Source organism: Streptomyces sp. NPDC001380, assembly GCF_042895785.1.
GTDB lineage: Bacteria > Actinomycetota > Actinomycetes > Streptomycetales > Streptomycetaceae > Peterkaempfera.
On record NZ_JBIAWP010000015.1, the window covers coordinates 56,714 to 169,187 of the forward strand.

General features: G+C 78.0%; 94 protein-coding genes and 1 pseudogene (1 of these 95 only partly in view). 31 read left to right on the top strand and 64 right to left on the bottom strand.

The features are described 5' to 3' along the window. Positions 1–11, top strand: partial view of a glyoxalase gene (locus tag ACFY07_RS19250; RefSeq protein ID WP_390869951.1) — the 3' portion only. 616 nt of this gene lie to the left of the window's left edge; the window shows 11 of its 627 coding nt (coding positions 617–627); its start codon lies beyond the left edge, outside the window; it ends in the stop codon at positions 9–11. A 248-nt stretch (positions 12–259) separates the two neighbouring features. Here the strand turns inward: ACFY07_RS19250 and ACFY07_RS19255 are convergent, their stop codons facing one another. From ACFY07_RS19255 to ACFY07_RS19270, 4 genes are all read right to left on the bottom strand, one after another. Beyond that, positions 260–4,015 carry a S8 family serine peptidase gene (locus tag ACFY07_RS19255; protein WP_390869953.1) on the bottom strand — a complete coding sequence of 1,252 codons (3,756 nt, stop codon included), beginning with the start codon at positions 4,013–4,015 and terminating at the stop codon, positions 260–262. Positions 4,016–4,433: 418 nt separating this feature from the next. Next, positions 4,434–5,285, bottom strand: a complete 852-nt coding sequence (locus ACFY07_RS19260; protein ID WP_390869955.1) for an MFS transporter — start codon at positions 5,283–5,285, stop codon at positions 4,434–4,436. Positions 5,286–5,398: 113 nt separating this feature from the next. Then, complete coding sequence (locus tag ACFY07_RS19265; protein ID WP_390869957.1) at positions 5,399–5,824, bottom strand: secondary thiamine-phosphate synthase enzyme YjbQ; 426 nt, start codon at positions 5,822–5,824, stop codon at positions 5,399–5,401. 219 nt (positions 5,825–6,043) lie between these two features. Continuing rightward, on the bottom strand, positions 6,044–6,466 hold the full coding sequence (locus tag ACFY07_RS19270; RefSeq protein WP_390870109.1) for a hypothetical protein: 423 nt from the start codon (positions 6,464–6,466) through the stop codon (positions 6,044–6,046). 353 nt (positions 6,467–6,819) lie between these two features. Between ACFY07_RS19270 and ACFY07_RS19275 the strand changes: the two genes are divergently transcribed. Further along, entirely contained in the window at positions 6,820–8,040 is a 1,221-nt protein-coding gene (locus ACFY07_RS19275; RefSeq protein WP_390869958.1) for a spore photoproduct lyase family protein, read from the top strand. A gap of 57 nt (positions 8,041–8,097) precedes the next feature. Here the strand turns inward: ACFY07_RS19275 and ACFY07_RS19280 are convergent, their stop codons facing one another. From ACFY07_RS19280 to ACFY07_RS19310, 7 genes are all read right to left on the bottom strand, one after another. Beyond that, entirely contained in the window at positions 8,098–9,636 is a 1,539-nt protein-coding gene (locus ACFY07_RS19280) for an ATP-dependent DNA ligase (RefSeq protein ID WP_390869960.1), read from the bottom strand. A 270-nt stretch (positions 9,637–9,906) separates the two neighbouring features. Continuing rightward, a complete protein-coding gene (locus ACFY07_RS19285) occupies positions 9,907–11,355 on the bottom strand; it encodes a serine/threonine-protein kinase (protein ID WP_390869962.1) in 1,449 nt (482 codons plus the stop codon). Positions 11,356–11,573: 218 nt separating this feature from the next. Further along, on the bottom strand, positions 11,574–12,791 hold the full coding sequence (gene glgC, locus ACFY07_RS19290; RefSeq protein ID WP_390869964.1) for a glucose-1-phosphate adenylyltransferase: 1,218 nt from the start codon (positions 12,789–12,791) through the stop codon (positions 11,574–11,576). Between the two features lie 130 nt (positions 12,792–12,921). Further along, entirely contained in the window at positions 12,922–14,169 is a 1,248-nt protein-coding gene (gene glgA / locus ACFY07_RS19295; RefSeq protein WP_390869966.1) for a glycogen synthase, read from the bottom strand. Then, positions 14,166–15,812 carry a phosphoglucomutase (alpha-D-glucose-1,6-bisphosphate-dependent) gene (gene pgm / locus ACFY07_RS19300; RefSeq protein WP_390869968.1) on the bottom strand — a complete coding sequence of 549 codons (1,647 nt, stop codon included), beginning with the start codon at positions 15,810–15,812 and terminating at the stop codon, positions 14,166–14,168. Before pgm ends, glgA begins: the two co-directional genes overlap by 4 nt. 361 nt (positions 15,813–16,173) lie before the next feature. Further along, positions 16,174–16,443, bottom strand: coding sequence for a hypothetical protein (locus ACFY07_RS19305; RefSeq protein WP_230653864.1), 270 nt, complete (start codon positions 16,441–16,443; stop codon positions 16,174–16,176). 139 nt (positions 16,444–16,582) lie between these two features. After that, on the bottom strand, positions 16,583–18,880 hold the full coding sequence (locus ACFY07_RS19310; RefSeq protein ID WP_390869970.1) for a molybdopterin-dependent oxidoreductase: 2,298 nt from the start codon (positions 18,878–18,880) through the stop codon (positions 16,583–16,585). A gap of 691 nt (positions 18,881–19,571) precedes the next feature. On the opposite strand from ACFY07_RS19310, the gene ACFY07_RS19315 reads away from it, so the two are divergent. Continuing rightward, positions 19,572–20,705, top strand: coding sequence for a DUF5925 domain-containing protein (locus tag ACFY07_RS19315; protein ID WP_390869972.1), 1,134 nt, complete (start codon positions 19,572–19,574; stop codon positions 20,703–20,705). Between the two features lie 139 nt (positions 20,706–20,844). On the opposite strand, the gene ACFY07_RS19320 is transcribed toward ACFY07_RS19315, so the two are convergent. Next, positions 20,845–21,396 carry a signal peptide protein gene (locus ACFY07_RS19320; protein ID WP_390869974.1) on the bottom strand — a complete coding sequence of 184 codons (552 nt, stop codon included), beginning with the start codon at positions 21,394–21,396 and terminating at the stop codon, positions 20,845–20,847. A 356-nt stretch (positions 21,397–21,752) separates the two neighbouring features. Between ACFY07_RS19320 and fdhA the strand changes: the two genes are divergently transcribed. Next, positions 21,753–22,973, top strand: coding sequence for a formaldehyde dehydrogenase, glutathione-independent (gene fdhA / locus ACFY07_RS19325; protein WP_390869976.1), 1,221 nt, complete (start codon positions 21,753–21,755; stop codon positions 22,971–22,973). A gap of 42 nt (positions 22,974–23,015) precedes the next feature. Here fdhA and ACFY07_RS19330 read toward each other — a convergent pair whose 3' ends face one another. From ACFY07_RS19330 to ACFY07_RS19350, 5 genes are all read right to left on the bottom strand, one after another. After that, positions 23,016–24,371, bottom strand: a complete 1,356-nt coding sequence (locus ACFY07_RS19330; RefSeq protein ID WP_390869977.1) for an amidase — start codon at positions 24,369–24,371, stop codon at positions 23,016–23,018. 118 nt (positions 24,372–24,489) lie between these two features. Next, positions 24,490–26,211 carry an acyl-CoA dehydrogenase family protein gene (locus tag ACFY07_RS19335; protein ID WP_390869979.1) on the bottom strand — a complete coding sequence of 574 codons (1,722 nt, stop codon included), beginning with the start codon at positions 26,209–26,211 and terminating at the stop codon, positions 24,490–24,492. Between the two features lie 56 nt (positions 26,212–26,267). Further along, positions 26,268–26,813, bottom strand: a complete 546-nt coding sequence (locus ACFY07_RS19340) for a PadR family transcriptional regulator (RefSeq protein WP_230653885.1) — start codon at positions 26,811–26,813, stop codon at positions 26,268–26,270. A 267-nt stretch (positions 26,814–27,080) separates the two neighbouring features. Next, complete coding sequence (locus ACFY07_RS19345) at positions 27,081–27,986, bottom strand: TIGR02452 family protein (protein ID WP_390870111.1); 906 nt, start codon at positions 27,984–27,986, stop codon at positions 27,081–27,083. A 151-nt stretch (positions 27,987–28,137) separates the two neighbouring features. Next, positions 28,138–30,369 carry an AMP-binding protein gene (locus ACFY07_RS19350; protein WP_390869981.1) on the bottom strand — a complete coding sequence of 744 codons (2,232 nt, stop codon included), beginning with the start codon at positions 30,367–30,369 and terminating at the stop codon, positions 28,138–28,140. Between the two features lie 133 nt (positions 30,370–30,502). Between ACFY07_RS19350 and ACFY07_RS19355 the strand changes: the two genes are divergently transcribed. Continuing rightward, positions 30,503–30,856 carry an arsenate reductase family protein gene (locus ACFY07_RS19355; protein WP_390869983.1) on the top strand — a complete coding sequence of 118 codons (354 nt, stop codon included), beginning with the start codon at positions 30,503–30,505 and terminating at the stop codon, positions 30,854–30,856. A 19-nt stretch (positions 30,857–30,875) separates the two neighbouring features. On the opposite strand, the gene ACFY07_RS19360 is transcribed toward ACFY07_RS19355, so the two are convergent. Further along, positions 30,876–32,744 carry an ABC transporter ATP-binding protein gene (locus ACFY07_RS19360; protein ID WP_390869985.1) on the bottom strand — a complete coding sequence of 623 codons (1,869 nt, stop codon included), beginning with the start codon at positions 32,742–32,744 and terminating at the stop codon, positions 30,876–30,878. Positions 32,745–33,015: 271 nt separating this feature from the next. After that, a complete protein-coding gene (locus ACFY07_RS19365; protein ID WP_390869987.1) occupies positions 33,016–33,789 on the bottom strand; it encodes an SDR family NAD(P)-dependent oxidoreductase in 774 nt (257 codons plus the stop codon). 459 nt (positions 33,790–34,248) lie between these two features. Between ACFY07_RS19365 and ACFY07_RS19370 the strand changes: the two genes are divergently transcribed. Further along, on the top strand, positions 34,249–34,836 hold the full coding sequence (locus tag ACFY07_RS19370) for a YdeI family protein (RefSeq protein WP_390869989.1): 588 nt from the start codon (positions 34,249–34,251) through the stop codon (positions 34,834–34,836). Positions 34,837–34,860: 24 nt separating this feature from the next. On the opposite strand, the gene ACFY07_RS19375 is transcribed toward ACFY07_RS19370, so the two are convergent. The 5 genes from ACFY07_RS19375 to ACFY07_RS19395 all read right to left on the bottom strand — a co-directional run bounded on the left by ACFY07_RS19375 (position 34,861) and on the right by ACFY07_RS19395 (position 40,355). Next, a complete protein-coding gene (locus ACFY07_RS19375) occupies positions 34,861–35,661 on the bottom strand; it encodes an ATP-grasp domain-containing protein (protein WP_230653908.1) in 801 nt (266 codons plus the stop codon). Positions 35,662–35,740: 79 nt separating this feature from the next. Further along, complete coding sequence (gene pip / locus ACFY07_RS19380; protein WP_390869991.1) at positions 35,741–36,706, bottom strand: prolyl aminopeptidase; 966 nt, start codon at positions 36,704–36,706, stop codon at positions 35,741–35,743. A 123-nt stretch (positions 36,707–36,829) separates the two neighbouring features. Continuing rightward, the gene (locus ACFY07_RS19385; RefSeq protein ID WP_390869993.1) at positions 36,830–37,723 is read right to left on the bottom strand and encodes an SDR family oxidoreductase; all 894 of its coding nucleotides are present in this window, start codon (positions 37,721–37,723) and stop codon (positions 36,830–36,832) included. Next, positions 37,720–38,745, bottom strand: a complete 1,026-nt coding sequence (locus ACFY07_RS19390; protein WP_390869995.1) for an alpha/beta fold hydrolase — start codon at positions 38,743–38,745, stop codon at positions 37,720–37,722. The genes ACFY07_RS19385 and ACFY07_RS19390 overlap by 4 nt, the downstream gene beginning before the upstream one ends. Beyond that, positions 38,742–40,355 carry a flavin-containing monooxygenase gene (locus ACFY07_RS19395; RefSeq protein ID WP_390869997.1) on the bottom strand — a complete coding sequence of 538 codons (1,614 nt, stop codon included), beginning with the start codon at positions 40,353–40,355 and terminating at the stop codon, positions 38,742–38,744. The genes ACFY07_RS19390 and ACFY07_RS19395 overlap by 4 nt, the downstream gene beginning before the upstream one ends. A gap of 99 nt (positions 40,356–40,454) precedes the next feature. Here ACFY07_RS19395 and ACFY07_RS19400 point away from each other — a divergent pair, with 99 nt between their 5' ends. Continuing rightward, complete coding sequence (locus tag ACFY07_RS19400; protein ID WP_390869999.1) at positions 40,455–41,381, top strand: MerR family transcriptional regulator; 927 nt, start codon at positions 40,455–40,457, stop codon at positions 41,379–41,381. On the opposite strand, the gene ACFY07_RS19405 is transcribed toward ACFY07_RS19400, so the two are convergent. After that, a complete protein-coding gene (locus ACFY07_RS19405; protein WP_390870001.1) occupies positions 41,345–41,830 on the bottom strand; it encodes a carboxymuconolactone decarboxylase family protein in 486 nt (161 codons plus the stop codon). The genes ACFY07_RS19400 and ACFY07_RS19405 overlap by 37 nt on opposite strands. A 173-nt stretch (positions 41,831–42,003) precedes the next feature. Between ACFY07_RS19405 and ACFY07_RS19410 the strand changes: the two genes are divergently transcribed. Both ACFY07_RS19410 and ACFY07_RS19415 read left to right on the top strand, forming a co-directional pair. Next, on the top strand, positions 42,004–42,945 hold the full coding sequence (locus ACFY07_RS19410) for an RNA polymerase sigma-70 factor (RefSeq protein ID WP_390870003.1): 942 nt from the start codon (positions 42,004–42,006) through the stop codon (positions 42,943–42,945). Positions 42,946–43,162: 217 nt separating this feature from the next. Next, the gene (locus ACFY07_RS19415; RefSeq protein ID WP_390870005.1) at positions 43,163–45,388 is read left to right on the top strand and encodes a prolyl oligopeptidase family protein; all 2,226 of its coding nucleotides are present in this window, start codon (positions 43,163–43,165) and stop codon (positions 45,386–45,388) included. A 457-nt stretch (positions 45,389–45,845) separates the two neighbouring features. Here ACFY07_RS19415 and ACFY07_RS19420 read toward each other — a convergent pair whose 3' ends face one another. Further along, a complete protein-coding gene (locus tag ACFY07_RS19420) occupies positions 45,846–46,499 on the bottom strand; it encodes a hypothetical protein (RefSeq protein ID WP_390870113.1) in 654 nt (217 codons plus the stop codon). 339 nt (positions 46,500–46,838) lie between these two features. Here ACFY07_RS19420 and ACFY07_RS19425 point away from each other — a divergent pair, with 339 nt between their 5' ends. Next, positions 46,839–47,642, top strand: a complete 804-nt coding sequence (locus tag ACFY07_RS19425) for an inositol monophosphatase family protein (protein WP_390870007.1) — start codon at positions 46,839–46,841, stop codon at positions 47,640–47,642. 69 nt (positions 47,643–47,711) lie between these two features. Here the strand turns inward: ACFY07_RS19425 and ACFY07_RS19430 are convergent, their stop codons facing one another. The 3 genes from ACFY07_RS19430 to ACFY07_RS19440 form a co-directional block, all read right to left on the bottom strand. After that, positions 47,712–49,157: a lysine N(6)-hydroxylase/L-ornithine N(5)-oxygenase family protein gene (locus ACFY07_RS19430; protein WP_390870009.1), complete on the bottom strand. Its 1,446-nt coding sequence runs from the start codon at positions 49,155–49,157 to the stop codon at positions 47,712–47,714. Between the two features lie 76 nt (positions 49,158–49,233). Then, positions 49,234–50,781 (bottom strand): pyridoxal phosphate-dependent decarboxylase family protein, encoded by a 1,548-nt coding sequence (locus ACFY07_RS19435; protein ID WP_390870115.1) that lies wholly within the window; start codon positions 50,779–50,781, stop codon positions 49,234–49,236. A 110-nt stretch (positions 50,782–50,891) separates the two neighbouring features. Continuing rightward, positions 50,892–52,307, bottom strand: coding sequence for a diaminobutyrate--2-oxoglutarate transaminase family protein (locus tag ACFY07_RS19440; RefSeq protein ID WP_390870011.1), 1,416 nt, complete (start codon positions 52,305–52,307; stop codon positions 50,892–50,894). Positions 52,308–52,944: 637 nt separating this feature from the next. Here ACFY07_RS19440 and ACFY07_RS19445 point away from each other — a divergent pair. From ACFY07_RS19445 to ACFY07_RS19455, 3 genes are all read left to right on the top strand, one after another. Then, positions 52,945–54,081, top strand: coding sequence for a hypothetical protein (locus tag ACFY07_RS19445; RefSeq protein ID WP_390870013.1), 1,137 nt, complete (start codon positions 52,945–52,947; stop codon positions 54,079–54,081). A 176-nt stretch (positions 54,082–54,257) separates the two neighbouring features. After that, a complete protein-coding gene (locus ACFY07_RS19450) occupies positions 54,258–55,028 on the top strand; it encodes a hypothetical protein (RefSeq protein WP_390870015.1) in 771 nt (256 codons plus the stop codon). Positions 55,029–55,173: 145 nt separating this feature from the next. Further along, the gene (locus tag ACFY07_RS19455) at positions 55,174–55,773 is read left to right on the top strand and encodes a cation transporter (RefSeq protein ID WP_390870017.1); all 600 of its coding nucleotides are present in this window, start codon (positions 55,174–55,176) and stop codon (positions 55,771–55,773) included. A 173-nt stretch (positions 55,774–55,946) separates the two neighbouring features. Here the strand turns inward: ACFY07_RS19455 and ACFY07_RS19460 are convergent, their stop codons facing one another. After that, positions 55,947–56,369, bottom strand: coding sequence for an arsenate reductase ArsC (locus tag ACFY07_RS19460; protein WP_390870018.1), 423 nt, complete (start codon positions 56,367–56,369; stop codon positions 55,947–55,949). A gap of 97 nt (positions 56,370–56,466) precedes the next feature. Here ACFY07_RS19460 and ACFY07_RS19465 point away from each other — a divergent pair, with 97 nt between their 5' ends. Then, a complete protein-coding gene (locus ACFY07_RS19465) occupies positions 56,467–56,778 on the top strand; it encodes an ArsR/SmtB family transcription factor (protein WP_390870020.1) in 312 nt (103 codons plus the stop codon). A gap of 110 nt (positions 56,779–56,888) precedes the next feature. Next, a complete protein-coding gene (locus ACFY07_RS19470; protein ID WP_390870022.1) occupies positions 56,889–57,677 on the top strand; it encodes an aquaporin in 789 nt (262 codons plus the stop codon). Positions 57,678–57,750: 73 nt separating this feature from the next. On the opposite strand, the gene ACFY07_RS19475 is transcribed toward ACFY07_RS19470, so the two are convergent. Both ACFY07_RS19475 and ACFY07_RS19480 read right to left on the bottom strand, forming a co-directional pair. After that, positions 57,751–58,224, bottom strand: a complete 474-nt coding sequence (locus tag ACFY07_RS19475; RefSeq protein ID WP_390870117.1) for a GNAT family N-acetyltransferase — start codon at positions 58,222–58,224, stop codon at positions 57,751–57,753. A gap of 46 nt (positions 58,225–58,270) precedes the next feature. Then, positions 58,271–58,624: an ArsR/SmtB family transcription factor gene (locus ACFY07_RS19480; RefSeq protein WP_390870024.1), complete on the bottom strand. Its 354-nt coding sequence runs from the start codon at positions 58,622–58,624 to the stop codon at positions 58,271–58,273. A gap of 125 nt (positions 58,625–58,749) precedes the next feature. Here ACFY07_RS19480 and ACFY07_RS19485 point away from each other — a divergent pair, with 125 nt between their 5' ends. Both ACFY07_RS19485 and ACFY07_RS19490 read left to right on the top strand, forming a co-directional pair. Then, positions 58,750–60,132 (top strand): FAD-dependent oxidoreductase, encoded by a 1,383-nt coding sequence (locus ACFY07_RS19485; RefSeq protein ID WP_390870026.1) that lies wholly within the window; start codon positions 58,750–58,752, stop codon positions 60,130–60,132. 243 nt (positions 60,133–60,375) lie between these two features. Continuing rightward, entirely contained in the window at positions 60,376–61,671 is a 1,296-nt protein-coding gene (locus ACFY07_RS19490; protein WP_390870028.1) for a methyltransferase domain-containing protein, read from the top strand. 185 nt (positions 61,672–61,856) lie between these two features. Here ACFY07_RS19490 and ACFY07_RS19495 read toward each other — a convergent pair whose 3' ends face one another. From ACFY07_RS19495 to ACFY07_RS19505, 3 genes are all read right to left on the bottom strand, one after another. Beyond that, positions 61,857–62,375, bottom strand: a complete 519-nt coding sequence (locus ACFY07_RS19495; RefSeq protein ID WP_390870030.1) for a pyridoxamine 5'-phosphate oxidase family protein — start codon at positions 62,373–62,375, stop codon at positions 61,857–61,859. A gap of 176 nt (positions 62,376–62,551) precedes the next feature. Then, on the bottom strand, positions 62,552–63,301 hold the full coding sequence (locus ACFY07_RS19500; RefSeq protein WP_390870032.1) for a response regulator: 750 nt from the start codon (positions 63,299–63,301) through the stop codon (positions 62,552–62,554). Next, on the bottom strand, positions 63,298–65,133 hold the full coding sequence (locus ACFY07_RS19505) for an ATP-binding protein (protein ID WP_390870034.1): 1,836 nt from the start codon (positions 65,131–65,133) through the stop codon (positions 63,298–63,300). The genes ACFY07_RS19500 and ACFY07_RS19505 overlap by 4 nt, the downstream gene beginning before the upstream one ends. Before the next feature lie 347 nt (positions 65,134–65,480). Here ACFY07_RS19505 and ACFY07_RS19510 point away from each other — a divergent pair, with 347 nt between their 5' ends. Then, positions 65,481–66,863 carry a cation:dicarboxylate symporter family transporter gene (locus ACFY07_RS19510; protein ID WP_390870036.1) on the top strand — a complete coding sequence of 461 codons (1,383 nt, stop codon included), beginning with the start codon at positions 65,481–65,483 and terminating at the stop codon, positions 66,861–66,863. Positions 66,864–66,972: 109 nt separating this feature from the next. Here ACFY07_RS19510 and ACFY07_RS19515 read toward each other — a convergent pair whose 3' ends face one another. From ACFY07_RS19515 to ACFY07_RS19545, 7 genes are all read right to left on the bottom strand, one after another. Next, positions 66,973–67,629 (bottom strand): ATP/GTP-binding protein, encoded by a 657-nt coding sequence (locus ACFY07_RS19515; protein ID WP_374228192.1) that lies wholly within the window; start codon positions 67,627–67,629, stop codon positions 66,973–66,975. Next, the gene (locus tag ACFY07_RS19520; RefSeq protein WP_390870119.1) at positions 67,610–68,107 is read right to left on the bottom strand and encodes a DUF742 domain-containing protein; all 498 of its coding nucleotides are present in this window, start codon (positions 68,105–68,107) and stop codon (positions 67,610–67,612) included. The genes ACFY07_RS19515 and ACFY07_RS19520 overlap by 20 nt, the downstream gene beginning before the upstream one ends. Positions 68,108–68,116: 9 nt before the next feature. Beyond that, positions 68,117–68,539 carry a roadblock/LC7 domain-containing protein gene (locus ACFY07_RS19525; protein WP_230653958.1) on the bottom strand — a complete coding sequence of 141 codons (423 nt, stop codon included), beginning with the start codon at positions 68,537–68,539 and terminating at the stop codon, positions 68,117–68,119. Continuing rightward, a complete protein-coding gene (locus ACFY07_RS19530; RefSeq protein WP_390870039.1) occupies positions 68,536–71,721 on the bottom strand; it encodes a nitrate- and nitrite sensing domain-containing protein in 3,186 nt (1,061 codons plus the stop codon). The genes ACFY07_RS19525 and ACFY07_RS19530 overlap by 4 nt, the downstream gene beginning before the upstream one ends. Positions 71,722–71,804: 83 nt before the next feature. Then, positions 71,805–72,581 carry an MHYT domain-containing protein gene (locus tag ACFY07_RS19535; protein ID WP_390870041.1) on the bottom strand — a complete coding sequence of 259 codons (777 nt, stop codon included), beginning with the start codon at positions 72,579–72,581 and terminating at the stop codon, positions 71,805–71,807. 630 nt (positions 72,582–73,211) lie between these two features. Next, on the bottom strand, positions 73,212–74,201 hold the full coding sequence (locus ACFY07_RS19540; RefSeq protein ID WP_390870043.1) for a lytic polysaccharide monooxygenase: 990 nt from the start codon (positions 74,199–74,201) through the stop codon (positions 73,212–73,214). A 279-nt stretch (positions 74,202–74,480) separates the two neighbouring features. Then, positions 74,481–75,800 (bottom strand): PucR family transcriptional regulator, encoded by a 1,320-nt coding sequence (locus ACFY07_RS19545; protein WP_390870045.1) that lies wholly within the window; start codon positions 75,798–75,800, stop codon positions 74,481–74,483. A 155-nt stretch (positions 75,801–75,955) separates the two neighbouring features. Here ACFY07_RS19545 and ACFY07_RS19550 point away from each other — a divergent pair, with 155 nt between their 5' ends. The 3 genes from ACFY07_RS19550 (at position 75,956) to ACFY07_RS19560 (ending at position 77,915) form a co-directional block, all read left to right on the top strand. Further along, complete coding sequence (locus ACFY07_RS19550; RefSeq protein ID WP_390870047.1) at positions 75,956–76,312, top strand: DUF962 domain-containing protein; 357 nt, start codon at positions 75,956–75,958, stop codon at positions 76,310–76,312. 214 nt (positions 76,313–76,526) lie between these two features. Further along, positions 76,527–77,000: a VOC family protein gene (locus ACFY07_RS19555; protein ID WP_390870048.1), complete on the top strand. Its 474-nt coding sequence runs from the start codon at positions 76,527–76,529 to the stop codon at positions 76,998–77,000. Positions 77,001–77,216: 216 nt separating this feature from the next. Further along, positions 77,217–77,915, top strand: a complete 699-nt coding sequence (locus tag ACFY07_RS19560) for an aspartate/glutamate racemase family protein (protein ID WP_390870050.1) — start codon at positions 77,217–77,219, stop codon at positions 77,913–77,915. 192 nt (positions 77,916–78,107) lie between these two features. Here ACFY07_RS19560 and ACFY07_RS19565 read toward each other — a convergent pair whose 3' ends face one another. Next, a complete protein-coding gene (locus ACFY07_RS19565; protein WP_390870052.1) occupies positions 78,108–78,758 on the bottom strand; it encodes a maleylpyruvate isomerase N-terminal domain-containing protein in 651 nt (216 codons plus the stop codon). A gap of 204 nt (positions 78,759–78,962) precedes the next feature. Then, positions 78,963–81,008 carry an ABC transporter ATP-binding protein gene (locus ACFY07_RS19570; RefSeq protein ID WP_390870054.1) on the bottom strand — a complete coding sequence of 682 codons (2,046 nt, stop codon included), beginning with the start codon at positions 81,006–81,008 and terminating at the stop codon, positions 78,963–78,965. Positions 81,009–81,359: 351 nt separating this feature from the next. Between ACFY07_RS19570 and ACFY07_RS19575 the strand changes: the two genes are divergently transcribed. After that, positions 81,360–82,571, top strand: coding sequence for an MFS transporter (locus ACFY07_RS19575; RefSeq protein ID WP_390870056.1), 1,212 nt, complete (start codon positions 81,360–81,362; stop codon positions 82,569–82,571). 184 nt (positions 82,572–82,755) lie between these two features. After that, positions 82,756–83,280 carry an ArsR family transcriptional regulator gene (locus ACFY07_RS19580; protein WP_390870058.1) on the top strand — a complete coding sequence of 175 codons (525 nt, stop codon included), beginning with the start codon at positions 82,756–82,758 and terminating at the stop codon, positions 83,278–83,280. A gap of 146 nt (positions 83,281–83,426) precedes the next feature. On the opposite strand, the gene ACFY07_RS19585 is transcribed toward ACFY07_RS19580, so the two are convergent. Both ACFY07_RS19585 and ACFY07_RS19590 read right to left on the bottom strand, forming a co-directional pair. Then, positions 83,427–84,380, bottom strand: coding sequence for a GNAT family N-acetyltransferase (locus ACFY07_RS19585; protein ID WP_390870060.1), 954 nt, complete (start codon positions 84,378–84,380; stop codon positions 83,427–83,429). Between the two features lie 237 nt (positions 84,381–84,617). Beyond that, positions 84,618–85,430 carry a peptidyl-tRNA hydrolase gene (locus ACFY07_RS19590; RefSeq protein ID WP_390870062.1) on the bottom strand — a complete coding sequence of 271 codons (813 nt, stop codon included), beginning with the start codon at positions 85,428–85,430 and terminating at the stop codon, positions 84,618–84,620. A gap of 32 nt (positions 85,431–85,462) precedes the next feature. On the opposite strand from ACFY07_RS19590, the gene ACFY07_RS19595 reads away from it, so the two are divergent. Next, positions 85,463–85,894, top strand: coding sequence for a GNAT family N-acetyltransferase (locus tag ACFY07_RS19595; protein ID WP_390870064.1), 432 nt, complete (start codon positions 85,463–85,465; stop codon positions 85,892–85,894). A 127-nt stretch (positions 85,895–86,021) separates the two neighbouring features. Here ACFY07_RS19595 and ACFY07_RS19600 read toward each other — a convergent pair whose 3' ends face one another. The 7 genes from ACFY07_RS19600 to ACFY07_RS19630 form a co-directional block, all read right to left on the bottom strand. Beyond that, positions 86,022–86,984: a hypothetical protein gene (locus ACFY07_RS19600; protein WP_390870066.1), complete on the bottom strand. Its 963-nt coding sequence runs from the start codon at positions 86,982–86,984 to the stop codon at positions 86,022–86,024. A gap of 76 nt (positions 86,985–87,060) precedes the next feature. After that, positions 87,061–87,981, bottom strand: a complete 921-nt coding sequence (locus ACFY07_RS19605; protein WP_390870068.1) for an ABC transporter permease — start codon at positions 87,979–87,981, stop codon at positions 87,061–87,063. Then, positions 87,974–88,900, bottom strand: coding sequence for an ABC transporter permease (locus tag ACFY07_RS19610; RefSeq protein WP_390870070.1), 927 nt, complete (start codon positions 88,898–88,900; stop codon positions 87,974–87,976). Before ACFY07_RS19610 ends, ACFY07_RS19605 begins: the two co-directional genes overlap by 8 nt. Further along, a complete protein-coding gene (locus tag ACFY07_RS19615; protein WP_390870072.1) occupies positions 88,901–90,511 on the bottom strand; it encodes an ABC transporter substrate-binding protein in 1,611 nt (536 codons plus the stop codon). A gap of 308 nt (positions 90,512–90,819) precedes the next feature. Further along, complete coding sequence (locus tag ACFY07_RS19620; RefSeq protein WP_390870074.1) at positions 90,820–92,013, bottom strand: M20/M25/M40 family metallo-hydrolase; 1,194 nt, start codon at positions 92,011–92,013, stop codon at positions 90,820–90,822. Then, complete coding sequence (locus ACFY07_RS19625) at positions 92,006–92,833, bottom strand: M55 family metallopeptidase (protein WP_390870076.1); 828 nt, start codon at positions 92,831–92,833, stop codon at positions 92,006–92,008. Before ACFY07_RS19625 ends, ACFY07_RS19620 begins: the two co-directional genes overlap by 8 nt. A gap of 190 nt (positions 92,834–93,023) precedes the next feature. Beyond that, positions 93,024–93,899 (bottom strand): MurR/RpiR family transcriptional regulator, encoded by an 876-nt coding sequence (locus tag ACFY07_RS19630; protein ID WP_390870078.1) that lies wholly within the window; start codon positions 93,897–93,899, stop codon positions 93,024–93,026. A 338-nt stretch (positions 93,900–94,237) separates the two neighbouring features. Here ACFY07_RS19630 and ACFY07_RS19635 point away from each other — a divergent pair, with 338 nt between their 5' ends. Next, positions 94,238–95,056 carry a helix-turn-helix domain-containing protein gene (locus ACFY07_RS19635; protein ID WP_390870080.1) on the top strand — a complete coding sequence of 273 codons (819 nt, stop codon included), beginning with the start codon at positions 94,238–94,240 and terminating at the stop codon, positions 95,054–95,056. 26 nt (positions 95,057–95,082) lie between these two features. Here the strand turns inward: ACFY07_RS19635 and ACFY07_RS19640 are convergent, their stop codons facing one another. Continuing rightward, entirely contained in the window at positions 95,083–96,150 is a 1,068-nt protein-coding gene (locus ACFY07_RS19640; protein WP_390870082.1) for an ArsR family transcriptional regulator, read from the bottom strand. 135 nt (positions 96,151–96,285) lie between these two features. Between ACFY07_RS19640 and ACFY07_RS19645 the strand changes: the two genes are divergently transcribed. After that, the gene (locus ACFY07_RS19645) at positions 96,286–97,725 is read left to right on the top strand and encodes an alpha/beta hydrolase family protein (protein WP_390870084.1); all 1,440 of its coding nucleotides are present in this window, start codon (positions 96,286–96,288) and stop codon (positions 97,723–97,725) included. 336 nt (positions 97,726–98,061) lie between these two features. Here the strand turns inward: ACFY07_RS19645 and ACFY07_RS19650 are convergent, their stop codons facing one another. Further along, positions 98,062–100,032, bottom strand: coding sequence for an N-acetylmuramoyl-L-alanine amidase (locus ACFY07_RS19650; protein WP_390870086.1), 1,971 nt, complete (start codon positions 100,030–100,032; stop codon positions 98,062–98,064). 758 nt (positions 100,033–100,790) lie between these two features. On the opposite strand from ACFY07_RS19650, the gene ACFY07_RS19655 reads away from it, so the two are divergent. Then, positions 100,791–102,191 (top strand): C39 family peptidase, encoded by a 1,401-nt coding sequence (locus ACFY07_RS19655; RefSeq protein ID WP_390870088.1) that lies wholly within the window; start codon positions 100,791–100,793, stop codon positions 102,189–102,191. Between the two features lie 54 nt (positions 102,192–102,245). On the opposite strand, the gene ACFY07_RS19660 is transcribed toward ACFY07_RS19655, so the two are convergent. After that, a complete protein-coding gene (locus ACFY07_RS19660; RefSeq protein ID WP_230654005.1) occupies positions 102,246–102,716 on the bottom strand; it encodes an SgcJ/EcaC family oxidoreductase in 471 nt (156 codons plus the stop codon). A gap of 198 nt (positions 102,717–102,914) precedes the next feature. On the opposite strand from ACFY07_RS19660, the gene ACFY07_RS19665 reads away from it, so the two are divergent. Further along, positions 102,915–103,286, top strand: a complete 372-nt coding sequence (locus ACFY07_RS19665) for a YbjQ family protein (protein WP_390870089.1) — start codon at positions 102,915–102,917, stop codon at positions 103,284–103,286. Here ACFY07_RS19665 and ACFY07_RS19670 read toward each other — a convergent pair. Further along, on the bottom strand, positions 103,270–104,565 hold the full coding sequence (locus ACFY07_RS19670) for a trans-sulfuration enzyme family protein (RefSeq protein WP_390870091.1): 1,296 nt from the start codon (positions 104,563–104,565) through the stop codon (positions 103,270–103,272). The genes ACFY07_RS19665 and ACFY07_RS19670 overlap by 17 nt on opposite strands. A gap of 161 nt (positions 104,566–104,726) precedes the next feature. On the opposite strand from ACFY07_RS19670, the gene ACFY07_RS19675 reads away from it, so the two are divergent. Then, entirely contained in the window at positions 104,727–105,212 is a 486-nt protein-coding gene (locus tag ACFY07_RS19675) for an Lrp/AsnC family transcriptional regulator (RefSeq protein ID WP_390870121.1), read from the top strand. A 43-nt stretch (positions 105,213–105,255) separates the two neighbouring features. Here ACFY07_RS19675 and ACFY07_RS19680 read toward each other — a convergent pair whose 3' ends face one another. Beyond that, positions 105,256–105,843: a TetR/AcrR family transcriptional regulator gene (locus ACFY07_RS19680; protein WP_390870093.1), complete on the bottom strand. Its 588-nt coding sequence runs from the start codon at positions 105,841–105,843 to the stop codon at positions 105,256–105,258. Positions 105,844–106,012: 169 nt separating this feature from the next. Here ACFY07_RS19680 and ACFY07_RS19685 point away from each other — a divergent pair, with 169 nt between their 5' ends. Then, a complete protein-coding gene (locus ACFY07_RS19685; RefSeq protein WP_390870122.1) occupies positions 106,013–107,095 on the top strand; it encodes an FAD-dependent oxidoreductase in 1,083 nt (360 codons plus the stop codon). Positions 107,096–107,190: 95 nt separating this feature from the next. Here ACFY07_RS19685 and paaE read toward each other — a convergent pair whose 3' ends face one another. From paaE to ACFY07_RS19715, 6 genes are all read right to left on the bottom strand, one after another. Continuing rightward, positions 107,191–108,294: a 1,2-phenylacetyl-CoA epoxidase subunit PaaE gene (gene paaE / locus ACFY07_RS19690; RefSeq protein WP_390870095.1), complete on the bottom strand. Its 1,104-nt coding sequence runs from the start codon at positions 108,292–108,294 to the stop codon at positions 107,191–107,193. After that, the gene (gene paaD / locus ACFY07_RS19695) at positions 108,294–108,818 is read right to left on the bottom strand and encodes a 1,2-phenylacetyl-CoA epoxidase subunit PaaD (protein ID WP_390870124.1); all 525 of its coding nucleotides are present in this window, start codon (positions 108,816–108,818) and stop codon (positions 108,294–108,296) included. The genes paaE and paaD overlap by 1 nt, the downstream gene beginning before the upstream one ends. Further along, positions 108,812–109,702 carry a 1,2-phenylacetyl-CoA epoxidase subunit PaaC gene (gene paaC / locus ACFY07_RS19700; RefSeq protein WP_390870097.1) on the bottom strand — a complete coding sequence of 297 codons (891 nt, stop codon included), beginning with the start codon at positions 109,700–109,702 and terminating at the stop codon, positions 108,812–108,814. The genes paaD and paaC overlap by 7 nt, the downstream gene beginning before the upstream one ends. Before the next feature lie 56 nt (positions 109,703–109,758). Then, positions 109,759–110,061 (bottom strand): 1,2-phenylacetyl-CoA epoxidase subunit PaaB, encoded by a 303-nt coding sequence (gene paaB / locus ACFY07_RS19705; RefSeq protein WP_390870099.1) that lies wholly within the window; start codon positions 110,059–110,061, stop codon positions 109,759–109,761. Continuing rightward, positions 110,058–111,161 carry a 1,2-phenylacetyl-CoA epoxidase subunit PaaA gene (paaA, locus tag ACFY07_RS19710; protein WP_390870101.1) on the bottom strand — a complete coding sequence of 368 codons (1,104 nt, stop codon included), beginning with the start codon at positions 111,159–111,161 and terminating at the stop codon, positions 110,058–110,060. Before paaA ends, paaB begins: the two co-directional genes overlap by 4 nt. Positions 111,162–111,471: 310 nt before the next feature. Next, entirely contained in the window at positions 111,472–112,017 is a 546-nt protein-coding gene (locus ACFY07_RS19715; RefSeq protein ID WP_390870103.1) for a MarR family winged helix-turn-helix transcriptional regulator, read from the bottom strand. A 222-nt stretch (positions 112,018–112,239) separates the two neighbouring features. Here ACFY07_RS19715 and ACFY07_RS19720 point away from each other — a divergent pair. Then, positions 112,240–112,474 (top strand): annotated as a pseudogene (locus ACFY07_RS19720) (alpha/beta hydrolase); the annotation flags it as partial.

Here is a 112,474-nt window from a genome sequence, read left to right on the forward strand (position 1 = left end):
CCACGCCCTGACGCGCCGCCGCCGCCCGCCCCGCCCGGTCGCCGGGGCCGTGCCTCCCCCGGCCTCCGGGACAGGGGTGCCCCCCGGTACGTCGGGACGCCACCGGCCCCGTCCGGCACGGCGCACGACGCCGGGGCCGCCCGCAGCCGCGGCATTCCTCCAAGCCCTGGCCCGGCCGCCCGCACGGGCGGACGGCGAGGGGCGGGGTGCCCGGGCACCCCGCCCCGGACGGCCGCCGGACGGCGTGCGGCTCCGGCGGTTACCTCAGGCCGAACGCCCGGACGACCGTCTGGCTCACGGAGTTGCCCGCGGTGTCCCGGGCGGCCGCCCGCAGCGTCGCCCACCGGGCCCCTGCCGGTGCGTCCAGGCGGCCCTTCCAGCCGGGACCGGTGCGGCGCAGCCGGACCGGGTGCCAGGTCCTCCCGTCGTCGTAGGAGGCCTCCAGGGTGACGTCCCCGATCCGGCCCGTGCCGGTGGCGCCCGGCAGGTGCGACGGGGTGACCGTCAGTGCGGTGTGCCGGCGGGCCCGCCCCGACAGGTCGGTCGCCACCGCGTAGTCCAGCTGCACCAGGGAGAGCGGCACCTGTGTGGTGTGGTCGCGGAACACCGAGGTGAACGCCCACTCGGTGTGCGTGCGCGTGGAGTAGGGCCGGTTCGGCAGGTCACGCGTGGCGTCCACCACCATCCGGTACGGCAGCGGGTCCGGTGACACGTCGGCGAAGACGTAGTAGCCGCCCTCGGCGACCAGCCGGTCGCCCTGGTAGAGCGAGGTCTGCTGGGTCGTCCCGCCGTCGAAGACGATGCCGGTGTGGCCGTCCGAGTCGCCCCAGACCGGCATGGCGTAGACCCCGATGATGTCGCCGATCCGCGAGGGCGGGATCGCCATGGCGCTGTCGCTCAGCAGCCGGGGGTGCTGCACGGGGGCGAGCCAGGCCTCCGCGGTGGTGCTGCGGGGCCGGTACGAGAGCGAGCGGCCGGTCTCGGTGAGGTCCGGGACGGCCACCTGGGTGACCCACTCGACGCCGGGAGCGGCGGTGAGCCAGACCGTGTACGCGCCCTGCGCCCGGACCTGGGTGGTCGCGGCGCCCATCGCCCACGAGAGGTCGGTGGACAGGTCGTAGCGGACGTCCACGGCCTCTCCCGGGCCGGTGTCGCGCACCGACTCGTCGATCCGGGCCAGCTCGCCCGGGCCGGGGCGGTAGCCCGGGTCGGCGGGGATCGCGCCGTCGTGGTGCCGCACCAGGTCGTAGAGGTAGTGCGGATAGGGGTGGGCGGACAGCTCGAGCCCCGTCAGGCCGTGGCGGATCCGGCGGAGCAGCCGTGCGCCGTCGTCGGTGTCCAGCGAGGCCACCGGCAGCGACGGGGCCTGCTCCATGGGGAGGTCGGCCCAGGCGTCCAGCGGGCCGTAGCCGTCGTTCAGGATCAGCAGCAGCCGTGCGCCCGCCCTGGCGGCCGCGGCGGCCTGCTCGGTCGCGGCCACCGTGCCACTGCGGCGGACGACCGCGATCCCGCCCCGGACCCGGATCCCGGCGAACTCGGCCGCCGAGCCGTCCCCGGCCCAGGCCAGCGGGTACCTGCCGGTGCCCTCGGCGGGCTTGGGGGAGAGGCTCTGCAGGTGCACGCTGCCGTAGCCCTCCCCGCCGGCCGAGACGGTGAGCGGGGGCTGCACCAGGCGCCAGCGGGTGGCGAAGGTGTACGAGCCCTGGGTCACCCTGCGCGTCGGGGTGGCCCAGAGGCTGTCGAACAGCCAGGGTTCCAGCTGGTAGCTGTCGACGAAGCGGTGCAGCGTGCCGTAGGAGCGGTACTGGTCGACCCGGAGGAAGCTCTGGGTGCCGGCCCGCGGGGTGACGGCGCGGACCCTGCGCAGCGCGGAGGCGTCGAGGACCAGCGTCCGGTCCTGGTCGGCGACCACCTCGGGGGCGCTGAGCACCGCGCGGCTGAGCGAGTGCGGGCTGTCGAGGCCCCGGACGTCGGCGTACATCCAGGCCGCGTAGGTGCTCGGACGCAGGGTCAGGTCCACCGTGCCGGACGCGTCGATCTGGACGACCCTCGGCAGCGTGTCCCGGGCGACGTCCTTCAGCACCAGGAGGCCGGGCAGGGCGGAGCCGTCGCGGTCCTCGGCCCGGACGGAGAGGGTGATGCGCCGGCTCTGCCTGTTGACCCCCACCAGCGTCCGGGCGCGCACCGCGCCGTCCGGGCCGGAGGCGGTGAGCGCGGCGCTGTAGCCGGTGTCGTCGTCCGCCGCGTCGAGGTGGCTCATCACGCCCACCGTGGCGGTGCCGTGGGCGGGCACGGTCACCCGGGGGGAGGTCAGCGTGAGGAGCCCGGTGGGCACGCCCGGGGCGTGCAGCGCCAGGTCCAGGGTGACCGCACCGGAGCCGGTGTTGGTGTACGTGACGTCCTTGCGGACGGTCTGCCCCGCGGAGTACGGCCAGTGCGCCGAGGCGAACGCCGTCGCGGTGGCGAACACGTCGGCCTGCACGGCCGACGCGACGTCCAGCCGGCCGCTCCCGCCGGCGTACGGGCTGTACTGCGGGGTGGCCCTGGCGGTGCTGACCAGGGCGTCCTTCAGCTGCGGGCCCGTCCAGTCCGGGTGCTCGGCGGCCAGCAGGGCGGCGGCGCCGGCGACATGGGGCGTCGCCATCGAGGTGCCGCTCAGGGTGAGGTAGGAGCCCTCGCCCATCGGGGCGTACTGCGACCGGGCCGCGGTCACGGCGACACCGGGGGCGGTGATCTCAGGCTTGAGGCCGTTGTCGCCCAGGCGCGGGCCGCGGCTGGAGAAGCCCGCCAGCCGGTCGGAGGTGTCCACCGCACCGACCGTGAGCGCGGCGTCCGCGGTCCCGGGCGAGCCCACGCTGAACGGGGCCGGGCCCGCGTTGCCGGCGGCGATGACGAAGAGCGCCCCGGTCTCCGCGCTGAGCCGGTCGACCGCCTGGACCAGCGGGTCGGCGCCCTCACCGGGATCGCCGCCCAGGCTCATGCTGATGACCCTGGCGTGCTGCTCCCGGGCGGCCCACTCCATGCCGGCCACGATCCACGAGTCCTGGCCGGTGCCGTTGTCGTCGAGCACCTTGCCGATGTGCAGCCGGGCACCGGGGGCGACGCCCCGCTCCCTGCCGGCCGAGGCGGCGCCGGTGCCGGCGACGGTCGAGGCGACGTGGGTGCCGTGGCCCACCCGGTCGGTGGTGTCCTCACCGGGGACGAAGCTGGCCTCGGCGGCGATCCGCCCCGAGAAGTCCGGGTGGGCGTCGTCGATGCCGGTGTCGAGGACCGCGACGTCCACGTTCTGGCCGGTGTTCCCGGACGTCCAGACCGCGGGGGCGCCGATCTGCGCGGTGGTGTCGGACAGCAGCGCCCTGGCCTTGCCGTCCAGCCAGACCTTGGCGATGCCGGAGGACAGGACGGGGGCGGCGGTGCGGCGGCCCGCCGCGGCGGCGTTCCGGCCGCCGGTCAGGGCGCCCCAGAAGTCCGCCGCCCGGGAGCGGCTCTCGGCCAGGGCCGCGCCCTGGATGCTGCTCAGCGTCCGGGTCCGGCGCGCCCCCTGCGGCACCGCCTGGCTGCGCGACCGGGCCGCAGCGTCGGTGTAGGTGACGATCAGCGGAAGCTGGTCGGTGTGCGCGTCGTCGTAGCCGGACTCGATGAGGCCGGTGACGTCGAAGAGGCGCTCGTCGAGCGCTCCGGAGGCGAGGTAGGGCAGCGCCGAGTCCGGATAGACATAGGTGCTCCGGCCCACCGTCATCACGTGGGCGCCCGCCGGGCCGCCGCCGGGGGCGTCCACCGTCGTGGTGGCGTGCCCGTCCGGGGTCCTGGTCACGGTGACCCGGTCGCCCGTGATCAGGGTGACCGTGTGCGGGGCCGCGTCGCGCCGTGCGGTCGCCGCGGCGGAGGGCGGAGGGGACGAGCCGGGGGGCGGCGGCTGTGCCGCGCCGGCGGTGGCCGGCGTGATCGCGGCCAGGACCGCGAGGGCGGCACCGACGGCTGTCAGCGCCGGCCTGGAGGGGCGGGGAAGTGGCAAGGGGGGCCCTTCGTCGGCGGTGCCGGCGGGGAGGGCCGTTCCTCCGGGAGCGCCGGCACATGATCGCGCGTCAGTCTGTGCCGGGCCCCGCTGGTGCGGGAAGGGACGGTGAGGAGCGGACGGAAAGTGTGCCCGAAAGCCCCTCGCCGGTGCGGCGTTCCGGCCCGAGGGGCGCCGTGCACCCGCGCTCCGGGACCGCCGGCGGCGCGCCGCGGACCGGGGGCCGAGGACGCGGGCGCACCCGGTCGCGGTGCGGGGCGTGGCGGCTGGAGCCGTCCCGCGCCGGGCGGGCCGGGGCGACGGCGGCCCGCCCGCCGGGTCGGCGGTCCGCCACGGCGTCGGCGGTCCGGGGCGCGGGTGCCGTGGCGGAACGCCTCGCCTGCAGATCGTCGTCACGCGGTCGGGCCGGGGTGCCGGATCACGAGGCCGGACCTGCGGCCGGTTCGGGCCGCCGGCCGGGCCTCCGCGCACTCGCGGGCCCCGGCGCCGCGGGCGGGCGGGGCGCCGGGTGCCGCCGGAGCAGGACCGTCGCGGCCGACAGGGCCAGGAGGAGCAGCCCCGCTCCGACGGCGAAGGCGAGGTGGTAGCCCCCGGTGAGCGCGCCGGGACGGGAGCCGCCCTGGCGTACGAGGGCGTCGGTGCGGGTGGCCGCCAGGGCGGACAGCAGTGCCACGCCGAGCGCCGAGCCGATCTGCTGGGTGGTGGTGAACAGGCCCGAGACGAGTCCGGCCTGCCGGGCGTCGGCGCCGGACATGCCCAGTGCGGTGAGCGCGCGCATCGCCAGGCCGAACCCGGCGACGAGCAGCATGGAGGGCAGCACGTCACGGACGTAGTCGGCGTGCACGGGCAGCCTGGCGAGCAGGGCGAGGGCACCGGTCAGCAGGACGAGCCCGGCACGCAGCACGGCACGCTCCCCGTGCCGGGCGATCAGCCGGGCCGAGGCGCCCAGCGAGACGGCGCCGATGGCGAGGGCGGCGGGCAGCATCGCCAGGCCGGTGCGGGTCGCGCCGTAGCCGAGGACGTTCTGCAGGTAGAGCGCCACCAGGACCTGGAAGGCGGACAGGGCCGCGACCAGGAGGAGTTGGACGAGGTTGGCGCCGGCCACGGCGCGCGGGCGCAGCACGCGCAGCGGGAGCAGGGGGGTACGGGCGCGGGACTGGCGCAGGAGGAAGGCCGCGACCAGGGCCGCGCCCGCGAGGAGCGGGACGAGCGTGCGGGGCGCAGCCCACCCGTACGTCGCGGCGCCGACGATGCCGTACAGCGCGGCCATGAGGCCGGCGGTGATCAGGAGCGCGCACCGCGGCCCCTCCCCGTGTCCGCGGGGCACCCGGAGCCCGCCGGACCGCACAGCAGGGCCGGGCCGGCGGCGCCGCGGGCGGCCGGTCAGGCCCCGAGGAAGGAGAGGCGGACGGTGCGGCGCGGGTTGTCGCGGTTGGTGTCGACCAGCACGACGGACTGCCAGGTGCCCAGCGCCAGACGGCCCTCCACCACGGGCAGCGTGGCGTGCGGGGGGACGAGGGCGGGCAGGACGTGGTCGCGGCCGTGCCCGGCGCTGCCGTGGCGGTGGCGCCACCGGTCGTCGGCGGGCAGGAGGTCCCGGAGGGCGGCCAGCAGGTCGTCGTCGCTGCCCGCGCCCGTCTCGATGACCGCGATCCCGGCGGTGGCGTGGGGGACGAAGACGTTCAGCAGGCCGTCGCGGCCGCCGGCGGTCTCGTCGAGGAAGGCGGCGCAGCGGTCGGTGATGTCCACCGCCGCCTCCCGGGAGCCGGTGGTGAGGTCGAAGGCGCGGGTGAGGAAGGTGTCGGCCATGGACCCATCGTGCCGGTCCGGGGCCGCCGGTGCGGCACGCCCCGCGGGTCCGGGCGCGCCGCGGTGCCGTGCGGGTCGGTGCGGTACGGGTCGGTGCGGGTCGGTGCCGTGCGGGTCGGTGCCGTGCGGGTCGGTGCGCGCCGCGGTGCGGTGCGGCCGTCGGGCCCGGCCGGACGCCCGGCCCGCCGTAAGGGGGCGTCCGGCCGTTGCTGCGGCGGGTCAGGTGCCCGGCGCGGCCTCGTGGCCGGGGTGCCCGGCGGTGCGGCGGCGCTGCTTCATCTCGGCCTCGTACACGTGCCGCCGCCCGCCGACGAGTTCCTGACGGGTCCTCTTCTCCAGTTCGCGGAAGAGGGCGTAGTACCCGTCGTCGAACTCCTCGACGACCTGGAAGGTCCACCGCCCCTGGAGGACGTTGCGGCCCACGAGGCGGTCGCGCACCTCGGCGGCGAGGCGGTCGCGGCCCAGCGCCTCCAGGGACGCCACCACGTCGTCGAGCATCGCGTCGGCCCGGCCGACGAGCTGGTGGAAGTCGTACAGGGCCCCGCGGGCCCGCTCCAGCCGCTCCAGTGCCTCCGAGAAGCGGCCGGCGGCCTCCACGGCGGCGTCGGGGGTGCCGGGCGGGCGGCAGTGCGCGTCGCCCACGGACGCCGCGCCGCCCGCGCCCGCCGCGCCCCCCGCCGTTCCGTCCACCGCCGCCGTCCCGTCCCGCTGGTCCACGCCGCCTCCCGGTCGTCGCCGGGCGCGCCTCCGCACGCCCTGCCGTTCCCTGTCCTGCCGTTCCCTGTCCTGCCGTTCCCTGTCCTGCCGCACGCGTCCCGCCGTCCGCGCCCTGCCGCCGTCCGCCGTGCGGCCGCGGGCACGCCCGGCGGGTCCGCGCCGGCCCGTGCACCGCCTACCCCGGATCCGGACCCGTGCCCCGGCCCGGCGCTGCCGCCATCCGTACGGGCCGGCCGCTAGGCTGACCGGCGGTACCGCCCCGCACCACCGGAGCCCGCATGCGCCCCCAGTCCGAGGACCCCCGGTCCGACGGCCCCCGCTCCGACGGCCCCCGCTCCGGAGTCCGCCGGCCCGACGGCCCGGGCCCCGAGCCCGAGGGCCTCTTCCCGCTGGAGGACGTGCTGCCCGCCCCCGCGGGCGGCCACCGCGCCCCGGCCGCCGCGGCCCGCCTGTTCGACGTGCGGGAGGTCTACGCGGAGCCGGAGGCCGCCGCCTCGCCGCGCGGCCGCCAGGTGCTGGCGCGGTTCCCGGGGGCCCGGCTGGTGGAGGTGGACTCGCACTGGCGGATCCCCCGCCTGCACGGCAACGAGGGCAACGTCGAGCGCTGGGTGCGGGTGAAGACGGAGACGCTGGTGCTGGGCGTCCGCAAGACGCTCACCACCCGGCCCAACGGCCGCTCCGCGGACTGGATCGCGCCCGGCGCCTCCAACGGCTGCGCCATGGCGTGCGCGTACTGCTACGTCCCGCGCCGCAAGGGGTACGCCAACCCGGTCACCGTCTTCACCAACATCGACCGGATCGTCGCCCACCTCGACCGGCACGTCGCCCGCCAGGGTCCCAAGCCCGAGCCCAACCAGTGCGACCCGGACGCCTGGGTGTACGACGTCGGCGAGAACGGCGACTGCTCGGTCGACGCGCTGATCTGCGACAACACCGCCGACCTGGTGCGGGCCTTCCGCGGCTGGCCGACGGCCAAGGCGTCCTTCGCGACCAAGTTCGTCAACCGGGACCTGCTGGACCTCGACCCCCGCGGCCGGACCCGGATCCGCTTCTCGGTGATGCCGCCGGAGGACTCCCGGCTGCTCGACGTGCGCACCAGCCCGGTGGCCGAGCGGATCGCCGCGGCCGGGGACTTCCTGGAGGCCGGGTACGAGGTCCACTTCAACCTCTCGCCGGTGGTGCTGCGGCCCGGCTGGGAGGACGCCTGGGCGGACCTGCTGCGCCGGATGGACGACGTGCTCCCTGCCGCCGTCAAGGCGCAGGCCGCCGCCGAGGTCATCCTGCTGACCCACAACCGGGAGCTGCACGAGGTGAACCTGGGCTGGCACCCGCGCGCCGAGGAGGTGCTGTGGCGGCCGGGGCTCCAGGAGGGCAAGCGCTCGGAGAACGGCGCGTGGAACGTCCGCTACCGCGCCGGGGTCAAGGGCCCGGCGGTGCAGCGGATGCGGGAGCTGGTGGCCGCCCACGCGCCCTGGCTCACCGTCCGCTACGCCTTCTGAGCCCTTCTGAGCCCTTCGGGACCCTCCCGGGCCGGTGTCCGGCGGCAGCGGCGGCGCCTACAGCCCCTCGGCGGCCAGCTCGCGCACCGCGGCGACGGTGTCGGCCTCCGCCGGTCCCTTGTCGTCGCGGTACCGCAGCACCCGGGCGAACCGCAGCGCCAGCCCCGCCGGGTACCGGGGGCTGCGCTGCAGGCCGTCGAAGGCGATCTCCACCACCAGCTCCGGGCGGACGTGCACCGTGGAGGCGGAGCGGTCGACCTCGCGGGCCAGCAGCTCCCGGGTCTGCCAGGCCAGCAGGTCGTCGGTGAGGCCCTTGAAGGTCTTGCCAAGCATCACCCACGGGCCCAGCCCGTCGGCCTCCCCGCCGCGCGCCGCCAGGTGGAGGTTGCTCAGCAGGCCGCGGCGGCGCCCGCTCCCCCACTCCGCGGCCGTCACCACCAGGTCGAGGGTGTGGCGGGGCTTCACCTTGATCCAGCCCGCGCCCCGGCGTCCGGCCGCGTACGGGGCGTCCGGGTCCTTGACGACCACGCCCTCGTGGCCGCGCCCCAGGGCGCCGCGGAGGAAGGCGTGCGCCTCGTCCGGGTCGCCGGTGACCGTGCGCGGCACCCGCAGTCCGGACGGCAGGGCCTGGCCGAGGGCGTCCCAGCGGCGGCCGCCGGGCAGGTCGAGCAGGTCCTCGCCGTCGCGGTGCAGCAGGTCGAAGAAGAGGACGTGGAGCGGCACCTCGGCGCGCAGCCGCTCCGGGTCCTGCCGGGAGGCGGTGCGGGCGGCGGTGACCTGGAACGGGCGGGGCCGGCCGTCCGGGGCGAGGGCCAGGGCCTCGCCGTCGAGGACGGCGCTGCGCAGCGGCAGGGAGGCGGCGGCCTCGACCACCTCCGGCACCCGGGCGGTGATGTCGTCCAGGCTGCGGGTGAAGACCGCCACGTCGTCCCCGTCGCGGTGCACCTGCACCCGGATGCCGTCGAGCTTCCACTCCAGGGCCGCGGGGCTGATCCGCTCCAGGGCGGCGGCGACGTCGGGCGCGGAGGCGGCGAGCATCGGCCGCACCGGACGGCCGACCTCCAGGTTGAAGGCGCGCAGCGCGGGGGCGCCGCCGGTGAGGGCGGCCTCGGCGACGGCCCGTGCCGAACCGCGGAACATGAGCGCCCTGCGCACGTCGGCCGCCGGCACGTCCGCCGCCTTCGCGACGGCGTCGCCCACCACGGCGTCCAGCGCGCCCTGGCGCAGCTCGCCGACCAGGACGCCCGTGAGAAGGCGCTGCTCCTCGGCGGTGGCGCGGCCGAGGAGGGCGTGGAGCAGGCGGCTGCGCTCGGCCCGGGCGCCCGCGCCGTGCACGGCGGCGAGGACGGCCAGGGCGTCCTCGGTCTCGCGGACGCCGAGGGAGGGGCGGTCCGCCGGGGGCGGGAGGTCCCGCAGGGCGGCCGGGCCGACCCCGATCCGCTGCCGCCGGGACTCGCCCGACAGCAGCGCCACCGCGGCGGGGGCCTCCTCCGGGCCCAGCTCGCGCAGGCAGGCGGCGAGCAGGGCGGTCTTGGCGTTGCGGGCCGGCTCCTCGGCGGCGGCGCGGGAGGCGAGGGCCAGGCGGTGCAGGAGCATGCGCGGGTCTCCGGGACGGGGCGGGGCGCCGCCGGGGACCCGGCGGACCTGCCCGGATCCCTACCCGGCCGCGGGGCGCGGCCACCACCGGGGCCGCCGCGCCACCCGGCGGGCGGGGCCGGGGGCCGGGGGCGGGTCCGCGAAGGTGGGCCCGGGGGTCTGCGGGGGGCCTGCGGGTCTGCCGGAGGGGGTGGGGCCTGCGGGTCCGCGGGGCCGGTGTCCCGGGGGCGCGGAGCCCCGGACGGGCGGCTGCGGGCGGGACCGGGACCGTCAGCGGGGGCCGTGGCCGCGGACACTGCCGGGGCCGTCGCCCGGGCCCGGGCGCCCTCCCCCGCCGTGCCCCTCGCCCTCGGCCTTCGCCCTGCCGTTCCCCTCGGCCCCGCCCTTCGGCTTGCCCTTCCCGTGCCCCTTACCCTCGCCGCCCTTGCCCTCCCCCTTCGGATTGCCCTTCCCGTGCCCCTTGCCGTCGCCGCCCTTCCCCTCCCCCTTGCCCTCGGCGCCCTTGGCCTTGCCGCCGCCCTTCTGGCGGGCATGGCCCTTGGCCGCGCCGGAGGCCGCGGCCTTGGAGGCCGTACGGGCCGCCGCGGGGCCTCCGGGGCGGATCCGGGCGGACACGGGGGCGACGCCCCCGGGGGCGGAGGTGCGGAGGGCCGGGGTGCGGGGAGCGGCGGTCCGGGCGGGTCCGGACCCGTGGGCGGCGGGCGCGGACGGCCCGCCGGCCGCCGGGGCGGAGGGCCCGCCCGGAGCGGACGCCCGGTCCGCACTGCCGGAGGCCGCCAGGGTGGCGCCCCCGCAGGCGAGTCCGGCGCAGGCGAGCCCGGCGGCGACGGCGAGCACGGGGCGCCGGTGCGGGCGGCGGGGGGCGGGGACGGGGGCCTCCGCCTCGGCCGTACCGGCCTGGTCGAGCAGGAGGCCGCAGGTCCGGGCGTCGGGGCGGTCCTCGGGCCGCCCGGCGGTCATCCGGCGCAGGAGGGTGGGGAGCCGGGCCTCGCCGCCGGGGACGGCCGGGGAGCGGTGCAGGCGCGCGACGGCGGACTCCATCGGCGGCCCGGGGTACTCCCGGCGGCCCGTCAGGCACTCCAGCAGCAGCAGCCCGAGGGCGTAGACGTCGGAGGCCGTGCAGGCACCGAGGCCGCGCACCTGCTCCGGGGCGAGGTAGGCGGCGGTGCCGACCACCTTGTTGGTGGCGGTCATGCCGCCGCCGTCGACCAGGCGGGAGACGCCGAAGTCGGCGAGGCGGGGGGAGCCCTCCCGGTCGACGAGGACGTTGGCGGGCTTGACGTCGCGGTGGACGACCCCCCGGGCGTGGACGTGCGCGAGGGCGCGGGCCAGGGCGGCGCCGAAGGGCGCCACGTCGGCGGGCGGCAGCGGACCGTCGCGCAGCACGTCCCGCAGGGAGCGGCCCTCGACGAGTTCCAGGGCGAGGTGGGACCGGCCGTCGCAGTGCCCGTAGTCGTAGACCGTCACCAGGCCGGGGTGGTCGAGGCGGGCGAGGAGCCGCGCCTCGCCGGCGAACCGGGCGCCGGCCTCGGGACCGCACTCGGGGCGGAAGACCTTCAGGGCGACGGGGCGGCCCAAGCGCTCGTCGACGGCCCGGTGGACGTCGGCGGTGGCGCCGCTGCCGAGGAGCCCCTGGAGCCGGTAGCGGCCGGCGTAGGGGGCGGGCGGGAGACCGGCGGTGGGGGCCTGCGTCTGCGCCTCCTCGGTCTGGGCCGTCATCGCGGGGTCCTCTCTGCCGGGGTCTGCCGGGTTCTGCCGGGTTCTGCCGGGTTCTGCGGGAGTCTGCCGGGGCCGGGTGGACAACCGGTGGGAGCCGCGGGCCCGCATGCCCCGGCGGTGCCCCGCTCCCCTACCCCGGTCCGGCGGCGGCATCCCGCCGGGATGCCGCCGCCGCGGCGGACGGCCGGAACCCGGCCCCCGGCCGTCCCCGCCCGCGGTCAGTCGACCCGCTGCCCCTTGGCGAGGGCCACCACGCCGGCCGCAGAGACGGTGTAGAGCTCACGGTCGCGCTGCGGGTTGACGCCGATGGTGGCGCCGGGCGGCACGACGACGTTCTTGTCGAGGATCGCCCGGCGGACCACCGCGCCGCGGCCGATCCGCACCCCGTCCAGCAGCACCGAGCCCTGGACGACGGCGCCCTCCTCGACGACGACGCCCGGTGAGAGCACCGACTGGGTGACCTGCCCGCTGACGATGCATCCGGCGCTGACCATGGACTCGCCCGCGATGCCGCCCGCGACGAACTTGGCGGGCGGCAGCTGCGCGGGGTGGGTGAAGATCGGCCACTGCCGGTTGTACAGGTTGAAGACGGGGTGGATCGAGATGAGGTCCAGGTGGGCCTCGTAGTAGGAGTCCAGGGTGCCGACGTCCCGCCAGTAGCCGTGGTCGCGCTCGGTCTCGCCGGGCACGTGGTTGTCGTCGAAGTCGTACACCATCGCCTGCCCGCTGCCGGCGAGCATCGGCATGATGTCGCCGCCCATGTCGTGGCGGGAGGAGGGGTTCTCGGCGTCGCGCTGCAGGGCGTCGACGAGGACCTTGGTGGAGAAGACGTAGTTGCCCATGGAGGCGAACACCCGGCCGGGGTCGCCGGGCAGGCCGGGCGGGTCGGCGGGCTTCTCCAGGAAGTCGGAGACGCGCCGCCCGTCGGAGGCGGTGGAGATCACGCCGAAGCCGGACGCCTGCTCGCGCGGCACCCTGATCCCGGCGACGGTGACGCCCGCGCCGGACTCGATGTGGGCCTGCAGCATCTGCTGCGGGTCCATGCGGTAGACGTGGTCGGCGCCGAACACCACGATGTGGTCGGGCTGCTCGTCGTGGACGAGGTTGAGCGACTGGTAGACGGCGTCGGCGCTGCCCAGGTACCAGCGGGGGCCGAGGCGCTGCTGCGCGGGCACGGGGGTGACGTAGTCGCCGGTGAGGCCGGAGAGCCGCCAGGTGGTGGCCAGGTGGCGGTCGAGCGAGGACGACTTGTACTGGGTGAGGACGCAGATGCGGGTGATGCCGCCGTTGACGAGGTTGGAGAGGACGAAGTCCACGAGCCGGTAGGCGCCGCCGAAGGGCACGGCGGGTTTGGCGCGGGCGGCGGTGAGCGGCATCAGCCGCTTGCCCTCCCCGCCCGCGAGTACGACGCCCAGCACCGATGGTCCACCGCGCATCCTGCGCTCCTTCCCGCCCTGCGCCGCACGGGTGCGTGCGGCGCCTTCCCGCGCCGTGCCGCGGCGTTCCGTGCCGCGCCGCGGCGGACCCGGGGCCGGTTCCGGTACCGCCCCGGGTCCGTCGGCGGCCTCAGCGCCCGGCCAGCAGCTCCTCGTAGAGCGCGACCGTGCGCCGGGCCACCGCGTCCCAGCCGAACTCCTCCTCCGCGCGGCGCCGCCCCTCGGCGCCCATGGCCGCCGCCCGCTCCGGGTCGCCGACCAGGGCGTTGACGGAGGCGGCGAGCCCGGCCTCGAACCCGGCCGGGTCGTCCTCCCGGCAGGGGACGAGCAGGCCGGTGCGCCCGTGGTCGACCACCTCGGGGATGCCGCCGACGTCGGAGGCGACAACGGCGGTGCCGCACGCCATCGCCTCCAGGTTGACGATGCCGAGCGGCTCGTAGACCGAGGGGCAGGCGAAGACGGTGGCGTGGGTGAGGAGCTGGACGACGTCCTCGCGGGGCAGCATCTCGGGGATCCAGAAGACGCCCTCGCGCTGCTGCCGCAGCTCCGTGACCAGATCGTGGAACTCGTCGCCGAGCGCCTCGGTGTCGGGCGCGCCCGCGCAGAGCACCAGCTGCACGCCGGGCTCGAAGGCGCGGGCGGCGCGCAGCAGGTGGGGCACGCCCTTCTGCCGGGTGATGCGGCCGACGAAGACCACGGTGGGGCGGCCGGGGTCGATGCCGTGCCGCCGCAGCACGCCGGTGTCCGGGTCGGGCCGGTACAGGCCGGTGTCGATGCCGTTGTGGACGACGTGCACCCGGGCCGGGTCCAGCGCCGGGTAGCAGTCCAGCAGGTCCCGCCGCATGCCGTGGGAGACGGCGACGACGGCGTCGGCGGCCTCCACGGCGGTGCGCTCGGCCCACGAGGAGAGGGCGTAGCCGCCGCCGAGCTGCTCGGCCTTCCAGGGCCGCAGCGGCTCCAGCGAGTGGGCGGTCACCACGTGGGGGATGCCGTGCAGGAGCTTGGCGAGGTGCCCGGCCAGGTTGGTGTACCAGGTGTGGCTGTGGACCAGGTCGCGGCCGGCGACGGCGTCGGCCATGGCCAGGTCGACGCCGAAGGTGCGCAGGGCGGTGTCGGCGGCGGCGAGGTCGGCGGGCACCGGGTGGCGGTGGACGCCCTCGCGGGCGGCGCGGTGGACGGCGTGGCCGTCCTGCCCGGCGACGGCCCAGCAGTGGACCTCCAGGTCGGTGAGGCGCCGCAGCTCGCGGGCGAGGAACTCGGCGTGGACCCCGGCGCCGCCGTAGACGTCCGGCGGGTACTCGCGGGTCAGCAGGGCGACCCGCGGGCGCCGGGCGGCGCCGCCGCGGGCCGCCTCGGCGCTCCCCCCGGCGGCCGTCATCCGGCGTCGCCGAGGGCTGCGGCGACGAGGGCCCTGGCCTCGTCCTGGACGCGGGCGAGGTGCTCGGGCCCCCGGAAGCTCTCGGCGTAGACCTTGTAGACGTCCTCGGTGCCGGAGGGCCGGGCGGCGAACCAGGCGCTGTCGGTGCAGACCTTGAGCCCGCCGATGGCGGCGCCGTTGCCGGGGGCCTCGGTGAGGACGGCGGTGACAGGTTCGCCGGCCAGGGTGTCGGCGGTGACCCGGTCCGGGGAGAGCTTCGCCAGGACGGCCTTCTCCTCGCGGGTGGCGGGGGCGTCGACGCGCGCGTAGGCGGGGTCGCCGAAGCGGGCGGTGAGCTCGGCGTAGTGCTGCGAGGGGGTGCTGCCGGTGACGGCGGTGATCTCGGAGGCGAGCAGGGCCAGCAGGATGCCGTCCTTGTCGGTGGTCCACACCCCGCCGTCGCGGCGCAGGAAGGAGGCGCCGGCGGACTCCTCGCCGCCGAAGCCGATGCTGCCGTCGAAGAGGCCGTCGACGAACCACTTGAAGCCGACCGGGACCTCGACGAGCCGCCGGCCGAGGTCCTGCGCCACCCGGTCGATCATGGAGGAGGAGACGAGGGTCTTGCCGATCCCGGCCCCCGCCGGCCAGCCGTCGCGGTGGGAGAAGAGGTAGCGGATGGCGACGGCGAGGTAGTGGTTGGGGTTCATCAGGCCGCCGTCGGGGGTGACGATGCCGTGCCGGTCCGCGTCGGCGTCGTTCCCGGTGGCGACGGTGTAGGCGTCGCGCTGCGCGATGAGGGAGGCCATCGCGTACGGGGAGGAGCAGTCCATGCGGATCTTCCCGTCCCAGTCCAGCGTCATGAACCGCCAGGTGGGGTCGGCGAGCGGGTTGACCACGGTGAGGTCGAGGCGGTGGCGTTCGGCGATGCGGCCCCAGTAGGCGACGGAGGCGCCGCCGAGGGGGTCGGCGCCGATCCGCACCCCGGCGTCGCGGACGGCGTCGAGGTCGAGGACGGCGGGCAGGTCGTCGACGTAGGCGCCGAGGAAGTCGTGGCGGCCGGTGGTGTCGGCGGCCAGCGCCCGGGTGTACGGGATGCGGCGGACCTCCTTGAGGCCGCCCTCGATGAGGGCGTTGGCGCGGTCCTGGATCCAGGAGGTGGCGTCGGAGGCGGCCGGGCCGCCGTTCGGCGGGTTGTACTTGAAGCCGCCGTCGGCGGGCGGGTTGTGGGAGGGCGTCACCACGATGCCGTCGGCGAGGCCGGAGGTGCGGCCGCGGTTGTGCGCGAGGATCGCGTGCGAGACGGCGGGGGTGGGGGTGTAGCCGTCCGCGGAGTCGACCAGGACGGTGACGCCGTTGGCGGCCAGCACCTCCAGCGCGGTGACCCGGGCGGGCTCGGACAGGGCGTGGGTGTCGGCGCCGAGGAAGAGCGGCCCGTCGGTGCCCTGCGCGGCGCGGTGGTCGCAGATCGCCTGGCTGGTGGCGGCGATGTGGTCCTCGTTGAAGGCCGCGTTCAGGGAGGAGCCCCGGTGGCCGGAGGTGCCGAAGGCGACCCGCTGCGCGGGGTCGGCCGGGTCGGGGTGGAGGGCGTAGTAGGCCGTCACCAGCCGCGCCACGTCCACCAGGTCTCCGGGCTGCGCCGGCTGCCCGGCCCGCTCGTGCACCATCGTGTCTCCTCGCTCGGGGTCCCCGGGGGGCCGTCCGTCACTGGCACCTGCCCGGCAGTCGCGGCCGGTACGCGGCCGGGGCACCGGGCCACGGTACGCGGCCGGGGCACCGGGCCACGGCATGGGGCCGGGGCACCGGGCCGCGGCGCGGGGCGGCCCGCGCCGTGATCCATGCCCAGCCCGGGGAGGATCGACTCCTGCGGAGGGCCGCTTTGCCGCGGAAGGCGGTCCCGGGCGCGCCGCGGGGGCCGGGTGCCGGGTGCGGCGCGGAGGGGGCGCGCGCAGGGCTTCAGGGGCGCGCACAGGACGGCGAGGGCCCGGCGGACGGGTGTCCGCCGGGCCCTCGCCGAGGTGCGGGGAGTCAGCCGCGGCCTCCGAAGAGGCTGCGCCGCAGCCGCCGGAGCGGTGCGAGCAGCGAGACCCGGGCGCTGCCGCGGCCCGGGGCTGCCGGCGTGCTCACGCCGCGCGGTGTGAGCTCCCTTATCAGGCCTGCCGCGTCGGCGGTGTCGACCGCCGGGAGCGCGGGCGCGCCCAGGACCGCCAGGTGGCGGTCGATGCGCCGACCCGTTGCGCCGGCTCCGCACTGGATGGCCGGCACGCGGGCCCTGCTGCGCACATGCATCTGTTCCATGAGACTTCCCACCCCTACCAGGCGCCAGGGCCGTGGGCGAAGACTACCCGTGCGGGGCGGCCGTCATACAACCGTCCCTGTGATTGGTCACCGTACCGTGCGGCCGCAACTGCTGTGCCGTCAGGGGCGGGTGGGGCGCTCACGCGTCCGCACCCGCGGTGTGCGGGCGTGTCGCCACGACCTCGACGGGGATGCCGTTGAGGACGGCGGTACCGGACAGGGGGTCGAGGGGTGACGCGTCGGTGAGCAGGTTGCTGTTGACGCCGGGGCGGCGGGCGGCGACCGAGGCGCGGACGCCGGGGTCGTCGTGGCCCCAGCCGTGCGGCAGGCTCACCACGCCCTCGGCGACGGAGTCGGTGACCTCGGCGGTGGCGTGCAGCTCCCCGGTGCGCGAGCGCAGCAGGACCGGCCGCCCGTCGGCCACGCCTAGGCGTGCGGCGTCGGCGGGGTGGAGCTGGAGGGTGCAGCGGTTGGAGCCGCCGGCCAGCAGCGGCAGGTTGTGCATCCAGGAGTTGTTGGAGCGCAGCTGGCGGCGGCCGACCAGCAGCAGTCCGCCGCCGGGGGCGGCGGTGAGCTCCGCCAGGTGGTCCGCGAGGCGGCGCGCCTCGGCGAGGAGCTGCGGCGGGGCGAGCTCGACCCGGCCGCTGGGGGTGCGCAGCACGCCGGGCAGGCGGGGGCGCAGCGGACCGAGGTCGAGGCCGTGGGGGGCCTGCTCCAGGGCGTCGAGGGTGAGGCCGTCGGGCTTGGCGCCGAAGCCGTCGCCGTAGGGGCCGCCGCGCAGCATCAGGTCGAGGAGGCGGTCCTGGCGGCGGCGGTGGCCGACGGCGGCCAGCAGCTCCAGCGGGTCCCGGCCGTGGGCCGGCGAGGAGGGGTCGGCGCAGATGCGGCGGGCGGTCGCGGCGGCGGTGAGGTCGTCCAGCTCGTCGGGCGTGACGCCGCCGCCGAGGGCCGCGCAGGCGAGCCGCAGCAGGATCTCGGACTCGTCGGGCTCCCCCTGCGCGCGGTCCAGGGTCGGCGGGGAGTACTTGGCGGTGTTGCGGACGGCGAAGCCGGTGAAGACCAGGTCGTAGTGGCTGCGGGCCAGCGGGGAGGGGCCGGGCAGGACCACGTGGGCGTGGCGGGTGGTCTCGTTGAGGTACGGGTCGACGCTGACCACGGCGTCGAGGGAGCCGAGGGCGGCGGCGAGGCGGGCGCCGCCGGGGGTGGAGAGCACGGGGTTGCCGGCGACGGTGACCAGACCGCGCAGGCGCTCGCCGCCGGGGCCGGGCGTGTCGATCTCCTCGGCGAGGGCGGCGGCGGGGAACTCGCCGAAGACGCTCGGCAGGCCGCGGACCCGGGTGCGGCGCGAGCCGGGGATGCGCACGCCCCGTCCGCGTCCCGGCTCGCCCGCGGTGTTCGGGGAGCCGGCGGCGGGCTCGGGCCACAGGACGCCGCCGGGGCGGTCGAGGTTGCCCGTGAGGGCGTTGACGACGTCCACCAGCCAGCTGGCGGCGGTGCCGAAGGCGGTGGTGGTGGTCCCGATGCGGCCGTAGACGGCGGCGCTGGGCGCGGCGGCCAGCTCGCGGGCGAGGCGGCGCACGGTCGCGGCGGGGACGCGGGTGGCGGCGGCGACGGCTTCGGGGGTGAAGGGCTCCAGGGCGGCGCGCAGCTCGTCCAGGCCGTTGAGGTGCGGCGCGGCCGGGCCGGGGTCGGCCAGGTCCTCGGCGAGGAGGGTGCGGGCGATCCCGGCCAGCAGCAGGGCGTCGGTGCCGGGCCGGATCGGCAGGTGCTCGTCGGCGGCCTCGGCGGTGCGGGTGCGGCGCGGGTCCACCACGACCAGGCGGCCGCCGCGGCGGCGCAGGGCGCGCAGCCGTCCGGGCAGGTCGGGGGCGGTGAGGAGGCTGCCGTTGGAGACCAGCGGGTTGGCGCCGAGGACGAGCAGGTAGTCGGTGCGGTCGACGTCGGGGACGGTGACCGACAGCTCGGTGCCGTACATCAGGCCGCAGGCGACCTGCTTGGGCATCTGGTCGACGGTGGAGGCGCTGAAGCGGTATCCGGTGCCGAGGGCGTGGACCAGCACGGGGGCGTAGAGGGAGAGGGCGTGGTTGTGGACGACCGGGTTGCCGAGGTAGATGCCGACGCTGTCGCGGCCGTGGTCGCGCAGCAGGGGGGCGAGGAGGCGGCCGGCCTCGTCGAACGCCTCGTCCCAGCCCACCTCGGTCCACCCGGTGCCGCGCCGCACCAGGGGGGCGCGCAGGCGGTCGGGGTCGGTGTGGAGCTCGCCGAGGGCGACGCCCTTGGGGCAGAGGTAGCCGCGGCTGAAGGGGTCCTGGTCGTCGCCGCGCACCCGGACGGCCCCGGAGGGCCCGTCCACGGTCACCGTGAGGCCGCAGGTGGCCTCGCAGAGCGGGCAGGTGCGGTGGGCGACGCGGGGCGCGCCGGGGAGGGGCTCCGTCATGGCCGCGAGCGTAGCCGCCGGGCGGGCGGGCGCAACAGGGGTGAGCAAGCGCTCAGTCGACAGCCGCTGCGCACACGGATCACCACACTGCGTCACGGTGAATTCAGGAAGTGAACATACTGCTGGGATTGACGTCCGGGAAACCGGAAAGCAATATATGCGTGAGCGCTGCAGGGCAAGGACCCGGCCGGCTTTCGTTCGAAGGGTGAAGCCGTCGTTGCACGGTATCCGTGCACCTCGCGCGCTGCAGAGACATCCGACGCCGGCCTCGAGTCGCTGTACGGCCCCCCCGACGCTGCGGGGGCCGGACTCCCGGTGGCGTACGGACCGGCGGTCGGCCGTTGAGGGTCGGCCGGACCGCCAAGCACGGTCGCCGGTGTCGCACCCCGCACTGGTGCGGCACCGGCGGTCGTACGCTCCCCGCCTCCCCCTCCCGCCGGATGTCCCGCCGCCTTTCCCGCCGGATGTCCCGCCGCCCCTGCCCGGGGCCCTCCTGCGCCGCGCCCCGGGTGCGGTCCGGTCCGGCCCGTCCGGGAGGGGGGACGGCACGCGGCCGCGCCTGCCGGGACGGTCCCCCGGCGCACGCCGGTCCGGCGCACCCGCCGGGCCGCGCCGCCGTCCGCCGGTCCGGCGGGGTGGCGAAGTGGGGAAAGCGGTGGGCAGGGGCCTGCGGGTGCCGGATCATGGCGCCATGTCCGCAGAGCACTCCGCGAACGGAGCCCCCGCCGCCGAGGTCCACCGCGCGCTGCCGATGCAGGTGCAGCTGGACGACAGCGACTCCCCCTTCGACGTGGTCGACGCCCTCGCCCTGGCCCGCTTCACCTCCGGCGAGCAGCCCTGGTGCCGCTCCACCTCCCTCCAGCGGGTGAAGGGGGACGCCACGCTGCTGCCGCCCGGCGGCCGGGTGGTCCGGTCCTCCCGGGAGAAGAACCGGTCCGCGCTGCTCGCCGAGGGCGACGGGTGGACGGTGAAGGTGAACCGCTGGACCGGCCACGGCGGCGGCCGACACGCGGACGTCACCGTCACCGCCGTGGCGGACGACCTGGCCGAACAGGTCCTCGCCCAGGCCGTCGACGGCGCGGAGGAGCCGCCCCCGGCGGAGGAGGACGTGGTCCTCATGGGCTTCTGGCACCTCACCGGCCACGGCCCGAGCCGGACCACCCGGCGGATCAGCGCCGAGACCTGGTCCGAGGTGCACGGCAACTACACCGCGCCGGTGGCCGCCTGCTTCGACGCGCTCATGGGGGTCCGCCCCGAGGAGGTCACCGGGCGGCTGCTCCTGCTCCACGGGCCGCCGGGCACCGGCAAGACCTCGGTGCTGCGCACGCTGGCCCGGTCGTGGCGCGACTGGTGCCGGGTCGACTGCGTGCTGGACCCGGAGCAGCTCTTCTCGGACCCCGGCTACCTGCTCCAGGTGGCGCTGGCCACGCAGGACGACGCGCAGCGGTGGCGGATGCTGCTCCTGGAGGACTGCGACGAGCTGATCCGCGGCGGCGCCAAGCGGGCCACCGGACAGGCGCTGTCCCGGCTGCTGAACCTCACCGACGGCCTGCTGGGGCAGGGGCGCAACGTCCTGGTGGCCATCACCACCAACGAGGACGTGGAGCGGCTGCACCCCGCCGTGGTGCGGCCGGGCCGCTGCCTGGCGCGGGTCGAGGTGGGCCCGCTGACCGGGGAGGAGTCGGCGCGGTGGCTGGCGGACGGGGGCGGTGGCGGCGGCGACGCGCCCGGCCCGTCGACGCTGGCGGAGCTGTACGCCCTGCGGCGGGGCCGCTCCCCCCTGCTGCCGTCGCCGGCCCCGGCCTCGGACGGGCTGTACCTCTGACCCTCCGGCGGCACGCCCTCCCGGCCGGCTCCGGCCGGGGTCCGGGGGCCGCTCCCGAGGGGCTGCGCCCGCCGTGCCTCCCCCGCCGTGCCTCCGGGTGGGGGCGGCGGGGGGGGCGGCCGGGCGGCGCCCGCCGGGCTCAGGCCGCGGCGGAGCCGAAGAGCACGATCCGGGGCTGGACCACGGCGTGCCGGGCGGCGGACATGCCGGCGGGCTCCACCGTGAGGCGGTAGCGGACGTCCAGGTCCGCGCCCGGCGCCAGCCGCCGCCCGGCGGCGGGGATGGCGGTGTACAGGGTGCCGGTCTGGGTGCCCAGGGCCATGGGGGCCCAGGTGCGGGTCGCCGGGTCGAACCGCTCCAGCCGCAGGTCGGAGGGGGCCAGGTACGGGCCGGCGTCGGGCGACTCGACGAGGACCTGGGGGGCGACGGTGCGGGCGGCGGTCCCCGTGTTCCGGTAGTGCACGGTGAGCTCGTGGGCCGCGCCGTCGTCCGCGACCGGCCGCGCGGGCAGGTCGACGAAGCCGGTCGGGGCCCCCGCGGGCGAGGACTGCGCCTCCTGCGAGCCCGGTGCGGCTGCCGCCGGGGACGGCGCGGGGGCGCCGGAGGCGGTGGTCGCGGCGGCGGCGAGGCCGCAGGCCAGAAGGAGCGAGGTCGCCGCGGCCGCGGCCGCGCGCTGGGGGGAACGGGGCACAGTGCCTCCTGTCGGTCGTCGCCCGGCGTCGGGGCGGTCGGTGCGGGGACGGGCGGTGTCGGGCCCGGGGCGGCCGGGCCGCTCCCGGGTCGCAGTCCGTCCTTCCCGTCGTGCCCGATATGACACCTCTCGCCCCGGAAAAGTACGCAGCGTGGCCCGTGTGTCGCCTCCGTGTGACACCGCGGCGGGCCGCGGGGGCGGCGGCGAACGGCGGCGGGCGGCGACCTGCGGCCGCGGCCTGGCGGGGCCACCCTGGAGGGAGGGGCCCGCTCCGGACGGAGGGGCGCGGCCCCCACGGAGCGGAGGGAGGTGCACGGGAGTCCGAGCAGCCCACGAGCGGCACGGGAGGACGAACCATGCCGGGCAACAAGGCGGTCGTGTACAAGGAGCCGGGCCGGGTCGAGGTCGAGAGCACCGACTACCCGGGCTTCGTGCTGAAGGACGGGCCGGGCGTGAACCCGGCCAACGTGGGACGCGAGTGCCACCACGGCGTCATCGTGAAGTGCGTCGCCACCAACATCTGCGGCAGCGACCAGCACATGGTGCGCGGCCGCACCACCGCCCCGCCCGGGCTGGTGCTGGGGCACGAGATCACCGGCGAGGTGGTGGAGACCGGCCGGGACGTGGAGTTCGTCAAGGTCGGCGACCTGGTCTCGGTGCCCTTCAACATCGCCTGCGGCCGGTGCCGCAACTGCAAGGAGGGCAAGACGGGCATCTGCCTGAACGTGAACCCGGACCGCCCGGGCTCCGCCTACGGCTACGTGGACATGGGCGGCTGGGTCGGCGGCCAGGCGCAGTACGTGCTGGTGCCGTACGCCGACTGGAACGTCCTGGTCTTCCCGGACCGCGACCGGGCCCTGGAGAAGATCCGCGACCTGACGATGCTCTCGGACATCTTCCCGACCGGCTTCCACGGCTGCGTCACCGCCGGCGTCACGGTCGGCTCGACCGTGTACGTCGCCGGGGCGGGCCCGGTGGGACTGGCGGCGGCGGCCGGGGCCCAGCTCCTCGGCGCGGCCGTGGTGATCGTGGGCGACCTCAACCCGGAGCGGCTGGCGCAGGCCCGCAGCTTCGGCTGCGAGACCGCCGACATCTCCCAGGGCGAGCCGCGGGACCAGATCGAGCAGATCCTGGGGGTGCCCGAGGTGGACTGCGCGGTGGACGCGGTCGGCTTCGAGGCCCGCGGCCACGGCGGCGACGCCGCCACCGAGCGCCCGGCGACGGTGCTGAACACCGTCATGGACGTCACGGCGGCGGGCGGCGCGGTCGGCATCCCGGGCCTGTACGTCACCGGCGACCCGGGCGCCGCCGACGAGGCCGCCCAGCAGGGGTCGCTCTCCATCCGGATCGGGCTGGGCTGGGCGAAGTCGCTGTCGTTCGCGACCGGCCAGTGCCCGGTGATGCGCTACCACCGGCGGCTGATGCAGGCGATCCTGCACGAGAAGGTGCACATCGCGGACGCGGTAAACGCCACGCCCATCCCGCTGGAGGAGGCGCCGCGCGGCTACCGGGAGTTCGACGCGGGCGCCGCCCGCAAGTACGTCCTGGACCCGCACGGGATGATCCCGGCCGCCTGACCGGACCGGGCGGGGCCCGGTCCGCCCCGGGCGGCGCCCGCCTCAGTCGAGCGGCGCCGTCCGGGGCCAGGGGCGGGCCTCCTCCAGCTCCGCGGCGAGGCGGAGCAGGACCTCCTCGCCGCCGGGCGGGGCGACGAGCTGCACCGCGTACGGCAGCCCGTCCGGGCGGCTCCCGGCGGGGACCGCGAGGGCGGGCCAGCCGGCCAGGTTCCAGGCCGGGGTGAACGGCGAGAAGCGGGTGTTGGTGAGGAGGTTGGCGGTCCAGCCGCGGCGGCTCCAGGCCCTGGCGGCGGGGACGGGGCCGGCCAGGGCGGGGGTGAGCAGCACGTCGTGCCGGTCGAAGAAGGGCCGCAGCCGCTCGCGCAGCAGGGCCCGGTGGTCGGTGCGCAGCAGCGGGGTGCGGGCCGCGAGGCGCCCGACGGCGGCGTGGCGGCGGGTGCGGGGGGCGAGCCGGGCCGGGTCGCAGGCGGCCGCGTCGGCGGCGGTCCCGGCGGTCCAGCGGGCGAGGACGGCGGCGGGGAGCCAGGCCGGGTAGGGCGGGTGCGCGGCCTCGACCCGGTGGCCCGCCCCGGCGAGCAGCCGGCCGCTGTCGCGGGCGGCCGCGGCCCAGCCGCGGCCGACGGGCACGCCGGGGAAGGGGCTGCGGGTGGAGACGGCGATCCGCAGCGGACCGGCGGGCGGGGCGGCCGGGGCCGCGGGGTCCGGTCCGCCGGCGAGGGCCCGGAAGGCGAGGCGCAGGTCGGCGGCGGTGGTGGCGAGGGGGCCGTTGACGGCCATGCCGTACCAGTCGTTGGGCCCCAGGCCGGCGGGGACGGCCCCCTGCCCGGGCTTGAGGCCGAGCAGTCCGCAGGCGGCGGCGGGGATGCGGATGGAGCCCATGCCGTCGGCGGCCAGCGCGAGCGGCGCGAACCCGGCGGCGACGGCCGCGGCGCTGCCGCCGGAGGAGCCGCCGGCGCTGCGGTCGGGCCGCCGGGGGTTGCGGGTGATCCCGTGGTCGCCGTCGGTGGTGCCGAAGACGCACAGCTCGGGCACGTGGGTGAGGCCGACGACGACGGCCCCGGCGGCGCGCAGGCGGCGGACGGCCTCGTGGTCGGCGGCGGCGGGTGCGGCGGGCGAGGCGGCACTGCCGTTGCGGACGGCGTGCCCGGCGACGGCGACGTTGTCCTTGACCGCGACGGGCACGCCGGCCAGCGGCAGGTCCGCGAGGCCGGGGTGCGCGGCGAGGGCGTCGGCGGCGGCGAGCGCCTCCTCGCCGAGGACGGCGCGGAAGGCGTTGACGCGTCCGTCGAGACGGCGGATCCGCTCCAGGTGGTCCGCGACCACCTGACGGGGCGCCACCTCGCCTCGGCGCACCGCCTCGGCGATGTCCGCGGCGGTGCGGCCGGTCCAACCGCTCACAGGGCCTCCCGGGACGGGGGCGCGCGGCGGGGTGCGCGCGCCGCTGGTCGTGGCGGCCGACCCTACCGGGGCCGGCGCCCCCGCGGGAGGGGCACCGGCCCGGAGGGGCGTGCGGAGGTCAGGGCTGCATCTCGTAGGCGCCCGCCAGCGCCTCGACCCGGGCCCAGACGCGGGCGGCCCGCCCGGCGTCGGCGACGGGGCGGCGGACGTGCGCCAGCGCCCAGGCGGCCTGCTCCTCGGTGGCGGACGCCTTGCCGTGCAGCTCGGTGGCGTGCGCGGAGAAGTCCCGGACCAGCACGTCGAAGATCTCGTCCAGCAGGTCGCGGTCCAGGCCGGTGGCCTCCGCCTGCTCCAGCACCAGCTGGCCGTAGACGACCAGGGCGAAGAGCTGGCCGAGGGCGAGCAGGAAGTCGAGGTCCTGCTGCTGGGCCTCGTCGGGGGCGTGGGAGAGCAGCAGCGCGCAGAGGCCGTCGGCCTGCTCGCGGAAGCGGGCCACGTTGGGGACGTCCGCGTGGGCGTCGTAGGCGGTGCGCCAGTCGTGGAAGCGGATCGCACCGAGGCCGCGGGCGGGGCCCTGGGCGAAGAGGAACGCGTCGTCGGCCGCGTCGTGGCGGGTGGGGACGGGCGCGTACTCGGCCGGGGCGAAGAGGTAGTTGCCCATGAACTTGAGGATCAGGGCGAGGTTGACGTGGACCGTGCCCTCCAGCTTCGGCAGGCCGCGGATGTCCTTGGCGGCCTTCTCGAAGTAGGTGTCGGCCTCGAAGCCCTTGGCCGCGATGACGTCCCACAGCAGGTCGATGACCTTCTCGCCCTCGGTGGTGACCTTCATCTTGGTCATCGGGTTGAAGAGGAGGTACCGGCGGTCGTCGGGCCCGGCGGAGCGGAAGTAGTCGACGGCGCGGTCGCTGAAGAGCTTCATCGCCGTCAGGCGGGCGTAGGCGTCGGCGAGCTCGCGGCGGACGTGCGGGAAGTCGGTGACGCGCCTCCCGTACAGCACCCGCTGGTGGGCGTGGGTGACGGCCTCGTACATCGCGTGCTCGCAGATGCCGACGGAGGCCGTGCAGAGGTTGAACTTGCCGACGTTGACGGTGTTCAGGGCGGCGTCGAAGGCGGCGCGGCCGGTGTGCAGCACGTCCTCGGCGCGGACCGGGTAGTCCTCCAGGCGGAACTCGCTGACGTACATCTGCGCGTTCACGACGTTCTTGACGAGGTGGTAGTCCGGGTGGCGGCTGTCGACGGCGAAGAAGACGTAGCCCTCGGGGCCCTCGACGTCCGCGCGGCGGCCGAAGACCGAGACCAGGCCGGCGACGTTGCCGTTGCCGATGTAGTACTTGGAGCCGGTGGCGCGGAAGCCGCCCTCGCCGTCGGGGGTGAGGACCATGTCGGTGGAGTAGATGTCGGCGCCGTGGGCGCGCTCGGAGAGGCCGAACGCCATGACGTGGCCCTCGTCGAGCAGGGCGGCGGCGCGGGCGCGGGCGGCCTGGTTGGCGCTCTGCCACACGGGGCCGAGGCCGAGGACGGTGACCTGCCAGGTGTACCAGTAGCCCAGGCCGTAGAAGCCGAGGACCTCGCTGAGGGCGGCGTTGCGGGCGGTGTCCCAGCGCTTGTCCGGGTCGCCGGCGGCGTCGGCGGCCGGGGTGAGGAACGTGGCGAACAGGCCCTCCTTGGCGGCGAACTCCAGGAAGTCCGCGTACCAGGTGCGGTCGATGGAGGTGTCGATCAGCGCCTTCTTGCCGCGCGACTCGAACCAGTCGACCGTGGCGCGCAGCAGGCGGCGCGACTCGGGGTCGAGGTGGGCGGGGTCGTAGGTGCGCGGGTTGAGGAGCGGCGAGTCCGCCATGGCAGGGGCTTCCCTTCCTGGGAGGTGGGTGGTGTTCCGGGAGGGCCGACCGGGCGTCAGCCCAGGCGCCGGAGGGTGGCGAGCACGTCGTCGAGCCAGGCGACGGTCATCCGCTCGTACTCGATGCCGCCGCGCAGCACCACGTGCTGGAGGGCCTGCGCGGCGTCGAGGACGTCCGGGTCGGGGAAGTCGCGCCGCTCGCCGGCGAGGTAGCGGGCGAGGAGCGCGGCGTGGGCGGCCCGGTGGCGCTCGACCTCGGCGGCCAGCCCGGCGGTGCCGGCGGGGTCGAAGGCGGCACCGCGGATCCGCACGGCCAGCTCGTGGCGGACGGTCTCCGGCTCGACGGGGGCGCGGAGCCACGCCGTGAGGGCGTCGCGGCCGGGGGCGGCGGCGGAGTACACCCGCTTGTCGGGCCGCCCCTCCTGGGCGACCTCCTCCGCGGTGATCCAGCCGTCCGCCTCCATGCGCTTGAGGACGCGGTAGATCTGCTGGTGGGTGGCGGTCCAGAAGCGCCCGATGGAGCGGTCGAAGCGGCTCGCGAGCTCGTAGCCGGAGCCGGGCTTCTCCAGCAGGGAGACGAGGATCGCGTGCTCGAGTGCCATGGCGGTGATCCTGCTATGCAACTCGTTGCATAGCAACCGGCCGGTAACCTACTGAGACGCAGCTCACGGCGCGCCGCCCGGCGGGGTGGCAGGGCGGCGGGGCGGCACGACGGCGCGCCGCGGCGGCGGGGACAGCGCGGCGGCGGGGCCGACGACGGCGCGGCCCGACCGGTCGCGGGGACCGGACGGGGCTGCGGGCCGCCGGGCGGGGTACGACCGGGGTGCAGGCGGGGTACGGGGTGCGGCCGGGGTGCGGGCGGAGGTGTGTCAGCGCGTCGGCTGCTGCTGCGGACCGGGGAAGGCCGTGCGGAAGGCCTCGCGGACCGGGGAGCCGGGGCGGGGGTCCAGGACCGCGAAGACGACCTCGGTGAAGCGGCCCGCGAGCGGCGCGCCGGGGGCCAGGTGCACCCGGAACGCCTCCGCGACGCGGGCGGGGTCGTTGCGGAAGACGCCGCAGCCCCAGGCGCCCAGCACCAGCCGGCGCAGGCCGTGGGCGGCGGCGGTCTGCAGGACGCGTTCGGCCCGGGTGCGCAGCACGGCGGGGACGCGGGCGGCGAGGCGGGGGGAGCGGTCGGCGGCGGCGCCCGCGTTGGGGGCGGCGGCGACCAGGAAGTCCACCGCGTACGGCTCCCCCAGGAGCGTCCCGCGGTCGTCGCGGAAGACGGGCACGGCGGGGGCGTGGAGGACGCGGTCCGAGGAGAGGGGGCGGGGGTCGGCGCGGTGGGCGGCGTAGAACTCCGGGACGGCGCGCAGGCAGGCGTGGAGCGCGGAGGCGCGGCAGAGCGCCTCCTCCTGGGCCTGGGCGCCGTTGAGGAAGCCGCCGCCCGCGTTGCGGGCCGAGGCGAAGTCGAGGACGGCGACCGGCTCCGGGGAGTCCGCGAGCATCCGGCGGGCGGCCTGGAGGCTGCTCTCGCCGGTCACGTGGACGCGGGGCGCGGCGGGCCCCCGCACGCCGGGGACCGGGACCGGTCCGGGGGCGACCGGCCCGGGGGCGACCGGCCCGGGGGCGACCGGCCCGGGGTCGACCGGCCCGGGGCCGTGCAGCCGGGTGCCCGCGACCGCGGCCGCGACCTGCCGGCCGATGTCGACCACGCCGCCCCCGGGCGCCCGGTAGCGGCCCTCGGCGGTGATGGCCGCCGTCTCCCGCGCGATGCCGCGCAGCCGTGCGCTCAGTGCCGCTCCCCCCGTGGGCCCTCCGCCGCGACCCCTCCGCCGCGCGTGGCCGGCGCGGACGGCCGGCAGGCCCCAGGATGGCGGACCGGGACGGCCGGGGACCAGGGGTTTTCGCCCTGCCGCCGACCTCTCCCCCGGCTCCCTCGGCCCCTCAGGCCCCGCCCGCCGCACCGCCGGGCCCTGCGGCGCCGCCCGCACCGGCAGCGCGGGCCTCGGACTCCTCCCGCAGCCGCCGCCGCAGCACCTTGCCGAGCATGTTGCGGGGCAGCGGGTCGGTCCGGAACTCCACGATCTTGGGGACCTTGTACGCCGTCAGCCGGTCCGCGCAGTACGCCTCCAGCTCCTGCGCCGACAGCACGCCCCCCTGCCGCAGGACCACGCACGCCTTGACCGTCTCGCCCCGGTAGGCGTCGGGCACGCCGATCACCGCCGCCTCGGCCACCGCCGGGTGGCCGAGCAGCACCTCCTCGATCTCGGCGGGGAAGACGGAGAAGCCGCTGGCGATGATGACGTCCCGCTTGCGGTCGATGACGGTGACGTAGCCGTCGGGGCTCATCACCCCGATGTCACCGGTGGAGAGCCACCCGTCGTGGAGCATGCGGGTGGAGTCCTCGCGTTCGTGCCAGTACCCCGCGAAGACCTGCGGGCCGCGCACCAGCAGCTCCCCCGCCACGCCGGGCGGCTGCTCGCGGCCGGGGTCGTTCTCGTCCACGATCTTCGCCTCGGTGCCGGGGAGCGGGATGCCGACCGTGCCGGGGCGGGCGTTGGCGTTGAACGGGTTGCAGAGCACCACCGGGGCGGCCTCGGTCAGCCCGTACCCCTCCACCAGCTGCGCCCGGGTGGCGCCCTCGAAGCGGTCGACCGTCTCCGGCGGCAGGCGCATGGCGCCGGAGATGCAGCTCCGCACCGAGCGCAGGGCCTTCAGCTCGCCGGGGCCGCGGCGCAGCAGCTGGTCGTACATGGGCGGCACGCCGGGGAAGAGGGTGGGCCGGTAGCGGCGGGCGGCGCGCAGGACGAGGTCCACGTCGAAGGAGGGGAGCAGCACGCTGCGGTTGCCCGCGGCGATGCCGACGGTGAGGCCGAGGGTCATCCCGTACACGTGGAAGAAGGGCAGCACGGCGAGGGCGGTCTCGCGGCCCTCGCGCCGCTGCGGGTACCAGGACTTCACCTGGTGGGCGTTGGCGACCAGGTTGCGGTGGGTGATCATGGCGCCCTTGGGCGTGCCGGTGGTGCCGCCGGTGTACTGCAGCACGGCGACCCGCCGCGGGTGGACGTCGGCCTGCGGCACGCCGCCGCGGGGGGCGCGGGTGCGGGCGACGGTCGCGAACGGCACCGTGCCGGCGTCCGGCGGCGGCGTCGGCCCCAGCCTCTCCTGCGCGGCCCGGGCGCGGGCGAGCGGGAGCCGCAGCAGCAGGCGCCGCCAGAGCGGGAACTCCTCGCTGAGCCGGGTGGTGACCACGTGCCGCAGGGCGGTGTCCCCCCGCACGGAGGCGACGGTCGGGTAGGCGCCGTCGTGGACGACGGCGAGCACGGCGCCGGAGTCGGTGAGCTGGTGGCGCAGCTCGCGGGCGGTGTAGAGGGGGTTGGCGGGGACGACGACGGCGCCGATGCGCTGGGCGGCGTAGAAGGCGACCACGAACTGCGGGCAGTTGGGCAGGATCACCGCCACCCGGTCGCCGCGGGTGACGCCCAGCCCCAGCAGGCCGGCGGCGAAGCGGTCCACGGCGCGGTGCAGGGCGCGGAAGCTGGTGCGGCGGCCGAAGAAGACCAGGGCGGTGCGGCGGCCGTGGCGGGCGGCGGCCTCGTCGAGCAGGCCGGTGACGGGGGTCTCGGGGATGTGGACGCGGCGCGGGACGCCGTGGGCGTAGAAGCGGTGCCAGGGCCGCTCGCGGCGGCGGGGGGCGGACGGCGGGCGGTCGGGCGGGGCGGGGATGCCGGGCGGGCCGGACGCGCCGGGCGGGGCCTCGGGGCGGGGGCCGGGGTGCCCGTCCGGTCGCCCGGCGGGCTGCCGGGCGGGCGGGCCCCCGGGGCTCCCGTCCGGGCGGCGGGACGCGTCCCGGCCCGGCAGGGCCCTCGGGCCCGGCGGTGCTTCGGGGAGCCGCAGCGGGGCCCGTTCCCGGGGGCGGATCAGCGCGGGGGCGCGGAACGGCCCGGGGCGGCGGGCCGGCGGGCCCGCGTCCGTACCGGTGTCCGGGCCGGTGGCGGTGTCCGGGCCGGTGGCGGTGTCGGTGTCCGGGCCGGTGGCGGTGTCCGTGTCGGTGTCCACGTCCTCCTCTACGTCCGCGTCGACGATCCGGGTCGGCAGCAGGGGGCGGTGGGCGTCCGGACCGCCCGGGCCGTCCTCCGGAGCGTCGCCGTCCCCCCTGGTCGCTCGCGCATCCACCGCTGGCACTCCCCCTGTCGCCCGAGGCCTGACTCCCTGCCGGGGTGTGGCGAATGGTTGCAGGGGGGCGTACGGGAGTCCAGAGGGTGAACCGGACGGATTGGGCGGGGAGGCGGCCCCGTACGGTGTCCGCATGGAGATCTGGCTCAACCCCGCCTGCTCGAAGTGCCGCTCGGCCGTGGAGCTGCTCGACGGCGCCGGCGCGGAGTACACCGTCCGCCGGTACCTGGAGGACCCGCCGGACGAGGCGGAGATCGCCGCGGTGCTGGACCGGCTCGGCCTGGAGCCGTGGGACGTCACCCGCACCGGCGAGCCCGCCGCGGCGGAGCTGGGCATGGCCTCCTGGACGCGCGGCGCGGAGGACCGGCCCCGGTGGATCGCCGCGCTGGCGGCGCACCCGTCCCTCATCCAGCGGCCGATCATCACCGCGGACGACGGCCGCGCGGTGGTGGGCCGCTCGGAGGAGGCCGTCCGCTCGGTGCTCTGACGGACCGGCGCGCGGGCGCTCAGCCGGCCGGGGCCTCCACCGGCACGGGCGTGCGGGAGGGTGAGGGCGTGCGGGCGGGCACGGGCGTGCGGGTCGCCTCCTCGCGGGCGACCAGGGCGGCGTAGCGGCCGCCGAGGGCGACGAGCTCGTCGTGGGTGCCGCGCTCGGCGATGCGGCCGCCGTCGAGGACGACGATCTGGTCGGCGTCGCGGACGGTGGAGAGCCTGTGGGCGATGGTGATCGTGGTCCGGCCCGCGGCGAGGGCGTCGACGGCCTGCTGCACGGCGTGCTCGGTGCGGTTGTCGAGGGCGCTGGTGGCCTCGTCGAGGATGAGGACGGGCGGGTTGCGCAGCAGGGTGCGGGCGATGGCGAGCCGCTGCTTCTCGCCGCCGGAGAAGCGGTGGCCGCGCTCGCCGACCAGGGTGTCGTAGCCGTCGGGCAGGGCGGCGATCCGGTCGTGGATCTGGGCGGCGCGGGCGGCGGCGACGAGTTCGGCGTCGGTGGCGCCGGGCTTGGCGAAGCGCAGGTTGTCGGCGACGGAGGCGTGGAAGAGGTACGTCTCCTGGGAGACCACGCCCACCGCCGCGGCCAGGGTGTCGAAGGACAGGTCGCGCACGTCGGTGCCGTCCAGGGCGACCCGGCCGCCGGTCACGTCGTACAGGCGCGGTACCAGCATGCCGAGGGTGGTCTTGCCGGAGCCGGTCTCCCCCACGACGGCGAGGGAGCCGCCCGCGGGCACGGCGAGGTCGATGCCGGTGAGGGCGGGGCGCCCGGCGGCGGGGCCGTAGGAGAAGTGCACGTCCTCGAAGCGGACCTCGCCGCGGATCCGGGCCGGCCGCACCGGGTCGGCGGGCTCGGTGATGTCGACGGGCAGGTCCAGGTACTCGAAGATGCGCTGGAACAGCGCCAGGGACGCCTGCACCTGCACGCCCGTGGAGAGCAGGGAGACCGTGGGCCGGAAGAGGCCCTGCTGGAGCGAGACGAAGGCGACGAGGGTGCCGAGCGAGACGACGGGGCTGCCGGCGGCGGTGGCCAGGCCCGCCGCCCAGTAGACGACGGCGGGCATCGCGGCCATGACGATCTGGATGGTCGACATCCGCCACCGCCCGGCCATGCTCGAACGGACCTCCAGGTCGGCCAGGCCGTCGGACTGCGCCGCGAACTCCCGCGACAGCGAGTCGGACCGGCCCATGGTGCGGCCCAGCAGGATGCCGCTGACCGAGAGCGACTCCTGGACGGCGGCGGACATGGCGGCGAGCTGCTTCTGCCGCTGCGCGGTGATCCTCTTGCGCTCGTTGCCGACGCGCCGGCTGATCCGGACGAAGAGCGGCAGCAGGAGCAGGGAGACCACGGTCAGCCGCCAGTCGAGGGCGACCATGGCGGCCACGGTGGCGGTCACCCCGGTCAGGTTGGAGACCAGCGAGGTGGCGGTGGAGGTGACGGTGGACTGCATGCCGCCGATGTCGTTGGCGATCCGCGACTGCACCTCGCCGGTGCGGGTGCGGGTGAAGAAGGCCAGGGACATGCGCTGCAGGTGGCTGTAGACGGCGGTGCGCAGGTCGTGCATGACGCGCTGGCCGACGGTGGTGGAGATCAGGGTCTGCAGCACGTTGAGGACGCTGGTGAGGACGGCGGTGGCCACCATCCCGAGGGCCAGCAGGCTGAGCAGGGCCGTGCGGCCCTGGGGTATGGCGGTGTCCAGCATCGCGCGCAGCAGGAACGGGGTGGCCACCGAGACCAGCGAGGAGAGCCCCACCAGCAGGCCGACGACCGCGAGGCGGGCGCGGTAGGGGCGGAAGAGGCCGAGGATGCGGCGCACCTGGGCGGGCGGCCGCTCCTCGCCGGGCGCGGGGGCGGGCGGGGTCGGGTCGGTTCCCTGGGGTTTCACGGGCGGCTCCGGCGGGGTGCGGGGACGGGTCGGGGCGGGCGGTGCCGAGCATACCGAGCAAGGCTCACTGTTAGGGAACCTAACGGTAAGCCCGGTCATTCCCGTTCCGCACCCCGGAGTGCCCGCCGCACCACGGACCGGCGCTCGCGCCCGGGTCCGCGCCCCTGCTCCCCCACGTCCGGCACCCGGGCCCGCCCGCGCGACCGGCCCGCACCGGCGGCCCTGCCGCGGTGCGGGCCGGTCGGCGCGGGCCTGCCGGTGCGGTGCCGGCTCAGTCGGTGCGGTACTGGCGCCCGGCCCGGGACGACGCCCCGCCGAGCATCCCCTGCGGCACCAGCCGGCCGAGCCCCACGACCGCCCGGTACCGCAGGCCCGGGACGGAGAGGGTGCGCCCCCGGGCCAGGTCGCGCAGCGCCTCGCGGACGACCTGGTCGACGGAGAGCCACATCCAGCCGGGGATGTTCGAGGTGCCCATGCCCGCCCGCTCGTGGAACTCGGTGCGCGTGAACCCCGGGCAGAGCGCCATCAGCCGCACCCCCGAGCCCACCAGGTCCCGCGCCACGCCCTGGGTGAAGCCGACCACCCACGCCTTGGTGGCCCCGTACGTGCCGCGCGGGAAGAAGGCCGCCACCGACGCCACGTTCACCACCCAGCCGCGGCGGCGCTCGCGCATCCCCGGCAGCGCGGCCGTCGTCAGGCGCAGCACCGCCTCCACGTGGACCTTGAGCATGGTGAGCTCGTCCGCGAGCGGCACGTCCAGGAAGGCGCCGCGGTTGCCGAAGCCCGCGTTGTTCACCAGCACGTCCACCGGGCGGGCGGCGTCGGCGAGCCTGCGCTCGACGGCCGTGATGCCCTCCTCGGTGGCGAGGTCAGCCACCAGCACCTCGACCTCGCGGCCGCGCACCTGGCGCAGCCGGGCGGCGGCCTCCTCCAGCCGCTTGCCGTCCCGGGCGACCAGCACCAGGTCGTGCCCGTCCGCCGCCAGCCGCTCCGCGAAGGCCGCGCCGATCCCGGCGGTGGCGCCGGTGATGAGAGAAGTCGTCATACCGGCGACGTTAGCCGGTGCGACGCCGCGGTGCGCCCCCACGAGGAGCCGTTCCCTGTGTGCCGTGCGGCGGCCGGCACGAAGGGGCGGTCGGGGCACCCGGGAGCGCCTCCGTGCCCTTCCCCGGCTCCGGCCGCGGGGGGGGGCGCCCGCGGCGGGCGGCCGCCGCCCCCCGCGGGCCCCCCGGCCCCCCCGGGGGCGGGGGGGGGGGGCCCGGGGCCCCCCGCGGGCCCCCCCCCCCGGGCGCCCGCCCCGGCGCCCCCCCCGGCCCCCCCCCGCCCGCCGCCCCGCCCCCGCGGCCCCCCCGCCGCTCCGGGCGGACGCCGCGGCCGTCCGGGCGGCGGCGGGGGGGGCCTCGGGCCGCCCGGCGGGCCCTCCCGGCGGGACGCCGCGTCCGCACGGGTGTGACGAGTCGTCACACCACGGACGGATGTCGGTGGGGCGTGGTTCACTGCGGGGATGGCCGATGACCTGGAGACCCTCGCGTTCGCGTCCGCCGAGGAGTTCGAGGAGTGGCTCCGCGCCCACTGCTCCTCCTCCCCCGGGATCCTGCTGAAGCTCCGGAAGAAGCAGCCGGGGGTCGCCGCCCTGGACTACGCGCAGGCCCTCGACGTGGCGCTCTGCCACGGCTGGATCGACGGGCGGAAGGAGGCATTCGACGACCGGCACTGGCTGCAGCGGTTCACCCCGCGCAGGCCGCGGAGCAGGTGGTCGAAGGTGAACCGCGCCAAGGCGGAGGCCCTGATCGCGCAGGGGCGGATGGGGCCGGCGGGGCTCGCCGAGGTCGAGCGCGCCCGGGCGGACGGCCGGTGGGACGCCGCGTACGACGGGCAGGCCGCGGCCGTCGTGCCGGACGACCTGGCCGCGGCCCTGGCGGCGAACCCCGACGCCGCGGCGTTCTTCGCCACCCTGGACGGCCGGAACCGCTACTCGGTCCTGCACCGCGTCCAGGAGGCGAAGCGGCCGGAGACCCGGCTGCGGCGGATCGAGACGTACGTGGCGATGCTGGCCGAGGGAAGGACAATCCACCCCCGGAGGACGTCCTGACGGCCCGCCGGGCGGAGGGGAGGGTCAGCCCACCGCCTCGGGCAGCCGCCGCGCGAAGGGCAGGTCGCACGGACCGGCCTCGGCGGCCGGTCCGGCGGCGCGGAGCACGACGTCCAGCACCCGGTCCGGGTCGCAGGCGTAGCCGCCGCTCGCCCAGGCCGGGTTGGCCTCCACCACCGCCCAGCGGCCGTCGTCGAGCAGGCCGACGTCCACCACGGCGGCCGACGGCAGGGAGCCGCCGGCCGCCGTGAGCAGGTCGCGGGCGAAGGCGAGGACATCGGCGTGGTGCGGGTCCTCCTCCAGCGGGGCGGTGTCCAGGGCGGGCCCGACGGCGTAGCGGGACGCCGTGCGGACGGCGCCGTCCAGGACGAGGAGCCGGTACTCGCGGACGAAGCGGACGATGTCGCTGACCAGGACCGGCAGGTCGTCGTCCAGGGCGTCGGGGCCGGGCAGCCGGGAGCCGTCGGTGTGGATGCGCGCCGGGAAGTGCTTGTCGACCGGCGGCTTGACGAAGGCGGGCCGCCGCAGCCGGCGGGCCTCGGCCAGGGTCACCGCCTCCACCCGGCGGCACGTCAGCTCCTGCGGGAGCCGCGCGAGCCAGTCGGCGGGCGGCTCCAGCAGGACGAGGCCGAGGGCGCCGCCGACGGAGTCGGCGAGCAGCGGGCCGCCGTAGAGGTGGGCGGGGGTGCCGGGTCCGGCCTCCTCGGGCCGCCGCCAGCCGTGGGCGGTCACGGCCCGCAGGCCGCGCCGGTGGGCGGCGGCGGCGAGCTGGAGCCGGGTGTCGGTGACGCGGGGGGCGAGGATCAGCAGGCGGCCGGTGGTCATGGTCCGTGATGGTGCCGGTCGGGCGCCGGGTGGCGGTACCGGTTTCCCGTCCCCGGGCTCCCCGGCGGCCGGCCGCGGGTCAGCGCCCGGTGCGGCCGAACCGCGCGACCGCCTCGCCGATGGCGTCGCGCATGGCGGGGCTGCCGGTGTGGCCGGAGTCGTCGACGACCTTCAGTTCGGCGCCGGGCCACGCCTTCGCCAGCTCCCAGGCGGTCGTCAGGGGGCTGCCCAGGTCGAGGCGGCCGTGGACGAGCACCGCCGGGATGCCGGCGAGCCGGTGCGCGTCGCGCAGCAGCTGCCCGTCCTCCAGCCAGGCGTCGTGCGCGAAGTAGTGGGCGCAGATCCGGACGAAGGCCGTCAGGGCGTCGTCGGGCCGGTCGCTGTAGGCGCCGGGGCGGCCCAGGGCCTCGTGGGCGATGACGGCGTCCTCCCAGGCGGCCCAGTCCCGGACCGCCTTGGCGCGGACCGCGGCGTCCGGGCTGTTCAGCAGCCGGTCGTAGGCGGCGACGAGGTTCCCGTCCCGGTCGGCCTCCGGCAGCGCGTCGCGGAACGCCTCCCAGGGGCCGGGCAGCAGGCGGCCGACGCCGCGGTAGAGCCAGTCGGTCTCCTCCGGGCGGGTCGTGGTGACGCCGACCAGCACGGCCTCGGAGACCCGCTCGGGGTACCGCTCGGCGTAGGCGAGGATCAGCGTCGAGCCCCAGGAGCCGCCGTACAGCATCCAGCGGTCGACGCCGAGGTGCTCGCGCAGCCGCTCCATGTCGGCGACGAGGTGGTGGGTGGTGTTGTGCTCCAGGCCCACGGCCGGGTCGGAGGCGTGGGGCAGGCTCTCGCCGCAGCCCCGCTGGTCGAAGAGGACGATCCGGAAGACCTCGGGGTCGAACGCCCTGCGGCTGCCCCGGCTCCCGCCCGCGCCGGGGCCGCCGTGCACGCACAGCACGGGCTTGCCGTCGGGGTTGCCGCTGGTCTCCCAGTAGACCCGGTTGCCGTCGCCGACGTCGAGCAGGCCGCGGTCGTACGGTTCGATCGGCGGGAACGGCGGGGTCACGGCGGTCTCCTCGTGCACGTGGGGAAGCGGCCCCGTGAGGCTACTCACCCGCGGGGGCCGCGGCACCCGCATTCCGCGGCCGGAGGGCGGCGGCCGAACCGGCCGCCGCCGCGCGACGGGGCGTCAGGAACGGGCCTTGCGGGCCTCGGTGTCGGCGGCGCCGCCCGCGCCGACCGGGCCGAGGCGGCGGGCGGCGGTGGCGCGCAGGCGGGGCTCCAGGCGGCGGATCTCGCGCGGGCCGAGGCGCCCGATCACCGAGGGGACGAGGCCGCGCACGGCCTGCATGCCGCGCAGCCACCCCTGGGCGTAGACGTGCGGGGAGCGGCGGGCGATGCCGGCGACGAGGCGGTCGACGGCGGGCTCCAGCGGGTAGGTCCGGTTGGCGGGCCAGGGCAGGCGGGCACGCATCTCCCGCAGCACCTCGTCCTCGTCGGCGCCGCGGACCATGTCGGTGTCGGTCCAGCTGAGGTACCCGACGCCGACCCGGACCCCGCGGTGGGCGACCTCGGCGCGCAGGGAGTGGGCGAAGGCCTCGACGCCGGACTTGCTGGCGCAGTACGCGGACATCAGCGGGGCGGGGGTGATGGCGGCGAGGGAGGCGATCTGGAGCAGGTAGCCGCGGGAGTCGGCGAGGGCGGGGAGGAAGGCGCGGGCGGTGGCGACGCTGCCCAGCAGGTTGACCTCGACGACGCGGCTGAACGCGGCGTGGTCGGAGTCGAGGAGCGGGCCGCCGAGGGCGATGCCGGCGTTGGCGACGACGGTGTCGACGCGTCCGTGGTGGGCCTGGATGCGGCGGGCGGCGTCGGTGAGGGCGTCGAGGTCGGTGACGTCGGCCTCCCAGTGGGTGGCGCCGGGGCCGCAGGCGGCGGCGGTGCGGGCCAGCTCCTCCGGTTCGAGGCCGACGAGGGCGACGGTGGCGCCGCGGTCGGCGAGCCTGCGGGCGAGCAGGGCGCCGATGCCGCGGGCGGCCCCGGTGACGACGGCGACCTGGGAGGACAGCGGCGGGGTGGGGGTCATGCGGTGGCGCTCCTCTGCTGGTGCGGGGCGGCGGCGGGGGCGGGCTGCTCGGCGGGCGCCTGCGGGGCGGCGGTGTCCTGCGGGGCGGCCGTGCCCTGCGGGGCCGCGGGCCGGTGCAGGTGGTCGGCGACGAGGCGGCGGATCTCGTCCGCGACGGCGTCGGGCCGCTCGACGGGCGACATGTGGCCGGTGCCGGGGAGTTCGGTGAGGCGCTCGGGCCGGGGCAGCACGGCGTGCAGGCGGTGGGCGAGGACGGGCGGGGTGAGGCGGTCGGCGGCGCCGACGAGGACGGCCGTCGGGGCGGCGAGCCGACCGGCCTCGGCGTGCAGGTCGAGGGTGCCGAGGACCTGGGCCCAGGCGGCCCGGACCCGGCGGGGGCAGGCGTGGACGATGCGGGCGCAGGCCTCGACCCGGTCGGCGGGGGCGGCCGGCCCCATGACGGCGTACTTGAGGACGGCGCGGCTCAGCCCGGTGACCGGGCCGAGCGGCAGGCGGGAGGCCAGCAGGGCGCGGTGGGCGGCGAGCCGGGCCCGGGGGGCGCGTCCGGCGAACGGCAGGACGCGCAGTTCGGCGAGGAGGGAGCCGCTGCCGGTGCTGGCGAGGAGGACGGCGGCGGTGCGGTCGCGGACGGCGGACCGGTCGGCGGCGGCCATCACCGTCATGCCGCCCATGCTGTGCCCGGCGAGGACGGCGCGCGAGCCGTGGGCGACGGTGGCCTCGACGACGGCCTCCAGGTCGTCGGCGAGGGCGCCGGTGCCGTACCCGGCCGGGGAGGCGGGGGCGTCGCTGCGGCCGTGGCCGCGCTGGTCGTAGGCCACCAGGCGGTGGTCGGCGGCCAGGCGGTGCAGGACGGGGGCCCAGAAGGCGGTGGAGCAGGTCCAGCCGTGGGCGAGGACGACGGTGGGGGCGTCCTCGGGGCCGTGGACCTCGGCGTGGAGCCACGTGCCGTCGGCGGACCGGACCCGCAGCTCGCGGCGCGGGTCGGGCGGGACGCAGTCGCGGGGGAGCCGGGGGCGGCTCACGGGGCGGACTCCTCGGCGGTCGGGCCGGCGGGCCCGGCGCCGGCGGGACCCGCCGGGGAGGCGGCGGAGGCGGCGGAGGCGGCGGAGGCGGCGGCTCCGGCAGGGACGGGCCGGCGGGCGGCGGGGCGCGGGACGAGGTCGTACTCGGCGAGGTCGACGCGGCGGGTCTCGCGGCGGAACCGGCCGGTGGTGCCGGGCCAGACGGTGGTGTTGCGGCCGTTCGCGTCGAGGTACCAGCTGGTGCAGCCGCCGGTGGCCCAGACGGTGGAGCGCATCCGCCGCTGCACCTCGTCGTTCCACCGCCGCTGCGCCTCGGGCCGGGCGTCGATCGCGGCGACGCCGAGGGCGTCGATGCGGGTGAGGGCGTCGACGATGTAGTTCAGCTGCGACTCGATCATGAGGATCATCGAGCTGTTGCCGAGGCCGGTGTTGGGACCGATGACGAAGAAGAGGTTGGGGAAGCCGTGCACGGTGGTGCCGCGCAGGGCCTCCATGGTGCCGTCCCACTCCTCGGCGAGGGTGCGGCCGGCGGCGCCGGTGACGCGGTCGGCGATCGGCATGTCGGTGACGTGGAAGCCGGTGCCGAAGACGACGGCGTCGGCCTCGGTCTCGGTGCCGTCGGCGGCGACGAGGGTGGAGCCGCGGACCTCGGCGAGCCCGGAGGCGACGACGTCGGTGGTGGGGGCGGCGAGTGCCGGGTAGTAGGTGTTGCTCAGCAGGATCCGCTTGCAGCCGATGCGGTAGTCGGGGGTGAGGCGGGCGCGCAGCCCCGGGTCGGCGACGGCGCGGCGCAGGTGGCGCTCGGCCATGGCCTGGACGGCGCCGAGCAGGCGGGGCCGGTTGACGAAGGCGTCGACCTGGAGCTCGCGGACGGCGAAGAGGAGGGCGCGGCGCAGGGCGCCGGACGGCGGCATCCTGGCGTGCAGCCACTTCTCGGCGGCGGAGATCTCGCGGTCGGCGCGGGGCAGCACCCAGGCGGGGGTGCGCTGGAAGACGGTGAGGCGCTTCACGCGGGGCTGGACGGCGGGGATGATCTGGATGGCGGAGGCGCCGGTGCCGACGACCGCGAGGCGCTTGCCGTCGAGGTCGTAGTCGTGGTCCCACCGGGAGGAGTGGAAGATCCGGCCGGGGAAGGTGTCGAGGCCCTTGATGTCGGGGATCCGCGGGTCGGAGAGGGGGCCGGTGGCGGAGACGACCGCGTCGGCAGTCCAGTCGCCGGCGGTGGTGGCGAGGTGCCAGCGTGCGGTGCCGGCGTCCCAGCGGGCGGCGGTGACCTCGGCGTGGAAGCGCAGGTGGGGGCGGAGGCCGAAGGTGTCGGCGACGCGCTCCAGGTAGGCGCGGATGTGGGGCTGGCCGGAGAAGCTGCGGGGCCACTCGGGGTTGGGCGCGAAGGAGAAGGAGTACAGGTGGGAGGGGACGTCGCAGGCGCAGCCGGGGTAGTCGTTGTCGCGCCAGGTGCCGCCGACGGAGGCGGCGCGCTCCAGGATCACGAAGTCGGTGATGCCGGCGCGGCGCAGCCGCACCCCCGCGCCGAGGCCTCCGAAGCCGGATCCGATGACGGCGACGCGCACGTGGGGGGCGGCCGCGCCGGGTTCTGCTGCGGATGCCATGGGGCCTCCTCCGAGGAGCTCGGGAACCGCGCCAGTGTTCACTGGCATGATGGGGAGCGTAGACCGAGCGGATTGTTGACGGAAGGTCCAATACAGCCTGTGACGCAGGACACATCCCCCGTCGGGGGCGGCGGGGGGACCCGGGAGGGCGCGCCGGAGCCGCCGCGCGAGTACCGCGTGGAGGAGCTGGCCGAAGCGGCCGGCATCACCGTGCGCACCCTGCGCTTCTACCGCGAGCGCCGCCTGCTCCCCCCGCCCCGCCGCGAGGGCCGCATCGCCTGGTACACCCAGGAGCACCTCGACCGGCTGCGCGTCGTCGCCGCCCTGCTGGAGCGCGGCCACACCCTCGGCGGCATCGCCGAGCTGCTCGCGGCCGGCGAGGAGGGCCGGCACGTCGCCGAGCTGATCGGCCTGGAGCAGGCCATCACCGCCCCCTGGACGGACGAGGTGCCGGTCCGGCTGACCTGGGAGGAGGTGGAGGCCGCGTTCCCCGGCGAGGCCGGCGCGGAGGCCGTCCGCGCCTCCGTGGGCCTCGGCTACGTCACCGCCGACCGCGACGGCGTCACCCACGTCAGCCGGCGGCTGCTGGACGCCACCGTCGCCCTCGTCCGGGAGGGCGTCCCGCTCGCCGGCGTGCTGGAGGTGGCCCGCCGCACCCAGGAGTACGCGGACGCGGTCGCCGACCTCTTCGTCCGGCTGGTGGGCGAGCGGCTGCTGGCCGGGCTGGAGGACGGCACCCCGAGCGCGGACGAGGCGCACCGGCTGACCGAGAGCGTGCTGCGGGTCCGCCCGCTGGGCCGCGCGGTCGCCGACGCCCAGTTCACCCTGGCCATGGACCGCCGGGTCCGGGAGGAGTACGAGAAGGTGCTCCGCCACCGCCTCGCCGCCGGGACGGACGGCGGCCCCGGCGGCGGGACGGACGGCGGGCGGGGTGCCGCCGGGGCGGGCCCGGACCGGACGCCCCGGGCGGGGCCGGACGCGTCCGCCGGTCAGTCGAACGCGGCGGCGAACATGCCGGGCTCGTAGGAGCCTCCCCGCTGGTGCACGATCACGGCGAGCCGGTTGGCCGCGTTGACCAGGGCGACCAGGCAGACCAGTGCGGCGGTCCCGTCGTCGTCGTAGTGCTCGCGCACCCGGGCCCAGGTCTCGTCGGACACGCCGTGGTGGGCGTCGGCGAGCCGGGTGCCCTCCTCGGCGAGCGCCAGCGCGGCCTGCTCGGCCTCGGTGAACACGGTGGACTCGCGCCAGGCGGCCACCAGGTGGAGCCGGACCGCCGTCTCCCCGGCGGCCGCGGCCTCCTTGACGTGGAAGTCGATGCACCATCCGCAGCCGTTGATCTGGCTGACGCGCAGCGACACCAGCTCCTGCGTGGACCTGGGCAGCGACGACCGGTGGACCACCAGGCCGGCGTTGGCGAACCGCTTGGCGAACCCGGTGGCGAGCTCGTTGTCGAACATGTTGAATCGGGCGTCCATGACGTCGTCCTCACTCGTGGTGCCGTACCTGACGGACAGGAGATGCCGGCCGCCCGCCCCGCGTGACGGGGCGGCCGTGTGACGTACGCCACCGCCCAGGGGTGTCACAGGGCGGCGGGGAGCGGCGTCCTGTGCACGTGGCACCGTCGGGAGCGGACAGGCAGGAGCAGCCGGTGGAGAGCGAGCGCAGCGGACGCACGGAGGACACGGCCGGGCGGCCCGCCGGGGACGGACGCACGGACCCCGCCACCGAGGCGTTCGTCGCCCATCGCAACCTGCTGTTCACCGTCGCCTACGAGATGCTCGGCTCGGCCGCCGACGCGGAGGACGTCCTGCAGGAGACCTGGCTGCGGTGGGCGGGCGTCGACCTCGGCACGGTGCGGGACCGGCGTGCGTACCTGGTGCGGATCACCACGCGCCAGGCGCTGGGCAGGCTGCGCACGCTCGGCCGCCGCCGGGAGTCCTACGTCGGCCCCTGGCTTCCCGAGCCGCTGCTCACCGCGCCCGACGTGGCCGAGGACGTCGAGCTGGCCGACAGCGTCTCGATGGCGATGCTGCTGGTGCTGGAGACGCTCACGCCGACCGAGCGGGCGGTGTTCGTGCTGCGCGAGGTGTTCGGCCTCGCGTACGACGAGATCGCCGAGGCCGTGGAGAGGACCCCGGCCGCGGTCCGCCAGGTCGCGCACCGGGCACGGGCGCACGTCGCGGCGCGCCGGCCGCGCGGGGCCGTCTCCCCCGCCGAGACCCGGAAGGCGCTCGACGCGTTCCGGCGGGCGACCGAGACGGGCGATCTGCAGGGCCTGCTCGACGTCCTCGCGCCGGACGTCGTCCTCGTGGGGGACGGCGGCGGAGTGAGGCAGGCCGTCCTGCGGCCCGTCGTGGGGGCCGGCAAGGTGGCCCGCCTGGTGGTCGCCGGGCTGGGCAGGATCACCGCCGCGGTGTCGCTGCGGCCGGCCCAGGTCAACGGCTGCCCGGCGCTGGTCCTCCGGCTCGACGGCGCGATCGACAGCGTCCTGGCGGTGCGGATCGACGACGGCCTCGTCACCGGGCTCTACGCCGTGCGCAACCCCGAGAAGCTGTCGCACATGCGGGAGGAGACGGCCCTGCGCCGCTGAACCCGCCGCCGGGGCCCCGGGACCCGGGGCCCCGGGTCCCGGAGAGGGGCACGGGCGGCGCCACCGTCCGCACGCCGCCCGCGGCGCCGGGCCCCACGCCTCCGGCCGGGGGCCGGGCCCGTCGTGCCGTGCCCGCCGGCGGGCCGGGCCGGCCGCGTTCCTTCGGTCGGGCGCGTGGGCGCCCCTCCCCCGCCGCCGGATCGCCTACGCTGCCGCCATGGTGACCCAGCCCGCCCAGGACGCCCGCCCCGGCACCGCCGGCCCCTACCCGCCCGCCCGCCGCACCGACACCGCCGACAACCTCTTCGGCCACCGGGTCGAGGACCCCTACCGCTGGCTGGAGGACCCGGACAGCGCGGAGACCCGCCGCTGGTCCGAGGCCCAGGACGCCCTGCTGGAGTCCGCCCGGCGGGGCTGGCGCGGCCGGGAGCGCACCGCCGCCCGCCTCGCCGAGCTCAACGGCGCCGGCTTCGAGGGCAGCCCGTTCTGGTGCGGCGGCCACCGCTTCCTCACCCGCCGCTCCCCCGGCCAGGAGCACGCGGTGCTGCTCACCGCCGGCCCCGGCGGGGACGGCGGTCCCGGCCCGCGCGGCGCGGCGGAGCGGGTCCTGGTCGACCCGATGCGGGTGGACCCGGCCGGCACCACCACCCTCGACGCCTGGTCGCCCTCGCACGAGGGGCGCCTGCTGGCGTACCAGCTCTCCGAGGGCGGCACCGAGGAGTCGGCGCTGCGGGTGCTGGACACCGCCACCGGGGAGGCCGTCGACGGCCCGATCGACCGCACCCGCTACTCCCCCGTCGCCTGGCTGCCGGGCGGCGAGGCCTTCTACTACGTGCGGCGGCTCGCGCCCCACCTGGTGCCCGAGGGCGAGGAGCAGTACCACCGCCGGGTGCACCTGCACCGGCTGGGCACCGACCCCGACGAGGACCCGGAGGTCTTCGGCGCCGGACTGCCCGCCACCAACTACTACGACGTGCGGGTCAGCCGCGACGGCCGCTGGCTGACCGTCAGCGCCTCGGCGGGCACCGCCCCGCGCAGCGACCTGTACCTCGCCGACCTGCACGCCTCCCCGGCCGAGCGGCCCGCGCTGCGGCCGCTGCGCACCGGCCGCGACGACCAGACCTCGCTCGGCGTCGGCCACGACGGCCGTGCCTACGTCTTCACCGACGCGGACGCGCCGCGCGGCCGGGTGCTGGTGGGCGACCCGGCGGAGCTGTACGCGGCGGCCGGCGGGCCGGACGGCGTGCCGCAGGAGGAGTGGGACCGGCTCCTCACCGACCTGGTGCCGCAGGACCCCGAGGCCGTCCTGGAGGACGTCGCCGTGCTGCACGGCGACGGGAGCGACCCGGACTGGCGGCCCCGGCTGCTGGTCTGCCGCAGCCGGCACGCCGTCTCCGAACTGGCCGTGCACGACCTGGCCACCGGGGAGCGGCTGCACACCGTGGGGCTGCCGGGGCTCGGCAGCGTCGGCAGCCTGTCGCCGTCCGACCCGCTGGTGCCGGGCGGCGGGTACGAGGCGTGGTTCGGCTACGGCGACCACACCGCCCCCGACCGGGTGCTGCGCTACGACGGCCGCACCGGCGCGGTCGACGTCTGGGCGGAGGCGCCGGGCCGGGTGGAGCTGCCGCCGGTGGCGGTCCGCCAGGTCGTGTACCCGTCGGCGGACGGGACCGGGGTGCGGATGTTCCTCGTCGCCCGCACCGACCTGCCCCCGGGCCCGCGCCCCACGGTGCTGTACGGCTACGGCGGCTTCCAGGTGTCGCTGACCCCCGGCTTCTCCGCGAACATCCTCGCCTGGGTGGAGGCGGGCGGCGTCTACGCGGTCGCCAACCTGCGCGGCGGGCTGGAGGAGGGCGAGGAGTGGCACCGCGCGGGGATGATGGGGAGCAAGCAGAACGTCTTCGACGACTTCCACGCCGCCGCGCGGTGGCTGCTCGACAACGGCGTCTGCGAGCCCGGCGGCCTCGGGATCTCGGGCGGCTCCAACGGCGGGCTGCTGGTCGGCGCCGCCGTCACCCAGCGCCCCGACCTGTACGCGGCCGCGGTCTGCTCCGCGCCCCTGCTGGACATGGTCCGGTACGAGCGGTTCGGCCTCGGCCGCACCTGGAACGAGGAGTACGGCACCGCCGACGACCCGGAGCAGCTGGCCTGGCTGCTGGCGTACTCCCCCTACCACCGGGTGCGGAAGGACACCGTGTACCCGGCGGTGCTCTTCACCGTCTTCGACCAGGACACCCGGGTCGACCCGCTGCACGCCCGCAAGCTCTGCGCCGCCCTGCAGTGGGCGACCTCCGCCGACCCGGCGGAGCGGCCGGTGCTGCTGCGCCGCGAGAAGGACGTCGGCCACGGCGCCCGCTCCGTCTCCCGCACGGTCGGCCTCGCCGCCGACACCCTCTGCTTCCTGGCCGACCGGCTCGGCCTGGACCTGGAGGCGACGCCGTAGGAGCCCCCGCCGCGCGCCCCCCGCGGCGGCCCTGCCGGCCGCCGCGGGGGCCCGGCGCGCTCCGTGACGCACACCCGGGAAGGGCCCGTTCAGCGGGGCTCGGCGCTCAGCGGGGGCCGCCGGAGGGCGGGGGCGGGGCGGGGCGTCCACCTGCCGCCCGCCGCCGCGGGCCCCCTCCTGCGGGGTGCGTCCGTTCCGCCGCCCCGACCGGGCGGCCGCCGCGGCGAAGCACGCCGCCGCGATCCCGGCACCGGCGGCGCCGGCCCCCTGCAGCGGGCCGGAGCGTCCCCCGGCAAGTCCCATGACGTCCAGGACGCACACCACCGACCAGGCCGCGGCCGCCACGCCCTCGAGCCGTCGACGCGCGGTCCGCTCCATGCCGCCGTCCCCGTGCCGCCGTCCCTGCGGGCCGTCTGCCCCCGTGCACGCGGGTGAACCCCGCGCGTCGCGGTGCCGGTCAGTCCGGGCGGATCCAGACGCGGAGGGGGCCGGCGGCGCGGAAGCCGTGGCGGAGCGCCCCGTCCAGGTAGCCGCCGTGCTCGTACCCGACGACGGCCGGGGCCGGCCGGCGGGCGGCGAGGGCCGCGAGCAGGCCGGGCCAGGCGGGCTCCGGGTGGTCCGGGGCGGTGAAGACGTTGGAGACGCCGGCCGCAGCGCCGCCGAGGTGGGCGACGGCACCCGCGACGAGGCGGCCGCCGCGGTGCGCGGCGAGGACCCGCACGGCGGGGTCGTCGAGCAGGGCGGGGCGGAAGAGGTCCGGCGGACCGTCGGGGGCGGCCCAGGCCCGCTGCCACTCCTCCAGCCCGGCAGCCGTCCTGACGGTGCGCCAGACCGCTCCGTCCGCGGGGGCCGGCGGAACGGGCGCGCCGGGCGGGCGGTGGATCCACTGCGCGTCGAAGAGGACACGGAAGCCGGCCGGGGCGAGGTCCAGGTCGGCGAAGGAGTCCTTCACCGTGCAGCCGGGGGACGCGTGGTCGATCCGGGCGAGCAGGGCGGCGGGGTCGGCGCCGGGGCGCAGGGTGACGGCGTCGGGGTAGTACGGCGGGGTGCGGCGGGGGCTGGTCCAGGCGTCGGCGGTCTCCTCCCCCGGCAGTCCGTGGGTGCGGCACAGCGCGCGGCACCACCCGGCGTTGTCGCGGGCGGCGGCGAGGGCGGCCGCGGAGGGGGCGCTGCGGGCCGGGGCCGGGCTGCGGTCGGGGGCCGGTTCGGAGGCGGGGGCGTCGGGCACCGCGCCATCCTGGCGGCCGGGGGGTGCCGGGGGCAACCGGACCGCGGACCGGCGGGTGGCGGGGACCGGCGGGTTGCGGGGACCAGCGGGTTGCGGAGCCGGGTCGGGGCGGCCGGACGGCCCGTGGCGTGCGGCCCGCCGTGCCGGGCCGCGGGCGCGTCCCCGGCCCGGCACGGCGATCACCGGCATGGGACAGTTGGGGGAAGCGAGAGGAGCGGGCGCGTGGTGTTCGAGAAGGTGGCGGAGATCCTCGCCGAGACGGCGGCCGAGGTGATCGAGCCGCGGTTCCGGGCGCTCGCCGCCGGCGACGTGGTGGAGAAGGCCCCGGGCGAGCTGGTGACCGTCGCCGACCGGGAGGCGGAGCTGATCATCGCCGAGCGGCTGCGCGGGCTGCTGCCGGTGCCGGTGGTCGGCGAGGAGGCGGTCTCGGTCGACCCCTCGCTCGTGGAGGCGGTGCGGACCGAGCCCGCGGTGTGGCTGGTCGACCCGCTCGACGGCACGGGCAACTTCGTCGCGGGCAAGGGGGACTACGCGGTGATGGCCGCCCTGGTCCGCGACGGCGAGGCGGTGGCGGCCTGGATATGGCAGCCGGTCTGCGGCGTCGGGTACGCGGCGGAGAAGGGCGGCGGCGCCTGGCGCGACGGCGAGCGGCTGCGGCGGGCGCCCGCCGGGGACGGGCCGGAGCGGTGGCGGGGAGCGGTGCTGGGCCGCTTCCTGGGGCCGGAGATGCGTGCCGTGGTGACGGAGGGGGCCCGCGGGTTCGCGTCCGTGACGGGCGGCAGCGGGGCCGCGGGGGTGGAGTACCCGCGGGTCGCCGCCGGGGAGCAGGACTTCACGCTCTTCTGGCGGACCCTGCCGTGGGACCACGCGCCGGGTTCGCTGCTGGTCCGCGAGGCGGGCGGCGTCTCGGCCCGGCTGGACGGGGATCCGTACCGGCCCGGCCGCAACGTGGAGGGGCTGCTGGTGGCGGCCGACGAGGACTGCTGGCGGCAGGTGCGCGAGCGGCTGCTCGGCATGGCGCCCTGAACGGCGCGCCGGCCCCCGGACGGCGGGCGGGGCGGGGGCCGTCCCGCCCGCCGTCCGGGGGGCCCGGCCTCAGCGCCGGTCGGCCCCGTGCATCCGCTGGGCCCCGTCCCCGGGAGCGGCGGCCGCGGGCCGGTCCTCCGGCACGCCGAAGGTGGTCCAGGCCGTGCGGGCGGGCAGCCGCAGCACGGTCCGGCCGGCGGCGGCGTTGAGGATGACGGCGGCGCGCCAGGCGCCCAGGGTGAGGTCGGGGGCGCCGACGCCGTGGGTGTGCATCTCGGCGTTCTGCACGAAGAGGGTGCCGGTGACCCGCGGGTCCAGGGCGACCCGGTAGTCGCCGTCGACCCGGTAGCGGCCCTGCCCGTCCCAGTCCACCAGGTGGGCGACCGGCTCCAGGAAGGGCGGCCGCACGGCGGCGTACCCGGTGGCGAGGACGATCCGGCCGGTCCGCACGGCGGACTCCGCGTCCTGCCGGGTGTGGCGGCAGGTCAGCCGGTAGCCGTCGCCGTCCCGCTCGGCGGCGGTGACCTCGGTGGCCGGGTGCAGGGCGGCGCGGGGCGCGCCGCCGCCGACGGTGCGCTCGTACAGCTCGTCGTGGATCGCACCGAGCGTGTCGCCGCTGACGCCCTTGTACAGCTGCCACTGCTCGCGGACCATGCGGTCGCGCACCTCGCCGGGCAGCCGCCGGAACCAGCCGACGTAGTCGGGCGTGAAGTGCTCCAGCCCGATCTTGGAGTACTCCATCGGGGCGAAGGCCGCGGTGCGGGCCAGCCAGCGCACGTACGGTCCGCCGCGCCCGTCGCCGTCCTGGCGGCGCAGCAGGTCGAGGACCACCTCGGCGCCGGACTGGCCCGCGCCGACCACGGTGACGTCGTCCGCGGCGGCGAGGGCGTCGCGGTGGGCGAGGTAGTCGGCGCTGTGCAGGACCCGGCCGGGCTCCAGGAGGTGCCGCAGCGGTCCGGGCACCACGGGCCGGGTGCCCACCCCGAGCACCACCCGGCGGGCCAGGACGCGGCGGGGTCCGCCCGCGCCGCCGTGGACGACGGCGAAGGCACCGGCGGCGTCGTCCCACTCCAGGGCGGTGACGGGGGCGTCGAAGCGGCAGGAGGGGAGGTGCCCGGCGACCCAGCGGCAGTAGTGGTCGTACTCGCGGCGCGGGACGTGGAACCGCTCGGAGAAGAAGAACGGGAAGAGCCGGTCGTGGGCGCGCAGGTAGTTGAGGTACGACCAGCGGCTGGTGGGGTCGGCCAGGGTGACCAGGTCGGCGAGGAAGGGCACCTGGAGGGTGGTGCCCTCCAGGAGCAGGCCGGGGTGCCAGGAGAAGGCGGGTTTCGCGTCGAGGAAGAGGGCGCGCAGGTCCGGCACGGCGTCGGCGAGGGCTGCGAGGGAGAGGTTGAACGGGCCGATGCCGACGCCGACGAGGTCGAGGACCCCGGCGTCGGGACCGTCGGGGCGGGACGCGGCGGGGGCGGGCCGGGGGACGGCGTCGGCGGCGGGGGCGGGGCGGGGCAGGGTCACCGGGGGGCCTCCGAGCGGGTGGCGGGCAGGGGTGCCGGGGCGGGTCGGGCGGACAGGGGTGCCGGGGCGGGGGCGGTCACGCGGCGGCCTCCTCGGCCTGGCCGGCGGCGGCGACGGCGTGGAGCAGCCGCTCGACGTCGGCGGGGGTGGTGTGCGGGTTGAGCAGGGTGAGCTTGAGCCGCACCCGGCCGGGCCCCTCGCCGGGCAGTTCGGTGCGGCCGACGACGGCGCGCCCCTCCCGCAGCAGGCGGCGGCGCAGGGCGGCGTTGAGGGCGTCGCGGGCGGCGGGGCCGTGCAGGCCCGGGTGCTGCGGGCGGTAGTGGAACAGGACCGTGGTGAGGACGGGAGGGGCGTGGAGTTCCAGCAGGGGGTGGGCGTCGGCGGTGGCGGCGGCGTGGCGGGCGAGGCCGTGGCAGGCGTCGACGAGCCGGCCGAGTCCCTCGCGGCCCAGGGTGCGCAGCGTCACCGCGATCTTGAACGCGTCGGGGCGGCGGGTGGTGCGCAGCGAGAGGCCGAGGAGGCTGGGGTAGCCGGCGTCCTCGTCGTCGGCGGGGTTGAGGTAGGCGGCGCGGCGGGCCAGCGGCGCGTACGCCTCCGCGCGGCGGACGAGGAAGACGCCCGCAGCGGCGGGCTGCCAGCCGAGCTTGTGCCAGTCCAGGGCGACGGAGTCGGCGCGGGCGGTGCCGTCGAGGAGCGGGGCGAGGCGGTCGGAGAGCAGGGCCCCTCCGCCGTAGGCGGCGTCGACGTGGAACCAGGCGCCGTGGGCGGCGGCGAGGTCGGCGGCGCGGTGCAGGGGGTCGACCGCGCCGGTGTCGGTGGTGCCCGCGGTGGCGACGACGGCGACGGGGGTCTCGCCGCGGTCCGCGCAGCCGCTCAGGGCGGCGCCGAGGGCGTCGGTGTCCATCCGCAGGCCGCGGTCGACGGGGACGGGGACGACGGCGCGCTCGCCGAGGCCGAGGAGGGCGGCGGCACGCTGCACGGAGAAGTGGGCGGCTGCGGAGGCGAGGATGCGCGGGGTGCGGCCGGGGGGCAGGCCGTCGCGTTCGACGGACCGGACCGGGCCGCCGCCGGCGACGGCGGCGCTGCCGTCCCGGGTGCCGCCGCCGGTTCCGCCGAGGACGTGGTCGCGGGCGAGCATCAGGCCCATGAGGTTGGACTCGCTGCCCCCGGAGGTGAGGACGCCCGCGGCGTCGTCGGGGTCGTACCCGACCAGGGCGGCCAGGTCCCGGACGAGCAGCGTCTCCAGGGCGGTGGCGGCCGGGGCCTGGTCCCAGGAGTCCTGGGAGGGGTTGAGGGCGCTCGCGGCGAGGTCGGCGGCGACGGCGAGGGCGAGCGGCGGGCAGTGCAGGTGGGCGGCGCAGGAGGGGTCGGCGGGGTCGGCGCTGCCGTGGGCGAGGAGGGCGGTGAGCCGGTGGAGGGGTTCGGGTCCGCCGGTGCCGGCCACGGCGGCGAACTCGTCGGCGACCCGCGCGGCGAGCTCCTGCGGGGCACCGGCGGGGAGCGGGCCGCCGCGCCGGGCGGCGCCGTCGGCGAGCGCGTCGAGGACGGTCTCCAGGAGCGGGCGCAGCGCCCGGGGCCCCTCGGCGCCGCCGGAGAGGGCGGTGGTCCGGGCGGCGCCGGCCAGGCACGCGGCCGCGTCGGACAGGGACGGGCCGGACGGGGACGGGGCGGACGGGGACGGGCCGGACGGGGCAGCGGCGGGGAGGGGCGCGGTGCCCGCGGGGACGGCGGCGTTCACGCGTGCTCCCGGGAGTCGGCGGAGGCGGAGGCCTCGGCGACGGCGTCGGCGAGCCGGTCGAGGACGGCCTCGGCCTGCCCGTCGGTGATGGTCAGGGGCGGCAGGAGCCGGACGACGGCGTCGTGGCGGCCGCCGAGTTCGACGATCAGGCCGCGCGCCAGGCAGGCGGCCCGCACCCGGACGGCCAGGGCGGGGGCGGGCGGCAGCGCGCCGCAGCGGTCCGGGACGCCCTCCGGGTCGACCAGTTCGACGCCGATCATGAGGCCGCGCCCCCGGACGTCGCCGATCGCCGGGAGCTCCGCCCGCAGGGCGGTGAGCCGCGCGGCCATGCGGGCGCCGACCTCGGCGGCCCGGCGGGCCAGGCCCTCCGCGGCGACGAACCGCAGGGTGGCCGCGCCGGCCGCCATCGCCAGGGTGTTGCCGCGGAAGGTGCCGGTGTGGGCGCCGGGCAGCCAGCCGTCGTACTCCTCGCGGTAGACGACGACCGCGAGCGGCAGCGACCCGCCGATGGCCTTGGAGAGCACCATCGCGTCGGGGACGACGCCGCTGTGCTCCACCGCCCACATGGCCCCGGTGCGTCCGACGCCGGTCTGCACCTCGTCGAGGACCAGCGGGACGGAGCGCTCGGCGGTGATCCGGCGCATCTCGCGCAGCCAGGCGTCGGGGGCGGGGACGGTGCCGCCCTCGCCCTGCACGGCCTCCACGATCATCGCGGCGGGGGCGGTGACGCCGCCCCCGGGGTCGTCGAGCAGCCGCTCGGTGTAGACGGCGGAGAGCTCGGCGCCGCGCTCGCCGCCGACGCCGAAGGGGCAGCGGTAGGAGTACGGGTAGGGCAGGCGGGTGACCTCGCCGCAGGACGGCAGCGGCTCCTTGACCGCGGTGTTGCCGGTGGCGGCGAGGGCCCAGGCGGTCATGCCGTGGTAGGCGCCGGTGAAGGCGAGGACGCCGCGGCGGCCGGTCGCGGTCTGCATGAGCTTGAGGGCCGCCTCGACGGCGTCGGTGCCGGCGGGGCCGCAGAAGTGGATGCGGGCCCGGTCGGCGAAGGCCGGCGGCAGGGTCTCGAAGAGGGCGGTGGTGAAGTCGTCCTTCTCCGCGGTGGCGAGGTCGAGGACGTGCAGCGGGGCGCCGCTGTCGAGGGTGCGCCGGACGGCCTCGAGGACGACGGGGTGGTTGTGGCCGAGGGCGAGGGTGCCCGCACCGGAGAGGCAGTCGAGGTAGCGGCGGCCGTCGGCGCCCTCGACGGTCATGCCCTGGGCGCGCACCGGGACGATGGGGAACGATCGGGCGTAGGTGCGGGCGGAGGACTCACGGGCGCGCTGGCGGCGCAGCACGGCCTCCCCGGCGGGGAGCGGCGGGGCGGAGCGGCCCGGGGGGACGGGGCGGTCGAGGGGGGTGCCGACGGCGGGTGTCATGGCGGGGCTCCGGGGTGGTGCGGTCGGGCGGGCGGTTGGAGAGGGGTGCGGAGTGGTGCGGTCGGGCGGGGCGGGGCGGACGGCGGGGATGCGGGGCCGGTACGGCGGGGCGGGTACGCGGGGAGGCGGGGGATACGCGGGCGGGGACGCCCGGGGTTCACTTCTTAGGTAAGGCTAACCTTAATTGATGCCTCCTCGGGCCGGTCCTCCGCCACGCGGGAGCGGCCGCCGGAGAGTGCGCCGGCCCGCCCCCGACCGCCTTCGCCGGCAGCACTCCTGACGCCGGTCCCCACGTCCGGCACCCTGTCCAACGCTCCCGCGCCGCCCGGGGCACGGCCCGGCACCGGACGGCCCGCGTCCGGCCGCCCGGACGCGGCGGGCGCGGCCGCGGATGTCACCCGTTCGGCCCTACGTGCTGGCGGGCCCCAGGCGCCGTCCCTACGGTGGCGGCAGGTGACTCGAACAGCCGCCCGGCAGCCGGGGCGTCCCGCCCCGCAGGCCCCGGGCCGCACGTCCTCCGGCGGACGGCGCCGCGGCGCAGGTCCCGCGCCGCCGCCCCGCCGCCCCGCACGGACCTCCGTGCGGGGCGGCGGCGCGGTACGGAGCCCGCGCGGCACCGCGGAACCGAGGAGGAGACGTGACCGACCACCACCCGCCGCTCCGGCGGCTGCGCTCCCGCGCACCGCTCGCCGCCGCGGCCCTGCTGCTCGCGGGCGTCCTCGCCCCGGCGGCCGCCGCGGCCCCCGCCGCCGGCAGCCCCGCGCACGACGCCGCCCGCCCCCGGCCGACCGCCACCGCCTCGGCCGGCGTCACCGCGAGCCGGGCCGAGGCCGCACGCATCGACGCGTACTGGACGAAGGCCCGGATGCGCGCCGCCAGGGCCATGCCGATGCCCCGGGCGCAGCACGCGCCGAAGGGCACTGCCGGGGCCCCCTCCACCGCCGGGAGGCCGGAGAGGCCCGGGACGCCCCGCAGCGTCCCCGGCAGCGCCCCCGAGCGGGTGCAGCGGGACAGCTCCGGCCCGGAGAACGCCACCGGCCCGCTCCAGGCGCCCACCGCCCGCCGCTGGGGCGGCCAGGGGATGATGCCGGCCCGCAGCATCGGCCAGCTGTACTTCACCACCCCCGTCGGGGACGCCCGGTGCAGCGCCGCCGTCGTCAGCGCCGACAACCGCGACACCGTGTGGACCGCCGGCCACTGCGTCCACCCGGGCGCCGGCGGGAAGGCCGCCTTCTACCGCAACTTCGTCTTCGTGCCGGACGCGGGCGGCGGCACGGAGCCGTACGGCCGCTGGACCTTCCGGTACGCGGGCACCACGCCCGCCTGGCAGAACACCGGCGACTGGCACTACGACGTCGCCGCCCTCGCCTTCTACCCGCAGGCGGCCCGCGGCGACCTGGAGGACACCGTCGGCGCGCAGGGCATCCGCTTCGACGGCGGCACGTCCTTCTCCGACGTGTTCACCTTCGGGTACCCGCTCGACGGCTACCGGCGGACGGACCTCGACGGCCAGGACCTCTGGTACTGCGAGGGGCCCGTCTCCCCCGTCGGCGCCGCCGACGACACCCTGGTCCTGCGGTGCGACATGGGCCACGGGTGCAGCGGCGGCCCCTGGATCGCCGGCCTGGGGCTCGGCCGCGGCTGGGGCTGGATCGTGGGCGTCAGCAGCCACCGCGACACCGACTCCGCCGGGCGCTGGACCAACGGCCTGCTCTACGGCACCCACCAGGGCACCGCGGCGGCCCGCGTCTACGACGACGTGTCCACGCACTGACCCGGAACCCGGCCGGACCCCGGCCGGACCCCGTCCCGGCCCGCCCGCCCCGGACCCGCGCGGCCCGTCCGGGGCGGGCGGGTTGCTCCGTACACCTCTCGACGCCGCGCCGCGGCCTGGCTAGTCTGCGCGCACCGGGCGGCCCGCGCCGCGCCCGCACCCCGAGGAGGACCGTGGTGACGACCGCCGACGAGGACGCGTTCTACGTCCTCACCGGGCTGCTGCTGACCCCCGCGCAGTTCCCGAGCGTGCTCGCCGACGACTACCCGGCCGCCTGCGGGGCACTCGCCCTGGAGCCGTGGGAGGCGGGGTACGGGCTCGTCCTCGGGCAGGACGCGGCCGGCGCCCGCTGGACCCTGGTCACCCACGACGCGGCGCTCGTCGGCTGCGCCGTCGCGGCCTGGGACTGCGGCCTGGAGTACGACCTCGACCCGCCGGAGCGGACCGTGGTGGCGACCCGGGCCGGCTGGCCGCTGGCCCTCGCCGTGCAGGCCCCCGGCGTCCCCGCGCCGCACGACCCGGAGGGCGCCGACGGGCCGCTGCTGGCCCCGCCCGACCCCGGGGCGTGGGGGCCCGCCCAGCGGCGCATGGGCGCCGACGACGTCGGCCGCGACTGGCACGCCTGGCGCGGCTCCACCGACGCCGGGGTGCGGTTCGCCGCACCGGGGAGCGGCCCCGGGCACGAGGGCGTCGCCCGGGTGCTCCGCGAGGCCGCCGCCTACCTCGGGGACCCGCCCCCGCCCGGCCGGGTGCGCTCCGCCCCCGCCGGGGACGGCGCCCGCACCGTCCGCGCCGACGGGCCCGGCTGGAGCCTGGTCGCCCGCACGGACGACATCGCCTTCGTCCTCCTCGACGAGGAGCCCGGCCAGGTGCTGCCCGTGGGCCGCGGGCCCTCCCTCCCCGGCCTGCTGGAGGGCCTGGACCGGCTGGCCCGCGAGAACGGCTGACAGTGACGATGTGAGGTGACTTCTCCGGCGGGTCTGGCCCACCGGCTGACCGACGCCACCCGGCTGTCCTCCACGCGATGTGCCGGCCCGTCCGGAGGAGTCACCGCACGCAGCCGGACGGGCGGGGCTCTGGGACAATCGCGCGGTGGCCCGCACCGATGACACCGTCCGCCGGAGCCTGCTCCGCCGCGGCCTCGCCCTGGAGTACGCCACCCTCGGCTGGAACGCGGCCGGCATCGCGGTGCTCGCCGTCGCGGCGGTCGCGGCGCGGTCGGTCGCCCTGGCCGGGTTCGGCCTGGACTCGCTGATCGAGATCGGCGCCTCCGCCGTCGTGGTCTGGGAGCTGTCCGGCACCGGGGAGGAGCGCCGCAGGCGCGCACTGAAGCTGATCGGCGGGGGCTTCGCGCTGCTGGCCGCCTACCTGCTGGTGCAGTCCACCTGGGTGCTGGCCGCCGGCCTCCGCCCGCACCCCTCGCCGCTGGGCACCGCCTGGACCGCGGCGACCGCCGCGGTGATGCTCGCGCTCGCCGCGGGCAAGGCCCGGATCGGCGGCGCGCTGGACAACCCGGTACTGAGGACCGAGGGCCGGGTCACCCTGGTCGACGGCCTGCTGGCCGCCGCCGTGCTGGCCGGCCTGGTGCTCAACTCCCTGGCCGGCTGGTGGTGGGCCGACCCGGCGGCCGGGTACGTCCTGGTGGCCTACGCGGTGCGCGAGGCCGGGGAGGTCCTCCTCGGCGGCCCCTGAGGGCTCCCGCCGGCCGGCGGCACGGCTCCCGGCCCCCGGGGGCCGGGGGCCGGGGGCCGGGGGCCGGGGGCCGGGGGCCGGGGGCCGGGGGCCGGGGGCCGGGCCCTCCCGGAGCCGGGAAGCGGACGTCGCGGACGTCGGCGCCGGCCGGCGCGGTGCCGGCCGCGGGGGTGTCAGCCCTCCTGCCCGGACCGGGCGTCGATCTCGGCGATGAGGCCCTCGACGAGGCCCCTGATCTCGTCGCGGATCGGGCGGACGGCCTCGACTCCCCGGCCGGCCGGGTCGTCGAGCTTCCAGTCCAGGTACTTCCTGCCGGGGAAGTACGGGCAGGCGTCGCCGCAGCCCATGGTGATGACGTAGTCGGACGCCTGGACGGCCTCGGTGGTGAGGATCCTCGGGGTCCGGTCGGAGATGTCGATGCCCAGCTCGGCCATCGCGGCGACGGCGGCCGGGTTGACCCGGTCGCCGGGGACCGAGCCGGCGGAGCGGACCTCGACGCGGTCGCCGGCGAGGTGGCGCAGGAAGCCGGCGGCCATCTGCGAGCGGCCGGCGTTGTGGATGCAGACGAACAGCACGGAGGCGGCGGGAGCGGGCATCGTCGTGGTTCCTTCGATGGGTGCGGCTCAGTGCCCCGGGGGGCGGCCGGGGAGGGGGCTCGCCAGGCGGGCCCGGCGCCCGGTAACGTATCAGCCCATGGTGACGTCAGTCGATGGTGATGTGTTGAAGGTGCTGGCCGACCCGCTGCGGATGCGGATCGTGCGGCTCCTCGCCCGTGAGGCGCTGTGCACGACGCACCTGGTGGAGGAGACCGGCGCCAAGCAGACCAACCTGTCCAACCACCTCAGGGCCCTGCGGGACGCGGGCCTGGTCGACACCGAGCCCTGCGGGCGTTTCACCTACTACTCGCTGCGTCCCGGGGCCGTCGCGGCCCTGGCGGCGGAGCTCGCCGAGCTGGCCGCCACCGCCCGCGAGGCCTCCGCGGCCGGCCGCAGGCGGTCCTGCTGAACCACCCCGGTCCCGACCCGGCGGCACGCCCCGCCCCACCCTGCCCTGCCCTGCCCTGCCGTGACCTGCCGTGCCCTGCCCTGCCCTGCCCCCTGCACAGGAGTGCCCTGATGAACGCCACAGACGCGGCCGCACCCGAGACCACCGCGGCGGGGGCCGACCCGGCCCCCGACCGGGGGGACCCCCGTGCCGCCGAGCCGCCGGAGGCCCCGCTGGCGAACCGGGTGGCAGCCGAGCTCGTGGGCACCGCCGCACTGGTCGCGGTGGTGGTGGGCTCCGGCATCCAGGCCGCCGGGCTCAGCAGGGACGTCGGCCTGCAGCTGCTGGCCAACTCGCTGGCCACCGTGTTCGGCCTCGGCGTGCTCATCCTGCTGCTCGGCCCGGTCTCGGGCGCGCACTTCAACCCGGTCGTCACGCTCGCCGCGTGGTGGACCGGCCGCAGGGACCCGAGGGGCCCGGGCCCGCGCGAGGTCGCCGCCTACATCGCGGCGCAGGTCGCGGGGGCGATCGGCGGGGCGGTCCTGGCGGACGCCATGTTCGGCCGGGCGCTGGTGGAGTGGTCGACCCACGACCGCTCGGCCGGGCACCTGCTGCTCGGCGAGGCCGTCGCCACCGCCGGCCTGGTCCTGCTGGTCCTCGGCCTGGCCAGGACCGACCACCTCCGGTCCGCGCCCGTCGCGGTCGCCTCCTACATCGGCGCCGCGTACTGGTTCACCTCCTCCACCTCCTTCGCCAACCCGGCGGTGTCGATCGGCCGCGCGTTCACCGACACCTTCGCCGGCATCGCGCCCGGCTCGCTGCCCGGCTTCATCGCCGCGCAGCTGGTCGGCGGGGCGGCCGGCCTGCTCCTGGTGGCGCTGGTCTTCGGCCGCCGCCGCGCAGCCGCCCCGGCCGCGTAGCCGCACCCCCGCCGCACGCCGACGGCCCCGCCCCGGACGGGGCGGGGCGGGGCCGTCGGCGTGCGCACGAGGGTCAGTCGACGACGGGGCTGCGGCGCTCGATCAGCAGCACGTCGCGCCAGGTCCCGCGGTGGCGGGCGACACGCTCGCGGGTGCCGATCACCCGGAACCCCGCGCGGGCGTGGAGGGCGAGGCTCGCGGTGTTCTCCGGGAACACCCCGGACTGGATGGTCCAGATCCCGGCCGCCTCGGTCGAGGCGATCAGCTCCCGGAGCAGGGCGCGGGCGACGCCGCGGCCGCGCGCGCCGGGGTGCACGTACACGGAGTGCTCGACGACGCCCGCGTACGCGGGCCGGGCGGAGACCGCGCTCACCGCGGCCCAGCCCAGCACCTCGCCGGCCGCCCCCAGCGCGACGTGCCGGTGGCCGGGGAGCCGGGCGGCGTCGAAGGCGTCCCAGGCCGGGGCGGCGGTCTCGAAGGTGGCGTTGCCCTCCTCGATGCCCGCCCGGTAGATCGCGAGGACCTGCTCGGCGTGCTCGGGCCCCATCGGGCCGAGGGTGGCGGCGGCGTGCGGCACCGGGTGCTCCTCCGGGTCAGCGGGACAGGTCGAGCAGGGCGGCCATCCCGGCCACCACCGAGGGCGCGACCCGGTAGTAGACCCAGGTGCCGCGCCGCTCGCTGGTGAGCAGGCCCGCCTCGCGGAGCTTCTTCAGGTGGTGGGAGACGGTCGGCTGGGACACCCCGACGTCCTGGATGTCGCACACGCACGCCTCCCCGCCGGGGTGCGAGGCGATCCTCGAGAAGAGCCGCAGCCGGACGGGGTCGGACAGCGCCTTGAACATCGCGGCCATCCGCGCCGCGTCCTCGGCGGACAGCTCGGCCGAGGTGATCGGCGGGCAGCACGGCGCGGCGTCCGGCTCCAGGACCGGCACCTTCGGATTCGACATGCGTCTATATTGACACCGGTCGATCCCGGGTGGCAAGGTCGGGACCGCCAGCACATCGACGCTTGTCGAATCAGCCGGGTGGCGGGAGTGCCGCCGCCCCGCTCGCCGCGAAGGGGACCATCGCCATGCCCGAAGGCTCCGACCTGCCCGTCCTCGTCATCGGCGCCGGCCCGGTCGGGCTCGCCGCCGCCGCCCACCTCACCGGGCGCGGCCTGCCCGCCCTGGTGCTCGAAGCAGGCCCGGCCGCCGGCAGCGCGGTGCGCGCGTGGGGCCACGTGCGGCTGTTCTCCCCCTGGGCCGAACTGGTCGACCCCGCCGCCGAGAAACTCCTCGCCCCCACCGGCTGGACCCGCCCCGACCCCGCCTCCTACCCGACCGGCGCCGACTGGGTGGAGCTGTACCTGCAGCCGCTCGCCGACGCCCTCGGCGACAGGGTCCGCTGCAGCGCCCGGGTCACCGGCGTCGCCCGCGCCGGCCGCGACCGCGTCGTCGACTCCGGCCGCGAGGACCAGCCCTTCACCGTCCACGTCACCCGCGCCGACGGCACCGAGGAGCGGATCACCGCCGCCGCGGTCATCGACGCCTCCGGCACCTGGTCCACCCCCGGCCCCCTCGGCGCCGACGGCCTGCCCGCGATCGGCGAGAGGACCCACGCCGCCCGCATCTCCTACCGCATCCCGGACCTGGGGGACCCCGCCGTCCGCGCCCGGTACGCCGGCCGGCGCACCGCCGTCGTCGGCTCCGGCGCCTCCGCCTTCACCGCCCTGGCCGCGCTCGCCGGCCTGGCCGAGCAGGAGAGCGGCACCCACGCCGTGTGGGTCCTGCGCCGCGGCATCACCGGCTCGACCTTCGGCGGCGGCAGCGCCGACCAGCTCCCCGCCCGGGGCGCCCTCGGGCTCGCCGCCAGGGCCGCCGTCGAGAGCGGCCACGCCGTCGCCCTGACCGGCTTCCGCACTGCCGCCGTCGAACGGAGCGGCGGCAGGCTCGCCCTCGTCTCCGAGGACGGCCGCCGCGCCGAGGACCTGGACGAGGTCGTCGTCCTGACCGGCCTGCGCCCCGACCTGTCCTTCCTGACCGAGCTGCGGCTCGGCCTGGACGAGCGCCTCCAGGCCCCCGCCGCCCTCGCACCGCTGATCGACCCCAACCGGCACTCCTGCGGCACCGTCCCCCCGCACGGCGCGGGCGAGCTCTCCCACCCCGAGCGGGGCGTCCACCTGGTCGGCATGAAGTCCTACGGCCGCGCCCCGACCTTCCTCGCCATGACCGGCTACGAGCAGGTCCGCTCCGTCGCCGCCCACCTCGCCGGCGACCGGGAGGCCGCCGAGCGCGTCGAGCTCACCCTGCCGGAGACCGGCGTGTGCGGCGGCGCGGGCCTCTTCGACCGGCCCGACGCGCAGCAGGACGCGGGCGGCGGCTGCTGCGCGGCCCCGGCCGCCGCGCCCGTCCCGGTCGCCCTCGGCACCGGCGCCCCGCCCCAGGAGGCGCCGGGCGCCGGGGGCTGCTGCTGACCCGGCCCCGGGACGGCGGCCGCCCCGGCCGGGCTGCCGGTCGCGACGGGCGGGCCGGCGGCCGCGGGAGGGGCCCGCGGGGTGCGTGCACGCCCTGCGGGCGGGGGCGGCTCCCCGGGCCGGGACCGTGGAGGCGGGGCAGGCCGGCCGGAAGGCGGCCGCGGGCCGGCGGCGGGCGGCCCCCGGCCGGCGGGCGGCCCGTACGATGCGGGCACGGTCGGATGCAGGCGGAGGGAGCGATCCGTGGCGGTGCTGGTGGTCGAGCACGGGGCCGGTGAGGGCCCCTACGCGGCGGGCGACGCGCTGCGGCGGGCCGGGCTGGAGCTGCGGCACTGCCGCACGCACCTGGGCGAGGACGTGCCCGGCGAGCTGCTGGACGTCGACGCGCTCGTGGTGATGGGCGGTCCGCAGGACGCCTGGCGCGACGAGGGCTTCCCCTCCCGGCAGGCGGAGCTGGCGCTGCTGCGGCTGGCCCTGGCGGCCGAACTGCCGGTCCTCGGCCTCTGCCTGGGCGCGCAGCTGCTCGCGGAGGCCGCGGGCGGCGCCGCGCGGCGGGGGGAGGCGGGCCCGGAGGTGGGCTGGGAGCCGGTGCGGCCGACCGCGGCGGCGGCGTCCGACCCGCTGTTCGCCGGGTCCGGACCGGACGACCGCCGGGTGCTGCAGTGGCACAGCGACACGGTGGCGCTGCCGCCGGGCGCGGTCCTGCTGGCCACGGGCGACCGCTACCCGGTGCAGGCGTACCGGGTGGGCGCGTCGGCGTGGGGGCTGCAGTTCCACCTGGAGGCGGTGGCGGAGACCGTGGAGGTGTTCGCCGCGGACGCCGCGGAGGAGCCGGGGGGCCACGGCGGCGGGGCGGCGCTGGAGGCCGCGCCGCGGCGGCTGGCGGAGCTGGCCCCGTGGCGGGACGCGGTGCTGAACCGGTTCGCCGCGCTGGTGGCGGCACGGTCGGAGCACACGCGCACCCGGGCGTTCTTCACCCCGCGCGCCGCGGACTGGGAGGAGCGCTTCCCCGACGACGGCCCCCGCTACGCGAAGGCCGTCGCCGAACTCGGCCTGACGGAGGGCCAGGCGGTGCTCGACGCGGGCTGCGGCACCGGCCGCGCCCTGCCGGCGCTGCGTGCCGCCGTCGGCGAGGGCGGCACGGTCCTCGGCGCCGACCTCACCCCGGCGATGCTGCGCACCGCGGCCGCCGCGGGCCGCGGCGGCACGGCCGGGCTGCTGGTGGCGGACTGCGCCCGGCTCCCGCTGCCGGACGCCCGCCTGGACGCGGTCTTCGGCGCCGGGCTCGTCTCCCACCTGCCGGACCCTGCCGCCGCCCTGGCCGAACTGGCCCGCGTCACCCGGCCCGGCGGGCGGCTGGCGCTGTTCCACCCGGTCGGCCGGGCCGCGCTCGCGGCCCGCCACGGGCGCGCCCTCACCCCGGACGACCTGCGCGCCGAGCCCAACCTGCGGCCGGTGCTGGCCGCCGCCGGCTGGGACCTCGCGCGCTACACGGACGCGGACGACCGCTACCTGGTGCTGGCGGACCGCCGGGCCTGAGCGGGGCCGGCCGCCGAGGTCCGGTGCCGGGGACCACCGGGGACGCCGCACGGCGGGGCGCGGCGCCGGCCGCCCCGCAGGGCACCGGGCGCCCCGGAGGGCGCCAGGCATCCCGGAGGGCACCGGGCGGCGGCAGCGCACACGGCAGGGCCGCCGCCCGCCGCGGGGCGGCCGTGCGCCTGCCGTCACTCGACGGCGAGCCTCGCGGCGTCGGGGGCGTAGACGGTCATCCAGTGCGGGTGCAGCCGGTAGAAGACCACGTCGCCGTCCCAGTCGAAGGCGTCGTCGCCGTAGACGCCCTTGACGTACGCGAGCAGGTCCGGCCAGTCCGCAGCCGGCCCGCCGTCCTCGGGGTTGAGGGTCTCCACCGTGCCGTGCGTGAACACGCCCAGGTCCTCGCCGCGCATGTGCGCGACGCTGGCGGCAGGGCGGGCGGCCAGGTGGCGGGCCTTGGCGGCGCTGCGCGCCGTGCCGAAGCACCACGTGCCGTGCAGGAAGTGCCCGTCCACACCGCTGATGCGCGGCTCGCCCCCCGCCGTCACGGTGGACAGGGCGAGCGTGCACACGCCGGTCAGGACCCGGGTGAGCTGCTCCGCGGCCAGGGTGCGCCCGGCCGTGATCGAGCGGAGGTGGGCGGAGGAGCGGGACAGGGAGGCGTCGAGCAGGGCCTGGAGTGCGGCGAGTTCCTCGGGCGTTTCACGCACCGGGCCACTGTAGCCGGGGCGGGCCCGCCCCGGCATCGGGTGGGCGGCGGCTCCGGCCGCGGCCCGCCGGGCGCCTCCGGCCCCCACGGGCCGCTCCGGAGCCGTGGCACGGCGGCGGCACGCCCCTGGGGCACGCCCCGGCGGGGCCGGCGCGTCCACGCGGGGCCGGCGGCCCGTCAGACGGCCGAGCCGCCCTGCCAGCGGTAGCCGAGTTCGGGGCGGCCGACCTGGCCGTACCGGGGCTCTCGGGCGGCCAGGCCCGCGACGGCCAGGTGCTCCAGGTAGCGGCGGGCGGTGATCCGGGAGACCCCGACCTGCTCGGCGACCGTGCGGGCGGAGAGCGGTTCGGCGGCGTCCCGCAGCGCGGCGGTGACCGCGTCCAGGGTGGGCGCGCTGAGGCCCTTGGGCAGGCCGGTCCGCTCGGGCGTGCGCAGCGCGGCGAAGGCCTGGTCGACCTCGTCCTGCCCGGCGGCCTCGCCCGGCCGGGCGAGGGTGTCGCGGAAGCGGGCGTACCGCTCCAGGCGGTCGCGCAGCGCGGCGCCGCCGAACGGCTTGAGCAGGTACTGCACCACCCCGGCGGAGACCGCCTGCCGGACCATGCCCAGGTCGCGGGCCGAGGTGACGGCGATGACGTCGGTGGTGTGCCCGGCGGCGCGCAGGGCGCGGCAGAGCCCGAGGCCGTGGCCGTCCGGCAGGTACAGGTCGAGGAGCAGCAGGTCGACGGGGGTGCCCTCGTCGCGCCGCCGGTCCAGGAGGAGGCGGGCGGCGGCCGCGGTGTGGACGGTGCCGACGGGCCGGAAGCCGGGCGTGCGCCCGACGTGGAGGGTGTGGGCGGCCGCCGCGACCGGGTCGTCCTCGACGACCAGCACGTCGAGGGCGCGCCTGCCGCCGGGCGCGACTGCGGGGGTCGCTCCCGGGGCCGTCACGGCTGCTCCGCCCCGCCCGCTGCGGCGGGCTGCGGGACGGCGGGCTGCGGGACAGCGGCCTCCGGGGGGCTTCCGGCCGCGGCGGGCCGCGGACCGCGGGCCAGCGGCAGCCGCACGGTGAAGACGGCGCCGCCGTCCTCACCGCCGCCGGCCTCGACGGTGCCGCCGTTGCGTCGGGCGGCCTGGGCGACCAGGGCGAGGCCGAGGCCGCGGCCGTGGGCGCGGGCCCCGGAGGGCCCGGCGTCGTGCTTGGTGGACCAGCCCCGGTCGAAGACCCGCCGGAGGGCGTCCGGGTCGAGGCCGGGACCGGTGTCGGCGACCCGCAGGAGCAGGGCGGGGCCCTCGGTGCGGGCGGTGACGGTGACGGCGGGCGGGCCCGGGTGGCGGGCGGCGCCCTCGACGGCGGCGTCCACCGCGTTGTCGACGAGGTTGCCGAGGACGGTGACCAGGTCGCGGGCGGGGAGGGTGTCGGGGAGGACCCGGTCGTCGATGCGGCTGTCCTCGGTGAGGGCGAGGTCGACGCCGCGCTCGGCGGCCTGGGCGGCCTTGCCGAGGAGCAGGGCGGCGAGGACGGGTTCGGAGACGGCGCCGACGACGCGGTCGGTGAGCTCCTGGGCGAGGGCGAGTTCGGCGGTGGCGAACTCGACGGCCTGGTCGGTGCGGCCCAGTTCGATCAGCGAGACCACGGCGTGCAGCCGGTTGGCGGCCTCGTGGGCCTGGGAGCGCAGGGACTCGGCGAAGCCGCGGACGGAGTCGAGTTCGCCGCTGAGCGCCTGCAGCTCGGTGTGGTCGCGGAGGGTGACGACGGTGCCGAGCCCGCGGCCCCCGCCGGCGGTCGCGCCGCCGGGGGCGCCGCCAGGGGCATCACCGGCGGCGTCACCGGGGGCGGGGGTGTCGCCGATGGCGGAGGTGTTGAGCACGACCACCCGCTCGGCGGTGAGGTGGACCTCGTCGCGGCGGGGCGGGGCGCCGAGGAGCGCCGCGGTGAGCGGGGCGGGCAGGCCGAGCCGGTCGACGGGCAGGCCCTCGGCGTCGTCGGGGAGGGCGAGCAGGGCGCGGGCGGCGTCGTTGCACAGGGCGACCCGGTGGTCCCCGTCGAGGAGGAGCAGGCCCTCGCGCACGGAGTGGAGGGTGGCCTGGTGGTACTCGTACATCCGGGCCAGTTCGGCGGCGCCCATGCCGTGGGTGTGGCGGCGCAGCCGGGCGTTGGCCACGTAGGTGGCGAGACCGCCGGCGGCGAGGGCGGCCGCGGCGACGGCGGCCACGGCGAGGAGCAGGGGGCGCAGCCGGGCGCTGATGGAGCCGACGGTGATGCCGGCGCTGACGAGGGCGACGACCCGGTGGTGCCCGTCGAGGACGGGGGTGACGACGCGGACGGAGGGGCCGAGGGTGCCGGTCCAGGTCTCCTGGACCGTGCCCCCGGCGAGGGCGCCGTCGATGTGGCCGAGGAACGGCTCGCCGATCCGGGACGGGTCGGGGTGGGTCCAGCGGATGCCACGGGTGTCCATGATGGTGACGAAGTCGACGCCCGTGTCGCGCCGGACGCGCTCGGCGTACGGCTGGAGGAGCGCGGAGGGGTCGGGGGCGCGGACGGCGGCGAGGACCGAGGGCGAGTCGGCGACGGCGCGGGCGGCGGAGACGGCCTGGCGGCGGGCGGCGTCCTCGGTGCGGGCGGCGGCGCTGAACCAGGCGAGGAGCGCGCCGCCGGCGACGACGGCGGCGACGATGACGGTCTGGACCGCGAAGAGCTGCCCGGCGAGGCTGCGGGGGCGCCCGCGGCGCGGGGCTCGGCGGCGCGGGGCGCGGCGCGGGCGGGCGGGGCGTGCGGTCATGCCCCACAGTGTGCCCCGGACCGGCCCGGCGGCCCTCCCCGGGTTCGGCGGGCCCGTACGGCGGCCGGGCGGCGGCCGGGCGGCGCGTGCGGGCATGGGCGGATGCGTGCGGGTGCGTCCGGGCACGCGCTGGTGCGCGCCTGCCGCACGCCGCGCGGGAGCGGCGCGGCGGCGGGGCGGCGGGGCGCGGCGGCGGGGCGGCGGGGCGGCGGGGCGGCGGGGCGGCGGGGCGTGAACGTTATGAACGCAAACGTGACCCGGCTCACTCCGCCCCCCATAGTCGGAGCGGCCCACCACCCGGGCCGCCGTCGAAGCCCGCCGCTGCCGCCGGGCCGAAGGAGCCGCTCATGACGTCCGCCGCCCCCGAGGCGGGCCCCGTACCGGGCCGCCGCCGGGACAGAACCCACTACCTCTACCTCGCGGTCATCGCCGCCGTGGCCGCCGGCATCGTGCTGGGGCTGACCGCGCCGGGCGTCGCCGTGGAGCTGAAGCCGCTCGGCACGGGCTTCGTCAACCTGATCAAGATGATGATCAGCCCGGTGATCTTCTGCACGATCGTGCTGGGCATCGGCTCGGTCCGGAAGGCCGCCAAGGTCGGCGCCGTCGGCGGTCTGGCCATCGGCTACTTCATGGTGATGTCGACCGTGGCGCTGGCCATCGGCCTGGTGGTCGGCAACCTGGTCCACCCCGGCTCCGGCCTGCACCTCACCGAGGCGATCGGCAAGGCGGGGCAGGCCCAGGCGGGCGGTGCCGCGGAGGGCACCACAGGCTTCCTGCTCGGCATCATCCCCACCTCGCTGGTCTCGGCCCTCACCGAGGGCGAGGTGCTGCAGACGCTGCTGGTGGCCCTGCTGGTCGGCTTCGCGCTCCAGGCGCTGGGCCCGGCGGGCGAGCCGGTGCTGCGCGGGGTGAGGCACCTGGAGCGGCTGGTCTTCCGCATCATGCAGATGATCATGTGGGCGGCCCCGGTCGGCGCCTTCGGCGCGATGGCCGCGGTGGTCGGGGCGACGGGCGTCGACGCCCTGAAGAGCCTGGCGATGATCATGCTCGGCTTCTACGCCACCTGCCTGCTCTTCGTCCTGGTCGTGCTCGGCGGCCTGCTGCGGCTGGCGGCCGGGGTGAACATCCTCGCGCTGCTCCGCTACCTCGGCCGCGAATTCCTGCTCATCCTCTCCACGTCCTCCTCCGAGAGCGCCCTGCCCCGGCTCATCGCCAAGATGGAGCACCTCGGTGTGAGCCGCCCGGTCGCCGGCATCACCGTGCCGACCGGGTACTCCTTCAACCTCGACGGCACCGCCATCTACCTCACCATGGCGGCGCTCTTCATCGCCGAGGCCATGGACCGGCCGCTCTCCGTCGGCCAGCAGGTCTCGCTGCTCCTCTTCATGGTCGTCGCCTCCAAGGGCGCGGCCGGCGTCACCGGCGCCGGCATGGCCACCCTGGCGGGCGGCCTGCAGTCGCACCGCCCGGAGCTGGTGGACGGCGTCGGCCTGATCGTCGGTATCGACCGCTTCATGTCGGAGGCCCGCGCGCTCACCAACTTCGCAGGCAACGCCGTGGCGACCGTCCTGATCGGCCACTGGACGAAGGAGCTGGACCGCGAGCAGCTGGAGGCCGTGCTCTCCGGCGACCGGCCGTTCCGCGAGGACGGCGCCGACACCGGGGAGCCGCACCCCGGCGCGGAGGAGGCCGCCGTCCCGGCCCAGCACGGCGAGCCCGCCGCGCTGTAGGCGAGCCCGCCGCGCTGCAGGGCGGCGCGTCCGGACCGCAGCGGCCCCGCCCGGCCCCCGGGCGGGGCTGCTGCGTCGCCCGTGCGGCCGCCGCCCGTGCGGGACGGGGTCAGCGGGCCGCGGGGCCGCTCCCGGACGTCTCCAGCAGGCGGGCGGCGTGCACCCGCCCGGCGTGCTCCACCAGCCGGATCAGGACCTCCTTGCCGGACGCCCGGCTGCGGGCGTCGCACAGCATCACCGGTGTGCCCGGGTCCAGGTCGAGGGCGAGCGCCACGTCCTCCGCCGCGTGGTCGGGGGCGCCGGTGAAACGGTTCACCGCCACCACGAACGGGATGCCGCGCCGCTCGAAGAAGTCCACCGCCGGGAAGCAGTCGTCCAGCCGCCGGGTGTCGGCGAGCACGACCGCCCCCAGGGCGCCCTGGGCGAGCTCGTCCCACAGGAACCAGAAGCGGTCCTGGCCCGGGGTCCCGAAGAGGTAGACCGACAGCCCCTCCCGGATGGTGATCCGGCCGAAGTCCATGGCGACCGTGGTGGTGGTCTTCTGCTCCACGCCGTCCAGGTCGTCCACGCCCGCACCGGCCTCGGTCAGCTGCTCCTCGGTGCGCAGCGGCCGGATCTCGCTGACCGCGCCGACCAGGGTGGTCTTGCCGACGCCGAAGCCGCCGGCCACCAGGATCTTCAGCGCCAGCACCTGGCCGTCCCCGCCGCCCCCCTCCGGGGCGGCGGCGGGGGCGTGCGGGGATCTCTCAGAGCGCACGGAGTCCATTGATCACTTCCCTGAGGATGTGCTCGTCGGGGAGCAGGGCGGGCGGCAGCGGCCGGCTGACACGGATGTACGCGGCGTCCAGCAGGTCGGCCAGCAGCACCCGGACCACGCCGAGCGGCAGGTCCAGTCCGGCGGCGACCTCCGCCACCGAGAGCGGGCCGGACCGGCACAGGTCGAGGATGGCCGCCTGCTCGGGCCCGACCGGCGGGTCCTCGTGGGGCAGGACCTCGCTGGCGACCTGGGCGATCAGGTCGAAGGCGCCGTCGGCCGAGCCGGTCCGGCCGCGGGTGACGGCGTACGGGCGGACCAGCGGTCCGGCGTCGTCGTCGAACCAGCGCGACGGGTGCCGCGGCCGCCCGGGCCGCCCCGGCCGGGCGGCCGGGGCGGCGGGGTCGGGCGGCTCCTCGTACGGGCCGCCGGCCGGCGGCCCGTACGAGGGGTCCGGCGGCTCCCCGCGCGGGGGGCCGGGCGGGAACAGCACCGCAGGTCAGCCCGCCGCGCCGCTGCCGGCGGCGGCACGCGGCGGCGTGTACAGGTGCTCGCCGACCCTGCGGACCAGGCGGGCCATCTCGTACGCGACCAGGCCGAGGTCGGCGTCGGCGGAGCTGAAGACGGCCAGGCAGCTGCCCTCCCCCGCCGCGGCGACGAAGAGGAAGCCGCCCTCCAGCTCGACCATGGTCTGGCGCACGTCGCCGGCGCCGAAGTGCCGCCCGGCGCCCTTGGCCAGGCTGTGGAAGCCGGAGGCGACCGCCGCCAGGTGCTCGCCGCCCTCGCGGCCGAGGGCCGCCGAGGCTCCCATGGCGAGGCCGTCCGCCGAGAGGACCACGGCGTGCTGGACCTCGGCCACCCGGTCCACCAGTTCGTCCAGCAGCCAGTTCAGCTCGCCGGAGTTGTGGGTCGTCCCGATCATCCTGCGTCTCCTTCGTACGGCCGGTCGGGTGCGGAGCGGCGGGCGGGCGAGGGGCGGCCGGTGCCGCGGGCCCAGCCGCTCTGGAAGGCGGACATGGCCGCGCGGGCCTGTTCCGGGGTGCGTCCGGCGGGGGCGGGCCGACGGCCCGCCACGGGCGCCGGTGCCTCCCGAAGTTGAGGGGCGATACTAGCCTGCCGGACCCGCCGCGGCAGCCCTGTCGGGGCACCGGCTGCGGGGTCTCCGCCGGGAGTCGCGGGGGCTCCGCCGGGGGTCGCGGGGGCGGTCGAGGCAGGGGCTGCGCCGGGGGTCCCGGCGGGAATCCCGCCCGGGGCGGCGTCCGGTGGTCCGGCGGGGGCGGCCGGGGACCCGGGCGGGCCGCCGTCGGCGGGCCGGAAGGGGACGGGGCGCAGCACCCCGGGGCTGCGGCCGTCGGCACCGAACGGGCGCAGCACGCCGGTCTGCCGGGGCAGCGGCCGGGGTCCCTGGGCGGGGCGGCGGGGCGGGGGCGTCCGCCCGGACTCACCGGCGGCGGGGCGCGGCGCGGCGGCCGCGGGCCGGAGGGGAAGGGGCTGCCCGGGGGCGTGCGGGCCGTGCGGTCCGGACGGGGCCGGGCCGGAGGGCGGCGGGCCTGAGAGGGGCGGGCCGGAGGGGAGCGGGCCGGGCCTCGCGGCGCCGGGTGCGGCCGGCTGCGGAGCGGGCTCCCCGTGCGCGGCGGGCCCGTGCGCCGGCTCACCGTGCGCGGGCGCCGCGTCGGCGCTCTGCCCGTGGGCCGGATGCTCGTGGGCCGGATGCTCGTGCGCGGCGGGCCCGGCGGGGCCCGGGACGGCGGGGCGGACCGGTCCGGGCGGGGCGGACGGGACGGGGACCGGCCCCGCGGGCGCGGCGCCGGGGGCGGCGGGCCGGACGGCGCCGCCGGGGGCGGGGCGGACGCCCGGACGCGCCCCGCCGGACCGGGCCGGACCGGCCGCGGCCTGCTCCAGCAGCGCCGTCGGCAGCAGCACCACGGCCGTGGTCCCCCCGTAGGCGGAGGGCCGCAGCGACACCTTGACCTGGTGCCGGCGGGCCAGGCGGCTGACCACGTAGAGGCCCAGCCGGTCGCTGTCGAAGAGGTCGAGCTGTTCGGCGGCCGCGATACGGCGGTTGGCGTCCGCCATGGCCTCGGCGCCCATGCCGAGTCCGCGGTCCTCGACCTCCAGGACGTAGCCGTTGCCGACCTGCTCGCCGCGGACGTGGACCCGCGTGTGCGGGGGTGAGAAGGCGGTGGCGTTCTCCACCAGTTCGGCGACGAGGTGGGTGAGGTCGGCGACCGCGGACCCGGCGACGGCGGCGTGCGGCATGCGGTGCACCTCGACCCGGGCGTAGTCCTCGACCTCGGAGACCGCCGCGCGGACGACGTCGAGCATCGGGACCGGCTTGCGCCAGGCGCGGCCGGGGGCGGCGCCGGAGAGGATGATCAGGCCCTCGGCGTGGCGCCGCATGCGGGTCGTCAGGTGGTCGAGGCGGAAGAGGTCGGCGAGCTCCGCCGGGTCCTCGGTGCGGCGCTCCATGGCGTCCAGCAGGGTGAGCTGACGGTGCACCAGGACCTGGCTGCGGCGGGCGAGGTTGACGAAGACGCCCGAGACGCCCGAGAGGACCTCGGCCCGCTCGACGGCGGCCTTGAGGGCGGCCCGGTGCACGGTCTCCAGGGCGCCGGCGACCTGGGCGATCTCGTCGTCGCCGCGGCCCGCGGAGAGCGGCGCCTCGGCCTCGACGTCGATCTCCTCCCCGGCCAGCAGCCGCCGCATGGCGGCCGGCAGGCGGCGGCCCGCCAGGTCCAGGGCGGAGTTGCGCAGGCCGACGAGCTCGCCGACCAGGGCCCGCCCCACCTGCACGGAGATCAGCAGCGACGCGAGGACGGCGACCAGGCCGAGGGCGACGGCCGCACCGGACCGGGTGAACACGCCCATCACGTACGGGTCGGCACGGCCCGCGGCGGCCCGTCCGGCCTGCTCCTCCACCGCGCGCACGGTCCGGGCGGCGGTCCCCGCGGCGGCGTCCCACCGGGCGGCCGGGGCGGCGCCGGCGGCGGCCCGTCCGGCGGGCGCGGCGGCGACGGCGTCCTCCAGGGACGCGAGGGCCTTCCACTCCGCGGAGCCGGCGACCGCCTGCCAGGCGGAGCGGTCCGCGGGGCGGAGGTCGGCGGCGGACTGCAGGTAGAGGTCGCGGCGGGTGTGGGCGGCCCCGGTGAACTCCCGCTGCTCGGCGGCCGGGAGGCGGCCCGAGGTGTGGGCGGCGCCCAGCAGGGCGTCCTCGCGGGCGAGCATCTCGCGGCCGCGGGAGAACTCCAGCAGCACCCGCGCGTCGGAGGCCGCGTCGTGGTCCTGGAGGCCCGTCAGGGAGCCGGTGACGGCGAAGGCGCCGTCCACGGCGTCGCCGTACGCGCGGTAGGCGGCGGGCCAGTCGAGCCGCCGCGCCTCGACGCCCCGGCGGACCGCGGCCAGGCCGCGGAGCCGGGTGACGAGGGCGGAGACCCGGGCGCCGGCGTCCGCGCCGAGCCCGGCGGCGTCGGCGCTGGTGTAGTCGCGGCCGAGGTCCAGCGGGGCCGCGGCGCGGTCGGTGGCCGCGGCCCGGCCGCGGAGGGCGGCACGGGCGGCGGGGGTGGGCGCGGCCAGGTAGCGGCCCGCCGCGGCGCGTTCGGCCTGGAGCGCGGTGACGGTGTCCTCGACGGGGTCGAGGAGGGTGCGGTGGACCTCCTTGAGCCGCAGGAGGTCCCAGACGTCCTGCGCGGTGCTGACGGTGGCGAAGGCCCACAGGGCCATCAGCGAGACCACCGGGACCATCAGCAGGGCGACCGTCTTCGCCCGGACGGAGCGGGGGCGCAGGGAGCGGAGGAGGGGGCGCGGCGCCCGCGGGGCGGCGGCCCGCACCGGCCGGGGCGGGGGCGCGGTCCCGGCCGGTGCGGTGTCCCGGGGGGCGGACCGTTCGCGGGCGGGGGGGTCCTGTGCGGACTGCTGGTGTGCGGGCCGCTCGTGGGCCGCCGGCCGCTCCTCCGCCGCGCGCGGGCCGGCGTGGGCGCCGCGGCGGTGGGTGCGGGCGGCCCTCCGGGGGCCCTCGTGGCGGGCGGGCGCGCCGGTGTCGGGGGCGGGCGTGCCGGCGCGCGGGGCGTCCGGGGAGCCGCCTGGCGGCCTGCGGGGAAGTCGCATGGGTTCCTCGATCCCGTGTGCGGTGGTCCTGCCGGGGGGCGGGGAGGGGCGGTGGTGGGGGGAGGGGGCGGAGCGGGGACCGCTCAGACGGAGGCCGGGTCGCCGCGCAGCTCGTCCGCCGACGCGTACGCGGCCCGCTCCCGCGCGGTGGGCGAGAGCGCGACGAAGGCCGAGGTCAGGAAGAGGAACGAGCCGAGGCCGACCGCCAGCGGGAAGATGAACTGCATGGCGGTGGCGCCTCCCAGGGCGGCCCGCGCGGGGTCCATCCGGATGTGGACGGCCGCCATGCCGGTGTAGTGCATGCTGCTCACCGCGACGCCCATGACGAGCGAGGCGCCCGCCGCCGCGGCGCCTCCCCGGACGGTGAGGGCGGCCCACAGGGCGGCGGTGGCGGCGACGACCGCGATCAGCACCGAGAGCACCACCAGCGGTGGGTCGTAGCCGACGGAGCCGTGCAGCCGCAGCGCCGCCATCCCGAGGTAGTGCATGCAGGCGACACCGACGCCGGTGGTGAGGCCCCCGACCGCCAGCGACCGGCCGCGGTGGCGCCCGTACCCCACGGCGAACACGCCGAGGCCCGTCACCAGCATCGCCACCACCAGGCTGAGCACGGTCAGCGGCACGTCGTACCGCAGTTCGGTGCCGGAGACGCTGAAGCCCAGCATGGCGACGAAGTGCATGGTCCAGATGCCGGAGCCGATCGCCACGGCGCCGGTGACCAGCCAGTTGCGGCGCGCGCTGCCCGTGGTGGCCAGGGCCCGCACGGTGCAGCGCAGGCCGAGCGCCGAGCCGACGCACGCCATGACGTACGAGATCACGGGGGTCAGCCAGCCGAAGCTGAAGTGGTTCATGTCGCCCATGGGGCCTCCCTCACTCACCGGGTGGCGGGGACGCTACTCACCGTCCCGGTTCCGTTACGGGAGGTTCCGGAAAGTGGGCCCCGGTCGGCGCGGGTTGTGCTCGAATGGACGGGTCCTGCGCGAACGGGCGACCCTGCGGCGTACGCCGCAGGAGTGACGCGGCACCCGCCGCCGTGACGCCGCCGGGCACTCCCCCGGCACGGTTCCCGTCCTGCGCACGGCGCCCGCCCGCGGTCCCGCCGGGGACGTGCCGGGGACGTACCGGGGCACCGCGCCCGTTCGAGGGACGCGCCGGGGACGTGCCGGGGCACCGTGCCCGTTCGAAGGACGCGCCCGGGCGGCAGCGCTGCCGGGCAGGACGCCCCGGCCGGGTGCGCTGCGGGCCGGACCGGACTCCGCGGACGGACTCCGCGCACCGCCGGCGCGGGGAGGGGCGGCGGTCCGCGGTCCCCGGCGGGCACGCCCGCGCCGGAGCCGGACGGCAGCGCTGTGCGGCGGCAGTAGGGCAGTAGGGCAGTAGGGCAGTAGGGCAGTCGGGCGCGACGGTCGGGCCCGCCGATCGGGACGGGGCGCCGATCGGGACGGGCCGCCGGACGGGACGGGCCGCCGATCGGGCGGCGTGACGGCGGATCAGGCGGCGTGACGGCGGGGGCGCCTGCCGGAGCGGCCGCGGCGGCGCCGTGCACCGAGGACGGCGGCGACCGCGGCGAGCAGGACGGCGGCCGCACCGCCGACGGCCAGGGGCGCTCCCCCGGAGGTCGGGGCGGTGGCGGCGGCGGGCGCGGCCTGCGGATCCGCGGAGGGCCCGCCGGCCCCGGAGGACGCCGGGGACCCGGCCGCCGCGGGGGCGGAGGTGCGGCCGGCGGACGGCAGCGGGGCGGGGGCCGCCGGGGAAGCGGGGACCGCGGGGGCCGCCGGGGAGGCGGTGGACGCGCGGCTCCCCGGGACGGCGGGCGTCCGGGCGGCGGGGGCGGCGGCCGGGGAGGCCCGGAGGAGCACGTCGGAGCAGGAGTAGTAGGTGTCCGGCGTGCTGGTGGTCTGCCAGACGGTGTACACCAGGTGCCGCCCCGTCCGGCCCTGCGGCACGCGGCCGGTCATCACGTACGCGCCGTCGCGCACCGGCGGGTCGGCGGCCTGGAGGAACGGCTGCGCGTCCAGGTCGGCCCAGCGCAGCGGCCGGGCCGGGTCCCAGCCGTCCCGGGTGAGGTAGAGCCGGAAGACGCCCTGGTGCGGGATGGTGGTGCGGTAGCGGAAGGTGAAGGTCGCGCCGGACGTCAGGGGTGCGGCGGGCCAGTCGGCGCGGGCCAGGTCGAGGCCGCGGTAGGCCGGGATGCCGCCGCTGCACAGCCGGCCGTCCGGGATCAGCTGCCGGTCGCGGCCCGCCACCCCGGCGACGCGGAGGTCGTCCCACCGCCGGACGGCGCCCGGGTCGCTCGCGGCCACCGCGGCGGCGCAGGCCGGGGAGGCCGCGGCGGCGCCGCCCTCCGGGCCGCACTCCACGGTCCTGCTCGGCGGGTCGGCCATGGCGCCGTGCGCGGCCGCGGGGCCTGCGGCCGCCCAGCCGGCCAGGACCGCTGCGACGCCGGCGAGTGCTCCGGCCGTCCTCCGACGCACCGCCACCGGGCGCACCGCCTTCCGTCCGCCGCCCGCCTGCGCGGGCGGGTCCGGGCCGGACCGCTGCGGACCGGCCGGGGCCGGGCCCGGGCGGCGGCGCGGTTGCGGTGCGCCGCCGCCCGGCGACCACCGCCCCTCTGTACGCGGGGCGGCGCCGGAGGGTTCACGGGTCTCCCGGCCGGGATCGCCGGGGGTGGAGGGGCAGGAGGCGGACAGGCAGGGGGCGGGGGTCGGAGGGGGCGGGGGCCGGAGGGGACGGGGGCCGGACCGGGCGGCGGGGCGGCGTCACCCGGGCGGCCGGCCGGCGAGGTTGCGGGCGATGTCGAAGGTGAGGCGGTGCCAGGGGCGGCGCGGGTCGCGGCCGGTGAGCTCGCGGATGCGGCGCAGCCGGTAGCGGAGGGTCTGCGGGTGGAGGTGGAGCGCCTCGGCTGCGGCGGTGGCGGACCCGGTGTCGAGGTAGGCGTCGAGGGCCTCGGCGAGGTGGCGCCGGTCCGGGCGCAGCAGCGGGCCGAGCACGGCCCGGGCCACGCGGTCGGGTGCGGCGCCGGGGCGTGCCGCGAGCAGGGCCAGGACGTGGGCGTCGGCGTCCCCGAGCAGGGGGGTGGCGCCGTAGGCGTGGGCGGGGGCGGTGTCGAGGGCGTCGGCGGCGAGCCGGTACGCCGCGGGGATGCCCTCGGCGGGTTCGCCGGTGACGGCGCAGCCGCGCCAGTGGAGGGCGGCGAGCGCGTCGGGGAGCGCGCCGGCGGCCTCGGCGGGGAGCAGGAGGACCGCGCGGGGGCCGCGGGCGGTGACCAGGACGGAGCAGGCGTCGGGGGCCTGCCCGGCGGCGGGCGCCTCGGCGGGCGCGACGGTGACCGCGTCGGCGAGGGCGGCTGCCGCGGCGGCGGCCGCCGCCTCCGGCGCGACGGCCTCACGGACGGGACCGGGGCCGCCGGTTCCGGATCCACCGGTTCGGGGTCCACCGGTTCCGGGTCCGCCGAAGTCGGGTCCGCCGGGGTCGGGTCCGCCGGGGTCGGGCTCGGCGACGAGGAGGCGGTACGGGTCGGGGAGCCGCACGCCGAGCCGGGCGGTGCGGTCGGCGACGGCGCCGGCCGAGGCGTGGCGGCCGGTGACGAGGTCGTCGAGGAGGTCGCGCAGGGCCCGGTTGCGGTCGCCGGAGAGCCGTTCGGCGGCGGCGGTGTAGCCCGCGTACAGGGACTCCGAGAGGGAGTCGAGGGCGGTGAGCCACAGCCGGGCGAGGGCGAAGACGTCGTCCGGCTCCAGCAGGCCGGCGGTGCGTGCGGACAGGTGCTCCAGCAGGGCGGTGGCGGCGACCCGGTAGGCGCGGAGCACGGCGGGCAGGGGGCGCCCGTCCGCGGCGCGGGCCGCACCGATGCCGCGGAACCGGGCGAGGTCGGCGGTCGTGAAGCAGCCGCCGTCGACCCAGAGTTCGAGGCTGCGGGCGAGGACCCAGGCCGCGATGGCCCGCACCTCGGGCAGCCTGCTGCCGTCCAGGGCCCGGTAGGCGGGCACCTGGGAGCGGACGGCCCCGACCAGGGCGTCCACCAGCGGGCCGGGGTCGGCCATGACCTCGCGCCGGACCCGTCCGCGCGCCTCGTGCCCCATGCGGGCCCTCCCCGCCGGGCACCCCGGGGCGCCCGGCTTGTCACCGGCTGACAACACGGTCCTCGCGTCGTGCGCAGGGACGTTGTCGGGGATTGTCACCCGCGCCAGTATGCAGCGGGAAGACCCCCTGCCGACCCCTACCGGAAGGAGCACCCGTGGCAACCGTCGACGTGGAGCCCGAGGTCCCGCCGCGCGAGGCGCCGTTCGCGGAGAAGATGGAGTACTACCGGTCGCAGCACACCAGCCGGGGCATCCGGATGACGCACCTGGCGGGCATCCCGGGCGTGGCGGTGTCGCTGCCGCTGCTGTTCGCCCGGCCGAAGGTGGGCGTCCCCCTGTTCGCGGCGAGCTGGGCGCTGCAGGTCGCCGGGCACAAGCTGTTCGAGAAGAACAACCCGGCGCTGACCAAGGGGTTCGTCTCCTTCCAGCTGTGCGGGCTGGCCTTCTGGTGCGAGGAGGTCGGCGAGCTGATCGCCGGCCGCGGCATCGGCGGCGGCCCCTCGAAGCGCTGACGGCCGGACCGGCCGCTCCTGCCCGCTCCGGGCGGGAGCGGGCGTCGGCGGTCCGGTGCTCGAGGTCCGGTGCTCGCGGTCCGGGGCTCGCGGTCCGGTGCTCGGCGCCCGGCGTCCCGGGTTCGGCCGGGTGGCGCCCGGGGGTTGACCTCGAGGGAGCTTGAGGTCCTGCGGTCGGACCGTCCCGCGACGACGCGAACCGAGGAGACCCGCCATGAGCAGCCACGTCGTTCCCGACCGCTACCGCTACGCGGCGGTTCCCCACGTCATGGTCGACGACGCGGACGCCGCGCTCGGCTTCTACCGGGAGGCGTTCGGCGCCAGGGAGCTGTTCCGCGTCCCAGGTCCGGAGGGCGGCGTCATGCACGCGGAGTTCGCCGTCGGGGAGTCGGTCGTCATGGTCGGCGACGCGGGGGGAGTCTTCACGGCGCCGAACGCCGGGGGCGGTCCGTCAGTGGGCCTGCATGTGTTCGTCGAGGACGTCGACGCCCTCTGCCGGCGGGCCGTGGACGCAGGGGCGGAGCTGCTGCAGCCGCCGACGGACATGTTCCACGGCGACAGGACGGCGATCCTCCGCGACCCGTCCGGACACGTCTGGATCTTCCTGACCCACCAGGAGGACCCGTCGGCGGAGGAGGTCCTCCGGCGCGCCGCCGGACCCCCGTCCGGAACCGGGCACCACGCCTGACCCGGCCCGGAGACCGCCGGTAGAGCCGCCGTCGCCGGGACCGGCCTCCGGGTGGCCGCCCCGCCATGGATCCCGCGCCCGATCAGGCCGCTCGGCCGGCTGTCCGCCGGGCTCCGGGCCGACGGCATCCGGCTCGGGGTCCTCGCCGGCCCGCCCGCCGGCCTCCACGACCCCGACGCGGCCCCGGGCCGGGTCCGCCCGTGGCACAGTGGGCCCGTGAGGACGATCGGACTGCTCGGAGGCATGAGCTGGGAGTCCACCGCGGAGTACTACCGGCTGGTCAACCGGCTCACGCGTGAGCGGCTGGGCGGCCTCCACTCCGCCAGGTGCGTGGTGTACTCCCTGGACTTCGCGGACGTCGAGCGGCTGCAGGCCGAGGGGCGCTGGGACGAGGCCGGGGAGGTCCTGGCCGGGGCGGCCGCGGCGCTGGAGTCGGCGGGGGCGGAGCTGCTGCTGATCTGCACCAACACCATGCACAAGGTGGCCGACCGGGTGGCCGTGGCCGTGGGGGTGCCGTTGCTGCACCTGGCGGACACCACGGCGGACGCCGTGCTGGCGGCGGGGATCCGCCGGGTCGGGCTGCTGGGCACCGCGTTCACCATGGAGCAGGACTTCTACCGCGGCCGCCTGGAGGCCCGCGGCATCGAGGTGCGCGTCCCGGACGCGGAGGGGCGCAGGACCGTGCACCGGGTGATCTACGAGGAGCTGTGCGCGGGGATCGTCCGGGAGGAGTCCCGCGCCGCCTACCGGGAGGTCATGCGGGACCTCGCCGACGGCGGGGCCGAGGGGATCGTGCTGGGCTGCACCGAGATCGAGCTGCTCGTCGGCCCGGAGGACAGCCCGCTCCCGGTGTTCCCCACCACGCGGCTGCACGCGGAGGCGGCCGTGGCGTGGGCGCTGTCCGACGGACCGTAGGGGCCGCCGGGACCAGGAGGACCGACGGGACCGGCGGGACCGGCGGGACCGGCGGACGTCCCCGTCGGACGGCGGCCCGCGAGGCGGCCGGCCGTGCCGCGCCCTCCCCCCGGACCGCCGTGCGGCTGCGGGCCGCGGCCTGCGCCCACGCGGGTCGGCTCCGCCTCCGGCGCCGGACCCGCTGAACCGCCGTCAGCCGCGGGGCGCCCCGTACCAGCGCCACTCGCTGCGGCGGCCCAGGCCCAACAGTTCCGTGCGGCCGGTGCACCACAGGAGGGCGGCCCAGGGGTCGGTAGCGGCCGGGGCGTCGGGGAAGAGCCTGGCCAGGGCCCGTGCGCAGAGGTCGGCGGGCGGCGTCCAGCCGACGCCCAGGCCCTCGGCGATGTCGTGGGTGTGCACCAGGGTCTCGACGACGCCCATCGCGGCGAACCCCTCGGGGTCGGCCGCGCCGAAGACGTGGTGGGAGCGGACCGTCGGCGGCGTGGCCCGGACGACGGCCGCCAGCAGGGCGCCGCAGGCCTCCAGCACCTGGAGCAGACCGGTCGGGCCGGCGTCGCGGTCCGCGAAGACGGCGTTCGCCGGTCCGCCGGGTCTGCGGCGGCTCCAGGCGAGCGGGACGTGGGTGCCCGGCGGCGGCTCGGCGGGCCCGAGCTGGACGGCGTAGGAGAGCAGGTCGTCGGCGAGGTGCTCGGCGGTCTCCCAGCAGTCCCACTCCAGGGATCCGGCCCGGGTGTGCCAGTCCCGCGCGTCCGCCCCGGCCAGGGCGGCGACCGCGAGGCGGACGGCGTGCAGGACGTCGGCCGCGGTGACGGGCCCGGTCGGTGGTGGGTGTGTCTCGGCCATCGCGGGACCGTACCAGGGCGGGCCATGCCCACGGGAACCGTTTTCCCGCCGCGGCGCCGGAGGCGCCGGGCTCGGCGGCCGGCCGGGCCGTACCGCCGGGATGCTCCGCCGGGCCGCCCCGCCGGGATGCGCCGGCAGCAGGCCGGTCCCGCGGGCCGGCGGGGCGGCCCCTGCACGTCGCGTGCCGCGGAGCGTCGGCGGCGCTCACCTCCTCCCCTCCCCCGCTGCGCCCGGTCGGGGCGCGTCCCCCGGGCCCGGTGCGCCGGTCCGGTACTGGTCGGCCTGCATGCCGTACAGCTCGGCGAAGTGCCCTCCGGCGGCGAGGAGTTCGGCGTGGGTGCCCTCCTCGACCAGGCGGCCGCGGGAGAGCACGTAGATCCGGTCGGCGTGGCGGACGGAGGCCAGCCGGTGGGTGATCAGGACGATCGACTGCCCCTCGTCGGCGAGGCGGCGGATGCGCTCGAAGACGTCGATCTCGGCCCGCGGGTCGAGGGCGGCGGTGGGCTCGTCGCAGATGAGCAGCGGCGCGGCCCGGTAGTGGGCGCGGGCCAGGCCGAGCCGCTGCCACTGGCCGCCGGACAGCTGCACGCCGCCGGCGAACTCGCGGGCGAGCAGGGTGTCCCAGCCCGCGGGCAGGTCCTTCAGCAGGGGGCCGGCGTCGGCCTGGCGGACCGCGTGCTCCAGGCGGTCGTCGCCGCCGGGGGCGCCGGGCCGGCCGATGGTGACGTTGACCCGGGCGGTGAACGGCCAGCGGTGGAAGTCCTGGGAGACCAGGGCGACGCGGTCGAAGAGCTGGTCGCGGTCGAGGTCGGCGGCGTCGACGCCGTCCCAGAGGATCCGGCCCTCGGTGGGCGGGTGGAGGCCCGCGAGGAGCTTGGCGAGGGTGGACTTGCCGGAGCCGTTCTCGCCGACCAGGGCGACGATCTCGCCGCGCCGCAGGGTCATGCTGACCCTGTCGAGCGCCGGTTCGCTGCGGTCCGGGTACCGGAAGCCCACCCGTTCGACCCGGACGAGCTGCGGCCGGGCCGCCACGTCCGCCCCGCCCGCGGGGATGGCCCGGCGCCCGGCCTCCTCGACGACGCGCTCCAGGTCCTGGAAGAACAGCGCCTGCTCGTAGAGGAAGTTGACCTGCATGACCAGCGAGCCCAGGTCGGCGGTGCCGGTGCGGACGGCGAGCACGGCGGTGCCGGCGACCGCGAGCGGCATGCCGCCGGAGAGCAGCAGCAGGCCGAGCGCGGTGTAGGTGGCGCCGGCCGCGATGCCGGCGAGCGCGGAGGCCGCCACCTCGGTGGCGGCCTCCGCGCGGGCGAGCCGGGTCTGCTCGGCCTCGGCCCGCGCCGCCATCCGCTCGTAGTGGTCGAGGACGAACGCGCCCGCCCCGTGCACCCGCACCTCCTGGGCGGCCTCCCGGCCGGTGATCAGCTCGGAGAGGACGCGGCGGGCGCGGGCGTGCTCCAGCCACACCAGGAACGACCCGTAGCGGCGGCGCGCCGAGCGCACCGACGCCCAGCCGCGGGGCAGCGCGATGAGCAGCAGCAGCGGCAGCAGCACCGGGTGCAGGACGAGGAGGACGCCGCCCGCGGCGGCGAGCGCGAGCACCGCGTTGAGCACGCCCACGCTGTAGCCGACCATCCGGCGGGCGGCCTCGGCGCCGTACTGGGCGGAGGCCAGCAGCCGGTGGAACTCGGCGTCCTCGACCGCCTCGAGCTCCACCCGCGCGGCACGCCGCAGGTAGCGGACGGTGGCGAGCCGCTCCACCTTGGGCTGCAGGGTGCCGGTGGCGGCGGTGGACCAGGCGGCCAGCAGCGCGGCGAGCGCGCCGGCGGCGGCGACCCAGGCCAGGGCGGGCAGCGCGGAGCGGACCCGCTGCGGGGTGGGCCCGGCGGCGAACAGCTGCACCAGCACGCCGTTGGTGGCGAGCAGCCCGAAGGCCCGGGCCGCGCCCTGCCCGAGCTCGGCGGCGAGGACGGAGGCCAGGGCGCGCCGGTCGGCCTCCCAGGCGAGGCGGAACGCCTGCCAGGCGCTGCGCGGCAGGCGGCGCGCCATGGCCAGGAAGGACATGCCCACCCAGGCCAGCTCGTGCTGCGACCAGCCGCCCGCGTACCGCAGGGGCCCGCCGAACAGCAGTTCCTCGCTGCCGCCGGAGGCGTCCTCCCGCCCGGGCTCCCGCCCGTCCCCTCCCCGCCGCCGCGCACCGGGCCGCGCCCACGTCCACGCCCCCGCGCGGGCCCGCGTCCGCACGTCCGCCATGGCTGCCTCCCCCGAGTCGGCCGCGCTCCCCCTCCCCGCCGGGGACCGCGGCATGGCCACTGCCCGGCAGCGTACGGGCACCCTCCGACAATCCGTCCGATCCCCGGCGCGGCCGGCGGCCCCCGCTCCCACCGCGCGCCCCGGGACCGCCCGCGCACACCCGCGCGCCCCGGTCCGGCCCCGGTCCCGCCCTCGACCACCAAGCATTGACTTGGGGGTCGAGGGCGGGGCACCATCGGCGCGGGACGGGGGCCGCCGGAGCCGACGGGGCCGAGGGACCTCCGGCCGGAAGGGGAGCGCATGGACGGGCCGGGGAAGCGCGGACGCCGGGCGGGGCGAGGGCGGTGGGCCGTGCTCGCCCACCGGGACTTCCGCGTCTTCTACGCGGGCTTCGCGACCTCGCTGTTCGGGACCTCCATGGCGTCGGTGGCCCTGGCCTTCGCGGTGCTGGACGGCGGCGGCTCGCTCACCGGCCTCGGCGCGGTGATGACGGCCCGGATCCTGCCCCTGGTGGCGGGCCTGCTCGGCGGCGGCCTGCTCGGCGACCGGCTGCCCCGCCGCCGGGTGATGCTCGCCGCCGACCTGCTCCGGGCGGGGGCCCAGGCCGGGATCGCCGCGCTGTTCCTGGGCGGCGGGTTCCCGCCGATGGGGCTGCTGCTGGCCCTGAGCGCGGCCTCCGGCATCGGCGAGGCGCTGTTCAGCCCCTCGCTGGAGGGGCTGGTCCCCGAGCTGGCCCCGGCCGGATCCCTGCAGGACGCCAACTCCCTGCTGGGGCTGGCCCGGTCGGCCGCCACGGTCGGCGGCCCCGCGGTCGCCGGGCTGCTGGTCGCCGCCGCGGGTCCGGCGGCGGTGCTCGCGGTGGACGCCGCCAGCTACCTGGCGAGCGTCGCCTCCCTGCTCCTGCTGCGGATCCCCGGCGCCGCGCGGCAGGCCGGCACCGGGGTGCTGCGGGACCTGCGGGACGGCTGGGAGCTCTTCCGCTCCCGCACCTGGCTGTGGGCGCTCACCCTCCAGGGCGCCCTGTTCAACCTGGCCGTCTGGGCGCACTTCCTGGTCCTGGGCCCGGCGGCCGCCCGGGCGGACCACGGCGGAGCCGGCGCGTGGGAGGCGGTCATGGCCCTGTACGGGGCGGGCTCGGCCGCCGGGGGCCTGGCGATGCTGGGCCGCAGTCCCTCCCGGCCGCTGGCGGTGTCCACCGCGGCCGCGTTCGGCTGGGGGGCGCCCTCCGCCTGCCTGGCGCTGCACGCGCCCTTCCCGGTCCTGGCCGCGGGCGCGCTGGCGGCGGGTGCGGCCAACGCGGTGGGCGGCACGCTGGGGACGACGACGGTGCAGCAGCAGGTCCCGGCCGAGGCCCTGTCGCGGGTCATGTCCTACGTGTACGTCGGGGCGTTCGCGCTCGGCCCCCTGGGGCTCGCGGCCGCCGGGCCGCTGGCGGAGCGGGCCGGGATCGGCACCGTGCTCGCCGCCGGGGCCGCCTGGCAGACGGTCTCCACCGCGGCCGTGCTCGCCCTCCCCTCGGTACGGCGGATGCCCGCCGGTGAGCCGGCGGATGCCCGCCGGTGAGCCGGCGGAGGCCGGGGTGCCCGCCGCCGGGGAGCCCGCGGCGGCCGGCCCCGGGGAGGGGGCCGGTGCGGTGCGGGCGGCCGGGACGGACGGGTCGGCGGGAACGCCTGCCGGGACGGGGGCGGCGGCCGGGGCGGGGGCCGGGCACTCCGCCGCCGGTCCGGCGTGAGCTTTACTTGCCCCTGTGAGTGCGACCGATCCCGTCCTGCGGGCCCTGGCCCACCCGGTGCGGCTGCGCATGATGTCGCTGCTGTGGACCGTGCCGATGTCCGCCGCCGAACTCGCCCGCGAACTGGGCCTCTCCCACGCCCTCGCCAGCCAGCACCTGCGCACCCTGCACGCGGCGGGCCAGGTGGAGCTGGCCGAGGTGCGGGTGCGGCGCGGCGGCCGGGAGCGCCGGTACCGGGCCGTGCACGGCTCGCCGCTCTCCGACCGTCAGGAGGGCGCCCCGCTGCTGGCCGAGGCGCTGGCGCACAACCTGCGGGAGCGGGCCGCGCGGCGCCTCCCGGGGCGCCCCGGCGTCACCACCGACGCCGAGCTGTGGGTGGCGCCCGAGGTCTGGGAGGACGTCCGCGGCCGCCTGGCCGCGCTGCTGGACGAGCTGCACGACGCGGCGCAGCCCCCGCACGCCCCCGGCACGGTCCGGGTGGGGGCCACGGTGACGGCGTTCCCGCTGCGGGAGGACCGGCCGGACCCGGCGGAGGACTGACCCGACCGCCCCCGCCCCGCGGGGAGCGGCGGGAGCGGCGGGGGCGGTGCCCGCTGCGCGGTTCGGGCGGCGGTCCGGCACCGGCTGCCTGCCGGACACGGTCCGTGCCGCCGTGCTCCCGGACCGCCGCACCCGCGGGACGGGCGTCAGGGCCAGACCATCTCCAGGGTGTGCTCGGAGGCGGTGTACCCGGCCCGGCGGAAGGCGGCGGCCATCGGCGTGTTGGTGGTGTCGGTCGCCGCGCGGATGCGCGGGACGCCCTCCGCGGCCAGGACGCGGGTGCCCTCGGCCAGGACCTCGTCGATCCAGCCGCGGCCGCGGTGCTCGGGCAGCACGCCGAGGTAGGCGATGACCGGGTTGTAGGCGTTGCGGGCCGCGACGACGAAGCCGACCGGCTCCCCGCCGGGCAGCTCGGCGACGCGCCACCACTCCCGGGGGCTGCGGAAGCCCGCGAACTCCCCGTCGTAGTGCCCGGCGGCGGCCTGCTCCGGCGTCATCCGGGCCAGGTCGTCGCGGCTGTAGGCGTCGAGGGTGCCCTCCAGCACCCGGGTCATCAGGCCGACCAGCTCCTCCCGTCCGGCGGCGGGCCGGAAGGAGAGCCGCCCGGTGGGCGGGGGCACGGGCGTGCCGGGACGCCACTCCAGGCGCAGCCGCTCCACCATCATCCGGGCGCCGGTGCGGGCGGCGGCCGCCGTGCGGTCCTCCACGCCGCGCCGGACCTCCGGGCGGTCGCGCCAGTCCGGCGGCGCGAGGCGGCTGTACGGGGGCGGGCGGGTGCCGGCGGGGAGGACGGCGGCCGCGGCGGTGCGCAGCAGCCGCTCGCCGATGTCGACCCGCGCGGGGCTGTCGAGGGCGTCGTCGAGGTCGAGGACGTCCAGGACGAAGGGGTCGTCGCCGCGGCGGCGGCCCCACCAGGCGGCGCGGGCCACCGGGCGGCCGCCGTCGAGGGCGAGCCACATCCAGCCGGACCGGCGGCGGCCGTCCTCCAGGTCGCCGGCGAACTCCTCGTTGAAGCGGTGGGGCAGGCGGTTGAACAGGTCCAGTTCACCGGGCCCGGAGATCGGACGGATCGTCAGGTCGTGCGGTGCTGCTGCGGTCAAGGCGCTCTCCGTTGCGGGGGTGCGCCCGGCCGGTCCGGGGCTCAGCCGAGGCCGACGCCCCGGAAGGGGGCGGGCGCGGTGGTCGTGCGGGTCATCGGCTCGTCCTCCTCTCGGGTCGGGGCCGCTCCCGTCCCGGGCGGGAGGGGACGCGGCGCCCCAGGTGTACCGGCCGCCGGGAGCGGCCCGCAACCGGTTTTCCGGCCCGGACCGCCGGGCCGCCGGACCGGCGCCCGGGCCCTAGCGGCGGGCGGACCGCAGGGCGGGCAGGTCGGCCACGACCGTGCAGGAGCCGGGGGCGATCTCGGTGAAGCCCGCGTCGCGGACGACCGGCAGGCCGCTGCCGGCCAGCTCCGCCCAGGCCGCCGCCGGGGCGGTCCGCACGGCCAGGGCGAAGCCGCGCTCCGCCCAGGCGGCGCGCTCGGCGGCGTCCAGCTCCCACCAGGCGAGCTGGGCGGCGTGCCCGGCCTGCGCCATGGCCTTGCCCGCGCTCATGCCCAGGTCCGGGTTGACCCACAGGACCGGCGTGCCCGGCTCCGGCGCGGGCGGCTCGGCGGGGTCGTCCAGGTCGGTGCCGGAGACCTGGAGCCGGGCGAGGTCCTTGGGCCAGCCGTCCAGCGGCACCGGCGGGTACACCCGCACCTCGGCGGCGGGCCGGGGCGCGGCGTCCGCCTCCCCGGCGGCGGCCTCCCCGGCAGCCGTGCCCCCGGCGGTCCCGGACCCCGCGGCCCCGGGCGCGCCGCTCCCGTGCACCGTGATGCCGGGCAGCGCCTCCGCCCGCCGCCACTCCGCGCCGCGGGCCCGCCGCACCACCTTGCGGATGCGGGCGTCCTCCCACGCCGCGACCGCCTGCGCCCACTCCCCGCCGTCGGCGGAGCGGGGGTCGGCGAGGAGGGTGAGCACGGCGCGGGCGGCGGTCTCCATCGCGTCGGTGCGTCCGGGCGGGGCGGCCCGCTCCACGCGGACGACGAGCGGCAGCACGTACTGGGGGGCGGCGTCGCGGGAGGCCGCGGGATCGGGGGCGTCGAACGGGTCGGTCACGGCTCCCAGCATGCCAGCCGCCCCCGCCGGTAGGCTGACCGGCCATGACCGGCACCGTGCCCGAGGGCTACGCGATCGACACCGACCCGGCCAGGATCGACGTGGACGCGGTCCACCGCTGGCTGTCCACGGACGCCTACTGGGCGCTGGGGCGCAGCCGGGAGACGGTGGAGCGGTCGGTGGCGGCGTCGGTGAACTTCGGCGTCTTCGACGCCTCCGGCGCGCAGTGCGGCTACGCCCGGGTGGTGACCGACCTGGCGACCTTCGCGTGGCTGTGCGACGTGTACGTGGACCGGGCGCACCGGGGCCGGGGCCTGGGCGTGGCGCTGGCCGCGGCGGTGCGGGACCACCTGGCGCCGTACGGGCTGCGGCGGGTGCTGCTGGCCACGGGGGACGCCCACGGGGTGTACGCGCAGGTGGGGTTCCGGCCGCTGCCGGACCCGCACAAGTGGATGGTGCTGGGCCGCGAGGCGTGAGGCCCGGCCCCTTCCGCCCCCGGGACGCCCCCGCCCGGCCGCCCCCGCCCGAAGGCCGGACGGGGCGTTCGGGCGGGGAGGGCCGGGCGGGGACGACCGGGGCGGGCGGACCTGTCGGGCGGACCGGTCAGGCCGCGGACTCGGGCCCGGGCTCGGGCCCGGACTCGGGCTCGGGCTCGGGCTCGGGCTCGGGCCGGGGCAGCTTCATGGCGTCCGCGAGGCGGTCGGAGAGCGGCCGGACCAGTTCCCGCAGCCGGACGCTCCGCTCGGTGCCCAGGGCCTGCCAGGGGGCGAGGGCGAGGTGGTCGGTGAGGTCCTCGACCTCGCGCCGCAGGGCGCGGCCGGCGTCCGTGAGCGCGCCGTCGGCGTCGAGCAGCCCGCGGGCGGCGAGGCGGCCCTCGGCGGCCTCCCAGTCGGCGTCGGACCAGCCGCGCCGGGGCTGGATGGAGCCGCGGACCTCCCCGCCCTCCGCCGTGATGGCGACCAGGGCCTCGACCGCGTCCAGTCCGGAGCGGAGCAGGGCCGCGTTGTGCCCGTCGCCGCGCCACTCGCGCAGCGTGGTGGCGGCCTGCCAGAGCCTGAGGTGGGGCTCGTCGGGGAGCGGGAGGGCGGCGTTGGCGGCGCCGAGGGGGCGTCCGGCGGGCGTGCAGGCGGCGGCCGCCTCGGCGGCGAGGTCGGCGGCCTCGGCCACCTCGGGCGAGCCGACGGCGTCGGGGAGCAGGGCGCGCAGGGCCGCGTCGGCGCCGGCGAGCCGGGCGGCGAGGACCTTCTCGGGTGCGGCCTTCTCCCACACGCCGGGGATGGAGCGGCCGGTCAGGGCGGGGTGGAAGTGGTAGAAGACGGCGTCCACCACGGAGGCGGGCGCGGCGCCCATCGGGGCGGTGCGCCCGGCGAAGTACACGGCCCAGGGGTGGGTGATGCCGTGGGCGTGGAAGGGGGCGTGCGCCTGCGGGGCGAGGATGGCGACGACGTGGTACGGCTCCAGGACGTCCCGCAGGGACCGGGCGAGGCGCAGCCCGGCGGGGCGGGGGCGGTCCGGGCGGGGCCCGGCCGTGCGGGGGCCGCCGGGGGCGGTGGTCGGCTCGGTCACACTCTGCTCCTTGGGTGGGAGGGTGCGACCGAGCATAGGGTGAATGTTTCACCACATCAACCATTCACCCCGGTGGTCACCTCAGCCGCGGGTCCAGGGCGTCGCGCACCGCGTCGCCCAGCAGCAGGAAGCTCAGCACCGTCACCGACAGGAAGAGCGCCGGGAAGACCAGCAGGTGCGGGTGGTCGGCGTAGAAGTCCTGCGCCATGTTCAGCTGCAGCCCCCAGGAGACCGTGGGGTACTGCAGGCCGACGCCCAGGTAGTCCAGGGTGGCCTCGCCGGCGATGACGTTGCCGACGTTGAGCATGGCGACCACGAAGACCGGGGCGAAGGCGTTGGGCAGGATGTGGCGGGTCATCACCCGCAGGTGCCCGGCGCCCAGCGCCCGCGCCGCGAGCACGTGGTCGGACTCCCGGACCGCGATGACCTGGGAGCGCATGATCCTGGTCATGGTGGTCCAGCCGAGCGCCACCAGCACCAGGGTGACCGCCCAGATCCCGTGGCCGGGGAAGGCGGTGAGGACCACGGTGGCGCCGAGCACGAACGGCAGCCCGAAGAAGATGTCGGTGACCCGGGAGAGCACGGCGTCGACGGCGCCGCCGAAGTACCCGGCGAGGGAGCCGAGCACCACCGAGACCGCGAGCGCGAAGAGGGTCACGGCGGTGCCCACCAGCAGGCTGGGCCGCGCGCCGTGGACCACCTGGGACCAGTAGTCGCAGCCCTGCACGTCCCAGCCGAAGGGGTGGCCGCCGGCCGGCCCCTGCTTGGCGCGCAGCAGGTCGCACTGCTCGTTCGGGCCGAGGCGGGCGAAGAGCGAGGGCACCGCGGCCATCACCCCGGCCAGCAGCAGGACCGCCGCCGAGCACCAGAACAGCGGCCTGCGGCGCAGCTCGTACCAGGCGTCGCCGCCGCGCCGCCGCACCGGCGGCACGCCCCCGTCCGCCGCCGCCTCCGGGAGCGGGGCGGCGGGCGGGTCGAGGGTGGTGGGCTCAGTCATGGCGGATCCTCGGGTCCAAGACTCCGTAGAGCAGGTCGACGGCGAGGTTCACGAGCAGGAAGACCAGCACGAGCGCGGTGGTGGCGCCGACCACCACCGGCCCCTCCTTCAGCTGGATGGACTGGAACACCTGCTGGCCGACGCCGGGCAGGTTGAAGATGCCCTCGGTCACCACCGCGCCCGCCATCAGCGCGCCGAAGTCGACGCCGAGGTAGGTGACCACCGGGATCAGCGAGTTGCGCAGGGTGTGCACCACCACGGTCCGGGTGCGGCCCAGGCCCTTGGCGGCCGCGGTGCGGACGTAGTCCGAGCGGAGGTTCTCCACCAGGGTGGTGCGGGTGAGCCGGGCGACGTACGCGAGGCCGAAGGAGCCCAGCACCATGCCGGGCAGCAGGTAGGCGGTGGGCCAGCCCTCCTCGGTGCCCGCGGTGGGCAGCAGCCCCCACTCCAGGCCGACCAGCAGCTGCGCGGTGTACCCGACCACGAAGACCGGCACCGCGATCACCAGCGTGGTGCCGGCGAGGACCGCGGTGTCGACGGCCTTCCCGCGCCGCAGCCCGGCGATGACGCCGAGGGTGACGCCGAGGACCAGCTCGAAGACCCACGCGGTGACCGCGAGCTGCGCGGTCACCGTCCAGCGGTCGGCGAGCAGGTCGGAGACGCGCTGCCCGGTGAAGGTCTCCCCGAGGTCGCCGCGGACCAGCCCGGCCAGGTACTTCCCGTACTGGACCACGAGCGGGTCGTCGAGGTGGTAGCGGGCGTGGAGGGCGGCGAGCGCCGACGGGGAGACGGGCTTGTCGCCGGCCAGCGCCCGGACGGGGTCGCCGGGCAGGGCGAAGACCAGGGCGTAGATGAGGAAGGTGGTGCCCAGGAAGACGGGGACCGCCTGGAGCAGCCGGCGCGCGGTGTACCGGCCCATCTACTTGACGGTGATCTGGTCGAGGCGGAGGGAGGCGTAGGGGTCGGGGCGGACGCCCCGGAGCCGCTCGGACCAGGCGGAGTAGTCGGTCCAGTTCCACAGCGGCGCCATCGGCAGCTCGGCCAGGGCGATGTCCTCGGCCTGCTGGTAGAGCGGGGTGGCGGCGTCGAGGCCGGGGGCGGAGTTCGCCCGCTTCAGCAGGTCGAGGAACCGCTGGTTGTGCCAGCCCATGCGGTTGCCGTCGCCCCACATGTACTCGAGGTAGTCCTGGGCGCTCGGGTAGTCCATGACCCAGTTGTTGCGGTAAGGGCCGGTCTCCTTCCTGCCGGAGAGGGCGGAGAGGTAGTCGGAGGCGGGCACCTTGCGGAAGGCGACCCGGTCGATGCCGAGGTTCTGCCGGAGCTGGTTGGCGACGGCGGTCATCCACTGCTCGTAGGAGGAGTCGGCGTTGGAGAACCAGAGCTCCAGCGGACCGTGGAAGCCCCCGGCCTGCGCGAGCAGCTGCTTCGCCTTCGCGGGGTCGTAGGTGCAGGCCTCGCCGCAGGCGTCCTTGCGGTAGCCGGGGACGTTGGGGGCGAGGAGCGAGGCCATCGGCTGGTAGGCGCCGTTGAAGACCGCGTCGACGACGGCCCTGCGGTCGATCGCCATGGAGAAGGCCTTCCGCAGCCGCGGGTCGGCGAACCGCTTGTCGTAGACGGGGAAGCCGAGGTAGTCCATGGTGCCGCTGGGGGTGCCCCGGAGGCGGTCGCCGAGGAGGCGCCGGGCCTGCGGGAGGTGGGCGGGCGGCACGTTGAGCACGAGGTCGACCCGGCCGGCCTGGAAGTCGGTCCAGGCGGTGTCCTTGCTCGCGTAGATCCGGAACACCACGCCGGCCCCCTTCGCCGGGCGGGGCCCCCTGTAGCCGGCGTACTTCTTCAGCGTGATCCGCTGGTTGTGCTGCCAGTCGCCGTCCATGGCGAAGGGGCCGTTGCCGATCGGGTGGACGTCGAACTTCCTCGGGTCGGTGAAGGCGGCCCGGGGCAGCGGCGCGAAGCCGGTGTAGGCGAGCGTCATCGGGAACGGGCTGAAGGGCGCGGTGAGCCGCACCGTGAAGGTGAGGTCGTCGACCGCCCTCAGGCCGGAGAGGGCCTTCGTCCTCGGGGCGGGCCCCCCGTCCTCCGGGTTGAGCTCCTTGTAGCCCTCGACGTTCGCGAAGTAGTAGTTGTTCGCCCAGCCGTTGGGCCCGTAGGCGGCGGCGTTCCAGGCGTCGACGAAGCTCCGCGCGGTGACCTTCTCGCCGTTCTGGAAGGTCTGCCCGGGCCGCAGCCGCACCGTCCAGGTGCGCTGGTCGGTGGAGGTGACGGACTGCGCGGCCTGCATCACGGGGTGGCCGTCGGCGGGGTCGAGGGTGACGAGGGTGTCGAAGACGCCGTTGAGCACGTCGATGGAGTAGCTGCTGGTGGTGTTGCCCGGGGTGAGGTGGTCGGGCTCGGTGAGGGCGACGCTGTAGGAGCCGTCCGGCGCAGCGGAGTCCCCCCTGCCCCCGCCGCCCGTGCCGCCGCAGGCGGTCGAGGCGAGGAGCGCGGCGAGCGCGGCGGCGCCCCAGCGGGCGGGGCGGACGAGCCTGGTCATGCATCCTCCACGGGGTCCGGCTTGTTCGCGTACCGTCGAACCGGTCCGGTGCCACAGGACACCACCGGCGCGGGGGCGGGGCAACGCTTCGTCGGCGATGTTTTCCCTCACCGAACACCGCGGAAGCGCTCCGGGGCCCCGCGTCCCTCCCCCGGCCGTGTCCGTCCGGCCGTCCGTCACCCCGCCGGGTGACGGACGGCGGGGTGACGGGACGGCGGATCAGCGGGGCGACGGGTTGACGGCCCGACGGGTCAGCGGGACGGCGGATCAGCGGGCCCGCCCCGCCGCCGCACCGCCGGGGAGGGGCGTCACGGCGGCGGGGCGGCGAGCAGCGCGGCCAGCAGCGCGGCGCGGGGGGCGAGCCCGTCGAGGCGGAGGTGCTCGGTGCGGGCGTGGGCGCCCCCGCCGGGCGGCCCGAGGCCGTCGAGGGTGGGGACCCCGGCCGCGCCCGGCGTGTTGGCGTCCCCGGAGCCTCCCGCGGGGCGCCCGGCGATCCGCAGGCCCTGGGCGGCGCCGGTCCGCCGGACGTGGTCCAGCAGCGCCGTGTCCGGGGAGGCCCGCCAGGCGGGCCGCCGGGAGAGGACCTCCGTCCGGATGCGGGCGCCGGACCGGTACGGGGGCAGCGCCGCCAGCAGGCGCAGCGCCTCCCGTTCGGCGTCGGGCTCGGTGAACCGCAGCCCCAGCTCGGCCTCGGCGTGCCCGGCGACGACGTTGGCGCGGGTGCCGCCGGAGATCCGGCCCACGTTGAAGGCGTTGCCGGGGCGCTCGCCGATCCGCCGCCGCAGGAGCAGCAGCTGGTCGGTGAGCTCGTCGACGGCGGAGACGCCCGCGTCCGGGGCGATGCCCGCGTGGGACTCGCGCCCGGCGACCTCCAGCCGGACCCGGGCGGAGCCGCGCCGGGCGGTCTTCAGGGCGCCGTCGGGGTGCGGGGGCTCCAGGCCGAGGGCGGCGCGGGCCCCGTCCAGGTGCCCGGCGACCAGCCGGCCGCCGTCGGGGCTGCCCACCTCCTCGTCGGAGACGACCAGGGCCACCACCGGCACCGCGCAGGGCACGGCCAGTTCGGCGAGGAGCGCCAGGGCCGTCTCCAGCACCACCAGGCCGCCCTTCATGTCGAGGACGCCGGCGCCGGTGGCGGTGCCGTCGGGGTGCTCGCGGTACGGCATGGCCGCGAGGCTGCCGGCCGGCCAGACGGTGTCGTGGTGGGCCAGCAGCAGCAGGTGGCCCGCCTCCGCCCGGCCGTCCAGGCGGGCGACCAGGTGGTCGCCGTGCACGCCGGGCACCTGCTCGACCTTGGCGCCGGACGCCTCCAGGCCGCGGGCCAGCTCGGCGGCGAGCCGGTCCAGGCGGGCGGCGTCGCCGGAGGGCGACTCCAGGGCGACGAGTTCGGCGAGCCGCCGCCGCATGCCGCCCTCCCGGGCGCGGGCGGCGGCCCGCAGCCGGGCGGTGAGGCCGCCGCCCGCGGGGCGGGTCCGCCCGGGCCCGCGGCCCGCGGACTCAGTCAAAGTCGGGCTCCCGCGCCGCCGACGCCACGTGGGTGAGGGCACGGAAGCACCGCATGCCGTCGTCCATCCGGTCGCTGGTGAAGGCCACGGTGCGCGGCCCGGTCGCGGTGACCGTGGGCACCGCCGTGCAGGCGTCCGCCAGCTGGGTCGCGTCGAACTCCAGCTCGAAGCGCCAGGGGCCGCGCGGCACGCTCTGCGGGCGCCCCACCGCCTCCAGGGACGCGGCGGCCGCCTCCCGGATCAGCCCGGCGGTGCGCACCGGCGGCAGGCAGACCGCGGCGTAGCGGCTGACGCAGGTCTTCACCGCGACGGTGCGGGCGTGCGGGGCCCAGCCCGCCGCCTCCTTGCAGGTGAGGTCGTCCCCGGTGACCAGCACCACCGGGACGCCCGCCTCGGCGGCCAGCAGGGCGTTGAGCCGGCCCTCGGAGGCGGGCTCGCCGTTGATGCGCAGCTGGAGCAGGCCGGTGGCCATGTAGGTGTGGGCCAGCACCCCGGTCTCGCCGGCACCGGTGTGGTAGCCGACGAAGGCCACCGCGTCGGCCTCCAGCACGCCCTCCATCATGCCCAGCGGCTTGTGGCGTCCCGTCAGCATGGCGGCGCGCGGGTCCAGCTCCTCCAGCAGGATGTTGCGCATGGTGCAGTGCGCCTCGTTGACCAGCACCTCGTCGGCGCCGGCGGCGAGGAAGCCCTCGACGGCGGCGTTGGTGTCGGAGGTCAGCATCCGGCGGAAGCGCTGCCACTGCTCGCTCCCCGGGGCGACGTCCTCCGGACAGGTGACGCCGGTGGCGCCCTCCATGTCCGCCGAGACCAGAATGCGCATCCGCTGCTCTCCTCAGCTCTGCCTGCAGGTTCTCCGACCGGCGGGCGCGGCGCCCGCCGGGGGTCAGGGGGTGCGCCCGTCCGGTGGACGGCGGGCGCGGGAAGGGGGGACGGGGGCGGGCCCGGGGCGGCGGCGCGGGCGGCCGGGGCCGGGCGCGGCCACCGGTGCGGACGCGGGCACGGGCACGGCGTCACGGCTCCCGGTAGACGGACAGGGCGCGGGCGGCCTCCTCGCGGCGTGCGAGCCGGCGCCGGGCGCCCCTGGTCCGCGCGGCGACCACCAGCGACAGGGCGTGCACGGTGGCGGCGACCGCGGTCGGCGAGTCGGTGAAGGAGGTGGAGGCGGTGGCCGCGACCAGGACGTGGTCGCTGAGCCCGGCCAGCGGGCTGTCGGGCGCGTCCGTGACGCCGACCACCGGGACGCCCCGCCCGCGCAGCGCCCGCACCAGGTCCAGCGTGCCGGTGCTGTAGCGGCGCATCCCGAAGGCGACGGCGACGTCGGCGGGACCGGCGTCGAGCAGCGCGTCCACGTCCCGTCCGCCGCGGTCGCCGAGGACGTGGACGTCCGGCAGGACCGCCGACAGGTCGGCGGCCAGCAGCAGGGCGAAGGCGTGCGACTTGCGCTCGCCCACCAGGTAGCGGGCGCGGGCGGCGGCGATGGCGGACGCGGCCCGCTCCAGGTCGTCGCCGGCCGCCAGCTCCCGCAGGGTGCGGCGGACGTTCTCGGCCTCGTGCCCGGCGGCCCGCTCCACCAGGGGGCCCGCACCGCCGGCGCCGATCCGGGCGGTGTAGCGCTGCCGGGGGGTGCGCAGCTCCCGGTCCTGCTCCTCGCGCACCCGCCACTGGAGTTCGGCGAGGCCGTCGAAGCCGGCGGCGGCCGCCAGGTCGGCGAGCGCCCGGTACGGCAGGCCGGAGGCGCGGAGCAGCTCCGCGGCGGGGCGCAGCGCGGAGGCGGGGTAGTCGTCGAGGAGGAGCCGGGCGAGGCTGCGGCCCTCGTCGCCGAGGGCGTCGGCGGCGTCCTGGATCAGCTGGCGGGGGTCGGACCACTGCGAGGCGAGACCGTTCACCGGTTCCTCCGGCGGGGGACGGGGGCGGCGGGGAGGTCCGCGCCGGGGGCCGGGACGCGTCCGCGCCGCGGCTGCCGGGCGGCCCCGCCGGGGGCCGGCGGGCGTCCGCGCCGCACCGGCGGCGTGTGTGCCTGCACGTGGCCTCCCGCGCCCGTCGGTCTGCTCCCCGCGCCGCCCGGTGTGCGGGGCGGCGTGCGGTGGCGGCGCCGCCGTACCGGTGCCGTTGCAGGGCCCGATGTTTTCTCACGGAGAAATTGCCCGTCAAGGGATGCCCTCCGTGGACGCACTGTAGTTTGCTGGCGGCGAACAGGACGTCGGATGCGGCCGCGGGAGGCGTTGTGGGTTCGACCGGCACGGCGGGGGCACGGGCGGTGCGGGGGCCGGCGGGCGGGGGGACCGTCCCGCCGCGGGCGGCCGGGGGGCCGCAGGCCGGAGGGGCCGCACAGGACGGTCAGGACGGGCAGGACGGCCGGGCCCGGGGCGGGGCGGCGGTTCAGGACCGGACGGCGCAGGACGGGGCGGCGCAGGACCGGACGGCGCAGGACCGGACGGCGCAGGACCGGACGGCGCAGGACCGGACGGCGCAGGAGGCCGAGAGGCGCGTCGCCGAGCAGGTGGGCACGGCCGTCCGGGCCCGGCGCCGCTCGCTGGGGCTGACCCTGGAGGCGGTCGGCAGGCGCACCGGGCTGTCGAAGAGCTTCCTCAGCCAGGTCGAGTCCGGGCGCACCAACCCCACGCTGGGCACCCTGACCCGGCTGTCGCTGGCGCTGGGCGCCACCCCGGCGGCCCTGTTCGGCGGTCCGGCGCCGTCCGCCGCGGGGGACGGCGCCGCCGACGCCGCTCCCCCGGTCACCACGCTCCGGCCGGCCCGCCCGAAGGCCAACTGGCCCGCGGGCACCGGCCGCACCTACCCGCTGACCGCGCCGGGCGCCCACCGCTTCGAGGTGGTGCTGTGCGACGGCACGCCCCGCCACCACGAGCGGGCGGTGCGCCATGCGGGCGCGGAGTTCTGCCACGTGCTGGCGGGCGCGGTGCGGGTGGAGGTGGGGTCGCAGAGCCGCCTGCTGCACGCGGGCGAGTCGCTGCACTACGACGGCGGGGTGCCGCACCGGATCGCGGCGCAGACCGGCACCACCCGCTTCCTGCTGGTCATCTGACGCGGCGTCGGTGCGGACGCAGCCCGTCACGGCCGCACCCCGGACGCGGCTCCGGACGCAGGCCCGGACGCGGGCCGCGGCCCCGGGAGGGCCGCGGACGGGTCCGCGCCCAGCAGGGCGAGGCCCAGCGGCGTGGCCGTGTGCCGCACCGAGCGGCCCTCGCGCCGGGTGGCGGCCAGGCCGGCCCGGCGCAGGACCGCGGCGTGCTCGGACGCCGAGGCCGGGCTGACCGCGAGCACGGCGGCGAGCTCGGTGGTGGTGCGGCCGTGCCGCAGGGCGCGCAGCGCCTCGGCGCGGGTCCGGCCCAGGGCGTCGGCCAGCGGGTCGGGCTGCGGGGCGGGGCCCGGGGGGCCGCCGGGCTCCGGCCGCAGGGCGCCGCGGGCGGGGTAGGTGACGAAGACGGGGCCGTCCGGCTCGGCCAGCACCCGGGGGCGGCCGCGCAGGAAGAGCGCGGGCACCAGGACGACCGGCCGGCCCCCCGGGTCGAGGTCGCGGTCCGGTCCGGGGCGGTGGATCTCCAGGACGGGCGGGCGCCAGCGGACCGCCGGGTGCAGCGAGTCCAGGACGGCGCCCACGCCCTCCCGGGCCAGCAGGGCGGAGCGCTCCGCGAGGTCGGCGGCCGCGGTCTCGCGCAGGGCGGGCCAGTCGGCGGCGAAGCCGCGGTAGTAGGCGCCGACGGCGGCGGTGAGCGCGGTGCGGGCCGCACGGTCGCCCCCGGCGAGGTCGCGGACGTAGGGGCTGGGGCGGCGGCCCGCGTAGAGGGCGCGGACCTGGTCGGCCACGGCGGCGGCGGGCGCGGACGCCACCGCGTCCAGGTAGGCGTCCATGTCTCCGGTGCGCCGCAGCAGGAAGGCCGGCAGGTCCGCGGTGCCCGGCCCCAGGAGGTCCAGCAGCGGCGCGGTCTCGGGCCCGGTGCGCGGCCGCATCCGGGCGCGCCAGCGGCGCAGGTCCGCGCGGGCGCCCGGGTCCCGCGGGCCCCCGGCGCCGTCCCGCAGCGCGATGACGCTGTACATGGCCTCGATGGGCGAGGCCACCCCGGCGGGGGCGAGGCGCAGGCGGGCGACGTCCTCCGGGGCCAGGCGGATGCGCAGCATGCCGCCATCGTGGCAGGAGCGGCGGGGGCGCGTCGCCGTCCGGGACGGGCTTTTCGGGACCCGGACGCCCCTCCCGCCCTTCGGCGGAGGCCGAAAGGCTGGCGGCGGCCGGTCCCGGGCGGCGAGCCTGCGGTCATGCGGAAGAGACGGATACCAGGAGTGGTGGCGGCCGCCGCGCTGGCCGCGGCGGCACTCGGCACGGGCGCCCCGGCGGCGCGGGCGGCGGACGGCGGGACGGCAGGGGCGGCGGAGGGGGTGCGCACCCTCACCGGCACGGCGGGGGGCGTGCCGTTCCTCGCCGACGTGCCGGAGCACTGGAACGGCACGCTGCTGCTGTGGAGCCACGCCTACGAGCAGGGCGGCGGGGCGCCCCCGCCGGAGGACGCCGACCCGGCGCACCCGGAGGTGCGGACCTGGCTGCTGGACCACGGGTACGCCCTGGCCGGGTCCTCGTACCCGTACGCGCCGTTCGCGACCCGGGAGGCGGCGGACGGTCAGCTGGCCCTGCTGGACTGGTTCCGGGAGCACGTGGGGGCGCCCCGCTCCACGGTGGCGTGGGGGCGTTCGCTGGGCGGGCAGCTGACGGCGGTGCTCGCGGAGCGTCACCCGCGGCGGTTCGCGGGCGCGCTGCCGATGTGCGGCGAGGTGGCGGGCGCGGTGGCCGGCGCCAACGCCCAGCTGGACATGGCCTTCGCCCTGGGGGCGCTGCTGTGGCCGGACGCGGACGTGCGGACGGCCCGCATCGCCGACCCGGCGGCGAACCTGGACCGGGCGCTGGGCCTGCTGCGCAGCGCCTACCGGTCCGGGCCGCAGGGGCGGGCCAGGATCGCGCTCGCCGCGGCCCTGGCGGACGTGCCCGGCTGGGCGGACTCGCTGGCGCCCGCCCCCGCCGACCCGGACGAGGAGGTGCTGGGCCAGGTCCTCGCCACCCTCTACCAGAACGGCTCGTTCCTCTGGGGCCCCGGCCGGGCGGAGCTGGAGCGGCTGGTCGGCGGGAACCCGTCCTGGAACACGGGCGTGGACTACGCGGCGCAGCTGGACCGGTCGGGGCGGCGCGCCGCCGTGGACGAGGCCTACCGGCGGGCCGGCCTGGACATGGACGCCGACCTGGGCACCCTCGCCGCGGCGCCCCGCGTCTCCCCCGACCCGGGGGCCGTGCTCCGGCTGGCGGCGCAGGCGTCGGTGACGGGCCGGGTGGCGGTGCCGACGGTGACCCTGCACAGCACGGGCGACGTCACGGCGCCGGTGGAGAACGAGCGCCGGTACGGGGACCTGGCGGCGGTGCAGGGCCGGTCGGGGCTGCTGCGGCAGCTGTACACGGCCCGGGGGAACCACTGCTTCTTCACGGGGGCGGAGGAGCTGACGGCGCTGCGGGTCCTGCTGGACCGCGTGGCGACGGGCCGCTGGGGTCCGTCCGACGCGGCCTCGCTGAACGTGGCGGCGGCCGGGTTCGGCCCCGGGTACGACGCGATGACCAGCTACTACCAGGACGGGGTGCGGGACGTCGCGCCGGCCTTCGAGGAGTACCGGCCGGGCCCGTTCCCCCGGTCGCCCCTGCCCCTCCCCCTCCCGTGACCGGCCGGGCGGGCGTCCACGGGGGTGGCGCCCGCCCGGTCCGCGCGGCCGGTCCGCGCGGCCGGTCCGCGCGGCCGGTCCGCGCGGCCGGTCCGCGCGGCCGGTCCGCGCGGCCGGTCCGCGCGGCCGCCCCCGGGCGGGCCGGGGGGGGCCCGGGGGGCGCGGGGGGGGCCGGGGCCGGGCCTCCCCGGCCGGGGGCCGGGGGGCGGGCCGGGGGGGCGGGCCCGGGGGGCGGGCCGGCGGGCGGGGCCCGCGCGGCGGGCCCGCGCGGCCGGTCCGCGCGGCCGCCCCGGTCCGCCCGTGCTCGGCACGGGCGGACCGGGGCGGCCGCGTCCGCTACCCGGCGTCCCGGAGGCGGACCAGGTCGACGTCGTCGGCCTTGACGAAGGCGATCCGGTGGCCGAACTGGATCTGGTAGTACCGGGTCGTCCCGGTCACCACCCGGTGCGTGGAGGGGTCGAAGGTGGTGGACCAGGTGTACTGGCCGGGGAAGGAGCCCCCGACCGCGTACGACTGGCCCGCGGGCAGCCGGTACTTCAGGGGGCTGACCGGCTGGACCGGGACGCCCGCCGGGTACGCCCCGGCCTCCGGGTAGGCGCGGCCGTAGACGGGGATGTCGGCGAGGCCCGCGCGGGGCGTCACCACGTCGCCCCGGACGGGGACCTCCGCGGGACGGTCCGCCGGGTCGTGGAACCAGGCCCGCTGCCCGAGGTACCAGACGGCGGTCCAGTCCCCCTGCCGCCCGGCGACGGCGTACCGCTGGCCGGTGGAGGCGCGGGCGCCCATGTCGTACACGTCGTCGGTGGCGGGGTTCGCGCTGCGGCCGATGTCGGTGACGAGCGGGGCGTCGTCGGCGGGCGCGGTGTGCAGGGTGACGGCGGAGGACCCCTGCGGCGGGCACGGCTCGCCGGGGGCGGTGCAGCCGGTGTAGGCGGGGCGGTTGGCGGCGTAGTCGGGCAGGATCTCGACGAGGCCGGAGCGCGGGCCGGCGGTCGGGTGCAGCGGCCGGCCGAGCAGCGCGAAGTAGTGGGCCCAGTCCCAGTACGGGCCGGGGTCGAGGTGCATGCCCGCCGTGGTGGCGGCGGTGGGCCCGGGGACGTTGTCGTGGCCGAGGACGTGCTGCCGGTCGAGCGGGATGTCGTAGCGGTGGGCGAGGTACCGGACCAGCCGCGCCGAGCTGCGGTACATGGCCTCCGTGTACCAGGTGCCGCCCGCGGCGAGGAAGCCCTCGTGCTCGATGCCGACGGACCGGGCGTTGACGTCCCAGTTGCCCGCGTGCCAGCCGATGTCCTTGGTGGCGATGTGCTGGTCGACCTGGCCGTCGGCGGAGCGGACGCTGTAGTGCCAGCCGAGGTAGGACGGGTCCTGCACGAGCTTGAGGGTGGTGTCCCAGCTCGCCTCGGTGTCGTGGACGACGATGTAGTCGACGTGCTCGGTGGCCGGGCGGTCGGCGACGTCGTGGTTGCCGTAGTCGGTGGGGCTGGCGGAGAGCTGCTGGTAGGGGGCGGGCAGCCAGGCGCAGCCGAGGTCGTGCGGGCACTCGGTCCGCGGGTCGCTGTGCGCGGGCGTGCCGACGGCCCGGACCCGCGTGGCGGCCAGGGCGACCGGCTGCCCGTCGTCGGTGGTGCGGGCGGCACCGCTGCGCAGCACGTCGTAGACGTCGTCGGCGAACCGGCCGGCGGCCGCCGGGTCGTCGTCGCCCGCGTAGCCGGCGACGGCGCCGTACCAGTCGGCCGGGTCGGCGCTCGGGTCGCGGTGCAGCCCGCGCTGGAGGTCGGCGAGGAGGGCGGCGCCACCGGCGATGTTGGCGGCCGGGTCGGTGCGCAGGGTCTGCGCGGGGAGGCCGGTGAGCGCGGCGGCCCGCTCCGCGGTCCGCAGCCGGGCCGGGACGACGGCCGGCACGGCGGGGACCGGGGCGGCGGCCGTGAACGGGCGGGCGTCGTCGCCGCGCGGGTCGCCCGCGCCGTCGCCGGCCTGGCGCGGGAGGGAGGCGAGGGCGGCGGGGGCGTCGGTGAGGTGCATGGGGCCGTAGCCGGCGTCGGTGCTGGGCAGGCCCGCGTGGGTGTCCCAGCGGGACTCCAGGTAGGAGACGGCCAGGAGCACCTCCTCCGGGACGCCGTAGCGCTCGGCGGCGGCGCGGTAGGCGCCCTGCCGGTCGGCGGCGGCCGGGGCGGCGGGGGACCCGCCGTCCGGGGCCTGCGCCGCGTGGGCCTGCGGCAGGACGCCGACGGCGGGCAGCAGGGCCGCCGCGGCGGCCGCGGCGGTCAGGGCGCGCCGGTGGCGGCGGGCCGGTCGGGCGAAGGGCATGTGCTCTCCTGACGATTCGACAGCTGTGGGGGTGCCGGGGACGCGGGGGGCGCGGGGCGGCGGGGCGGAGGTGCGGCGCGGGGAGGCGCGGTCCGCATCCTCTCCCGCGTCCCGGTCGGCCGGGGCGGAACGGCGCCCCGGGCCGGGGGCGCGGGTCGGGGCCGCCGGGCCGGCGGGAACGGGCGCGTCGGCGGCGGGGCGCGCCTCATCGTGCGGCCGCAGGCTCCTCCCCCGGTCCCGCCGAGCCGGCTCACCACGCCGCGCGACCGGGGCGGGGGACCGTCCCGCCGCACGGGCCGCGCGCCGCGCCGGGGGCCGGACGGCGGCGCACGGCGGCGCGGGCGGTGCGGCGGCGAGCGGGCACGGCGGTCCCCCGGGGTCGGCATGGCATGCGCATGGCCGGAGGACCGTACCGCCGGGCGCCCGGGCCGGGCCAGCCTCCGTTCGCTGACAGCGGACCCGGGGCCGCGGCCCGTCCTCCGGCCGCCCGGCCCGACGCGGTCCGGCCCGACGCGAGACGGCCCGACGCGAGGCGGTCCGGCCCGGTCCGGCCCGGTCCGGTCCGGCCCGGCCGGCGGGCACGCCGGGGCGCCCACCGCGCGGCGGGGGGACGGGCCGGGCGGCGGCGTGCCGCCCGGCCGTCCGGTACGGCGCCCGGCGCCGCGTGCGCCGTCCGATGTCCGGTGTTCGGTGGGGGCGGACACGCGGCCGCAGTGGCTGACAAGTGCACCGGTCGACGGGGAGAGTGAAGGTCCGTCATGAAACCGCCCATCCGTGGAGCGCCTGTGGAGCAGCCCCCGCTCACCCGCCGCGCCGCCCTGGCCGGCGCGCTCGCCGCAGCCGTCGCCGCCGGCGGTGCCCGCCCCGCGTCCGCCGCCGCCCGGCCCGCCCCGGCCGGGCGGTCCGGCGCACGTCCGCGGACCCCGGAGGACGCCGCGGTGGACTACCACGCCTGGACGAAGCGCGCCGACTGGCAGGCGGGCACCTCGGCGGGTGTGCGGGTGGAGCACGTCCGCCGCGAGGGGTTCCCCGGGATCGTCCTGGACCGCCCGGCCGGCACCGCCCCCTACACCGACCCGCACACCGGCACCACCGCCGACTGGGAGTACGCGGTCTGGACCTCCCCCGAGCACCGCCCCGGCTTCGGCGCGAGCGAGGTCGTCGCCTCCTGGAACGCCGACACCCCGCCCGGCACCTGGATCGAGGTGGAGCTCCAGGGCCGCTACGGCAGCGGCGGCACCACCCCCTGGTACGTGATGGGCCGCTGGGCGTCCGGCGACGGCGACATCCGCCGCACCTCGGTCGACGGGCAGTCCGACGGGCGCAGCGGCGTCTCCACCGACACCCTGGGGATCACCGACCGGTCGACGGGCCTGCGCCTGACCGCGTACCGGCTGCGGGCCACCCTGCGCCGCAGGCCCGGCAGCGCCGCCACGCCCCTGGTGCGGCGGATCGGCGCCCTGGCCTCGGACGTCCCCGACCGGTTCACCGTGCCCGCGTCCGCGCCGCTGGAGCGCCGCGCGGTCGAGCTGGCGGTGCCCCGCTACTCCCAGGAGGTCCACAAGGGGCAGTACCCGCAGTACGACAACGGGGGCGAGGCCTGGTGCAGCCCGACCTCCTCCGAGATGGTGGTCGAGTCCTGGGGCCGGCGCCCCTCCCCCGCCGACCTGGCCTGGGTGGACCCCTCGTACGCCGACCCGTCCGTCTGCCACGCGGCCCGCTCGACCTACGACGCCCGGTACGCCGGGTGCGGCAACTGGCCCTTCAACGCCGCCTACGCCGCGTCCTACGGCCTGGACGCGCTGGTCACCCGGCTGCGCTCGCTGAACGACGCCGAGCGGCTGGTCCGCGCGGGCATCCCGGTGATCACCTCGCAGTCCTTCCTCGCCGCGGAGCTGGACGGCGCCGGCTACGGCACGGCCGGGCACCTGATGGCCGTGGTCGGCTTCACCGCCGACGGCGACGTCGTCGCCCACGACCCGGCCGCTCCGGACGACGCCGCCGTGCGGCGCGTGTACCGGAGGCGGCAGTTCGAGAACGTCTGGCTCCGGACGAAGCGGTACGACGCCGCGGGGAAGGTCCGCGGCGGCTCCGGCGGGGTGGTCTACCTCTCCAAGCCGCCGCAGGTGCCGTGGCCCGCCGGCCTCGGCCTCGGCTGACGTCCGCGCGTGCGTCCTCCGCCGCGGGCCGGGCCCCGTGTGCGGGGCCGGGCGTCACTCGTCCCGGTACGAGGGCAGCAGCAGGTCCCGCAGCTCGGCGGTGAGCGCGTCGCGCAGCTCGGGACGGCCGTGGAACTGGGCGGGGGTGTTCTGCAGGAGGACGATCCGCCACTGCCCGCCGGTCCTGGCGGCGACGACCGTCTGGAGGGCGTTGAGCTCCGGCTTGAGGTCGGACTCGCCCGCCGGGACGAGCCCGGCGACGGCGTGGAGGAGCGCGGTGTCCGGGCCGAGCAGCCGCACGTCCCGCACCTTGGCGACGTAGGAGGGCGTGGTGTGGTGGGCGAAGAGGTGGGCCATGTCGGCGGCGATCCCGGCCCGCCCGCAGTGGCGGCTGCCGTCGAAGCCGATCACCTCGCCGTCCTCGGCGAAGGGGGCGGCCATCGCGTCCGCGTCGCGCGCGTCCCAGCCCTCCAGCAGCGCCCGGTAGAGCTCGCGGACCGCCCGGGCGTCCTCGTCGGTGGCCATGGCCGGTCCTCCTCGCGGTGTGCGCCTGCCGGTCAGCCTAGCCCCGCCCCGGCTGCGGCGCGTGGCGGGCCGCGGGGCCCCGCGGACGCGCCCCGGACGCGGTCCGGGGGCGGGTCCGGGGCGGTCCGGGGGCGGGTCCGGGGCGGTCCGGGGAGCGCTCCGGGGGCGCGCCGGCCGGGGCGGGGCGAGGATGGCGGTATGGGCAGCATCGACGAGTACGGCGGCGGGCAGGGCCCGTCGGCCGACGTGCTGGTGGTGACGACCGACGACATCCCGGGCTGCCGGGTGTACCGGGTGCTGGGCGAGGTGTTCGGCCTCACCGTGCGCTCCCGGCACCTCGGCAGCCAGCTCGGCGCGAGCCTCAAGTCGCTGGTCGGCGGCGAGCTGCGGGGTCTGACCAAGACCCTGGTGGAGAGCCGCAACGAGGCCATGGCCAGGCTGGAGGAGCAGGCCCGCGCCCGGGGTGCGAACGCGGTCCTGGCCATGCGGTTCGACGTGACCGAGGCGGCCGACCTGGGGACCGAGATCTGCGCCTACGGCACCGCCGTGGTGGTCAGCCGGACGAGCTGACCAGGTCGGGCACGACGGCCCCGGGGGCGGGCGCCGCCGGAGCCGGCACGGGCGCCGCCGCCGGGGCCGCCGGGGCGGGGCCGTCCGCCACGAGGGCCGCGCCGAGGGCCGCCGCGAGGTCGTCCAGCAGGTCCTGCGGGTCCTCCAGGCCCACCGAGAGGCGCAGCAGCCCCGGGTCGGGCCGCGCCCCGGCCTCGACCGGCCGGTGGGTGAGCGCGGCCGGGACCTGGATGAGGCTGGAGACGCCGCCGAGCGAGACCGCGTGGGTGACCAGGCGGCAGCCCGCCGCCACCCGCCCGGCCGCGGCCGCGCCGCCCTCGACGGCGAAGGCGAGGACGGAGCCGGGCAGCTCCATCTGGCGGCCCAGCACGCCCGCCGGGTCGGTGCCCGGCAGTCCGGGGAAGTGCACCCGGACCACGCCGGGCAGGGCGGCGAGCCGCTCGGCGAGCACCTGCGCGCCCGCGCTCTGGTGGCGCACCCGCAGCGGCAGGGTCTGCAGGCCGCGGTGGAGGAGGTAGGCGGAGAGCGGGTGCAGGATGCCGCCGGTGACGGCGCGCACCGAGCGCAGGCGGGCGGCCCACTCGGGGCCGCAGGCGACGGCGCCGGCCAGGACGTCCCCGTGGCCGCCGAGGTACTTCGTGGCGCTGTGCAGCACGAGGTCGGCGCCGTGGCGGCCCGGCTTCTGCAGCACGGGCGTGGCGAAGGTGTTGTCGACCAGCAGCGGCACGCGCCCGCCGCCGGGGCGGTCGCACTGCGCGGCGACGGCGGCGATGTCGACCAGTTCCAGGGTGGGGTTGGCGGGGGTCTCCAGGACGACCAGGCCGGTGTCGGGGCGCAGCGCGGCGGCGACGGTGTGCGGCTCGGCCCAGGTGACCCCGGTGCCGAGCAGGCCGGTGGCGAGGAGGTGGTCGGTGCCGCCGTACAGGGGGCGGACCGCGACGACGTGGCCCTGCCCGGCGGCGCGGGCGGCGGTGAGGCAGGCGGCGAGGGCGGCCATGCCGGAGGCGAAGGCGACGGCCTCGGGCAGCTCCTCCAGCTCGGCGAGGGCGTCCTCGAAGCGGGCGGTGGTGGGGTTCCACAGCCGCTGGTAGACGTGGCTGTGGTCCGGGCCGGGGCGGCCGCCGGTCGCCAGCACCTCGTAGGCGTCGCCGCCGGGGCCGACGCCGGGCAGCGGGTTGGTGGTGGAGAGGTCGATGGACGGCACGTGGACGCCCGCGTCGTGCAGGCCGGTGCGGCCTGCGTGGACGGCGGCGGTGTCGGGGCGGCGGCGCTGCGGCATGGCGGGTCCTCCCGGTGGGGGCGCGGCCGGCGGGGTGCGGCCGGCGCGGGTGGCGCGCCTCACAGGGTGGAGGACTTCCGGCCGTCTCCGGGACCGCACCGCACGATGTTCGGCAGAAGGGGGCAGGCTCTTGCTCTTCTTCGGTGCAGCGGGTCACCATCATGCCCGTGCCGAACGAACGACACCCCGAGCTGGCCCCCGTCGACCGGGCCATCCTCCGGGTGCTCAGCGAGAACGCCCGCACCCCGAACAAGACCGTGGCGGAGGCGGTCGGCATCGCGCCGTCGACCTGCCTGACCCGGATCCGGTCGCTGTGCGAGCGCGGGGTCATCCGGGGCTTCCGCACGGAGGTGGACCCGGGGGCGCTGGGCCTGGGCGTCCAGGCGATGATCGCGGTACGGCTGCACTCGCACGCGCCCCGGCACGTGGACGCCTTCGTCCGCGGCGCGCCCGCCCTGCCCGGGGTGCTGGCCGTCTTCCACGTCTCGGGGCCCGACGACTACCTGCTGCACGTGGCGGCGGCGGACACGGCGGCGCTGCGCGACTTCGTCCTGCAGCACCTCACGGCCCATCCGGCGGTGCAGCAGGCCCGGACGAGCCTCATCTTCGGCCAGGTCCGGGGCGCGGCGGCCGACGCGGTGGAGTAGGGCCGCGCCCGCCCGTCCCGGCCCGCCGCCCCGGGTGCGGGGGTCAGGGCCGCAGGGCGGCGAGGACGAGGTCGACGGCGTGCTCGGCCCAGTCCGGGCGGGCGCGGCCCGCGGCGAGGTAGTCGGCGTAGAAGGGCCCGAGGAGGGCGGAGACCGCGCCCTCCAGGTCGGCGTCGGCGCGGACCGCGCCGGCGTCCCGGGCGCGCTCCAGCAGCTCGCGCAGCAGCGCCCGGCGGGGCAGCACGGTGCGCTCGCGCAGCAGGGCGAGCAGTTCGGGGGTGTGGGCCTCCTCGGCGAGGCAGGTCCCGATGAGCGCCATGCCGCGGACCCGCTCCACGGTCGCGGCGAAGTCCCGCAGCACGGCGACCAGGTCCTCGCGGACGTCCCCGCGCGGCGGCGGCGCGTCGGCCATCCGGGCGCCGGCGAGGGCCGCGGTCAGCAGGTCGGCCTTGGTCCTCCAGCGCAGGTGGATGGTGGACTTGCTCACCCCGGCGGCGGCGGCGACCTGGTCGAGGGTCATCCGGACGTACCCCTGGGAGGCCAGGAGTTCCAGGGCGGCCCGCAGGATCGCCTCGTCCTTGGCCGCCGACCTGGGACGCCCGGCGCCCCGCCCGGTCTTCGTCTCGCGCATCCCCGCAGGATAGGCGCCCCGGCGGCGGACGGAAGACACCGCCCGGCGCCGGTGTTGCAGGGGCGTGACCGCTTCCGCAGAAGAGAACAGGCCCGGGACGGCCCCCGCGCGGCCGGACGCCGCCGGGGCGGGCCCCGACGCGACGGACCCCGCGGCGGCCGCCGCCCCGGTGGACGTGGTCGTGGTCGGCGCCGGGCAGGCCGGGCTGTCGGCCGCGTACCACCTGCTGCGGCGGGGCTTCGCGCCCGGGGACGGCTTCGTGGTGCTGGACGCCGACGACGCCCCCGGCGGGGCGTGGCGCCACCGCTCCCCCAGCCTCACCATGGCGGCGGTCCACGGCTTCCACGACCTGCCGGGCCTGCCGCTGCCGACCTCCGCCCCGGACCGCCCGGCGCGCGAGGCGGTGCCGGAGTACTTCGCCGCGTACGAGCACGCCCACGGCCTGCCCGTGCTGAGGCCGGTGCGGGTGCGGGCCGTGCGGCCGGAGCCGGACGGGACGGCCGGTCCCGGCGGGCGGCACGGCGGCCGGCTGCTCGTGGAGACGGACGCGGGCGCCTGGTCGGCGCGGGCGCTGGTGAACGCCACCGGCACCTGGACCCGGCCGTTCGTGCCGTACGTCCCCGGCGCGGAGCTCTTCCGGGGCCGCCTGCTGCACTACGCGGAGTACCGCGGCCCGGAGGACTTCCGCGGCCTGCGGGTGGCGGTGGTCGGCGGCGGGGCGTCGGCGGTGCAGGTCCTGGCCGAGACGGCGGCGGTCGCGGAGACCCTCTGGGTGACCCGGCGGCCGCCCGTCTTCCGCGGCGGGCCCTTCACCCCGGAGGCGGGGCGGGCGGCGGTGGCCCTGGTCGAGCAGCGGGTGCGGGAGGGGCTGCCCGCCCGGAGCGTCGTGGGCGTGACCGGCCTGACGGACAGTCCGGCGCTGCGGCGCGCCAGGGAGCTGGGCGCACTGGAGCGGCAGCCGATGTTCGACCGGATGACGGCGACCGGTGTGGCCTGGGCCGACGGGCGCACGGCGGACGTCGACGCGGTGGTGTGGGCGACCGGCTTCCGCCCGGCCGTCGGCCACCTGGCCCCGCTGGGGCTGCGGGAGCCCGGCGGCGGCATCCGGCTGGAGGGCACCCGCGCGGCGGCCGACCCCCGGGTGCACCTGGTCGGGTACGGGCCGTCCGCCAGCACCGTCGGCGCCACCCGGGCCGGGCGGGCCGCCGCCCGTGAGCTGCACGGACTGCTGCGGGCGCCCGTGGCGGTGTGACCGGCCCCGCGGGGGCGGCCGGATCTGCGGGGCCGCCGGACCCGCCGCGCACCGGCCGGTGCGGCCGGACCGGCCTGCGGCCGCCGGTCCGGCGCTCAGCGGTCGTAGTCGACCGTCACCCGCGCGGAGACGGGCAGCGACTGGCAGGTGAGCACGTAGCCCGCCTCGACCTCGGCGTCCTCCAGGGCGAAGTTCCGCCGCATCCGCACCTCGCCGTCGACCACCAGCGCCCGGCAGGTGCCGCACACCCCGCCCTTGCAGGCGAAGGGCAGGTCGGGCCGGGAGCGCTGCGCCCCGTCGAGCAGCGTGCGGTCGCGGGGCAGGCGCAGCTCCGTGGCGCGGCCGTCGAGGACCACGGTCACCTCGCTGACCGGCCCGGCCGGGGCGCCGTCGCCGGCACGGGCCGGCGGCTCGGGCGGCAGCTCGTCCTCGGCGTGGAAGAGCTCCCGGTGGACGCGGTCCCCCGGCACGCCGAGCGCGGCGAGCAGCTCCCGGGCGCCGTCCACCATCGTGTGCGGGCCGCACAGCCACCAGTGGTCGACGGCGGGCACCTCGACGAACGCCTCCAGCAGCGCCGCGAGCCGGTCCCGGTCGAGGCGGCCGGTGAGCAGCTCGGCGTCGCGCGCCTCGCGGGAGAGGACGTGCAGGAGCTGGAAGCGGGTCGGGAAGCGGTCCTTGAGGTCGGCCAGCTCGTCGGCGAACATCACGGTGCCGGTGTGCCGGTTCCCGTACAGGAGCACGACCTCGGAGGAGTCGTCGGCGGCCAGCACGGAGGCCGCGATGGAGAGCATCGGCGTGATGCCGGAGCCCGCCGCGAGCAGCACGTGCACGCCGGGCCGCCCGGTGTCGGGGGTGAAGGAGCCGCTGGGCGGCAGCACGTCGACGGTGTCGCCGGGCCGGGCGCCGTCCACCAGCCAGGAGGAGAACAGGCCGCCGGGCACCAGCCGGGCGGCGATCCGCAGCGGGCCGCCCGCCGGGGAGCAGACGGAGTACGAGCGCCGCTCGTCGCGGCCGCCGTCGGTGCGGCGCAGCGTCACGCACTGCCCCGGGCGGAAGGCGTAGTCGGCGGCCAGCTCCTCGGGCACCTCGAAGCGGACCGCGACCGCGTCCTCGCACAGCCGCTCCACCTCGGCGATCCGCAGCGGGTGGAAGGCGGGCCGCCGGCGGGCGGGCCGGGCGGGCGCGGCGGGAGCGGACATCAGATCTCCTTGACGTACTCGAACGGCTCCAGGCAGGCGCGGCAGCGCCACAGCGCCTTGCAGGAGGTGGAGCCGAAGCGGGACAGCTCCTCGGTGTCGGCCGCGCCGCACCGGGGGCAGGCGACCGCCGGGCGCCGGACGGACAGGGACACGGGCACCGGGCCCGCGGTGCGGGCCGGGGCCGGGCCGGGCGGGGCGATGCCGGCCTCGGCGAGGCGGCGGCGGCCCTCGGGGGTGATCCGGTCGCTGCTCCACGGCGGGTCCAGCCGGGTGCGGACCCGCACGTCGGCGAAGCCCGCCGCGCGCAGGGCCGCGTCCAGGTCGGAGGCCATCTCGGCCATCGCGGGGCAGCCGGAGTAGGTGGGGGTGATCCAGGCGGTCACCGCGCCGGCGTCGTCGACCTCGACGCCCGCGAGGACCCCGAGGTCGGCGAGGGTGAGCACCGGCAGCTCGGGGTCGCGGACGGCCCCGGCGGCGGCCTCGGCCGCCGCCAGGCGCTCCCGCGTGCCGGCGCCGGTCACCAGACCGCTCCCGGGTGGGCGCGGGCCACGCACTGCATCTCGGCGAGCAGCCGGCCCATGGCCTCGGTGTGGACGCCGTCGCGCCCGGCCCGGCCGCCGACCGCGGCGAGCGGCGGGACCTGCGGGACGTCGAGCCCGGCGGCGGCGCAGACCTCGGCGAGCGCCTCCCCGACCTCGGCGCGCAGCACGGACGGGTCGACGGCGGCACCGGACGCGGCCAGGCGCAGCTCCACCGGGTGCGGGGTGAGGAGCTCGTCCAGGTAGGGCACGGCCTGCTCCAGGCCGCGCCGCATGCGCTCGCGGGACAGCTCGGTGCCGTCGCCGAGCCGCACCGTCCAGGCGGCGGCGTACTCGCGGTGGTAGGCGAGCTCCTTGGCGCCCTTGGCGGCGACGGCGGCCAGCACCGGGTCCGCGGAGGAGGCGAGGCGGCGGAAGAGGGCGAGGCGGGCGCAGGAGAAGAGCAGCAGGCGCGCGGTGGAGTGCGCGAAGTCGCCGTTGGGCAGCTCCACCAGGCGGACGTTGCGGAACTCGTGCTCGTCCCGGAGGAACGCCAGGTCGTCCTCGCTCCGCCCGCTGCCGTCGGCCTGCCCGGCGCGCGCGAGCAGCAGGCGGGCCTGGCCGAGCAGGTCGAGGCCGGTGTTGGCGAGCGCGACCTCGTCCTCCAGCTCGGGGGCGCGGGTGCACCACTCGGTGAGCCGCTGGGCGAGGACCAGCGCGTCGTCGCCCAGCATCAGGCAGTACGCCCCGAGGTCCGCGCCGTCCACACCGGCGGGCAGGGCGGTGTCCACGCCGTGCAGCGGGTCGGTGAAGCCGGTGCCGTAGGCCCAGCGGGCCTCCCCCTCCGGGGACGTCTCCGCCAGGGACAGGTAGACGTGGTCGTCGCTCACGCGGCGCTCCTCTGCTCTGGGTGGTCCCGGGTGGTCCGGGACGCTCCCGGGCCGTCCTAGATGTGGGGGACGTCCTCGGGGATGTCGTAGAAGGTGGGGTGGCGGTAGACCTTGTCGCCGCTGGGGGCGAAGAAGGGGTCCTTCTCGTCCGGCGCGGAGGCGGTGATGGCGGCGGAGGGCACGACCCACAGGGAGACGCCCTCGTTGCGGCGGGTGTAGAGGTCGCGGGCGGCCAGCAGGGCCATCCGGTCGTCGGCGGCGTGCAGCGAGCCGACGTGGACGTGGTTGAGCCCGCGCTTGCTGCGGACGAAGACCTCGTACAGCGGCCAGTGGGCCCGGGGGGCGGTCGTGTCGCTCATGCTGCTCCTCCTGGTGCTGCCCCGGCCGGGACCGCCGGGGTGTCCTGCGCCGGGCTGTCCTGTGCCGGGCTGTCCTGCGCCGGGGCCGCCGGGGTGCCCGCCGCGGCGCGGGCGGCCTGCTTCGCGGCGTGGGCGGCGGCGGCCTCGCGCACCCAGGCGCCGTCCTCGTGGGCGCGGCGGCGGCGCTCGACGCGCTCGGCGCTGCACGGGCCCTGGCCGCGGATGACCCGGCCCAGCTCCTCCCAGTCGGGCTCGCCGAAGTCGTGGTGGCCGCGCTCCTCGTTCCACTCCAGGCAGGGGTCGGGCAGGGTGACGCCGAGCCGCTCCGCCTGGGGGACGGTCATGTCGACGAAGCGCTGGCGCAGCTCGTCGTTGGTGTGGCGCTTGATGCGCCAGGCCATGGACTGCGCGGTGTTGGGCGAGTCGGCGTCCGGCGGCCCGAACATCATCAGCGACGGCCACCACCAGCGGTCCACGGCGTCCTGGACCATGCGGCGCTGGGCGTCGGTGCCGCGCATCATGGTCATCAGCAGCTCGTAGCCCTGCCGCTGGTGGAAGGACTCCTCCTTGCAGACCCGGACCATGGCGCGGGCGTAGGGGCCGTAGGAGCAGCGGCACAGCGGCACCTGGTTGCAGATGGCGGCGCCGTCCACGAGCCAGCCGATCACGCCGACGTCGGCGAAGGTCAGCGTGGGGTAGTTGAAGATCGAGGAGTACTTCTGCCGGCCGCTGACCAGCTTCTCGGTCAGCTCGGCCCGGTCCGCGCCCAGGGTCTCGGCGGCGGAGTACAGGTACAGGCCGTGGCCGGCCTCGTCCTGGACCTTGGCCAGCAGGATCGCCTTGCGGCGCAGGGAGGGGGCGCGGGTGAGCCAGTTGCCCTCGGGCTGCATGCCGATGATCTCGGAGTGCGCGTGCTGGGCGATCTGCCGGATCAGCGTCGCGCGGTAGCCGTCGGGCATCCAGTCGCGCGGCTCGATCCGCTGCTCGGCCGCGACGACCTCCTCGAAGTGCCGCCGGAGCGCGTCGGTGCCGGGCTCGGCGGCCGCCGCGCCTGCTGCGGCGCCCGCGGTCGCGGCGCCTGCGGTACCGGTACTGGACACGGGCCCACCTCCCTACTGACCGTTCGGTCGGTAGCCAGTCTCGCGGGTGGACGGCCCTCCTGGCAAGGGGAGGGCGGACACGGCGGACCGGAGGCGGGGCGACCCGCACTCCCGGCGGGCCGCCGCGCCGGGAAGACCGAGGGGCCCGCCCTGCACGCACACGGGGGATGTCCACGTGCCGCCCCCCTCGCACCGCGGGGACGGTCCGTGCGGCCGGCTCCTCGGCGAGGACGGGCCGGCATCGGGCGGTGACCGCCGCGGGCCGGGCGGCGGTCCGGCCGGGCGGGCCCCCGCGCCCGGCACGGGGGTGCTAGCGCGGGGCGTCCGTCCCCGGCCGGGGGGACCGGGCGAGGTTGGCGGTCATGCGGCCGAGGACGGCGGTGGCGGCGGCGATGTCGTCGGCGCCGAGCCGCATGGCGTCCCCGAGCGCCGGGGGGACGGCCAGGGCGCGGGTGCGCAGCTCCACGCCGCGGGGGGTGGGGGCGACCTCGACGAGGCGTTCGTCGCGGGCCGAGCGGCGGCGGGTGAGGAGGTGGTTGGCCTCCAGGCGCTTGAGCAGGGGGGTGAGGGTTCCGTAGTCCAGGCCGAGTGCGTCGACCAGGTCCTTGACGGGGACCGCCCCGTGCTCCCACAGGGCGAGCATGACCAGGTACTGGGGGTAGGTCAGGCCGAGGTCCTCCAGCAGGGGGCGGTAGGCCGCGGTCAGGGCGCGCGAGGCGGCGTAGAGGGTGAAGCAGAACTGGTCCTTGAGGAGCAGGGACGGCTGCGGGTCCCCGCCGTCGCCGGCGCGGCCGGCCGGGTGCGCCTCGTCGGGCTGCGCCGGGGTCGCCGGGACGGGGGGCGGTGCGGGGTCCATGGGGGCCTCCTGGTCGGTCGGGTGCGGTTACGGGGCCGGCGGCGACGGCCGGGCCGGCGCCGCCGGGGGCGGGGCACCGCCCTCCGAGGTTCCAGCGAGTGCAATCTTACCGCCAACGATTAACTTGTGCGCGAGGCACTTGCACACATGAAACTTGTGCAATAGTCTTCCGGAGGACGCCCCGCCGGGGAGCCCGAGAGACCACACCCTGCCCGAGGAACGATGATGATCAACGCCGTCAAGCACCGCCGCGCCGTCCTGACCGCCGCCGCCCTGGGCGCCGCCGCCGTCGCGGCCACCACCGCGGCCACCACCGCCACCGCCGCCCCGGCCCGCCCCGCCGCCCACCACGCCCCGGCCAAGCCCACCGTGGTCCTGGTCCACGGCGCCTTCGCGGAGTCCGCCAGCTGGAACGGCGTCGTCCAGCGGCTGCAGCGCGACGGCTACCCGGTCATCG

What these genes read in the sequence shown, in the direction of transcription:
- ACFY07_RS19260 (WP_390869955.1), bottom strand. Translation starts at nt 5,285, where the DNA reads ATGGCCGCGCTGTACGGCATCGTCGGCGCCGCGACGTACGGGTGGGCT.
- ACFY07_RS19265 (WP_390869957.1), bottom strand. Translation starts at nt 5,824, where the DNA reads ATGGCCGACACCTTCCTCACCCGCGCCTTCGACCTCACCACCGGCTCC.
- ACFY07_RS19275 (WP_390869958.1), top strand. Translation starts at nt 6,820, where the DNA reads ATGCGCCCCCAGTCCGAGGACCCCCGGTCCGACGGCCCCCGCTCCGAC.
- ACFY07_RS19280 (WP_390869960.1), bottom strand. Translation starts at nt 9,636, where the DNA reads ATGCTCCTGCACCGCCTGGCCCTCGCCTCCCGCGCCGCCGCCGAGGAG.
- ACFY07_RS19285 (WP_390869962.1), bottom strand. Translation starts at nt 11,355, where the DNA reads ATGACGGCCCAGACCGAGGAGGCGCAGACGCAGGCCCCCACCGCCGGT.
- glgC (WP_390869964.1), bottom strand. Translation starts at nt 12,791, where the DNA reads ATGCGCGGTGGACCATCGGTGCTGGGCGTCGTACTCGCGGGCGGGGAG.
- glgA (WP_390869966.1), bottom strand. Translation starts at nt 14,169, where the DNA reads ATGACGGCCGCCGGGGGGAGCGCCGAGGCGGCCCGCGGCGGCGCCGCC.
- pgm (WP_390869968.1), bottom strand. Translation starts at nt 15,812, where the DNA reads ATGGTGCACGAGCGGGCCGGGCAGCCGGCGCAGCCCGGAGACCTGGTG.
- ACFY07_RS19305 (WP_230653864.1), bottom strand. Translation starts at nt 16,443, where the DNA reads ATGGAACAGATGCATGTGCGCAGCAGGGCCCGCGTGCCGGCCATCCAG.
- ACFY07_RS19310 (WP_390869970.1), bottom strand. Translation starts at nt 18,880, where the DNA reads ATGACGGAGCCCCTCCCCGGCGCGCCCCGCGTCGCCCACCGCACCTGC.
- ACFY07_RS19315 (WP_390869972.1), top strand. Translation starts at nt 19,572, where the DNA reads ATGTCCGCAGAGCACTCCGCGAACGGAGCCCCCGCCGCCGAGGTCCAC.
- fdhA (WP_390869976.1), top strand. Translation starts at nt 21,753, where the DNA reads ATGCCGGGCAACAAGGCGGTCGTGTACAAGGAGCCGGGCCGGGTCGAG.
- ACFY07_RS19335 (WP_390869979.1), bottom strand. Translation starts at nt 26,211, where the DNA reads ATGGCGGACTCGCCGCTCCTCAACCCGCGCACCTACGACCCCGCCCAC.
- ACFY07_RS19340 (WP_230653885.1), bottom strand. Translation starts at nt 26,813, where the DNA reads ATGGCACTCGAGCACGCGATCCTCGTCTCCCTGCTGGAGAAGCCCGGC.
- ACFY07_RS19355 (WP_390869983.1), top strand. Translation starts at nt 30,503, where the DNA reads ATGGAGATCTGGCTCAACCCCGCCTGCTCGAAGTGCCGCTCGGCCGTG.
- ACFY07_RS19365 (WP_390869987.1), bottom strand. Translation starts at nt 33,789, where the DNA reads ATGACGACTTCTCTCATCACCGGCGCCACCGCCGGGATCGGCGCGGCC.
- ACFY07_RS19370 (WP_390869989.1), top strand. Translation starts at nt 34,249, where the DNA reads ATGGCCGATGACCTGGAGACCCTCGCGTTCGCGTCCGCCGAGGAGTTC.
- ACFY07_RS19375 (WP_230653908.1), bottom strand. Translation starts at nt 35,661, where the DNA reads ATGACCACCGGCCGCCTGCTGATCCTCGCCCCCCGCGTCACCGACACC.
- ACFY07_RS19385 (WP_390869993.1), bottom strand. Translation starts at nt 37,723, where the DNA reads ATGACCCCCACCCCGCCGCTGTCCTCCCAGGTCGCCGTCGTCACCGGG.
- ACFY07_RS19395 (WP_390869997.1), bottom strand. Translation starts at nt 40,355, where the DNA reads ATGGCATCCGCAGCAGAACCCGGCGCGGCCGCCCCCCACGTGCGCGTC.
- ACFY07_RS19405 (WP_390870001.1), bottom strand. Translation starts at nt 41,830, where the DNA reads ATGGACGCCCGATTCAACATGTTCGACAACGAGCTCGCCACCGGGTTC.
- ACFY07_RS19415 (WP_390870005.1), top strand. Translation starts at nt 43,163, where the DNA reads ATGGTGACCCAGCCCGCCCAGGACGCCCGCCCCGGCACCGCCGGCCCC.
- ACFY07_RS19440 (WP_390870011.1), bottom strand. Translation starts at nt 52,307, where the DNA reads ATGACACCCGCCGTCGGCACCCCCCTCGACCGCCCCGTCCCCCCGGGC.
- ACFY07_RS19460 (WP_390870018.1), bottom strand. Translation starts at nt 56,369, where the DNA reads ATGCCCGCTCCCGCCGCCTCCGTGCTGTTCGTCTGCATCCACAACGCC.
- ACFY07_RS19465 (WP_390870020.1), top strand. Translation starts at nt 56,467, where the DNA reads ATGGTGACGTCAGTCGATGGTGATGTGTTGAAGGTGCTGGCCGACCCG.
- ACFY07_RS19470 (WP_390870022.1), top strand. Translation starts at nt 56,889, where the DNA reads ATGAACGCCACAGACGCGGCCGCACCCGAGACCACCGCGGCGGGGGCC.
- ACFY07_RS19475 (WP_390870117.1), bottom strand. Translation starts at nt 58,224, where the DNA reads ATGGGGCCCGAGCACGCCGAGCAGGTCCTCGCGATCTACCGGGCGGGC.
- ACFY07_RS19480 (WP_390870024.1), bottom strand. Translation starts at nt 58,624, where the DNA reads ATGTCGAATCCGAAGGTGCCGGTCCTGGAGCCGGACGCCGCGCCGTGC.
- ACFY07_RS19485 (WP_390870026.1), top strand. Translation starts at nt 58,750, where the DNA reads ATGCCCGAAGGCTCCGACCTGCCCGTCCTCGTCATCGGCGCCGGCCCG.
- ACFY07_RS19505 (WP_390870034.1), bottom strand. Translation starts at nt 65,133, where the DNA reads ATGACCGCACGCCCCGCCCGCCCGCGCCGCGCCCCGCGCCGCCGAGCC.
- ACFY07_RS19510 (WP_390870036.1), top strand. Translation starts at nt 65,481, where the DNA reads ATGACGTCCGCCGCCCCCGAGGCGGGCCCCGTACCGGGCCGCCGCCGG.
- ACFY07_RS19515 (WP_374228192.1), bottom strand. Translation starts at nt 67,629, where the DNA reads ATGGACTCCGTGCGCTCTGAGAGATCCCCGCACGCCCCCGCCGCCGCC.
- ACFY07_RS19525 (WP_230653958.1), bottom strand. Translation starts at nt 68,539, where the DNA reads ATGATCGGGACGACCCACAACTCCGGCGAGCTGAACTGGCTGCTGGAC.
- ACFY07_RS19530 (WP_390870039.1), bottom strand. Translation starts at nt 71,721, where the DNA reads ATGCGACTTCCCCGCAGGCCGCCAGGCGGCTCCCCGGACGCCCCGCGC.
- ACFY07_RS19535 (WP_390870041.1), bottom strand. Translation starts at nt 72,581, where the DNA reads ATGGGCGACATGAACCACTTCAGCTTCGGCTGGCTGACCCCCGTGATC.
- ACFY07_RS19545 (WP_390870045.1), bottom strand. Translation starts at nt 75,800, where the DNA reads ATGGGGCACGAGGCGCGCGGACGGGTCCGGCGCGAGGTCATGGCCGAC.
- ACFY07_RS19555 (WP_390870048.1), top strand. Translation starts at nt 76,527, where the DNA reads ATGAGCAGCCACGTCGTTCCCGACCGCTACCGCTACGCGGCGGTTCCC.
- ACFY07_RS19565 (WP_390870052.1), bottom strand. Translation starts at nt 78,758, where the DNA reads ATGGCCGAGACACACCCACCACCGACCGGGCCCGTCACCGCGGCCGAC.
- ACFY07_RS19570 (WP_390870054.1), bottom strand. Translation starts at nt 81,008, where the DNA reads ATGGCGGACGTGCGGACGCGGGCCCGCGCGGGGGCGTGGACGTGGGCG.
- ACFY07_RS19590 (WP_390870062.1), bottom strand. Translation starts at nt 85,430, where the DNA reads ATGCTGGGAGCCGTGACCGACCCGTTCGACGCCCCCGATCCCGCGGCC.
- ACFY07_RS19595 (WP_390870064.1), top strand. Translation starts at nt 85,463, where the DNA reads ATGACCGGCACCGTGCCCGAGGGCTACGCGATCGACACCGACCCGGCC.
- ACFY07_RS19605 (WP_390870068.1), bottom strand. Translation starts at nt 87,981, where the DNA reads ATGACTGAGCCCACCACCCTCGACCCGCCCGCCGCCCCGCTCCCGGAG.
- ACFY07_RS19610 (WP_390870070.1), bottom strand. Translation starts at nt 88,900, where the DNA reads ATGGGCCGGTACACCGCGCGCCGGCTGCTCCAGGCGGTCCCCGTCTTC.
- ACFY07_RS19615 (WP_390870072.1), bottom strand. Translation starts at nt 90,511, where the DNA reads ATGACCAGGCTCGTCCGCCCCGCCCGCTGGGGCGCCGCCGCGCTCGCC.
- ACFY07_RS19625 (WP_390870076.1), bottom strand. Translation starts at nt 92,833, where the DNA reads ATGCGCATTCTGGTCTCGGCGGACATGGAGGGCGCCACCGGCGTCACC.
- ACFY07_RS19640 (WP_390870082.1), bottom strand. Translation starts at nt 96,150, where the DNA reads ATGCTGCGCATCCGCCTGGCCCCGGAGGACGTCGCCCGCCTGCGCCTC.
- ACFY07_RS19645 (WP_390870084.1), top strand. Translation starts at nt 96,286, where the DNA reads ATGCGGAAGAGACGGATACCAGGAGTGGTGGCGGCCGCCGCGCTGGCC.
- ACFY07_RS19650 (WP_390870086.1), bottom strand. Translation starts at nt 100,032, where the DNA reads ATGCCCTTCGCCCGACCGGCCCGCCGCCACCGGCGCGCCCTGACCGCC.
- ACFY07_RS19655 (WP_390870088.1), top strand. Translation starts at nt 100,791, where the DNA reads ATGAAACCGCCCATCCGTGGAGCGCCTGTGGAGCAGCCCCCGCTCACC.
- ACFY07_RS19660 (WP_230654005.1), bottom strand. Translation starts at nt 102,716, where the DNA reads ATGGCCACCGACGAGGACGCCCGGGCGGTCCGCGAGCTCTACCGGGCG.
- ACFY07_RS19665 (WP_390870089.1), top strand. Translation starts at nt 102,915, where the DNA reads ATGGGCAGCATCGACGAGTACGGCGGCGGGCAGGGCCCGTCGGCCGAC.
- ACFY07_RS19670 (WP_390870091.1), bottom strand. Translation starts at nt 104,565, where the DNA reads ATGCCGCAGCGCCGCCGCCCCGACACCGCCGCCGTCCACGCAGGCCGC.
- ACFY07_RS19675 (WP_390870121.1), top strand. Translation starts at nt 104,727, where the DNA reads ATGCCCGTGCCGAACGAACGACACCCCGAGCTGGCCCCCGTCGACCGG.
- ACFY07_RS19680 (WP_390870093.1), bottom strand. Translation starts at nt 105,843, where the DNA reads ATGCGCGAGACGAAGACCGGGCGGGGCGCCGGGCGTCCCAGGTCGGCG.
- paaE (WP_390870095.1), bottom strand. Translation starts at nt 108,294, where the DNA reads ATGTCCGCTCCCGCCGCGCCCGCCCGGCCCGCCCGCCGGCGGCCCGCC.
- paaB (WP_390870099.1), bottom strand. Translation starts at nt 110,061, where the DNA reads ATGAGCGACACGACCGCCCCCCGGGCCCACTGGCCGCTGTACGAGGTC.
- ACFY07_RS19715 (WP_390870103.1), bottom strand. Translation starts at nt 112,017, where the DNA reads ATGGACCCCGCACCGCCCCCCGTCCCGGCGACCCCGGCGCAGCCCGAC.